The sequence below is a fragment of the Ruminiclostridium herbifermentans genome (genome assembly GCF_005473905.2).
Lineage (GTDB): Bacteria > Bacillota > Clostridia > Acetivibrionales > DSM-1351 > Ruminiclostridium > Ruminiclostridium herbifermentans.
This window is the reverse complement of record NZ_CP061336.1, coordinates 461370-576712: the sequence shown is the minus strand read 5'-3', so window position 1 is coordinate 576712 and position 115343 is coordinate 461370. Positions and strand designations below refer to the sequence as shown.

Sequence of the window (115343 nt, the reverse complement as noted above, 5' to 3'; positions counted from 1 at the left end):
TGATATCGGACCATAGCTTAAATTTGCGACTTAATCCCCCTACAAATTATAAAGCAATCCAACTAAACTGCATTAAAAGAACCACTGCTTATACAGTACACCATGTAAAGCAGTGATTTAAAGCATGTTTTCTACAATTTAAATTCAAAATAGTATTATTTTATTTTCATTGGTATACCAGACACACAGAAGTATACTTCATCCGCAGCTCTTGCAATTAATTGATTCATCCTGCCAGCAATATCCCTAAAATCCCTGCTAATTGCTGTTGCTGGAACAATCCCAAGCCCTATTTCATTGGTTACTATTACAAATGTTACATCTGACATTTTTGACAGGCCAATTAATCTTTCAATCTGATGCTGAATAGAATTCTCAATTTCTTGAACCTCGTCTCTCGTCAAGCTGTCCCAATCATTAGTTTCTTCAAACATTAGATTGGTAATCATTATTGTAATACAATCTAAAAGCACTGCTTCTTTACCATGGATATGGTTAGATATTGCTAAATCTAAATTTTTATATTCTTCAAGAGTCTCCCAATCAGATGGTCTCTGTGCTTTATGCTTTGCAATTCTCTGCTTCATCTCATCATCAATAGGCTTTGATGTTGCCACATAAAGCACATTATTCCCGCATTCCTTAGCTATTCCTTCAGCAAAGGAACTCTTTCCGCTGCGAGCACCCCCGGTTACTAAAATTAGCCTAGACATTTAAGTCTCCTTTACTTAACTTATTAATAACTCAATTTTCACAGATAAAAGTAATAAAGTAACACACCAATAGACTTTGCTGTAAAAATTTAAGAGGCCATAAATCAACTCATTGTACTTATCAATTCTGAACTGAGTTTGCAGGCAATCTGCTTAACTTACAGCTGGTATGCGAGTACCACTTAGATAAATTGGTTACTTGATTAAAGATATTTGTTTGAATTTGTTGATGAAGAATTCTACCGAGAGCTGTATGAATCAATCAATACAAATTCATCAAATATCTTGTAAGTAAGCCAGCACTTTAAATTTACCTGCAAGCTTCATAAAATAATTTACACCGCAACAAATTATAAAATATCATCTTTAAAGCTTTCGCCTGGGAAGGTATTATCTATCTCAAAGATATCAGCAATAGTACTGGCAATATCACAGAAAGTTTTCCTAGTTCCTAAATTTATTTCCCTTTTAATTCCTTGTCCATATAGCAGCAGCGGAACATACTCTCTTGAATGATCAGTGCTTGCTGTAGTTGGGTCACAGCCATGGTCAGCTGTAATAATAAGCAAGTCATCCTCCCTCATTTTAGATATTATTTCTAGAAGACGTCTATCAAACTCCTCAATAGCCTGCTTATAGCCTTCTGGATTGTTTCTATGCCCAAAAACCATATCGAAATCCACTAAATTTGTAAATATTATACCCGGGTTTCCTTTATCCATATATTTAAGTGTTACATCAACACCATCCATATTATTTTTAGTGTGTTTTGCTTCAGTAATTCCTTTCTTAGAAAAGATATCCTCTATCTTCCCTACTGCTATTACATCTAATCCTTTTTGCTTTATTTTATCTAGAATGGTATTAGATGTAGGCTCTGCAGCAAAGTCCCTTCTATTTGCAGTACGCGAAAAGCTGTCTGGTTGCCCTATAAACGGTCTAGCTATAACTCGTCCAACCATATCTCTTCCTTGAAGCATATCTCTGGCAATCTGACATATTCTATATAGTTCTTCTATGGAAACTATTTCTTCATGAGCGGCTATTTGGAAAACACTGTCAGCAGATGTGTAAACAATAAGCTTACCCGTTTTCATGTGTTCCTCGCCATACTCTTTAATTATTTCTGTTCCTGATGCTGCACAATTTGCAAGAACTCCTCTTCCTGTCAATTTTTGAAACTTATCTAATATTTCCTCAGAAAATCCCTGAGGATATGTGGGAAATGGATATTCAAGCTGCAGACCCGCTATTTCCCAATGTCCAGTAATTGTATCTTTTCCTTTAGATACTTCTGCCATTCTTCCATAGCAACCTTCTATCTTTTGAGGTACGAATATGTAATCAATTCCCTCTATCTTTCCCATACCAAGTCTGCTCAAATTAGGAATATCTAATTTACCACATACCTTTACTATGTTCCCTACTGTATTGCTTCCACTATCTCCGTACTCAGCTGCATCAGGAAGTTCACCTATACCCACACTATCTAAAACAATTAAAATCACTCTATTTATATTTTTCATAGAAAGTATCCCCTTGTCTTTAATATATATTTCTAATATTTCACTTATACTTAATTAATATTATATATTATACCACTTATCATGATTATCAATTAAATAAAAGGACAGTTAATTTGTAAATGCTTAATGCAAAAACAAAATACTGTCCATATACCCGTATTTTTAGGATTTTATAAGGCCTTAGCTACCTCATTAAGTATATATAATATGTGGTAAAAATATTACATTTTGTTTGTTCAACTGTATGCTATATTAATTAACTCCAATTGTTGATATTAAATTGCCTTACTTCTTATTGCCATTTCCATTCCCATTATTGTTGGGATTGGCGTTTGGATTTCCATTGCCTCCGCTGGGCTTATTAAGCCCATTTCCATTCCCATTATTATTGGGATTGGCATTTGGGTTTCCGTTTCCTCCGCTGTTGGAATTATTATTTCCGTTTCCATTTCCGTTGTTATTGGGATTGGCGTTTGGATTTCCATTGCCTCCGCTGGGCTTATTAAGCCCATTTCCATTCCCATTATTGTTGGGATTGGCATTTGGGTTTCCGTTTCCTCCGTTGCTAGGCTTATCATTCCCATTTACATTACCATTGTTGTTGGGATTGGCGTTTGAGTTTCCATTGCCTCCGTTGCTGGAATTATTATTTCCATTTCCGTTGTTATTAGGGTTAGCATTTGGATTTCCGTTGCCTCCGCTGTTGGAATTATTATTTCCATTTCCATTACCATTATTATTGGGATTAGCGTTTGGATTTCCGTTGCCTCCGCTGTTGGAATTATCATTTCCGTTGTTATTAGGGTTAGCATTTGGATTTCCGTTGCCTCCGTTGCTGGAATTATTATTTCCATTTCCGTTGTTATCAGGGTTAGCATTTGGATTTCCGTTGCCTCCGCTGTTGGAATTATTATTTCCGTTTCCATTTCCGTTGTTATTGGGGTTAGCGTTTGGATTTCCGTTGCCTCCGCTGTTGGAATTATTATTTCCGTTTCCATTTCCGTTGTTATTGGGATTAGCGTTTGGATTTCCATTGCCTCCGTTGCTAGGCGCTTTTCCATTGCTTCCCCTATCATTCTCTCCGTTATTATCTTTTGAACCAGATTCTATAAATTCATTCTGATTTTCATTTTTATTAAACTCATCTTCTCGCTTCTTAGCTTGTTCTAAAACCTCATCTAGAGTCGTGTCTTCTTGCTTTAGAACTTCACTAATATTGCTTTTTAGTTCATCATTATTAACTATTTCTTCTAATTCAAAGGTACCTAAATCTGTTGTATTTAATTCTCTTACTTCTGGTAGTTTATCTTCTGTCAACTCCGTAGAATTTGCCTTGTGATTCATTTCAACAAATACACTTAAATTCTCCTGTTGTGATGCAGCAAAAGCTACCGTTCCATCTAAAACAGATAATTCTGTCTGTTGACTGTTTCCCCCTAAAGGCTTAATACCAACAACAAACGTAGTACCTCTAACACCCATTACAGCATTAGGTGTCCTTACTTTATATGTAGAATTTTTTGTAAGTTTTTTCTTTATATCATTAAATATTTTACCACTTGTGAGACTAATATTAATACTTCCATTTTTATCTGTACCATTAAAATTGCTAATAGTTATGATTGTAGACGAATCCATTTTTACTACCTTATCACTATCAATTTCAATGTATGCAATAGAGTTTTTACCGGTTTTAATGGTATCTCCCTCTTTTAGTCTCATGCCTTTATACACTTTTAAGCTTTCGTTTCCTCTGATAACAGTTACTGAATTGGTATAATCATATATCTTTGCTGTTCTTCCTTCCGCTGCTAATGCTGGCACTAACTCTATTGAAGTCAATGCAAACAATATGACAAGCATCATTGATAACATCTTTACAGTTTGACGCCTCATGATTTACCCCCCCCTTTACAATTCAGTCATATCACTTATTAATTTATTTTGTCGTATATTATCATTCGCAACCGATTCAATTATCATATATCGACATTATTTCACCTATAATTACATTTTAAACCTATTTCCAACTTGTGTCAATATTAATTGCTCTTATCTTGGAATTAAATGTATCACTAATATAAATTTTATTACCACTAACCAGTATATCAGATGGTTCGTTAAAAGCGGCAGCCCTAGACATACTTAAAAAATAACCCGCTTCACCATTACCTGCTATTGTAATAACTGATGTGCTAGTAATAGCTCTAATTCTGTGATTTTTGGTATCTGCGACAAAAATCACTCCATTATCACTAACATCAATGCCTCCAGGAAAATTGAATTTAGCCTCATCTCTTTTGCCATCAGCATAACCACCTTCAATACAGCTTGTCCCTTCAAGTATATTCATTCCTGAGCCAGCTACTGTTGAAACAACACCCTTCTCAATCTTTCTAATTCTCTGATTCCCACTATCAGATACATATAAGACCCCATTTTTATCTATAGCTAACCCTACAGGTTGGCTAAATAATGAATCACTTATCTTCCCATCTTTTAAACCTGATGTTAAATTTTTCCCCGCAAAAGTAGATACTTCTCCTTTTTTTATATCAATAAACCTAATACAATTATTTAAAGTGTCTGCAACATAAACATTTCCCGATTTATCAAATACAATACCAGATGGCTTATTAAATTGAGCCGTTTTAAGTTTTCCATCTCTGTGACCTGCAGATGTGGAACCATTTAGTGATATAACTTTAGAATTTGAAATCAGCCTAATAGAATTATTCTCAGTGTCTGATACTATTATATCTCCATTTTCATTTACATCTGCAAACTGTGGTTTATTAAATAATGCTTCACTAGTTTTTGCATCTACATATCCACCACTAGGAATTCCATAACCATCAGTACTGCTCATTTTTTTCCCAGCAATAGTTTCAACATTATTATTAGATATCCTTCGAATCAAGTTATTATATGAATCAACAACTAATATTCCATTTTTTCTGTCATTACATAACCCAATGGGTCTAAAAAAATCTGCTTGAGTGGCAGCGCCATCGATGTACCCACTTTTGTCTCCAGCAATGTCACTGACTTTATTTGAACTAATAAAGCCCTTTTTTATTAGCTTGCTTGTTATTACAATAGCCTCTGCAACAGTAAGCTTATTTTTCGGATAAAACTTATTATTTCCATAGCCCACTACTATCTCTTGCTCACGAAATGCGGAAATATAATTGTATGCCTCTTCTGAAATACTATCTTTGTCATAAAATTCAACTTGATTATAGGATTCAAGCTTACAAATCATTCCTGCAATAGTTATTGCTTCTTCACGAGTTATACTGTTTTTTGCGTTATCAATATAAACATAATCCAATTGTTCTTTAATGCTATCTACAATTTCCTTATTTATTGAGCAAGTAAGCAACTCTAAAAAATCCTCTTTTGTAATAGGCTTATCCAATTTATTTAAAATTGAGCTTTGCTTCATAAAATCATTAATCTTTTCATCTTTCTTTAACTCATTAATATATACTTGAACCCATTGATTAGAATTTTTTGCCTCAACTATTGTCCCCAACATTTGAAAAACTATTATTCCAACAATAGCTATTGAGATAAATTTTATAAATAAGTTTTTCTTCATAAATTATATCCATACACAACATTTTGGTATATCTCCACCAAATATTGCAAGGACTGCCCCCCTTTTATGTATTTGTGATTTTAAATCTATGTATAATTTTTTTGAATACGAATCTTTTCAATGCAAATATTTATAATGCAAATTTTTTTAGTGCAACTCCCGATTATTAACACTTAAACTCTTATGCAAATAATATCGTCATATGTTTTATACATACAAAATTAGATTACCAAAAACCTAAATGCCCAGGCAAAAATTAAATATATTGTTGCTTTTAAAATAGTTTGTTGTTTGGAGTATTTAAAATAATTGTTTTCAACGAAGTAAAATACCACTGTTGCTATGACTAAGACTATGATTCCTAATATAGTATTAATAAACGAAAATACAATAGCTAGTATAATTGTACAATCAAATAACCTTTCATATTTCTTAAAAAAATCACATGATACTTGCTTACATTCACATATATCGCAAAGCACCATTTTTGCAATTACTGTAGCTACATAAGTGATAATTATAAAATAATTCAAAATGCCAATAAATCCTAATTTCATTATCGGCTGGTTTGTCATATTTCTAAAGAAATAATCACAGCTAATTATTACAACAAAATGGATTATTTGATCAATTACACTGTGTATTGAAGTAATTTTATAAAATATTTTAGTTTTCATTTTGGCATAATCTATAATAAAGTGTGTTGCTGTTGTTATTAATGCTGCTATTTCTCCAATCAAACCATAATTAAAAAGAAATACTATGTTAACAGTAAAAACTATTAATACATGAATCAGTAATCCCTTAATTGACTTTGCTTTACTTTCAGCAAGTTTTGATGTCTGAAAAACAAAATCACCCAAAAGATGAGTAAAAATTAATGTCATTAAAAAATCTGTATTCTGCATTTGTCTACCGTCCTAATTTTATTTTACGTCTTATTCTCTTAATTCCTTTTCTATATGCTCGACTGCTAATCCATCTAGCTGGTATACAGATATTTCCTCACTTTTCCCCTTAAGCGGTATAATGCCAATAGGAGTCACCTTTACAAATTTCTTAACCTCTTCATATACGCTTTCACTTATTAGGATTTGTCCCGGTTTGGCATTACTTTCAAGTCTTTGGGCTGTATTGACTGTATCCCCAATTGCCGTATATTCCATTCTAAATGAAGCACCTATATTACCCACAATTGCCGTACCGTAATTAATACCTATTCCAAATGTTACTTTAATTCCATATTTTTTAAGACTCTTTTCTCCTAACTCCACTGCACCTTTTAACATGTCCAATGCTGCGCAAATAGCTTTTAATACAGGCTTATCTATATCTAAAGGTGCATTAAATACAGCCATCGTTGCATCTCCAATAAACTTATCCAAAGTACCACCAAATTTAAAAATTGCTGTTGATGTTAAATTTAAATAATCATTAAGTATTTCAACAACCTGCTCTGGATTTAGCTTTTCGGACATTGTAGAAAATCCTCTTATATCTACAAATAGAACTGCAATGTTCCTTTTGACTCCGCCTAGCTTTAATTCATCAATACCATCCTTGACTAAGGTATCAACAACTTGAGGTGCAACATATTTTTTGAAGTTGTCTGTTATCCTCTTTCGTCTTACTATTTCCAATACATAGTTCCTGACTAAGCATAATAAATATAGTAAGATAACCGATAGTAATGGGTAAAATATACTTATAACTATACCAATTCTATATAATAGAAATGGTATTGCTAATCCACAAAACATTGCTGCCACAAAAATAAGTGATGAAAGCTTAATATTAATTTTTCTAAAACATACATGTAGCACAATCATTAAAGCCAAAAGAATACAAGTCTGAATATTTCTTGGGGCTTCATGCTTAAATCTATTATCCAAAAGACATTGAACTATATTTGCATGTATATCTACTCCAAATAATTGATTATTATCAATTGGAGTAAAATATCCATCCTGCATCCCTGTGCTATAAGGACCAACAATGACTATGCCATCCTTAAATTCACTAGCCGGTATTTCTCCTGACAGTACCTTTGAAAGTGAATATCCTCCATAGTCTCCTGATGAATATTCAATATTCCATTGGTTTCTGCTATCAAGCTTTGGTTGTTTTTTTAATGGCAAACCATTTTTTTCAGCGTATAGCTTGTATATTTCATATGCAAAACTATAGTATTCTTCCTCATCATAGGTAACCTTGTGCAAAGACTTACGCACCTTATTATCAGCTATGTCTGGAATTGTATTTATAAAGCCCTGTTTAGTAACACTCTTTAATTCATCATAAGGTTGGTCTATTTTATCAACAACAAAAAAATCAAAAGAGCCCTCATTGTCCATTTCTTTTCCAAAAATAATTTCATTGGCTACAACAACATTTCCAGCTGCCTCAGCAGCAAGTGCAAGACTCTCATCACCCTCCAGGTCATCCTCTTTGTTTCCGAAGTACATAATATCTATTCCTATAACCGACGGTGCATTTATTGGATCAGCATTTAATGTGTTAATTAATTCACCTAATACACCTCTTGACCAAGTACCCCAAGGTCCTATTTCTTCAAGAGTATTGTGATCAATGCCTATTACAAATATATCTTCACTGCGCGTAGGTGAATTAATTGTAAATATGTAATCCTGTAATGCTCTGTCAGCAACCTTAGCACTGTCAAAAAGTGATAAAAACCCTATAACCAACATCAAAACAAACAATATCCATGTTCGTTTTACAAAGCTGATAAGTCTACTCATATTGTCCCCTTTTTCAATACTCTCTATTAACTTTGTCCATCAAAACACCTAACAAATGCATCAACAACTTTTTTGTCATATTGAGTTCCAGCACCCCGTATTAATTCAGCCACTGCAGCCTCCTGTGGAAACTCTCTCCTGTATGGTCTATTGCTTGTCATGGCATCAAAGGTATCCGCAACAGCAATAATTCTTGCAAATAACGGAATTTCCTCACCGGACAAGCCTTCACAATACCCTTTTCCATCATATCTTTCATGATGATATTTAACACCATACACTATATCTGGATTTGTTTTGCTTATTTGTTCTATTATCTTAGTGCCCTTAATTACATGGCTTTTCATTTCTTCAAATTCTTCTGCAGTTAGTTTTTGTTTGCTATTTAAAATGTCATCTCTGATGCCTATTTTCCCAACATCATGTAATACTGCAGAATAACGAAGGCTTACAAGTTCCTCTTCGTCTAACCCAAGTTCTTTTCCTATCATAATAGAATACTCTGCAACTCTCATACAGTGTCCCTGAGTATATTCATCTCTGGCATCAATAGCATTTGCAATTGTTTGAATGGAATCATTAAATAATTCTTGCATGTAATTATAGACTTTTGCTTTTTCTAGATTTGGAGCAATCTGTGTCTCAATGAGCAGCTCCATTGTTTTCTCATCGGCTTTACTGAAATGCCCGCCATTTAGTTTGTTTATCATCTGTAAGACTGCAACTAATTTGCCACCAAATATTACCGGCATTGTTAGAAATGATTTTTCATTAAGTCCAAAATTTTTAGCAACATTACGATTTTTGAAGCGTTTATCTTTATTAACATCCTTTATATTTAAAGTTTTTTTATAAGTAGCTACCCAACCAGCAATAAAGCTATCGTCAATCTTAAATCTCAGTTCCTTAATTAAAGAGCCCTTTTCTCCCAGAGCAACTCCAAAATATAATTCTTTAGTTTCATCATTAACAAAATAAAGCGAACAAGATTCTGCATCTACTTGTTGCTTTGCAACCTCCATAATTCTCTGAATTAACTTTTGTTGTGCGCCTGACGATATATTTATTCCAGCAAGATTGATTTTCTCCATCTGTGCAATTTTCTTTCTGTAATACCATATAATACACAAAAGAATGCCAATTATAAATAGAAATGCAATTACTATTATTATCTTGGTATCATCGCGCGTAATTATGTTCATTGTTCTACCTCTTCACCAAGCAATATATTTCCACGACGTCGCAAATTGTCGTTTTGTGTACAATCACTCCAAGTCTATGAATGTTTCATAAATAAATTCTACCATATTATGATATTCATTTACAATATTTTTAACCAAATACTTGTACTCAATCATAACCAATACTATCCATATGTATTCCGAATACTTATTCTTACTTTATAAATTTATTGCGCCAATAGAAGTTTTTTTAGACATTATACATGCTTACAAGAAAATTACTCGTTAATTCTATGTATTGAATTAATAAGATATCTTGGATAAAATATTTCGAAAATATTAATTTTTATTACAATGTCTTAATTTTTGTACCAGTATTATCCTAATATATGATATAGTATATAGTGTTCATCAGTTTTTATAGAAATCTAGCAAATTACGGTTCAAAGCCTTAATAACTGGCAAACAATATTTGCACCAGCTTTGTACATTTCAAAAACAAGTTGCTGCAAGTATCTTTTTCACTACTATTTGTGTCGCGTAATAGATACCAGTTAAATGGAGGATGGCTAAAAAATCGAGATATAGTTTATGTTTTATTATTAATACTGTATCAATATTTTTGCTGAGAGTGCGTAAAGTCATAAAAATATGATTTTTAACCAGATGAAGAATTTTTAAGTTATTATTTAGAAAAAAAAGGAACGTGAACCAACATGAAAAATAACAAACATATTTTTAAATATACATTTCTAATTCTTAGCATTATGTGCTGTCTTCTTATCATTGTTACGTACATAATGCATGATAGTATAAATTTAAATTCAAAGATTTTTTACAGCGCTCCTAATGTGCTTGTAAACTCTGACTCTTCCAATAATGTATCATCGTCAGCTTACGCAGATAATAATACGCAAACAAACTTATTGGCATCCATCCCGATGGTTGATTCTAGTACAGATATAAGCACCACTAATTTATCAAAGGACGCAACCACTGACAATACTATAAATAAACAACAACCACAAGAAGTTCAGTCTCCTAAGGAAGAGCCTGTTTTAGTTCCATCAATTACAATATCTGCAGTTGGTGACATAATGGTACATCAATCAAATCTGAATAATGCATATAATCCTAAGACACGAACCTACGATTTTAGTGGCTTTTTGGAGTATGTTTCACCTTACTTAGAAAGTTCAGACTTAACAATAGGCAATTTTGAAACAGTAACTGCAGGGCCCAATTCAGGCTATACAAGTTTTCCAAAATTCAATACTCCTGATGCAATTTTGCCTGCCCTTGCAAATGCTGGTTTTGATGTTTTATCTACAGCAAATAATCATTGTCTTGATAGAGGCGTAAATGGGTTAACAAGAACCATTAAAAAGATTACTGAAAATAAAATGATAAATGTCGGCAGTTCTATTGATGGAAAAAATAAGTACATAACAAAAGAAATAAATGGTATCAAGATAAGTATGCTTTCTTATTCATATGCTTTTAATGGAAATGATGCAAGCCTTAATTCAAAACAAAAAAGCAATTATTTAAGTCCTATAAACGAAACTCAAATAAAAAAAGATATAGAAACTGTTAAAGCCCAAGGTACTGATGCAGTAATTGTAATTATACATTGGGGAACTGAATACCAAAGAACACCAAACACTTCACAAACCTCACTTGCAAAGAAAATGCTGACATGGGGTGCAGATATTATATTAGGTTCACATCCACATGTAGTTCAGAAATCAGAAATAGTGAAGATAAATGGCAAAAACAAATTTGTTATATATTCTATGGGTAATTTTATTTCTGGCTATAGGAGATCAGATACGGCTAAACGACCAAACAAAATATATACCGAAGATGGTGTTATTGTCCAGCTAAAGCTTGAAAAAGACCCACAGGGTGGTGTTATTCTAAAAAATGCAGATTATATACCAACTTGGGTTGATAAGAACTATGTTAATAATAGACCGGTATTCAAGATAATCCCTATTCCTGATGCAAATATTAAAGAACCTTACATAACAAATAAAAATAGAGAGTTTGTAAAGCAGTCCTATAAAAACACTATGAGCATTATGGCAAAATTTAAATAATGCTCATAAATGCTCATAGCAAATTCAAGCTGAGTTTAAATCAAACTATTTTTATTGTTTGCTAATTATTTTGCCGACATTTTTAATAATAATCGAAATAGAACCATCTGGATTGTTAGTAAACTCAATCATGTCGCTATTGTCATAATAGCTAAGTGGAAAGTTAATTTCTATTCCTGTATCAGTCTTTATTTTGTGGGTTTTAAATTTCTTCTCAGCAATTTTTTGCGGAATCTGTATTGCCTCTTCTGTTATCCCAGCTTTTTGTATCTCTTGAATATATTCTTCGCGAACCTCTAAATTGGTCTCAAACATTTCCTCTGCAATTTTTTCGACACTTACCTTGTTGTTATCTTCTAAACTTTGTGATACAACATTTTTTAGCTTAGCCACTTTATCAAAGTCTTCGTCATAATATTTTTTGTTTATTTTTTTTGTTACTTTGTCAATAATCTTCATTTTCTCATTGTCTGATAAATCAGTAGTACAGTTCAGCAAATATTTTGAGAGATAAAATTCCTTCTGACCGTTGATTTCGTAGGTTCTTTCTATTAGCTTAATCTCACCAGTTTCCAAACTAATTAATGCCGCCTCATCTACTTTCTGCCCTTCAGCTGGCAGCAAAGTCTTATGCCTTATTATTGAATTGGTTGTTCCATCTTCAGATTGATTGACATAGTGAGTAAATCCAGTTTTATAGTTCAATTTTAATAATCCATAATATCGTTCATTATTTATATCAAGCAAACAGCATATCAAATCACCTGAAATAATATCAACATTTTTTATCATAATATCAAAAATAATATTTGCTATTTCTTTGCTAGCTTCACGAAAATTGCTTTCATCTGCACTAATTGCCTGGCATATATCCCTCACAATATTTGTGTCTCCAATAAACCTAGCTTTTTTTAAATTTGTATCATCTAATACTTTATTTATGTGCTTATCTAAAAATTCTGATATTTCTCCATCAATATAAAGTTCATTATTGGAAATCAGCGGAAGATTTATGGATGTATCTAAAATATGTAAAACAGCAGTTTTTATTTGAATATTATATTCCATCTAAAAAACTCTCCTCTTTTTAGAATTTGTAGCCTGTACCATTATAGCAAATTACCTCATTAATTAAAAATATATTTTAACAAAGAAAATGTATCTATAATTCAACCTCAATAGTTGAAATTGTAGGTAAAGAAGAATGTTTCTATTACAAAATAGTTGCTATTCTTCCTTTGACAATGCGATATGCAGAACAAACTACAATAATAATAACAATAAACGTATAAACTATTTATTTTAGGTGTTCTAACATCAAATAAAAGCTAAATAGTTCATGAAAAAGTTAGTTTACTTGGCAGCAAGTTATTGTTAAACTCCGAATTGTTTTCTTTTGCAATTCCAACAATTTTTAAGAATATCTTGATTTTGTAAAAGCACATCATTTAAGATAATACCACCTACATCAACAAAAGCGCATTCGTATTTTGAGATTCGAAAGGTCTCCACACAAGCACTAACTATACTTTCTAGTTATTTTGGCAACAACTCATTGTCAAAATTTATAATTTTGAATGCTCATAAACTAATCTAACTTCATAGGTTAAATAGTAATCATAAAACGGAAATTTGATAACGCACAAATTAACCCTATTTATTTAAATAAATTTATTTGATAAAATAAACTGAAATGAAGTCAACACATAATAGGAGGTGTTAAGTCCATGTCAATTAGTTTTTTTATTTTCAGGCATGGGCAATAGGATGATATTTGGTAAAATTTTCGCACAAATATATGTTATTAAAGCTAATCTTGCATTTCAAAAGGGAAATTCTCAGGAAGTTTTAGACCTTCTCGAGAAAGCCTACAAAACAGGCTGTGCTAAAGCATCTGTAGTATCAACTTATGGCTATATGCTTCTAAAGCATGGAAAGCTTGAAGAAGCTATGAGTATATTTACAGAGCAATTCAATTCATCAAAGCTGTCAGCGTCAGAAAAATTTGATGTTCAAGCAAACTATGCTCTCGCATTGTGGAAAAAAGGTCAGATTGATGCGGCAATTACACTGCTTGAAAAAGTTATAGCTAACTATAAAAACACTAATATTTATGGCAGCTTAGGTTATCTTTATATTCTAAATGGCGATCTAGACAAGGCACTGAAATTCAATCTTGAAGCATATGACTACAACAACACAAACGGAATAATATTAGATAATTTAGGTGAAACCTACTTACTCCTTAATGATCTTGAAAATGCTGATAAAATCTTCAAAGAACTCATGGCTTTGAATCCCAAATTCCCTGAAGCTTTTTATGATTATGCACTGTTGTTTGAAAAAATGGGAGATAAAGAAAAATGCGTAGAGTATCTCAAAAAAGCTATGCAGTATAAGACTAACTTCTTATCTGCAATTACTTCAGAGGATATAGAAAATAAGCTAAAGGAAATGGAATAATTCCGCAGTTTATCAACAAATTTTGCAGGATATATAACTTTTAAAATCGAACATGCACTAATAATCCTCCCGGTAAATATACTGCCTAGTGAGGTGATTCATTAGTGCATATTCTGTCCATACTCTTACTATGCTTAGCTCCAAATCTTGATAACATGGCAATTGGTTTGGCTTATGGTGCTAAAAAAATAAGTGTACCACCAAAGTCAAATCTTGCTATAGCACTTTTTTCAGGCTTTGCAACTCTTATTTCCAGTTCCTTTGGAAATTTGCTCACTAATTATATTCCAAATTATTTAGGAACTGTTATCGGTGGTTCTATTGTAAGTATCATGGGTATTTACACAATTATAAGTTATTTACACACAAGAATAAAAACTAAGAAAATTCAAGAAAGTAATTATGTGTATATAGATAACATAAGAGCAGTAATGAATGATCCAAGTGTTGCAGATAAAGATTATTCCGGGGACATATCCTTAAAGGAATCCATTTTACTTGGTATTGCTCTAGCTTTAAATTGCTTGGGAACAGGTTTTGGTGCTGGTATAGCAGGTGTTAATATATTAATTCTCACAGCAGTAGTAACTGTTTTTAGTCTTTTTACAATATCCTTAGGCGCAATAATTGGAAAGCGCTATGCCAATCAGCTTCTTGGTGATAAAGCAACACTTTTATCAGGTATAATACTCTTATTGGTAGGTCTTTATCAGATAATTTTATAGAATTTAATAAAAAACCATTAAATTTTATAGAAAAACATAGCTATAAGAGTATAAATTGAATTAATGGTTATAATTGTAAATTTTCTTTGTTGACATCAGTCTATTTTGAATGTTATTATATGCTTAATTAAATATCTGCCCTTGAAACCGTTGAAGTGGAGATAACGGTGATACGTGCACTTACAGAGAGTGAGGATAGCTGAGAGCCTCGCAGAACGCAGTACATCAAATGGACCACTGAGGGCGCAGTCAAATGAAAGTATTCTTAAAAAGGTCTTCTTTAAATAAAGGTTTTCTTTTTAACTAAGGTATTCTTTCAGAGTATTCTGCGACGTGTCACAAGCGTTATTTGTGGGAAATATGATGGTATTTCTTTAAGTGTGTAAGATTATTTTCTTACAAAACAAGGTGGCACCGCGGGTGAATTATACACACTCGTCCTTGACATATAAGTAGTCATTGGGCGGGTGTTTTTATTTTATTCAAACAATGCTAGCTTGTTAATTTAAATTGTTTTACCAACATTTGTATTAGCTAATTAAAATTGAACTCATTATCTAAACGCAATATTTGCGGCTATGAGTAAAACAACTTAGAAAATAATTTTTATACTTAAAGGAGTGGTAATAATGTTTAAACCAAGTCTTGATGAAGCAAAGCAGCTATCATGCGGCTATACGATAATACCTATAAGCTGTGAAATTTTTGCTGATACTGTAACCCCTATTTCTGTATTACAAAGTATTAAGTCTGCAAGCAGTAAATACTATCTATTAGAAAGCGTTGAAAATGGTGAGAAATGGGGACGTTACTCATTTTTAGGTTTCAATCCAATAGTTGAATTAACATGTAAAGATGGTTCACTTGATATAAAAAGTGCTTCAGCACCAACTAAACATATTGAAACTGATAATCCAAATGCTCAAATCAGATCAATTCTAAATGAATACAAGAGTCCACGGTTAAACTACTTACCTCCATTTACAGGTGGTTTCGTTGGTTACTTTGCGTATGATTATTTTAAATATAGTGAAAATACACTTACGCTTAACGCAATAGATAATGCAAATTTTTATGACATAGATTTAATGTTATTCGACAAGGTAATAGCCTTTGATCACTTCTCACAAAAAATAATAGTTATGATAAATATTAAGACAGATAATCTAGAAGTCAATTATGAGAACGGAATAAAAGAACTTGAAAAAATAATAGACTTAATAAAAAGCTATGTACCAGCAATAGCAACTCCTTCAAGGCTGCTGTCACCCCTTACTCCCGCTTTTAGCAAGGAAGAGTATTCTAGTATAGTAGAAAAAGTAAAGCATTATATTCATGAGGGTGATATTTTTCAAGCTGTTACAGCAAACCATAAATCAGCTGACTTTGAGGGCAGTTTATTTGACACCTATAGAGCCCTTAGGTCAATAAATCCTTCTCCATACATGTTTTTCTTAAAGTTTGATGATGTAGAAATAGCAGGGGCATCTCCTGAGACACTTATTAAGCTTGAAGACGGAAAACTTGCCACATTTCCTATCGCTGGAACAAGACCACGAGGTAAATGTGAGGAGGAAGATATTCAGCTAATTGAGCAGCTTCTAAGTGATGAAAAGGAACTTTCTGAACATAATATGCTAGTTGACTTAGGCAGAAATGACTTAGGTAAAATAAGTGAATTTGGTTCCGTCGAAGTAAAAGATTATTTAAGTATAAGAAAATATTCCCATGTTATTCATATTGAGTCAAAGGTTGTAGGCAAGCTGCGTAAAGAATTTGACCAACTTGATGCAATTGCAGCACTTCTCCCAGCCGGTACTCTTTCAGGCGCTCCAAAAATCCGTGCCTGCCAAATAATTAATGAAGTAGAAGGACATAAAAGAGGTATCTACGGTGGAGCAATCGGCTATATCGATTTCACTGGGAACATGGACACCTGTATTGCAATCAGAATGGCTGTTTTAAAGGATAATAAAGTATATGTTCAATCTGGTGGTGGTATTGTAGCAGACAGTGTTCCTGAAACAGAATATATTGAGACATCAAACAAAGCACAAGCAATCATTAATGCCATAGAAATGTCTGTAGGGGGTATAAAATAATGATATTACTAATCGATAACTATGACAGCTTTTCATATAACCTTTTTCAAATGGTTGGTGTTATAAACAGAAACATTAAAGTAATTAGAAATGACCAGCTAACATTGCATGAAATTGAGGATTTAAATCCATCACACATTATTTTATCACCTGGACCTGGAAGGCCAAAGGATGCCGGCATCTGCGAGGATGTAATATCGTATTTTTACAACAAGCTTCCTATTTTAGGTGTATGTCTTGGTCATCAAGCCATTTGTGAAGTTTTTGGAGGAACAATTACATATGCAAAGGTTTTAATGCATGGTAAAGTTTCAAAAATTCACATTGCAAATGGAAGTGCTCTTTTCAAAGGTCTCCCCCCAATTATTGATGGTGCTAGATATCACTCCTTAGCAGTTGCCCGTCATACATTACCCGACGAACTGCTTGTCATTGCTGAAGACAGCAATGGTGAAGTTATGGGAGTTAAACACAGAGACCATGATTTATATGGGGTTCAGTTCCATCCAGAATCAATACTAACTCCAAATGGAAAAAGTATTTTAGAGAACTTTCTTAAAATAGGAGGTAATGTAAAATGATACAAGAGGCTATTTATGAGGTAATTAATAAAAACAATCTTTCATTTGAGCAAACTAAATCGGTAATGGAAGAAATCATGGAAGGTAGAGCTAGCAATGCACAAATTGCAGCCTTTTTGACTGCAATGCGTATGAAGGGAGAAACTATTGACGAAATAACTGGCTGCGCCAGTGTTATGAGAGAGAAAAGTCTACGAATAAATCCAAATAGAGATGTCCTTGACATTGTAGGTACTGGTGGAGATGAAGCGTTCACCTTTAACATTTCAACAGTTTCAACATTTATTATATCCGCAGGAGGAGTACCTGTTGCAAAGCATGGAAACCGCTCCGTTTCAAGTAAATGCGGAAGCGCAGATGTCCTTGAGGCACTTGGAATAAATATTGCCTTAACGGCTGAGCAAAGCGCACAAATACTAGAAAAAATAGGCATGTGCTTTATGTTTGCTCCAACTTATCATTCATCTATGAAGTATGCTGCACCAGTCCGTAAGGAAATGTCAGTAAGAACTATTTTTAATATATTAGGGCCTCTTTCCAATCCAGCTGGAGCAAACATGCAGCTATTAGGTGTATATGATGAAAATCTAGTTGAACCCCTAGCACAAGTACTTTTAAACCTTGGAATAAAGAGAGCTATGGTTGTACATGGTCACGATGGACTTGATGAAGTTACTCTCTGCGATGCTACTACAATTTGCGAAGTTAATGACGGAACACTAAACAGCTTCTTCTTATCTCCTGAACAATTAGGGTTTACGAGATGTCTCCCAGAAGATTTAATAGGTGGAGACCCTAAAGAAAATGCAAATATTGCTATTGATATATTATCCGGCAAAAAAGGTCCTAAGAGAGATATTGTTGTCCTGAACTCGGCATTGTGCTTATATATGGCATACAATAAAGTAACTCTCAGAGAGTGCGTAAAAATGGCTGAAAACCTCATTGACAACGGTTCTGCTCTCTCCCAGTTAAATAAATTCATTCAACTATCAAATTCATTTAGCTAAAAAGTTCGAAACAACGTTTGTTTATACATGGTGCATTTTCGAACTTCAAAAAACACAAGTATTTTTGACAGAGTTAGGTCACAATGTGCATGTTGATTAAGCTATCGAAGCATACGTCCGCATTGAGTTATTAACAATTATAATTAAGAGTTAGTGTGAAAATGCTGATGAAACTTTACAAAATATTACGTACCTCTGTGAATTAGAGGTTCTCCACATAAAAATCATTATATTTTATGCCAAATGGGGCGTGGGAGGTTTTATGATACTTGATAAAATAGTTGAACATACAAAAATTAGAATTAAGACAGCACAAGCTATTAATCCCATTGAAACTTTAAAAGAAAATGCTAAAAAATATCAGACTCTTTTGCCTTTTACTTTTGAAAATGCTCTTAAAACAAAAGATATATCCTTCATTTGTGAAGTTAAAAAAGCATCACCCTCAAAGGGCATAATAGCAGAGCATTTTCCATATATACAAATTGCCCAAGAATACGAAAAAGCTGGTGCAAATGCTATTTCTGTTCTTACAGAGCCTTACTTTTTCTTAGGAAACGATGATTACTTAAAAGAAATAAAAAAATCAGTTAAAATACCTATACTTCGTAAAGATTTTACCATTGATCCTTATCAAATATATGAGGCTCACCTGCTCGGTGCCGATGCAGTTCTTCTTATATGCACCCTATTAGATACTAAGGAATTGAAGGAATATATAAAAATTGCTGATAGTTTGGGGCTTTCCTGTCTTGTGGAAGCACACGATGAACCAGAACTTTACAGTGCATTAGAAGCAGGTGCAAGAATAATTGGTGTTAATAACCGCAATTTAAAGACATTTGAAGTTGATATTAATAACAGTGTAAGGCTTAGAAAGCTGGTACCTAATGACAAAGTTTTCGTTTCTGAAAGTGGTATTAAAACCCCTTCTGATGTTGCTGCCTTACGTAATAATGGTACAAATGCAGTTCTAATTGGTGAAACGCTAATGAGAAGCCAAAATATTACAGCCGAACTACAAAGAATGAGGGCAAGTTGATATGACTAAAATAAAAATTTGCGGTCTTACCAGAATGCAGGATATAGAATATGTAAATGAAGCTTTGCCCGACTTTATTGGTTTTGTTTTTGCCAAAAGCCGCAGGCAAGTAAATCCTGATACGGCTTACCAGCTTAAAAGCGCACTAGACTATCGAATCAAAGCAGTCGGAGTTTTTGTTAATGAAAGTATATCTGTTATAAAGCAGTTATGCCAATCTAACATTATAGATTATATCCAGCTACATGGGGATGAAGATGAAGAATATATAAAAAATTTAAGTTGTCAAATTAACACACCTATTATAAAAGCTGTGAGGGTAAAGGATTTATCTTCAATAGTGACAGCACAGCAGCTATCCGGCGACTTTTTGCTCCTAGATACATTTTCAGATAAAGAATATGGCGGCACAGGTAAAACCTTTGACTGGAAATTAGCAAAATATATAGAAAAACCATTTTTTCTTGCAGGAGGCATAAACTATTGTAATGCAAAAGCAGCAATAGACAGTTCTAAGCCCTATTGTCTAGATGTAAGCAGCGGTGTTGAAACAAATGGTGTTAAGGATAGAAATAAAATTATAGATATAGTAAGTCTAGTGCGGAGCAATTTTAGCAATTAAACAATATTTAAGGAGTTGAGATAAATGACAAATGGAAGATATGGCAAACATGGAGGGCAATATATACCTGAAATTCTTATGAATGCAATAATTGAACTCGAAGAAAGCTATAACTACTACAAAAATGATTATAGCTTTAACAATGAACTTAATTCATTATTGAGAGAGTATGCTGGAAGGCCCTCCCTTTTATATTACGCTAAAAAAATGACTGAGGACTTGGGTGGTGCAAAAATTTATCTTAAAAGAGAAGATTTAAACCATACTGGCTCTCATAAAATAAACAACGTATTAGGTCAAGTTTTATTGGCAAAGAAGATGGGAAAAAAACGTGTTATTGCAGAGACTGGGGCTGGTCAGCATGGTGTTGCTACAGCTACAGCTGCTGCATTGATGGGTATGGAATGTGAAATATTTATGGGGCTAGAAGATACAAAACGCCAAGCACTTAATGTTTTTAGAATGGAACTTTTAGGTGCAAAAGTTCATGCTGTTGCCAGCGGCACTCAAACACTAAAGGATGCAGTTAATGAAACTATGCGCGAATGGGCAACCCGTGTTGGTGACACGCACTATGTTTTAGGTTCAGTAATGGGACCTCATCCCTTTCCAATGATAGTACGTGATTTTCAGAGTATAATTGGCAAAGAGGTAAGAGAACAAATAATTGATAAAGAAGGAAGACTCCCTGACATAGCAATAGCATGTGTAGGTGGCGGAAGTAATGCTATGGGGCTGTTTTATGATTTCATTAATGACCCTTCTGTTGAGTTAATTGGGTGTGAAGCCGCTGGAAAAGGCATAGACACTGAATACCATGCTGCAACAATTGCAAAGGGCCAATTAGGGATATTTCACGGTATGAAGTCATATTTCTGTCAGGATGAGAATGGTCAGATTGCACCTGTTTATTCAATATCCGCTGGATTAGATTATCCAGGAATAGGCCCAGAGCATGCACATTTGAATGATATTAAACGAGCTAAATATGTTCCTATAACAGATGCTCAAGCAATAAATGCCTTTGAATATCTCTCCAAGGTTGAAGGCATTATTCCAGCAATAGAAAGTTCACATGCTGTAGCACATGCAATGGAACTTGCTCCCAAATTGTCCTCGGACAAAATAATAGTAATTTGTCTTTCAGGCCGTGGAGATAAGGATGTTGCAGCTATAGCAAAATATATGGGGGTGGAAATAAATGAGTAAAATAAAAAATGCATTTGCAAATGGTAAGGCATTTATAGGCTTTTTAACAGCAGGCGACCCATCTCTTGATAAAACAGAAGAATTCATACTTTCAATGGTGGAAGCCGGAGCCGATTTAATAGAAATTGGTATACCTTTTTCTGACCCAATTGCTGAAGGTGAGGTCATTCAAAGAGCCAATGAGCGAGCACTATCTGTTAATACAACACTAAATAAAATATTTAATATGGTTAAATCTGTCCGTTTAAAAACTCAGATTCCAATAGTTTTCTTAACCTATTTAAACCCAGTATTCACATATGGTTATGACCACTTTTTTAGAGAATGTAATAATAATGATATAGACGGGGTAATAATACCCGATATTCCCTTTGAGGAAAAGGAGGAACTTACGCCTTTCGGTGAAAAGTACAGCATTGATATCATTTCATTAATTGCACCTACGTCACAAGAAAGAATAGACAAAATAGCAAAAAAAGCTCAGGGCTATGTATATTGTGTCTCCTCAATGGGTGTAACAGGAGTGCGAAGTGAAATTAAAACAGACCTTTCCTCTATTATATCTGATATCAGAAATGTCACCGATGTTCCTATAGCGGTAGGCTTTGGTATATCTACACCTGAACAAGCCGCTCAAATAAGTTCATATGCTGATGGAATTATTGTAGGAAGTGCAATTGTAAAAATTATTGAAGAGCATGGCGAAAATGCCGCTAAACCTTTGTATGAATATGTTCGAGCTATGAAAGGGGCTATTAGCTGAATTTAATTTTTCTGCCAATCCATGTTCTAAAGAAACGAAATAGCTTTTAACATATTATATTCAGCGGTTATACTAGTCTTACTCAACTTTAGCAGTAATATACTTTTTGTCTGTATTCATGCATGTTTATAATTTTCAAAGAGTTTAAAGGTTATTGCTGAAAAGAAGATTTCAATCCTATAAAAACAGAAAGTGGTCATAGAGCACCACTTTTTGTTTTATTTATATAAAATCTTTATATTAATTTCATTAAGCAATAATTAACTATTACCTCTGTGTTACTGCCACAGCGGCCGCTATAGCCGCACCTAAACCAGAACCGTCTTTAACAAGCTTAATATCAATATTCGCGGCATCTTCACCTAATGCATCTATAAAAGCTTCTTCCATAAGCTTTGGAGCCTTTGGCATTTTTTCGTAAATGGTTCCATCAATTGCTATAACATGCTTATTCTTAACTTCTGAACCCCTATTTTCTTGATGGAATAGAACTCCTAGGTAAGAGCTTGCTACTATTCGAACTGCTCTTTTTAAAACTGCTTCTGATATGGCCTTTATTATCTGAGCATCCTCAGAAGTACAATTAAACTGATCTTCACACTTTGAAGGGTATAGTATAAAGTTTTCAACTGTAAGTGCACTGAAATTCTGATCAAAGAAATCCTTTGTATCTACATCACTATTTGTGAAAAGGGCTTTGTTATTATACAAATCTAAACATATTTCTTTAACTAGGCTACCCATATAATATCCTGAAACCATTTTCTCTAAGAGTTGAGAACCAGGAACCTGACTATTCTTGTCAATTATCTCATCATATTTCGTTACTGGTAAGCCAATATTGTAATTTCCAGATTCAAGATTTACTATCATCTTTCCTCCATTAAGAGGATGATTGTTTTCAAGATAGCAAGTATTATGCCCTGTTCCCATAATAGAACCAATGTCAGCATCCTGATAACTATACATTGCAACCAACAATGTTCCAACTGTATCATTTATTAACGCCACAGGTTCTATATCTACATTCTTTTCCTTAAGAGCCTCAGCTAATAACTGGTTTATATTTTGCCCTACTACACCAGATGTGGCAATTTCCTTTGTCCAGTTAATTAGATATGCCTCATTGATGTCTTCCTGTCTGCATGGAAATGAAAATGTATTGCCTAAATACATGCTTTCACCTTGCTCTGTTATGCTAGCCATACAATCAGCAATAAATCCAAAAAGTTGCTTCGCAGTAACTTCAGGCTTAGTTAAATCATAGTTCTTTTCTTTATTTATAAGCTTTTCTTTCTTTTCAACTAAGGTTTCAAAATTGCCATTATCTATTTTAAACTTTGTGCACCTTAAATTTGTTCCACCCATATCCATTGTCATGAAAGTACCCTTTTCTTTTCCGGTAGGCTTTCCAACATATGACGGAATCATCTTAAGGCACGTCTTCTCACCCTTTAAGCCCTCTTCCATAGTATTTTTAAACAACATAGCTATATTAATCATACTATTTTTATCAATTTCAAATGACTTTAAAACATTATTTACGACCTCATTATTAAAACCCATTGCGGCACCTCTTATAATAATTTTCTTGATAATACTCTATAAAAAAACCTATTATTCTGATTGTAATTTATCTTAGCTCATAGGTCAAGTAAGATTATATTTTTTTACAGTTTTTGCTTAATATTTATAATTACTTATTTCCTTTATCGCAGCAGTACAGTATATTTAGCTGTAATAGCATATAACTGAACATTAAAAAACTCAAATTTTCATTTAGTATTCATTTCAGCTTGATACTTTTCAATACCTTCCACTATGCCCATTACTATTTTATTTTGGTAGGAATCTGTATTTAACAGCTTATCCTCCTCTGGATTGGTCATAAATCCCATCTCAAGTAGTACCACTGGAATTTTTGACCAATTAAAACCTGTAAGTTCATTGCTTACAACAGTTCCCCTTGATTTAGCCTTAGTGTGCTTCAGTACTCCTTCTAAAATGTACTTCCCAATAAGTGTACTTTTTTGAAGCATTTCATCATCTTTAATGTATTTGTTACCGGGTACCATCATAAGCACTCCTGATACTGTATTGTCATTAAGACCATTTGCATGTATTCTAATTGTCAAGTCAGCACCAGACGAATTCCAAAGTTCTGTTCTTTCAACATTAGTCAAATCACAATATTCAGTTTCTCTTATCATTAATATATTAGCACCCTTTTCAGATAATGCTTTTTTAAGCTTTTTTGATACAGCTAGGTTTAAACTTGCTTCTGTGATTTTAGTAGCGACACCAGAAGTTCCGCTTGCAATAGCTGCTTTCATAATATCCGAGCCAGGCGCTATAGGCTCCTTTAAATCAGCTTTTCTGTCAGTTTTTCCATGGCCTGCATCTATACATATAGTTAATCCTTCAAGAGGCAATTTTATTTTCTCATCTGCTTTATTTATAGAAGTTGATCTTGAAGTCCCTTCATCAGAAGGCAATTGGGTAGACATATCTTCTCCCTTTGGCTGCTTTGATGAATTTTGCTTTGTTATATCTGAATTGTATATTCCAGAATTATCAGCAGAATTATTATTTTCTCTATCAGTTTTCGTAGTTACAGACTCTGACATATACCCGTTAACTTCATTGTAATCTAGCTTTTGGTCATTAATTGTACAGCCTATACATGCAAAATTAATACCTGTGCATACTACTATAATTGATAAAAGAACTTTAACACTATTTTTCATATTTTAATTAAATCTCCTTATTTAAGTCGTTATGCTATTTTATTTTTAACTTAGTTGACAGCTGCTAATCGCTTATTACTTACACGCCACTCAATATATTATCTTAGTATCCAATTTAGGTACATTTACACTGAAGTACCAGTTAACTAATAGTATAATTTTACCCGCAGTTTATACTGGTACGCGAGTACAACTTAGATAAATAATTTACTTGGTGGTAATTCCATTTAGATAAGTTTGTACGGAAGTACCATTAAACCAGTACAATAAACTTTCCTGTAAGGTAATAAAATAATAACACAAAGCAGTGATTTATTTTAATTATAAAATATACTTCTCTTATTATCCTAAATTCTCGCACAAATTATAACATTCTGACAAGCTTTCATACTAAAATTTCATAGTTGAATATGCTGCAATATAAAAAGTCTCGAACTAAGCAATTTTCTAAGTTCAAGACTTTATTCTAAACTATATAATATTTGTAACTATTAAAATACTAAAGAATGTAAAAATCAAATTGATTCTAAGTCAAACTCTGTATCACAATTATACTTCATTAAAGTTTTATAAATTTCTTGCATTTTCAAATCTGTATATGCTATCTTTTCAGCACATTCTAGTAGTTCCTTTGAAACTGAAGGTGGAACTTCTTCCATAGTTTTATATCTTAATTGATGTTCAAGACTAGCCCAAAAATCCATAGCCATTGTTCGAATCTGGATTTCAACAGGTACAAGTTCTTTCCTATCTGAGAAAAATACAGGTACTTTGACAACAAGATGCAAGCTGCGATATCCATTAGGCTTTGGTTGTTTAATATAATCTGTTTCACGGATAAGAGTAATGTCATCCTGACTCTTTAGCATCTCAGCAACATTATATATATCATCAATATAGTAGCATACTACTCGAATTCCAGCTATATCTGTCAGATGTTCTTTAGCTGCTTCAATACTGATTTCAAGTCCTTTTCTATTTAGCTTTTCAAAAATACTCTCAATGGATTTTATGCGACTTTGCATATTATGAATCGGATTTCGCCTATGTATAAATCTAAATTCGTCATCTAGTATTTCTAGTTTTGTGCTTATTTCACGTGTTGCTGAATGATATAAATGCTGCATTTCAAAAAAGCTTACTCTAATACTTTCAATTTCATCACTTGATAATAATGCATCTAAACCATGTAACGATTTTATATGCGCAACCTTCTTCATAATCATTGTGCTTTACTCTTCCTTCCACAATTATTTGTTGTTATTACAAGTATATAAAACAAGAATCGTAGACTTTTTTCCTATTTTATTATACCATAATTACATCAATAAAGTACATTTACATGCTTAAAATACAATCACATTTGTCATTTTAATTAACTTTATTTTAATGTAATAATATTAACTAAGTATAAACTATTGATTAATTTTTAACATTTGTTTTTATCTGAAAGTTAATTAAACTATACCGTATCATGTTCCATAACAAGGGCTTCAAATTGGTTTATTGTCTTTCGAAGTTTACTAGCTATTTCTCTTGAAATTTCACCTTCCTCATACAACAATTGTATTTTGTCCCTTCCATCCTGAATTGAATTCAAACTTATTTCCCTTTTTAGTTTTTCAAATTGCTCGTCATGTTTGTTCTTTTGAGTATAATATTGAAAAACATGCATTATTTCCTCATAATATGAGATAACAGATAATGAAACTTCTCTATTTTCATCACTAATTTGCTCTTTAATAGCTTCAATAGCAGTATTTATAGTTTCAATCTTTATTTCCCGAACAGAATAGGAATTATTAAATTTACCCTCAGAGTACTTTTTAGAGCCTATTTTTTTAATAAAATGTTTAAATTTAGAAGCCAATAGTATTCCAGCAGTCATGGCTCTCATTTTGAAACGGTTTGTTAATAGCATCCTTCTATGATTTAAAATATCTAGAATTTGATAAGCATTTTCAGTATCTACCTTTCCTTGTATAAGTAAATTCTGAACCTTTTGTTTCTCTGCATTCAGTCCAATGAGATGAATATTAATTTCCTCTTGCGATAGTTCTCTTGAACGCTTTGATGCTTTACCTCTATCCATACTTTTAAGAATTTTACGGTAATCAGCTATAACTGCCATTACAGCTGATCTATTATAATCGTTTATTTCAGATTTTAAATTATTAATTATATATCTTATCAGCTTCGATTTTGCAATTCTTTCTTTATCTTCGTTGCTGCTTAATTGAATTTCACTTTTCTCAGAAAACATTGGCAAGAAAATGCTCGCAATTGTCAATGTAGATAATATTACTCCTGCAGAAATAAAAATTATTAAATCTCTTTCTGGAAAAGGGCTGCCGTCCTGCAATACCATAGGAATAGAAAAAGCACCCGCTAATGTTACTGCACCTCTAGCACCTGAAATAGATGTCAATACATATGACTTTAGTGAAACCTTTTGTTTTTTTTCGGATTTATCCAATATTTTACTGCCCTCAGAAAATATTACAATCCAAAGGAAACGAAGTATAATAAGAGAAGCTGTAATAAGTATGATGTACATAACAACTTGATAATTATTGTGATATTGATCATTAAATATTGCACTTAATACCTTGGGAATTTGCAGACCTAAAATTACAAATACCAATCCATTTAATATATATAAAAGAACAGACCATGTATTATCTGAAACAATTTGCATTTTTAAGCTGAATTCCATTCTTTCTTTTTCAATAGCATGTACAATTCCTCCTGCTACTACTGCCAATATACCAGAGACTCCGATGTGTTCTGCCACAAGGTATATTGCAAACGGAGTAAGCATCTGAATCAACACATGCATAGTTACATCTTCCATACCAAGATAACGCAAAAATAATCTCACATGTATAATTTAAAATGCTAAAATTGAGCCACACAACAAACCACCTATTGCTATAATAAAAAAGCTAATAGAGGCTTCCTTTAAAGAAAAAACACCCGTAATAGTTGCCGCTATTGCAAATTTGAATGCCACCAGTCCAGATGCATCATTCATTAAGGCTTCTCCTTCAATCAAATGCATTACATTTTTCGGCAACTTTATCCTGCTGGCAAGGGAACTTACAGCTACTGCATCTGTCGGTGAAAGAATAGCTGCTAATGCGAAAGCGGCTGATAGCAGAATGGTTGGAATCATCCAATTAATAAAATACCCTACTATAAAAACAGTAGCAAACACCAGCCCTAATGCAAGCATTAGAATAGGTGCCCTTAAATTCCATAGTTCTCCTCTTGGAACACGTTTACCATCATTAAAAAGAATAGGTGCTACGAATAATACAAAGAACAACTCAGGATTCATTCCCATTTCAAGTTCAGGAAATAAAAGAACCAGAATACTTCCTAAAGCCACTTGATACAAAGGTACAGGAATACATGGAATAAAATGATTAATAATATTAGAAGTACAAATTATTATAAGCAAAGCAAGTACTGCATAAAATGTTTCCATTAATTATTCTCCTCACTATTTTCTTTTGTTGCATGATTTTAACTCACATTAACCTAGTTTAATATAATAATGTTAACTAAATATAAACATGCATATGTGCTGTTCTAAAGCAAGAAACCTATAACACTATATGTAAAATCATAGACCTAAATATATAATTTTCCCATAACATGATATTTATGTGATTTTCTTTTTTGTTCCTCTGCTTTATTTACCCGCTCTTAATAAATATAGATGATATAATTGTATATTATTAATATCCAACTTTTAAATAAATTTATTTAGACTTTTATCATTTTTATTTTTTATTATCAAAAGTAGTTCTTTGCAAAGTACTTTATTAGTTGAAATTAAATGGAGTACTTATCAAAATATTTTACCCCTAATTTTTGACATGCAAAGTCATAATTGGTATACTTTAATTGAATTTAGTCGTTTTGGAGGTTTTTTATGATGCTAAAGAAATTTTCACTCGGTGTGCTCACTTTTTTGTTTACTTTTTCAATACTATTTGCTGGTTGTACAAGTGAATCCTCTTCCAATAAGGATACTAAAACTCAATTAGATGATATAATAAGTTTATATACTGGATTTAACGGCTCTATTCTAGTTGCAAATGGTGATGAGATTCTATTAAACAACGGTTATGGCAAGGCAGATTATGATAAAAAAATCGACAATAGCCCACAAACTGTTTTTGGAATCGCTTCTATTACATCACAGTTTACTGCTACGGCAATTATGATGCTCCAAGAAAAGAATCAACTAAACATTCAGGACACAATCAATAAGTATATTTCAGATTACCCTAATGGTGAAAAAATAAAAATTTATCATCTGCTAACACACACCTCTGGAATACCTGAACTTTACTCACTTGTTGAATCAATAGAAATTGGAAAGCATGCATATACGTCTTCAGAAGTTATAGATTTATTCAAAAATAAGCCTCTCAATTTTGATATTGGAGCAAAATATGAATTCAGCAACTCAAATTATGCATTGCTTGGATTCATTATAGAAAAGGTTTCAGGTATGAAATATGAGGACTTTATTGAGCAAAATATATTTAAACCATTAAATATGAATAATTCAGGATTCTTAAGCAGTTCAAAGAGTACTGATGACAAATCTGGAATAGCTGACAGGGCAATTGGATATAAAAAACTTGTAGCAAATGCTGCTATATTTGAAGAAGAAAACGCGGCAGAGTCTTCAAATCCATATGAAAAATCATTTGAAGCAGAGCCTACACTTACATATGCAGCAGGAGGGATATATTCCACTGTTGAGGACTTATATAAATGGAATAAAGCTTTGAATACCAATAAACTTATTACAAATGAATCTTTAAAGGAAATGTTTACTCCTCACGTAGAAAATTATGGTTATGGCTGGTTTATTGATGAAAAACACGCAGAAGATAGCCATGAATCAGATACCTCTGGAGATCAAAGTGAAAGTTCAAATAGTGCATCAAGTAGTATAGCAAATGATGACAACAGTAAAGAAGCGGAGATTGTACATCATGGAGGTTATTTGCCGGGTTACAGTTCATTTATAATCAGAAATAATACTACTCCTTATGTAGTTATCATATTAAGCAATACAGAGTATGAACAACGTGTTATGGACATGGGGTATCATTTAATGGATGCCTTAGAAAAAGAATAATAAAAATAAAGCCGTTAGCTGAAATGCTGCGGCTTTATTTTTTAATCCATAAGGGTACCACTCTATTTAGGAAAATTATATACACTTGAACATTGACCTTGAGCACTATTACATTATTTACTATAAAGTTTCAAGCTATTTATGCCACGGACGCACCTTCCCTGTCCAGCCCTTCTCTTCCCAGTATAATACATCAGGAGGATTTAATTTCAGTTTTTTATGCATAAAACGACTTACATAAAACCATTTACGCACTCTAAAGCAGGGTTTTATATTCCCGTTATTGGTTTTAATTTTAACAGCTGTTGCTTTTGCCTTTTTAGTAATTTTCTTTTTAATTTTTTCAGAAATCTTATCCCAATTTACTTCCATTAGTGCAAAGCCTAGTTTATACGTCTTAGCAACTCCCCATAAATCTAGACTATCTTTCATTTCATTAAGTGTTTTTGAATAAACAGGTCCTGATGCTGTTGCTATAACCAAACCTTGTTTATGAAACATTTCTTTATTAGGCCGATGGACAATATACATGTTTGCAAAATGGTCCAAAAAAACCTTCATTTGACCAGAAACATGAAATGAATATACAGGCGAAGTTAATATAATTAAATCTGCCCATAATAGCTTTTCACGTATCTGATTTGTATATCTGCTATGTGCACAGGTTCCTTGTTCTTCTGTAAAACATCTGAAGCATGAAATACAGTACTCAGGTAAATCCCTTGGTAGAAAAACTTCTGTTACCACTGAATTTTCAATATTTTTAACCACTTCCTGAGCAATATTGTATGTAGCGCCTTTACGTTCAGTACCATAAACTATTGTTATTTTCACGACAATACCATCCTAAAATTAATCACAACTATTATTTTAACATCCTAATGACCATTTGTAATAGTATATCTGTAAATTTATTAATTACATGTATAAGCATGCATAAAATAGTTCTTTAAACTGTTATTACTTTTGATAAAGTTGAAGGCTTTTAAGGTATATCCCTTAAAAGCCTTCGTTAATTTTCTATGTATAAATGATATAGAATCTGTGCAGCAATACCAAACCAATTTTCAGCTTTGGTACTAGTTAATAATAGTTCTTGATACTTTTATTTGCAAATACCAATTGAACCATCAATTCTATCTGTTATGTAAGCACTAAAATGCCACTTCATGTCATCTGAGTAGAATTTGAAGTATTCGCCCTCACTCAAGTTTAATCCATAAAGCTGACCCTTAATATTTGATGCAACCAGTACCCCATTTTTCTTAATATCAAAAGTACCTTTAATGAAATCGGAAGAATAGCTTTCGCAACTAACTAATGTAAACTCGTACTTTACTTTGTTATTCGCCTGTAACTCCGCATTTAATGAGTTATAGATTGGAATTAAGTTATTCCATTTGATTACAACCTTACCCTTAACAGTGTCATACCAAGTATCTGTTTCTCCATCATTTAAATAGAGTGGCTTTTCTGAAATAATCTGATGATACCAATGATAACATTTGGACACACCGATATCAACTTTTTCAGAACTAGATACTTCTTGTTTTGAGACTGGCTCAGCAGCAATAGCCAAAGATGAGAATGAAACAGTGAACACCAATGACAAAACAACACCAATTAATAATATACGTCTTACATTAAACATATTTCTCCCCCTTTTTAATTTATTGTTGTTACCAATTATTTTACAATATTTATACATATTTTTCAATATTTTTAAATAAAATACATTATTTTTTATTTTAATTACTGAAAACATTTTAATAAAGTCACAACTATTTCATCACCAAACTCAAGAGCAATTCATAGATATTTGCTGTGTAGGATATGTATTTTAACAATTAATCGTAGAGGTATGTATGTCTTTATAGTTTTTATAGTTTTATAGTTTTTATAGTTTTTATAGTTTTATAGATTTACAACACTTCCCATTTAGGTGCTATAGGAATTAAAAGTTCTACAATTTCTAGCGCAGTAAATAAAGAACCAAAACTATTTGCAAATATCATCAGATATTTAACTAATAGTTTTGGTTCATAAAGACTTAGAGTTACATTATGATAATAAAAATAAATAATCTAAGCAACATTCATAATTCTATAATAGTCTCAAATAAGAGTATGCTTCAAATACACCCTGCTTACATACTTCCAAAACACTTATTAATATGCTTTGAATCTAAATCGCTTTTCCCTGTCTTTGCATAAGCAAGCCAAACAAGCAGCATTACAATGGTTGACACTGGAAGTGCAATAAAGGTTGTTCCTACCATTGATAGCTTTTCTAAAGATGTTTCCATTACAATAGAAGCTTTGCCTGTCAGCAGCTTGCATATCTGCATATATGAAGCATTTGAATGCACAAAGAAGGTCCAGAAAAACCATGTTGCTGAGCCTGATATCATTGCACCTTTCACGGCAGCCTTAGGAATGCTCTTAAAGAATAGGGCTGCTACATATACAGGTAAAAATGCAGCTGTTGTCAATTCAAAAAATATAGTAGTAAATTTAGCAATAATACCATCTGCAATTGGAAGTCCGCTGGCTGCCCATGCAATTGCTGTGCTTATTAATATAACCACAAGAGTTGCAGATTTTGTTATCACTAAAGAATTACCCTTTCTTTCAAGAGTTTTTTCATATAAGTCTCTACCTGCTGCTGAGCCCATTGTATGGAACTGAGCACTCAATGTAGACATTGCTGCAGCAAGCATTGCAACGAGGAATATTGAAGAAAACCATTCAGGTAAGAAATTCTTAATAAAAAGAGGGATGATATTATCATTTACACCATTAGCAGCAACTATTGCTATTTGCCCTGTCTTTTGGAAAAGAAGTACATTAGCAAGAGCTCCAACGATAAAAGCTACACCAGTCATTGAAAATATAAAAATTCCTCCAGATAGAACTGCTCTATTTAACTCTTTATCACTTTTTACAGTCATAAACCTAACCGCTAACTGAGGCTGTGCTAATACACCAATTCCTACACCAAGAACTATTGTTGAAATAAGACTCCACCACATTGGAGACCCGCTCTTTGGCATAGAAGTCCAACCTTGAAATCCTCCCGCTACTGACTTTGCTATATCTTCTTGAATTACAGGATTGCTAAAAAGTTCTGAAAGCTGTATATGTGCAGAAGTTACTCCTCCTAAGTTGGCATATGCCGTTACAAGTAGTACTACCATTGCAATAAACATAATGCCGGCTTGAAATGCATCAGTATACATTACTCCCTTCATGCCGCCCATCCAAACATAAATTGCAACTACTGCTACAAATGCTAATAATGAAACGCTATATGGTATACCAAAATAAGTCTGGACAAAATTAGCACCGCCCTTTATAACACTAGCAGCATATATTGGCATAAATAAAAAAATAAGTACAGCAGCAAAGCCTTGTATAAATTTAGATTCAAACCTTTTTCCTAATAATTCAGAAAAGGTATGAGCATCTAAAGCCTTTCCCATTCTTCTTGTTCTTTTCCCGAAAAAGACAAACGCAATAAATATACCAATAAAAACATTAAAGAATGTTAACCATAAGAGTCCCATCCCCATGTTGGCTGCTAATCCCCCAAAACCAACAATTGCGGAAGTGCTTATAAAAGTAGCTCCATATGATAATGCCATAATTAACGGATGGGTTTTTCTGCCTGCTAAAAGATAATCTTGAGAAGATTTTGTATTCTTGTACCCAAGATAACCAAGATACATTGTAATTAATAGAAAAATAATAAAAACGATAATTGTATAACCAGACATTACTGTTATCCTCCTTAGAAATTGTTGACAAAAATTAATACAATTCTAAAGAGTAAGCTATCACCAGAATACTCGACCGACGCTTATATCCTTAACCACATACTCTTGCTATACGAATTGAAATCTATACTAATTTGTATTAAAATATACTATCCGCTTTATTGCCGCGTTTGCTTCTAATTAACCACAAGTAATAATTATACATGTAAATAAGCGATAACCGACATTCATATTTAATATGCCAAATAGTATTTTACAAAAAATGCTGAACTTATTAAATCCTTATTTCGTCTCTTCCTTCAGCTCTTGAATATCTTCTTCCCCTCCTCTGTTCCAGTTGTACAACCCATAAACTACACAGGCAAGAGTACTCAAAATGCATAAAAAATATACAGCCAAAATGCTAAAATCAGATATGCCAAGAAACATCTTTATCCCCCCTTTGGTACTAATTCAATAAATTCCAGCAACTTTTCACGCAAATTCGCAATCATTACGAGCCTTTGAGAAACAGCCGCTTATAAAATATGAATAAAATAAATAAGCCCATGTAGAATTTGCATAAATAAGCAGAACTCCACATCGGCAATTTAACAAATTGACCCATTATGTTTTAATTCTACCATAATACCATTCTACACAAACATTGTATGATAAAAAGTACATTTTGGTCAACATATGTTTTACGTTTTTTGATGTTTTTTTAGATTTTTTTAATATTGCGTAACTATATGAATTTAAGTTATATAATCTACTTAGCTTGATACTTACAGCCTTTTAAAGGTCTGCTTTGTCTATTCAGCTTTTCGTTTAAAAGTATATCCACAATTAAGACATTGGCTTTGAGTATTATCGCGTTTACAGAAGCAAATGGGACATTCATCATCTTTAGCTTGTGAAGTTTCGTAATCAATAATTATATCTGCTATTTCATTTTGCACTCTTGTAGTTTTATTCTCCATGTATTCTCTGCCATCATCAACAAACCAAAATATATAGCCACATGACCTACATATATAATTAATTGTAGCTTGATTATCTAATCCTAAAAATGTCATACCTCTTGAATAAAGCATACTATTTCTTTTATCAAAATCTTTTCCTTTACAAACAGGGCATATCAATTCATATCCGTTAACTTTAATCATCTGCTTATACCCATTCCAAATGTATCCTTATGTGAATAAATATGGTTATAGAATATTCTAGTTTACTATTTTAATTATCTATTCTGTGATAATTTCTTTCTTAAGAAGCTCGCTATAGAATTTTTTCTTTTGCAATATGCTGGGCGCTTCCTTAGTTTGTGATATTCCAAGCATTCAAAGCATTTGCCATGCCTTTCACAGCCTTTTTTCTTGCAGGGACACTCTTCAAGTCCATTCTCAAATATCACCTTCATCCCTCCTGTATGTTAACTCAAATTAAATTCCTAATTACTCTTTATCCCTAAATAAGTATACCTTTCAGCAATTGAACCTTTTATCAAGTAATTAGTAATTTTTTATTCAAATTTATTGTAAAATACAATCTCATCAAGACTCTTTTTAGGTGTAACCTCTTCATCATAGGCTGGATAACCAAAAGCTATAACTTCTGAAGCAATAAGAGGCTTTTTCAAATTTAAAAGTTCTGATAGTTCATCTACCTTAAACAAGGAAATCCAAGTTGAGCCAACACCATGTTCTAAAGCAGCCATCATCATATGTGTTCCAGCAATTTTAGTTTGATGCTCCTCCATATGTATCCTTCTATATAATTCATCATCCATGTTTTCAATTTCTTCTACATAATTTGGGAAACGTGACTTTTGAATATATCTACCGCCACGTTCTTTATCAAAATTTTTCGTACATAGAACAATAAGAAAACTCGCCTTCTCTATCCACTTTTGGTTATAGGCTATCTGAGCAGTTTTGAGGATTAATTCCTTGTCTGTTATTACTCCAAATTTCCAAGGTTGCCCGTTTCCACCAGAAGGCGATAGCCTACCAGCTTCAAGAATATAATTAATAACTTCATCCGGTACATCTTTTTCTGCGAAATTTCTTACGCTTTTCCGTTTTTTAAGTAAGTCTAATATCATACTGTACATCCTTTCTTTATTTAAACTTTCTTTATTCTAAGTTTCTTTTTTCAAACTTTCTTTATTCAAAAATACATAAACAAAAAGCAAGGTATATTTACCCTGCTAATATATCATATTATAATATGGTCAATCAGTATATAAAAATCTCATTAATTAGGCAACTTCTTTTAAGCCTCATTGCTTTCAGTAATTATATCATCAATAAGATTTTATATTTAAATCCTTCCTCAAAAACATTTTATCAAAAGGTGTGGTCTCTTATCTATTCTTTTCCTACAATATTTTTACGCTATTCTACTATTTAATGATCCCCTGCAAATTATCGCTGGAAGTCTTAATGCCATGCATTAAATTATAAATATCTTCAATGTTTGAACTGTGTTCTTCTAATGTCGCCAGTACCTCCTCTGCTGAAGAAGCTTGCTCTTCAGAAATACTAGCAATGCTTTCTACTTCCTCATCTATATTTGAAAATAAATCAGCAATATTTCCTATTCTATTAATTTCATCAGCAATGCACCTATCAATCTCCTTAAAAGATACTAGTATCATTTCAAAGCTTTTATTAACAGCATTAACAACCTTCTCACCCTCTTGAGTGGCTACTTGTCCTCTACTAACTTCATCAAGAACATTTTTTGTTTTATCCTTTATCTGATGTATTATTTCATAAATCTGCTTTACAGTAAATGCACTTTGTTCAGCCAACTTTCTAACTTCATCTGCTACAACAGCAAAGCCTTTACCCGATTCTCCAGCCCTTGCAGCTTCAATAGCCGCATTTAATGCAAGCATATTTGTTTGCTCTGCAATTTGTGTGATTCCTGAAAGAAAATTATTAATTTCGTCCATATTTTTATTCAATTCACGAACAGTCTCTAAGGATTTTGTAACAGACTGGTTGACTATATCCATTTGATTTTCCATCATATTTATTTTTTCTGTTCCTTCTGTTACAACATTACTTGCGTTAGATGAAACATCCTTCAATTGATGAGAAAACTCTGTTAGCTTATGTATTTCCTTATCTGCATCTTTCATCATTTGGCTAATCTGAGTAACACTTTTACTCTGATCTACAATACCAGTGGTAATTTCCTGATTAGCTATTGTTATTGAACTAGTAATTTCACGAACAGCTGAAAGATTTTCATAGCCTTTAGAGATATCAGCATTTAAAGCTGATGTATTTATACTAATTAAATTCATAGTTTTTCCCAACTCATCTAATAACTGATTTGCTTGTGCTTCTTTTTGATTTGCATTCTTTATTAGCTTTCCTCCATCTTTCGCTAATATGAAAATCATTATCGTTATAAGGATTTGTAAAACATCAGCAAATATAGTAGCCCCTATGTTAGTGCTTGGTTTTACCAACTGGATTATAATTAATATTGTATTCATTATAGTTCCAACAACACAGATAATCCATTTATTAAAATATAAAGCAGCAATACTGATTGGTAGCATAGCTAAAAGAAAAGCACTATTTTCAGCTTCTATTAGCAGAGGAAGTACTAGAAACAAAGCTGATGCAACTAAAATATAGGAAGCAGCAGTTTCCTTATTCTTATACCTTAAAAACAAAGCCAAAAAAGCTGAAACAATTGTTACAGTAAAAGGAATAATAGTTGTAGAAATTGAACGTGTAGCTATTCCTACAATTATCATAACAGATGACATTGCGAAAAATACCCAATTTAAAATCTTATTTACATTCTTTACATGCTTTATTAATGAGTTTTCTAGCATAATCATATCTCCTATCAATAGTATTTCCAGAGTCTAGCTTATTGCCACTCTACAGAAGTTTTATTTTCATAACGTAAATAGCCCTTTTTAAACTCATAATTAAATTTAAATTATAATTTACTTTTCTATAGAGCTATCTATTGTTATAATGTGGTAATTGTTTCAAAAAATTATAAAAATTGCACTTTATTATACTATGTAATGTCATATTACAATAATATTTTACTTTTTGTACATAAAATGTCAATTACTTTTTAGTAAATCATAAAATTTTATAACTAAATATATAAAAATAGATAGTAACAAAAATATATTCATAAGAAATTAAAGTCTGAATTCACATTATGTAATTTTTGATTATGTTAATAATTATTGTAGCACATGTGATTATTAATTCATTTGACTTGTTGTTAGATTTACTAATTATTATTAAAATTGTATTCTGCCAAAAAAACATATTTTATTAAATAAATGAAATAATCAAGCAATTATGATAAACTCAAATGTAGATAAGGAAAATACCTTCCACATTATAAGTTAATACCTATTAACATAATTTTTACTAAATAATAGTTGAGTAAAAAAGTACAAAAATCAGTGGTATTGAACCAAATATACAATTCAAATATTAGATTATATATTCACACAGTTATATACCAATATACACCATATTTATCTATCACATCAGCACAGCAAGAACTCCAAGGAAGCGACCCTAAAGGAAGAAGCACATTTCCTCCTTCTGATAATAAGGAATATGCTTTTTTACTTCATCTTCGTTATTAAATTTAATACCATAACTCATAGTCGGACGTGACTCTTTTAATGAGGATGTTAACATGACATTAACAAAGGCATCATTTTGTGATTCACTTACGGCAAAAACTTCATTCCCGTCTTTAAGTAATACTGCATGCATGAATGTGCCATCTGGATATTTTTCATTATATCCTAGGGTCATTCCAAAAGCCTCCTTGTAAAACTCTACAGCTTCAACTGTGTTTTTAATGTATAGCGTTGCTCCCAGTTTCATCTGCAACCTCCTTCTTTATTATTTAAATTACTTTCATTTTCATAATAAGCAATTCTTTATTAAAGTATTTTAACCCATAAATTTACAATAACTAAGAAAACTTATTGACACTTCAATATCTAGTCTCAATTTATATTTTCCTAGAATAACTTTTCTTTTTTAGGCTAAGATAAACACGATAAGCCTTTTTACCCACTCAGAGTTATTGAATACATATCAAAATATATAGAAGGGGTGTAAATAACCATGAGTAATACAAAATTATTAGTTTGTCCAATATGTAAAAACAGTAATTTCCTTATGAAATATGAAGCTACTTACGTATATTCTTATTTTATCGATTCTGATGCTCCAGGCCTTAGCAATACAGAAGAATTTCTTCCATACATGTTTGATAATCGTGAACAGAAAGAAACCAAGCAGTATCTGGAATGCAACACATGCGGCTCTGTATATAAGTGCTATTTTAATATATGGGATAAAAAAATAGACATAAAAGATTTACAGGCTGCTATTGACTCAGGTAGTACTTCTGAATCGAACATAAAAAATAATTAAAAGAAACATGTGCTAATCAAACATTATCAGGATTTAGAAGAATAATTCTATTGCCTTCAGTTTCTACTCTAATTTTATTTTTTCCAGTCATCCCTAACAATTCTATATATTCCTTTGGAATCTGCAGCCTTCCAGCCCTGTCTAAAACAGCAAGTTCTACGTGAGTCTCATTAATTTGAGAATTTAAACTTTCCTCCAATTCTTCAGCGTAGGATTTTGCACGTATAAATTCGCTGCTTGTCCTCCCATCTCGTATTGAGACTACTCTATCTACCTTTTTTGAAAACTGTCTATCATGAGTTACAATAATTATTGTAATACCTAGAGTTTTATTGAGTTCTCTGAAAATGTCCAGAATCATACCAGAGGACTTGGCATCTACAGAACCAGTTGGTTCATCCGCAAGAAGTATCTTAGGATGGTTTACAACACCAATAGCTATGGCAATACGTTGCTGTTCACCTCCAGATAGTTGATGCAGCTTATTATTTTTTCTGTGAGAAAGTCCTACCATTTCTAAAATTTCCAAGGCCCTTCTTCTTACATTTCGTTTCCTTGCTAATATAAGAGGAATTTCAACATTTTCTAACGCAGTTAAATAAGGAATAAGGTTTCTGGCATTATTTTGCCATACAAAGCCAACAGTTTTCAGCTTGTAGTCAACCATTTGCTTTTCAGTAAATTTCAAAAGATCCTTTCCATCAATAATAAGCTTGCCAGCGGATGGGCGATCAAGTCCACCTAGCATATTTAGCAAAGTAGATTTACCACTTCCACTATTGCCGATTATAGCCATCATTTCCCCTTTTTCTATAGTCAAGTCCAGACCCTGTAATGCTACAACCTCAATGTCCTTAGTTTTATATATCTTAACGAGATTCTCACAAAAAACCATATTATTAGCAGCTTCAACGCTCATCTACAATTTCACCATCCTCAAGTGTAAAGATTTTGTCTGCAACTTCCATCATTCCAGCATCGTGGGTGGTCATTATAACAGTTATCCCTTCCGAAATAACCAAATCCTTAAAAAGCTTAACAATTTGAAGCCCCATATGTGTATCAAGTTCAGCTGTTGGTTCATCTGCGAAAACAATTTGTGGCTTATGAGCCATAGCCCTTGCAACAGCTACCCTTTGCTGTTCCCCACCTGACATTTCACTTGGTCTATGATGCATACGCTTCCCTAAGCCCACTAATTTGAGACATTCTTCACTTCTCTCTTTTCTTTTTCTTGCATCATAGCCTGCAACACGTAAGCCAAATTCAATATTTTCATATGCAGACATCATGGAAATAAGGGCTACTGATTGAAATACAAATCCAATATTTTGTCTCCTTAGCTTATCACATTGCCTTTCAGATAGTTTCGTTATATTTATATCATCAAAAAATATATCTCCAGAAGTTGGCTTATCTAGTGCCCCAAATAAATTCATAAGAGTTGTTTTCCCAGAACCAGAGCGGCCCTTTAATATAGTTAGCTTGCCTTTTTCAACTTCCATATTGATTCCCTTTAGGGCATATATTGTATCCTTCCCAGATAAAAATTGTCTGCTGACATTATGTGCTGTAATAATAGCGCTCATAGTTTAATCCTCTCCTAATTTCAATGCCTGACTTATATTGATTTTGTATATCAGCCTGCCTATTATTAGGAAGCATAAAACAAGCATAATTGCTACAATAGCATACAAACGTAAATAGTCATTGGCATCAGAAATAACTTTAAATGGCGGAACTTGCTGTTCAGAGCTATATACCATTTGAAATAGAGGAACAAAAATCACACTTGTTATGTTTCCTAATCCAATACCAGCAAATATTGAGCTGCCTGTAATTAAGAGTTGTTCACAAACAATCATTCCAATTACTTCTCTATAGGTTAGACCAATTGCTCTGAAAATACCAAATTGAAGAATTCTCTTTTTTATTGATAATATCCAATAAATTAGGAACCCTAAAATTGTTATAATAATTGTAGCAATAAAGCTAAGAGTTAACGCTCCATTTGTGCCCTGAAGCATAGGGTCGTTTTTATTTATAATCACTTTTTGCGAAGCATCATTAATTGAATCTATTTCAATTTTCTTATCATTTATTTCTTTATATAAATTATTGAATGTTACTCCGGGTTTCTTTTTTAACCATACCTGATATGGTTCCACTAAATTCATTTTTTGTATATAGTCAAGATTTGCAACAACAAAATATGGAGTCTGTACATTTTCCACTTTCCTATTAGGATTTAGTGTAGGCCAATAATCTATAAAAGCAAATATAGTTGCAGATATAGAACTCCCAGCTTCACCCCATTTAAGGTCAATTTGATCTCCTTCTTTAGCACCAAACTCTTCCTTAAAAGCTTTAGAAACTAATACGGCATAATTTGTATCAGTCATAAGATTTAGATATTGATACCAATGATAGGGTAAAAGATCATTTCTGAACCAAGCAGTTTTACCAAATTCATTAGGAATAATACCCATAATTGAAACTTGCTTTAACAATTGTCCTCCCATATAGGCATAACCTTGGTTATTAATAAAGACTTTTGTTACTGATTCTGCAGCTTCTAAGCCTTCATATAATTCATAAGGAGGTTCATAATAATACATTTGATCCCTTTTTCGAAGATCCGGACCAATCATACCTGGTATTGGTGGTGGCTGATTGTCTGTCCAATGACCTTCAATGACAGTATCCGCTCCTACTTCGTAGTAGACTTTATCTTCCATATTTTTATTAATAGTTCGTGCTGAGTTTGAACTAAATATCCCTATTGACAATGCCATAATTATAAAAATCATGGTGAATTGCTCCCAACCAGAAGTTCTTCCAACCTGAATAAAGGACGCATAAAAAACGGGATTCCACAGCTTTCTACCTAACCAAAAAGCAAATTGTACTATATAAGGAAAAACTCTTAGAAACAACAAACCGAAACCAACTATAAAAAGCACTGAAATAAAAAATAACAGTGGGTCTATAACCATATCTGCTGCGTCCATACCAGACTTAAAAAGAGTACTCTGTTGTCTTTTATAGCCATATAGTCCGTAAACCGCCAATGCTACAAGAGCAACATCCACAAAGTACTTTTTCCAAAAAGGAATATTCTTATGACGCGCATTCTTTTGCTTATATAATACAATGCTTGTTCGTGAAGCCATAAAAGCTGGTATCAGCATTGTACAAGATATAAAGAGCACGGCCGCAATAGAATAAATATATGTACTCACACTTAGTTGTAAAGGCAATGCTCCACGTTGAACAAATTCAAGAAAACCGTTAGATGACCCTAATATTCTGCAAAAATACAGTCCAATAATAGGACCTATAATTATAGATATAATACCAATTATAGAACTTTCTATTAGATAAGTACAAAAAACAAAAAGACTACTTCCTCCTCGGCTCTTAATAATTGCAATTTCATTACTTTCAAAATCTACTTTTAACATTGATATCATAAAAGAATAAAATGCAAGTATAACTAGGATCGGTATTTCAAGTACTACAAGAGTAACTTCAAGCCGACTTATTTTTTGTTGATTAATTTTTAATATGTCATCGAGAGTTCTCTTGAAGCTAAGGTTATGTTTTATTGCCCATGTATCACTATTTCTAAAGGCTGATAGTATATGGTCAATATTTTTCACTTTGATTTGATGATAATCATATGCAAAATACCATGAAGCAGAGTTTAACCTTTTCACTCCACTTCCAAAAACTGAATTATTCATTAAATCCTGATTTATAAATATAGTACTCTCAAATTCCTTAATATCCATGCACCAATATGGATCATCCAAAGTCTTATATGTAAAAATTCCAACAACTTTTATTTTATATTCTTTGATCTTAGCATCAAATGTTGTATCCTTAAATACATAGGTGTTACCGAGAGTTAGGTCAAGCTTTTGTATGGCCTGCTCAGATAATATAGCTTCATAGATGCCATCCTCAGCAGTTTTTGAAGGCAATTTACCATTTAAAATTGTTATATGCTCTTCAAGTTCCGATAGTGAACAAAGATTTGCTGAAACTGCTTTTTTAGTTGATTCAGTTTTATCTATAGTAAATGTACCAGCATTTTCATATACTGCTTGTGTCAGAATTGGAACACCAGAACTCTTTGCAATAACGTTTTTAATTTCATTATCATAGGACTTGAAGGTTTTAAAGGAATTCTTATTTGAAGTTACATAATATCCTTCATAGTTTAGCTGATATCCTCCTGGGAATTTACCAGTCAATTGCTGAGAATTTTCAAGTTCCTTTACTAACATCCTTTGAATTATAGCTTGTGTATATGTTGGAATACTGCTTAAGAGTGCAACTGTAATGATTGACCCTAAAAGAGTGCAAATAAGCATCCATTTGTTACTGAACATCTTTCGTATAGCTATTAAAAACATTGTTACACCCCTTACTATTTAATTAATAGGTCACCGACTGAGAGGCCTTTTACAATTAATGATTGAGTTTGGTTTTGATCTCCAACTTCAATGTCTCTTTCTTTTTTTACACCATCTTCTAAAACATTCACGAACTTTCTATCGCCCGCAATACGAATCAAATTAGTATCTACAACAATTGCATTCTCCTTTTTCATTTGATAGTAAGTAATTAGAGCGAAATCTCCAAGTTCAATATCAGGGGTGAGCTTGTCCAATTTAACACGAATTGTAGATTTCGTGAATTCACTAGCATCTTCAGGCGCATCTGCTGGAGTCATAACAACTTCTCCTTCTGTCTCAAAATCTTTAATTCTTACATTCACTTTCATCCCAAGGAGAAATGGACTTACCGCACCAACTGTACTTGTTACTTGAAGAGCTTTAGGATCAGCAAGAGAAACCACTGTCGTAAATGCGTCAATATTGCTTCCTACTAGTATGTTTGTTTTATAATTAACAACACCATCAATGGGAGCTATAATCCTGCTATCTTCCAAATTCTGTCTAAGAGTATCAATCTTCAGCTGACATAGATTAATTGAATTTTCTTTAACTTTAATATTGTTTTCTTGAATATGTACTGAATCCTTATATGTTATTTCCTTTTCCTCAATTTGATTTTGTAAATCGTTAATTTCTTCTTCAGAATATGCATCAGGAATAGTTTTCATTTTTTCTAGTTTAAGTTTTAAACTATCTATCTGCTTTTTTAATATGTTGTTATCCTTCTGATTATTTAACTTTATAGTTTCCAATTCTAGTTTAGATTGATTTAAAAGAAGTTCCTGTTCCTTTATCTGTGTATCTAAATCTTCTGTTATAAGTTCTGCTAGAATTTGGCCTTTTTTAACATGGTCACCCACATTAACATTTATAGCCTTGAGTCTACCACTTGAATTTGAAAAACTTAATTCTACCTGATTAGCAGAAATCATAATTCCTGTTGTCTCAAATTTTTTTTCAAAAGTAGAGGGTTTAATTTCTATAGTGTTATAGACTACCTTTGGTGGTTCCTTTAATATAGGCGCAAGTACCTCTTCTTCTTTTGGTACTAGAGAACATCCTGCCAAAAAAATCATAGAGAATATTAATGAAAATACAACTACTTTATTAAGATTTTTTCTAATATAAAGCTTTTTTCTATTATATGTAAAATTTCTTCTTGAAATAAAAACTCTTATCATCATAAACTAATTCCCCCACCCCGCAAAATATACAATTAAATTCATTAATATATAATACCATATATGGAAAATAATATACAGTCGGTATTTTTGCTGTATGAGTGTACTATTTTGTAGTTTTGAATGTTTTAGTCATACTTAGAAATTCTTTTCTCTTGTTGTAATATATGTTAATTTATTATATATGACAAAATATATAAGTTCATATTTTTTTCTACAAAAAATCATTGAAATTTGATGTTGAAGTACATAAAGGTATTCATTTCAAAAATATTTTGAGCAATGGCAGAAAACCCGCATTGACAGCGTAGTCATATTATGATGCGCTTAATCAGAAGTAAAAATGGGAGTTAATTATTATGTTAAATACCTATGTTAGACCATCAAGAGATTTAAGAAATAATTATTATGAAATTGCTAAGATCGTCAAAGAGCACAATCACGTAATTATTATAAATAACGGTCGTGGAGAAGCTTTTTTAATAGGCATCGAAGAATTTGCTGATTACGAAGAATATGTCCATAAAAAATATGTTCTATCAGAATTAAAGAAAGCAAAAGAATAAGCCGAATCACCAGAAACTAAATGGCTTTCTGAAAATGAATTTTGGAAAACTGTGAGTAAAGACTTATGATTTATACTGTAGAGTTTCTTCCTATAGCATTAAGTGACGTTCTGGAAATAAATAAGTATCTGTCTCCATATTACGAAAGTACAGTTGACAAGTTTATACGTAATTTAACAGACAAAGTTAATCAAATAAAATAAACTCCATTGATGTACGAAATTTTTCAAGATGACACATTTTTCAGAAGATCTGTGGTTAAAAATTATCTTGTTTTTTACACTGTAGACGAAGCAGAAGGAATAATAAGAATATATCGAATTTTACATAGTTCAAGGGATTTAGATTTAAAGCAGTATTTAAACAAAGCATAATTGTACCTGTCCAAAAAGTAACTGATAAGCTAAGCACAGGTGTATTAGATGGTGCACCCATCCCCTACTTTTTTATATATTTAGATTGATTGAATAATAAGTGTGTAAAGTACTTCTGTAAATAAACTTCTATTTTAAAAGCAAATGTTACACGAAACCATATATAAGCATGTTATGTCCTCCACGCACTTGATTGGAGGTTTTTTAACTTCGCTTTTTATATGCTATTCCATCTAACATACATAAGCAGGCAGAGTTCACAAAATCTGTAGTTGTTGACATTCTTGCAGAAAAACCATTCTTAAAATATTTATAAAAAACATCTCTTGCCTTCCTGAAATCCTCAATGTTCTTCAGATACAAATTAATCTGAACCATATCATCTAAAGTTGCACCAGCTGACTCCAAAGTGCTTTTTAAGCTATTGAAGCTTGCTTCCATTTGATATACAATATCATCTTTATCAAATCCACCAGCAGCATTTAAATTTCCAGTCAGCCCATCCAATAAAAAGTAATAATACTATCATACCAATAAAATATAATAATATTAAAAGCCATTCTTGCATTAATCCTATCCTCCATGTCATTAGTTCACACTATAAAATATTTCCGTACTAATTGAATTTCTTCTTCATTATACCTTAATCTATAAAAACACTGTATAATTGCATCTTAATTTTCAACACTATCTTTCATTTTAATAAATGTCCTTTTTCCTATCCTTACTCCTCAGTATCGGTTATAGTATTTGCCACTAGGTCATGTTTATTAAGTATGCCTGTAAAAAAAGTAAAATAAAAGCAAGGTTAATTACCCTGCTAAACTCCCTAGTTATGTACTATACGTATTTTTCTCTTCATGCAAGCAGTTTTTTTTATAAATATCCCCTCTAGTTTTAATATCAAAAACAAATATTTCCATCCTAGCATTATCCTTAATAAATAACGCTCTTATATCTCCAATTCGAATCCTAAAATATGGAGGGTTATCATAGCCTTGCATACGTTTAACATCACCTTTAGGAAGGCTGTTTAATGCACTATATATTCTATCTCTTGTAACCTTATCGTATTTAATAATTGTTTTAGCAACTTCTTTTGAAAATGTTACTTTATACATTATAGTCATTATCACTTTCTGCAATCTTTTCAATATCCTCAGCAGTAAATCGTTTTTCTGCTTTTGCTTGTGATAGAATACTCATATGGTGTTTGACATCTTCGTCTGAAACACATTCGACAGGCATGTTATCCAAAGCATCACTAATTTTTTTCCATTCAATATATTCTAAAAGCTGGTTATACTTTTCTATACTAATTATCGCAGCTTCAAGTTTATTATTCCTTATTATAATAATGTCTTCTTTCTTTGCCTTATCAATTGTTTTAGCAACATTTTGCTGCAACTCTGATGTTGAAATAAATCTATCCTGTATAAGCATAATCATTCTCCTTATGTATTCTTATACTCCTATTATATGCTGTTATTAAATTCTACACAATATAATATACAAAATTTTATAATATATTTTATATAAAAATATAATCAGGTGTTTTAGATTCACAAATGACCTCTACGGCTTCATGTCCCTAATAATTTTATAAAATATGTAGAGAGGCGGTCAATAACCGCCTCACAAAATTATCAAAAATATATATACATTATTATCTATTAACCCATGTGCATTTCTTACATCTTTCTGGCATATTGCGACTAGAATTTACTGCACAACGAAGTTCGACATATCTCTTTCCCTGCCAAACATTTAAAAAGCCTTTGTTAGTAATATTATCAACATATTTGCCAACGTTACAGCACAGAAAAACATCCCCATTATAGGCAATTGACGCACTTTTCATTGGTGCATTATAGTTTTTATTTAAAATGAATTTATCCATTGAAACATATTCTTCTCCACTCCAAAAATAATCACCTACTCTTGTTGGATATAAGTCATTAAGCATTTTATGTGAATCCAAAAATATAGAGGTTTGCAAAATCTCATATCGCAAACTATCGTTCAAGACAGGAGCATATTTCTCAGGCACTGTTACTAAACCATATCCCATACGTCTAATTCCAAGTGAATATGCAAGTTGGGCAATCGCCTTCAACTGAGTACTATTGTCTTTCTGGATTGATGTATATATTCCTGGTGATAAGTCAATAGAAACCCCCTCATATACCTCTGTTAACTTTTTTACGTTGCCATAGATGCGTTCAAAATTTGCTCCCCTACGAATATGCTCAAAAGTTGTTTTTTCAGCCCCGTCAAAAGAAACCGTAACAATAACTTTATTTCTATAAAGGAAATCTATCATTTCATTAGATAGCAGCATTCCATTAGTTGAAATATCGATAGTTGCCTCTGTAAGTTTACAACTTTATTGCTCTTATACTTAAAGAATCATTGCATTTACTTACTATTTATTACATTAATATTATTAATTGACATATTTTTTTGTAATATGTTATAAACATTATAGGGTATGTGGTAATAATCATACAATTTTAAGGCCTTATAAATTACTTATTAGTCACTATAAACCTCACAAAACATATTTTATAAGGAGATTTTATTAATGAAAAAAACTAAATTATTAGTAGCGTTTCTAGCTTGTTTATCATTTACCTTAGTTTTAGCTCCACATGCTAATGCCGTTCGGTATATATACAATCCATATGGTTATCATTATGCAACTGTTGTTGTAGACAATTCTAATTATTTATTTTCTCCATACACGAGTCTTTCCAATGCAGCAATAGCCTCATGGAATAACTGTAATTTAACAGACAGAAGCATCTCCACTAATTCTAGTAGTTCTAATAAAATATATGCAGACCAAGACTTAGAAGAAGCATGGTCAGGACAATATTTGCAACTGATATACGATACATCTTATGCCCAGACTAGAAGTTATTTTACAACTAAGTTTAAAATAACACTTAATACAAATTTAATGGAAGAGTACAACTATCCTACATATCAAATTCAAGGAATCATTGCACATGAGCTCGGGCATGCACTTGGCTTAGCTCATAATGATGATGAGGTTGAAGCTCCTTATACATTAATGAGAACTAGCGATATAAATTGTATAACAAATTATACTCCTAAGACTTATGACGTAAACGCTGTAAATGCAGGATGGCCATGTTATGGATATACTGAAATAAACTAAATTAATAAAGGAGAATTTAATGTCAATGAATAAAAAAACAAATTTGCTCATACCAGCTTTAGCTTTAATTGCAATAGTTATAATTGCTTTAGTAGGAAATAAAATGCAGCCCAAAGACGTATTTATAAATGTTTCAGATAATACATCAATAAGTAATTCGAATAATAGTACACTTAGCAGCCCAAATACTGGTTTACCTCAATTGGTTTCTTCAGGCTCATATAGCTATTATGATAATTTTGATGAAGCTGACAGAAGAGCAAACTTGATTATAGTAGGTGAGGTTGTCAAGGTTAATGAACCTGAAGAAATTAGAGTAGGTGCTTATACAACTGATATTTACACTGTTTCCGAATTCAAAGTTGATAAAGTAATTAAAGGAGATGCATCTGTCGGTGATATAGTTAAGGTAAAGCAGATTGGTGGAGAATATAAAGTTATAGAACGTGTTGAAGGTGGAATAGATTATTACAAGCTTGGTGAAAGACACATTTTATTCTTAAAAAGTTATAAAGATGGTAAATATAAGAGTCCATGTTCACCAATCAATCCACTTCAAGGAAACATGAAAATCTTGAACGGTAAAACAAAGAAAACAAATAATTTTCAGTTTATAAACGACAACATACCTGAAGATGCCTTAGTAACAGCTGTTAAAGAAAAGGTAGAAAAAAACAAAGTAAAAAACGAACAACAAAAGGCTGAAAATAAGTAAAGTATCAAATATACTAATAAAACAGCTCCTTTCTGGCAATGATACAACCAATTCTACTTGTCACTGGTGTCATGTTTATTAAATATACGGATAAAAATAGCAAATTAAAAGCATATTATCCTGCTAAAACTCCTAGTTATGCACTATACATATTATTCTTTGTTCAAGCAATTTTCGTGTATATATTGCATTCCAATGTTTACCACTGTATACTTTATTTTATCATTATTTGTTTTCTAAATATGATAAAAGGGGTGTATTATATGAAGCAATGCGCCTTGTGTAGGCAAGAAGTCGAGCAATTAGAGTTAAGCCATATTGTTCCTAAGTTTGTTGTACGGTACCTAAAAAAGACATCAATTGGAGCAATCCGTAACTTACAAAATCCAGACAAGGTAGTTCAAGATAGTGAAAAACATTATCTATTATGTAGTGATTGTGAGAGTTTGTTCAATGTATATGAAACAAAATTTGCTAATACTTTCTTTCACCCATATATGACGGGTAATAAGAAAATATTTCAATTTGATAGTGATGCGTACTATTTTCTAACTTCCGTAAGTTGGAGAAGTCTTTATTTAGATATACTAGACTTTGTAGAACATTCCGAGGAAGTAGGTATTGATATGGAAACATTGACTTGTTTTATAGAAAGAGAAAAAGTAATGAGAAGCTACCTATTGAAAAAACAATCAACAGTACCTAGAATAGAGAACCATATGTTTTTCTTTGAAGATATCAAAAGTATTAGTCAAGAACTAATAGAAACAAGACCTCACATAACTATGCATCGAAGCATTGGTAGCTACACTTTCTTTAATAAGACGCTAAAAACACTTGCAACAGTAACTAATATGATGGGTATAGTTGTATTTACTCTTTATAACAAGAGTAAGCAGGAAAAATTGGTAAATACAGAAATCATAAATGGAACTGGTGTAATAAAAGCAGAGAATCAGATAATTGAGGGTGTCTGTGGTAGTAAACTAATTGAAATGTTGAATAATGCAAAGGAATTGGCAGCTAATATTAGTGACAAACAAAGAGAAATTATAAATAATAGGGTAAAAACAAAAGTGGAAGACTTTAGGAAATCAAAGGCTTTCGAGGATTTAAAGAAAGATTTTAACTTATAATAATAAATAGATAGATAGTACTTAGTGATACGTAGCTATTCAAGACTAACTTTATCAAGCATGATAACTATTCGTAAGATTATCTCTTATGTATTTTAATGATTCCTTTACTCTCTCTAAAAAATCAATGGTATTATTTTTTTTCCATCCTCAAGACTTAATTTTGTTATGCCAGATTGATTAATATTCTAAGTGGTTTTTGCCTAAATTTTAAAAAACCTTACTCTTATTTTCTCTGTAAAGAGTAGAATAAAATAACTCTTTATGTTACAATAAATTACATCATTAGATTACACTTATATCAAAATAATCTAAAAAGTATATAAATTTCTTTTATCCGTTAAATATTAAAAATAATAATTTTTACTTACTACTTACATTATAGAGGTAAAAAATGAGCAATAAAATAAATAAACCCAAAATGTCTTCACAGCAGTTGATAAGTAAATTAAAGAATGATAAAGGAATAACGTTCAAATATACTTCTGAGAAAGAAGCAGAATTATACCTTCAGAAAAGAAATAATTATATGAGAACAGCCGCCTATCGTAAAAACTACAAAAAACATGAATCAGGTATGAATAAAGGAAAATATATTAATTTGGATTTCGCTTATTTGCAAGAATTATCCACGATAGACATGCATTTGCGGTTTCTAATATCAAAGATGTGCTTAGATATCGAACACGATTTAAAAGTAAAATTAATAAATGATATTGAGAATAATAACTTAATAGATGGCTATGATATTGTTGAGCAGTTTGTTGCTCAAAATACATATATTAAAACAATACTCGAATCTAAAAGTTCATCCCCGTATACATATGACTTAATGAGAAAATATTTTACTCTTCAGCAACAGACTAATGCAAATGGTAAAACGGAAAACAAGATTATATCTGTAGACTGCCCATCATGGGTATTGGTGGAGCTAATAACGTTTGGTGAATTTATCAAGTTTTATGAGTTTTATTATAATAATTATAGTACCAGTGGGCAACAGTGTATTCCTTCTAATATTATTAATATAGTAAAAAGTCTCAGAAATGGCTGTGCACATAATAATTGTATAATAGCAAACTTATCCACCCGGACTTCAAGACCTCCTATGGAAATAAGTCAGGCTATTAGTAAAATTCCAAGTATAAATAAAAGCATAAGGAAGAAAAAATTATCGTGTAGGCCTATTCTAGAATTTACATGTATGTTATATGTGTATAATATAATTGTATCAGATAAGGTAAAACATCATAGAATAGAAGAATTAAAGAAACTATTTCATATTAGAATGAAAGAAAAAGGTGGCTTTTTTAAAAATAACGAATTAATAACTAGCTCTTTTGACTTCGTCGAGAAGGTAATTGATCATTTTTTCAAGTAATATTGGGAATTATTAATTTGTGAAATAGATTGACATTTTTATAGTGCAGTCATATAATATTATTAGAATCAAAAAACATGCAGATGTTTTTGTAAGGGCAGCGCTGCGGCGGTGCTCTATTTTTTCTATCATATTCTTTAATTCCGCCATTATATAATGTTTACAAACAAAATAATAATTTCTTTTTTATAAAATGTATAATTAATAAATTATTTCTAAAATACTAAATATCTTAATTAGTACTACCCTTAATGAATTATTTTATACTCAATAGGCTATTTATATTATATTGAATACAACTTCACTTTCTTTCAAATAATACCATTTTCTCCATGAGCAATCCTGTTACGTAAGTTGACTAATTTGTTTATTTCAATTTTGTAATTGTTTACATTCAGTAATATCTAATTTAAACCAAGAGAATATATCGCATAATTGTTCAAACTTTAAATTAGATTTTGTCGATAACAAATTTATATCTATGTAAACAGGTTTATTTAAGTTATTAATAACTTTTTCTGAAAATTCACAGCATTGTTCAAAACTCTGTTTACCAGATAATTTTTTAAATACTGTTTGGTTAGAAAAGACATATAGTTCATTAATAATTTCATTTTCTTTTATTTCTTTTGCATTAATATAATCTATTACTAATCGGAAACTTTCAACTATAAAACCTTCCCAATGTGCATATATATAAGGTATACACATTTTCAGATACTGCTCATTAGTTCTTTCATCCAAAGAATAAAGAGTAGTAACTTTTAGTTTTTTTAGTAATTCTAGTTCTCTGACTCTCCAGTTTCTACAGGCTATTATTTCCTCAACAACTCTATTCATTCTTCATTAACCCTGTCCTGTCCGATATTGTAAAGTACTTCTTTAGCAATTTTAACTTTATTGGTGATACTGGTTGGATTACTACTAGCTGACCCAACATATCTTGTAAATCTTTCATCTTTTTTTAACTCTTTTATTTTCATAGCTATTTCTTGTGGATTGATTTCATCAATTTTTTCTATAACCTCAGCAGTAGCTAACATTAATGAATCAAACAGTGTATTTCATGTTTAGCTAAAAAAATAAAAATGTACCAAGATTATTTATGCAATAAATTAAACATCATCTTACAATCTGAGAATCCCTGTTTATAAAAATATTTTTGATAACCAACTAAGTAATTCCCTTGTATATCGTCAAGTTGATTAATTAAATCGGAAGATTCAGGAGGCAATAATTTTTCCAATTGTTTTAAAATATCATTGTATAGATAATAGAATTCTAAATATTCAGTCGAGTTACTGTATTCTTATATCGTATATCCTTTCGATACAATACAGCAATATCAACAATTTAATACATACAATACAATCATACTGTTTTAGAACCCTCTACAACGTAGGAATACCAATGCTTTCAGTTTGTGTATTTTTAGAACATTTGTTCGCTTAATAACATTGATATTCCTTTAGATGTGATAAATATTCAAAATTTGAAATAAAGTAATTGTATATATTGCTATGCCTAGCTTTTTATACTAGTTTATCAGACACAATGTATACTTATAGGAAATTATAGTATATAATTACTTTGTGTGGAAAATTTTGAATGGAGGAATGAAAATTGTATAAATATATGGAAGATGCGACAAAAGTTATTAATCAGTATTTGGATACAGTTTCTAATAAAGATAGCAAAACATTTTATAAAACACGTATAATGAAATTTTTCAATGACTATATGAATTTGGAAGGTAACCAAAATAAACCTCTTAAAGCTATTACTTTTTCTGAAATTGATAGTTTTATAAAAAACTTAAAAAGTGATAATCTAAACTATTATCGTGCATGTAAAGGTTTTTTTACATATACTTATAATTCTGACATTACCAAAGAAGTAATGAAAGGTGTTGAAATACCAGCAAATAGGGAAAAAGATGGGATAGTATATATAGATAATAAAGATATATTGAAGTTTGTTAAATATACCAAAGACAAAAGTCAACCAATAATTGAAAGGCTTTTAATAGGCTTTTTCATATATACGGGTCTAAGTCGCCAATACATAGAAAATCTTACGAATCACCAAATAAATACATGCAATTCACAATTTACACTTCACTTTGATACAGGAGAAGATGGGGAGGTATTTATTCCTTTAAAGCAAAGCCTTGTAGATTTAATTAATGAGTATATTCAATCACAAACGAAAGTTATGAAAAGATATGATAGAATTTTTAGCAACTATAGTAGAAATTATATTAGTACCAAAGTATCTGATTTATCAAAAAAAATAGTAGGAAGAAAGTATACTCCCACAGACTTTTCAAGTACATTTATAAGAAATGCTATATTAGATGGAAATGACATCTATACTGTTAAAAGAATAGTTCTTGAATCTATAGGTACTATCGAAAAACATATACCAGAACAATATGACGTATTTGAAGAGCAAAAAAAATTATTAAACACTCTATATGATTTTGATAAATAGCATATGTAAAAGGTTTAAATAACGAAAGATATTCTTATAAAGCTTAACTCTGGAAATCATGCGTTTTAATCCTTATGAGCATACCTTAAATGTAATATTACAAGAATATGTTTATTAAAAAATGAAGATACTAGTCCTGTTATAAATTTTTTGATAAACAAGGAGGTGATGCCCATGACAACTAATAAAATACCCAATAAATTGGTTAATGAAAAGTCCCCTTACCTATTACAACATGCGTATAATCCTGTTGATTGGTATCCTTGGGGTGCTGAGGCTTTTTCAAGAGCAATTACAGAAGATAAGCCTATTTTCCTATCTATTGGGTATTCTTAGCGGTGTATAATGTCTACTTGTCACTGGTGTCATGTAATGGAGCGTGAATCCTTTGAGGACGAGGAAGTTGCTAGAGTACTAAATAGGGATTTTATATGCATAAAGGTAGACCGGGAAGAGCGCCCTGATATAGACAGCATATATATGTCTGTATGCCAGCTATTAACAGGTCAAGGAGGATGGCCATTAACCGTGTTTCTTACTCCAGAGAAACATCCCTTTTATGCTGGAACATACTTTCCCAAGGATGACAGCATGAACATGATGGGATTAATTAGCTTGCTAAAAACTATTAATAATATTTGGCAAAATGAAAAGAAGACAATTATAGATGCTACTAAGGAAATAATGGCCGTTCAAAAGGCTGATAGAAGACCTGAAGCTGCAAAGCTTACAATGAATACAATTCACCACGCCTTTTCACAGCTAAAGCGCAGCTATGACAGCTATTATGGAGGCTTCAGCAACGCACCTAAATTCCCAACACCACACAATTTGCTTTTTCTGCTGCGCTACTGGTATTCTCAAAAAGAGACTCTTGCTCTTGAAATGGTAGAAAAAACATTAGAATCCATGAAAAATGGCGGTATTTTTGATCATGTAGGATTTGGCTTCAGCAGATACTCAACTGATAGAAAGTGGCTTGTTCCCCATTTTGAAAAAATGCTGTATGACAATTCCTTACTGGCTATAGTATATGCCGAAGCATACCTTGCCACTGGTAATAGCAGTTACTCTGAAACAGCACATCAAATTTTAGAATATATTTTAAGGGATATGACATCTGGCGAGGGTGGTTTCTACTCAGCTGAAGATGCTGATTCAGAAGGCGTAGAAGGTAAATTCTATGTATGGACTATGCAAGAAATTATAGATGTACTTGGTGAAAAAGATGGTATAGAATATTGCAGCCTATATGATATTACTTCTAAAGGCAATTTTGAAGGCAAGAATATTCCCAATCTAATTGCAACAGGAACCTTATCTGAAGCTAACAAAACATTTTCAGAATTATGCCGAAAAAGGCTTTTTGAATACAGGGAAAAACGTATACATCCACATAAAGATGACAAAATCCTTACTTCCTGGAACGGTCTGATGCTTGCCGCCATGTCCTTCTGCGGAAAAGCTCTAGGTGAAGAAAAATATACTATTTCTGCCGAAAAATGTGCTCAATTTATACTTCAAAAACTTGTACGAAGTGATGGCAGATTATTAGCACGCTTCAGAGATGGTGAATCCGCTATTTTAGCCTATTTAGAGGATTACGCATTCTTGGTTTGGGGATTGTTAGAACTGTACGAAGCAACATATAAGCCTTTTTATTTAGAAAAAGCATTAGAATTTAATAAGAGGATGCTAGAACTATTTAAAGATAACACAGCATATGGTTTATTCCAATATGGGCATGATTCCGAAAAACTCATTTCACGTCCAAAGGAGTGTTATGATGGTGCCATTCCTTCGGGTAATTCAGTAGCGGTAATGAATCTGTTGCGTATAGCAAGACTTACGGGACAACCTTCATTTGAAAAGGAAGCAAAGTCAATAATAGAGTATTTTAGTTCAGACATTGAAGCAGTGCCAATAGGACATACCTACATGTTATGCGGATATCTCTATGCAACAACAGAGAAAGCTTCAGAGGTTGTATTTGCAGGTTCTGAATGTGATAACATGGTTAAGACCTATAATAGCTTATACCACCCATTTTCAGTATCCCTATCGCAAATAACCCCAGAACTAATTAAAATTGCTCCATATGCCTCTGAATACAGAGGATACACCGGAAAAGCTGCAGCATATGTTTGTCAGAACTTTTCATGTATGTCCCCTGTTACCGATACAGAAAGCTTATCAGAAATATTTTTACAACCGAAAAAAATATAGTCTCATACGCGGGCTTCTATCTTTTAACCGAGGCCCGCACATGATCTATTATTATAAAAACGTATTATAGCTACTAATCACCGGTAGTAACGTCACTAGAGGAAAAGCTTAGTGTCTGATCAGACTGAGTGGTATAACCTGTATCACTAGCGGCATAGCTATAGCTACCAGCTGCTAAGTGATACTTACCAGCTCCATCATGGCTCCATGTTAATTGAAAGCAAGTTGGACCACGGTACGTACATAGCTAATAATCTATTCTTTAATCTCCCAATAATCACCAGCAAGACCGTCTAAAATAGAACCAATTGCCCAAGGCATAAGACAAAACCAGGTACTAGATAGAGAACCATCCCTGTATTTTTCCGTTAGAAGTCCTTCTGAATAGCAGAATCGTTCTGACATCCATCCTTTTTTCCCATAATCATACTCTCTGTCAAACGTATTGTAAGTCTGACAACTCCAATCAACAGTATCTTCTAAACGGTCCTTTACATAAGCATCATCACTGTTCTGAACATAATACAGCAGTTCGTCTATAATATTGCTCGACATAGGATGAATATGAGGATTGCAGACTGAAGTCACACTACCGCCACTGCTTGACCAGTTAAGCTTGCTGAGTGGAGGTACTTTTATCGGAGAATTATAACAGAACTTAAATGTGAATTCGTAGCATATTGCATCCCTCATATGTTCTAGATAAATCTTGTCCCCTGTCAAAGCATGAATAAACCTAACAGCTTTTATATATGCAAGTATTCCTTCAGAATCCACTGCCTTATTAGTATCTAGCGGCGCACCGTAGCATTCCATATGACAGATGTATTCTTCGTAATAATGCTTTTCGCTCTTCTTTAAGCTGTCCAAATGCGTTCTGTCCTTGGTAAGCCAGCTATAGTACGCAAGAGCAGCCATGCACCATGCACCGCTAAAGGAATCATATTCAATGCCAATACCATTTTTTGCAGATAATATATATGGATACTCACCATCTGGATTTATTGAAGCTTCAAGCTTCTCAAGCACCTTATTTACATATAGTATCCAATCATCATGTATGCAGTTTTTTATCTTCTTTTCATATTCATATGCTTTCAATATATAAAAAAGAGCCTGCCCGCAAATGTAAGAACTGTGCCCTGATGTAGTCACCATATCAAACCACCAGCCGTTAATACTCCATTTCCCGTCTTCACATGCATCATATGGCAAGCCCGAGGCAGGGTTTAATGAATTCTCAATTATATTTGTTATACAGGAAAGTGCCTGTTGACGCATGGACTCATCCTCAAGCCGCAATGCAGACATAAGCATTGGTGTTGCCACAGACATGCCATTTGTCCAGCTTAAGGAAATTATTTTGTTGTGTCTGTAGCCTTCACAACAATTATCCTCAAAAACCTGACCAACATAGCTTAGTTCTTCTGGCAGCCAAGCATCCTCATAGACAGCCTTTGCTAAATCTGCCACCGCTGTCTTGCTATCGCTAACCTTTCTTGGCTTTTGATGATATTTATAATATACATGCTCTATTGCTGCATTTATATCTAGTTCTGATTTAGCATTGTATTGGTATAAGTCCATTGAAAACTCTACTGTTTCCCCCGGTTCTAATTCAAAGCAATTGTCTAGAAGGGGCTCTCTTTCTTTTACATTACTAGAAGTTACAAACATAAGAGGTGCATTTTCATAACCAAGTGTATACCCTACAGTACCCTTTGCCAGCGAACAAGAGTACCCCCCATATTGATAGAATGTTTCTTCATTTTCAGGAACCCATTGCCGCTTTATCCCATCTTTACATGTAAAATAAGGGCTTGCACTAAGTCCGAAAACTTTACCAGAATCATATACCAATGCCACTGGATGAGACAAACGGTCACTTCTCATCATCCACCATGGTGAAGAAGGGCGGGATGGATTGCCATCTCTCAACCTCGGAAATTCTCTAGGAACATTCTGTGGTGCCTCACCGCGGTTTCTGCCATACATAAATGCCGGTAAGAAAAAGCGTGGGTTAATTTTATTAAATGAAAGTTCTATATGTATAACACCGCACCATTTTGATATATTTGAGTTTGAAATTTTTATTTGTGCTTCAAAGGGTTTTTCCGGACTCCCATTTCCTTCTGCAATTTTTATAGATGCTTTTAAGCCCTGTTTGTCCAATGAGAGATAATCCGTAGTTTCTTGAGATTTACTTCTTGCTGTTAGAATAAGTTCCATACTTATTAATCTCCAAAATTATATTTGAATATAACAGTATTACTTTGATTGATATTTAAATACTGCATTAATGCTATAGGATTACTTTTCATTATTCTATAAATTTAATTATAGTTGCAGGTATATCCATTTACAAGAGATTGAATCAGATATGCCCTCATGCAATAATAATAACCGAATTTTATTTCCGCTTATATGCTGTACATGCTACAGTTCATAGCTTTAAACAGCTTTTCAGAATTCTTATAATTGTTGGCAGCAACTTATATTGTAGTAAAAAGAAGCTGTTGCAGACTAACTGATTATTAGCCCTGCAACAGCAAATTATAGGTGCCCTATTTTATAATATCACTTAATTATTTAGCTGATTTAAGTATATTTAACTTCTCATCAACTATTTCCTGTCCGCCTGCTTTCATATAATCAGCAACAAGTGAATCGTATGTCTTATCAAAGTCTGCTGGCTTACAAGTAATAGATTTAACGAATATTTCTACATCCTTGTCAGCTAATGTTTTTGAATACTTAGCTTGAGATTCAATAACTGAATCAAAGTGTGGCATATAGTTTGCATCTGTCAAAGAAATCTCATAAGCCTTCTGGAAACGGTCCTCAAATCCAGGGTATCCATAAGAAGCTGATTTAATATTCCTTTCTTGGTCACCAAATTCTTTACCGTTAACAATGATTGATAAATCTGTAAAGTTAGCTTTCTTATCATCAGGTAGCTGATCGTTTGTAAAGAAGTTTAGTGGAATACCATCTTGTTCATCAGTATACTGTTCACCCTTAATACCATTCTGTAAGAATTTTAGAACTTCAGGATCAGACATCCACTCAAGGTACTTAATAGCTTCTACAGCACGTTTGCTTGACTTTGGAACTACTATATATAATCCATTTGGATTATACTTCATTTTTGGATGTTTTCCTTCATAGTTTGTAAATGGATCACATTCTATGAAATCTGCACCTGGAATGTTCTTCTGTAACTCTGTTAATACACCAGGAACAGGTCTTAATGGGAAATCATATGAGTTAATGATAAATCCTACTCTTCCTTGTGCAATATCTTTTTCCATCTGCTTTCCATCTTTATCTAAAGTAAACTGAGGGCTTATGATACCTTCGCTATAAAGCTTGTTCATGAATCTCATTCCCTCTTTAAAGCCAGGAACTACCCAGTTTGGCAATGTCATTCTCTGTTCTTCAGTGATTTTCTCTTTAAATGACTCTAATAGCATTGATGATGTCCAGTTAATATTGTTAGGGTCAGCCCAAATAGCAAAAGGTATATTCTTGTCACCCAATCCGCCTGGATCTTTATCTGCAAAAGCTTTCATAGCAGTGTACCACTCTTCAGTAGTCTTAGGTACAGGCAAACCTACTTTATCTAGCCAGTCTTTACGTATGTATGCTGCGAAACAACCCTCAATAACTCTTTTAGCAGGAACTGCTAATTGTTTTCCATCAAACTTACCATAGCTAAGTAATTCATCACCAAGGTATTTTTTCAGGTTTGTACCATACTCATCTAATATTGGTCCTAAATCTGTAAGACCACCACTCTTAACATAGTTGTATATTACACCGTCATTGTAAGTAAAACAGATGTCAGGAGCCTGGTTTGCAGCCATAAGTACGTTCAGCTTTTCAACTTCCTGTGTCCTAAGAATAGGAATGAATTTCATATTAATGTTGTTTGGTGTACCAAAATTATCCTGGATCCATTTTGTTTGGAAATTATTATCTGCTTGATATCCAGGTGTTGCTCTGTCAAAAACTTCGACTGTGAGTTCTACAGGATCTGCTTTCTTAGCAGAATCTGGAGAACTTCCACTTGTACTAGCTTGTTCTGATGAACCGCCACCACAGCCAACTAATGTTGACAATCCAATGGAAAGTAAAAGTGCACAACTAGCAATTCTAATTTTTGCATTTTTCATCAAAATCTCCTCCAAAAATTCTATTTTTTATAAATAATTGGCATATAGCCAAAAATTTTATACCACATCATTATCCCTTTACAGAACCCACCATTATACCGGTAACAAAGTACTTCTGAAGCCATGGATACACTAGAATAATGGGCACTGTAGCAAAAATAACACAAGCAGCTTCGAGACTTTCAGGCAGTACATTTTGAGACATATTATTTTCACCTATTGAAGCATCAATTCCTTGGCTATTTACAATAATCTGATATAGCTTCAATTGTAAAGGATATAATTTAGAATCTGTTATGTAAAACAACGCATCCATAAAGCTATTCCATTTACCTACTGCATAGAAAAGGCTTAATGTTGCAAGTACTGGCTTAGACAAAGGCAATACAATCCTAAAAAGAACACCTATATCATTACAGCCATCAAGAATAGCAGACTCTTCAAGGCTATCTGGTAATGAAGTAAAGAAAGATTTTAAAACAATTAAGTTATAAGCACTTATTGCTCCAGGCAGAACTAAACTCCATACTGTGTTTATTATGTTTAAATTTTTTGCAAGGATATACTCAGGAATTATTCCACCACTAAAATACATTGTAAAGATAATCATTAACAAAATGGCATTTCTTCCCTTTAATCTCTTTTTAGTAAGCGGATATGCAGCACATATAGTTAGTAGCATAGCAAGTGCAGTGTATCCCACTGTTAATAAAGTTGTAAATACAAGTGACCATATCATAGAATTATCTCTTAACAGAGCTTTATACGACTCAAATGTAGTTTCTACTGGCAGAAAATAAACCTTAGAAGCCAGAATCGCCGAAGTAGAACTCAATGATGTAGCTAATACGTTTACTAAAGGCAGCAAACATAAAAGAGCAGAAATACTAGTTATTAAAATAATAAAGAAATCAAAAATTTTGTTACTAACTTTGGCCCCCATAAAGATCCCCCTTTCTTTTACCAGATACCTTCTTCACCGCTTTTATTGGTTATATAGTTTGAAACTGTCAAAAATACTAACCCAACAAGCGACTGGAATAGTCCAACAGCAGTAGCTATATTATATCTTGATGATTGCAGACCAACTCTATAAACATATGTACTAATTACATCAGAAAAATCCTTAACTGAAGCATTTCCAAGAATAAACGGACGATCAAAGCCTATCATGGATATTCTGCCTATGTTTAATATGAATAAGATAATTATAGTACCTCTTATACAAGGAAGAGTAATATTCCAAATTCTTCGCAACCTACCAGCCCCATCCACTTCAGCAGCCTCATATAATTCTGAGTTTATACCAGCAATAGCTGCAAGATATATTATCATTCCCCATCCAGCATTTTGCCATATTCCAACTGCTGTATAGGTAGCTACCCAAGGCCACTTCTCTGTTAAGAAAGGAATTGATTCAAATCCTAATGACTTAACTATATTATCTATCAAACCAAAGTTGGGTGCGAATATTTGAAGTACCATTCCTCCTATTATTACCCATGATAAGAAATGGGGAAGGTACAGCATTGTTTGAGAAACTCTCTTAAACCACTTTGACCTTAATTCATTAATAATTATTGCAAGAATTATAGGTGCAGGGAATCCCAAAAGCAGGTCTAGACCATTGAGCATAAAAGTATTTCTCAATGCTCTCCAAAAATCATTGGTTCTAAAAACTTCTTTGAAAGCATCAAAACCAATCCAAGGGCTTTCCCATACTGGTAAAAATATATTGTATTCTTTAAAAGCAATAACTACCCCATACATTGGCAAATACTTGAATATAACAAAGTATGCAACAGGAAATATTAAAAGGAGATATAAATATTTATCCCTTTTTAAGTAGTACATAAACCCTTTCTTTTGAGGAATAAATGTTTGAGCTTTTGATACAACAACATTAGCCTTATCCATATAAATTGAACCTCCTCCTGTCTATATTCTAAATTCATAGTGCACGAATAATTCATATATGTATCAACTCAATTTTATGAATTCATTTTACCACTTGTAAAACATACTTCAAGAATGACATTTAATAACATAATTCATTTTTACTCATGATTTACTTTTATTATTCAAATGAAAGCTGGTAAAATAGTTATATAGCAAATAAATAATTAATTTTGATACTAATAATTAATATTAAATATTTCTAAATCAATTTATAAAATTCAAACATATTTAATAGCTGTCGTCGCAATATTTATCATTCTTTCAGACCCACTAATTTTTATATCATTGGGGACAAGCTTGGTTTTTATTTATTTTATGATAAGCGCAAAAATACCTTTGTGCCAATGCTGCTTTCTCGTGCAGCAAAACCTTGCAATCAGGTTTGCGTTTCTCATTGGTAAAAGCAGGCTTCCAAACTCAAAATATTGCCCGATATCATGAGATATTTACACATTGGTAAATGACCTTTTCAAAGCATTATAGAAATTCGCAAACATAATCTGCACAGATATGAATACATTTTAGGCAGATTAAAAGATACTCTATGGTTTTAAAAATAATTAAGTAATCTTAGAACAAGCGCTTTGGTCTAAATCTGCTATTCATTTTTAGCGAAGCATTGGCTTCAAATTATCGGTTGATATGATATTATTTGACTTTATCAATTCACGTATACTATAATCTAAGGGATAAAACAAGGTGGGGTTGATGATGAAAAATCGTTCATTAATTGTAAAACAATTTATTGTATTTTCTCTTTTTATAATAATACCAGTAATCCTTATAACATCTATATTTAATTATTCTATTATGAAATACTCTGAGGCCGAAATAAGTAAATCCGGTATCGGAGAATTAAAAGTAGCAGAAAATATTACAGACTTAATATCTCAAACTATTAGCAATGACATTATAAATCTTTCACTTAATGAACAGTTAAATAATCTATACGGTGTTAATGATATAAATTCTATATTAAGCAAAAGCGATGACAACCTAATGCTTATTAGGCTATTAGGAACACTATCTCATATTGTTGAAACCAATAGCCTTTATTCCTCAATATATATTAATCTTGATAATTTTGACTATATTATTACTAGCAATGGTATATATCAAAAAGATGACTTTCAGGATAAAAGTTGGATTGAGCAATATTTGAAGTACAAAAATTTAAAAGAGCCAATTTCTTGGATTAGTCCAAGGTCTATTGATAGTAACGGTATAAGAAATACATATATCATGTCATATATTTTTCCTCTAACCCCCTATACAACAAAGCTTAGAGGTTCTATCGCAATTAACATATACGAAAACTCTTTATGTGAGCATTTAAACAGCAACAATTCAAATTCAAATGATAATATCAGTATCATTAATATGGATGGAGATGTAATATCACATGTTGATAAGTCATTGATATCCTCAAACATATCTAGTAAGCCATACATCTCGAAAATATTAAAAACTGATAATAATGAAGGGTATTTTATACAGGATGTAGACAATAAAAATTGTTTAGTTACATATTATAAGTCAAGCAGGAATAGTTGGATTTATGTAGGTGTATTTTCTCTTGATACCCTTTACAATAAAGTAAACACATTAAGATTAAATTTTATTTATATTTCAATTGGGTTATTAATTTTAGGCATCTTTTTGTCTTATATAATTTCACGCAAAATCTATAATCCAATAAAAAAACTGGCTCAACAAATAAAGAGTGTAAAAGGTATAGACTTTGAGAACGAAAACGAATTTACTATTTTGTCTAAAACCTTTGACGCAATGATTAAAGAAGAGGATAAACTATTCAGAACCCTTGAAAAAAGCAAAAAAAATCTTAAAGAAAATTATATACTAAGTATACTAAGAGGACTACATCTGTCTGATAATGAATACGACGAGCAATCAGAATTATTCCCCTACAAAAACTTTACATGCTGCATAATCACTATTGATAGATATAAAGATTTTATTGAAAATTTCTCTTATGAAGACCAATATTATTTAAAAACTGCTATTTTAAATTTATCATTAGAAATATTAAGTGTTCCCTTTGCTTGTGAAGGTATTGTTATGGATGGAAACAAAATAGTTATTATCGTAAATTCTAATGATATGGATATAGCCCAAGAATATACATTATTAAATGAGTATTTCCAAACCATTCAAAAAGAAGCAGCAAAGGTTATAGAAACCACTATTACTGTATGTATTGGAAATATATACGACAGCCTTGACAAGGTCAGAACCTCTTACAATGAAGCACAGGCTCTATTAAATCACAAATTTATATTAGGATATGAGAAGGTTTTATTTTATGCTAAAGACTTCATTTGTTCTAATAGTAAATATTACTATCCTTTTACTTTAGAAAAGCAAATATTGAACAATGTTGACGTAGGCTCAAAAGAAGCTGTGCTTGCCTCTGTAAATGATTTTATTAATGAAATAAAGAACAACAAGGAACTTACCTATGATAATACAATGCTCATTTTAAATCAGCTATTAGGAAGCATAATTAAGTATCTGCTAAATTTGAACATAAGCGTAAGTAAGATTTTCGGAAATGATTTTAATATTTATAGCAAGCTTGCTGAAATAGAAACTCTTGATGAGACAGGTTTGTTCCTAGCTAATATTTTTCTTCAGATAATAGAATACTGTGAGAAAGTAAAGGTTGATGACACTTCCCATATTGCAAAAATAATGGACTATATCCATAAAAACTATAAACAGGATATTGCTATTAATACTTTGGCAGATTATGTAGGATTAAGCTATTCTCATGTAAGAAAGATATTTAATGATGCAACAGGAGAAAATATCGTTAATTATATTAATAATATGCGAATAGAAGAAGCTCAGCGCCTACTCCGCCAGACAAATATGAGCATTAATGATATTGCACTAAGTCTTGGATATAACAACAAACAAAGTTTTAATAGATTTTTCAAAAAATATGTTAGTATAAACCCAGGTGAGTATCGTAATCTTAAGTCAGGTTTATAAGACGCCTATATTAAAATATATGAAACAAAAAACACAAACCCTCAAGGTTTAGATGCGCCTAATCGCCTTGTTAGTTTGTGTTTTTTGAAAAATTATAGAAAAGTAATATATTATGATAATCAAGAACAGAAGATGGATTTCCGTCTTGGTTATATAACCATAGTTAATAAATTGTTCTGCCTAGCTGGTCCTTAATGCCTGTTTTTCTAAAGAAGTAGGTATTAATCACATCTCTCCACTCCTTTGAATGTTCAATCTGCCCATCTAATCTCTCAGACACATGCTTGAACAGTTCTTCACCAATCATTCCCTTAAGTCCAAGCCATTTGTTTTTTAGTTCAATTACTTGTTCTACTCCTTTAAAGTGAGTATTATAAATATATTGAATTAAAGTTTCTCCTGATTGTAATCTATAGGTATATGGAATGTGATGGAAAAACAATAATAATTCCTCAGGACAGGTTTCTACTTTTTCATACATTTCTGCTACTTCCTTATGATACTGTCCAATGTAGCCAGTACCTGTCTTTACCGTTCTATCAACACCAATTCCCTTAAGGTCTGCCCTATGATAAGTTCCCCACTTGTCATATTCATAGCCATCCACATTAGGTCCATAGTGATGATTTGGATTTACCATCCAGCCAATCCCTAAAGGTGAAGTATAGTTTTCATAAATTCTCCATGAACTAAGCAGCATTTCAGAAATAACATCAACAACAATCTCATTGTTTGAATAAGTCATTCTTATCCATTCATCAGTTATTTGCTCCACTGTCAAATCTGGATTCCAAGCAAGCCGCCCAAAGCCATAAAGGTTGGACTGTGCCAGCTGTAAGCCTGTCCAGTTTGGATTATCACCAATATTGGCAACACCTGCAATTCCACCATATTTATTATTAAAAGCAGAGCCACTTATAATATTCTTTACAAGTGTGTTTTTTCCTTTTGCATATGTATCAAATTCAAGTATCTCCTTCCACATAGGAACAAGATAACACAAATGCTTTTGCTGTCCAGTATATTCCTGAGTTATTTGGAACTCCATTGCTTGATTTGTCTTTTGTAAACCACCAAAAAGCGGTGACACTGGCTCACGTACCTGAAAGTCCATTGGGCCGTTTTTGATTTGAAGTAATACATTGCTGTCAAAATCACCGTCAAGAGGCATAAAATTATCATAAGCTGCCTTTGCTCTATCAATGCTGTAATCTCTCCAGTCTTGCATACAATTATAAACAAAACATCTCCAAATTACAATACCACCATGTTTATTTAACGGCCTTGCCAACATATTTGCACCATCTGCATGGTTACGTCCATAGGTAAAAGGACCAGGTCTATGTTCAGAATCGGCCTTTACCAGAAAGCCTCCAAAATCAGGAATATATTTATAAATTTCTTCAATCTTTTTATCCCACCACTCTCTAACGTTGTCATCTAATGGGTCGGCGGTAGTAAGTTTTCCAATCTGCATGGGACTAGCATAATTGATACTAAGATACAGCTTAATTCCATACTCTCTAAACAAATCAGCTAGTCTTGAAACATCGGGCAAATAGGTACTAGTTATTAAATTTGTCTCATACTTATGTACATTTACATTATTAATTACTACTCCATTTATACCGATAGAAGCTAAAATTCTAGCATAATCCCTTATCCTATCTAGTCTTTTTATAATTTTATTATTCTTAAAGAAAATGGATTCACCAGCATAGCCTCTCTCAATGCTTCCGTCTATATTGTCCCAATGATTGAGGATACGAAGCTGATTTACAGGATTTTCAATTCTCAATATACTGCTTTGCTCCCTCTGTGTCTGTATAGCCCTTATAAAATCAAATACTCCATAAAGTACTCCTTTAGGAGACTTGCCTGCAATAACCAATATCCTATCTTCATTGGTATTAATCAGTTTTATGATGAAGCCCTCATCACCTATTTTCTCCTTCTCGTCTGCTTCTAAAAAAGAACCCACCCTATTATTTTCAGCAAAAGTTCCTATTAATAGGTATGATTTTATTTTAGGTTCAGCTGATACTAAAGGTTTTATATTCAGTAACATTCTTATACCTTTTCTCAGCTCGTCAAGTGCATTTTTGATAATATCAGAGTCTTCACATATCACGATATTTCGGCATAACTCAGCGTATTCATGTATCAACATATTGTTTTCTTGTTTTTGGTACTCAAGCCAACAATTATATCCAACTGCAGCTAATTCTTTTTTCTTTTCTCTTAATCTTCTCATTAGTCCTCCAACTTATATGTACTGCTTTATAAATACTGCTTCAAATAAACTTCTCCCAAAATAATCCCATTAATTCTTAAGTAAACTGCTAATACTTAACTATCACTTATTGCTTCTTCATATTATCTATTGCTTCCCACAAACCATTTAAATAAGCAACACCTAATGCTCTATCATATAATCCATAACCAGGTCTCGCTTTCTCTCCCCAAATCATTCTTCCATGGTCAGGACGAATATATCCCTCAAAGCCTATGTCATGATATGCTTTCATAATTTCAAACATATCAAAAGAACCATCAGATGATAGATGTGATGACTCATGAAATTTCTTATCTGATACAAATTTCAGGTTTCTTACATGCCCAAAATGAATCCTGCCCATTGAACCAAAATGTCTAATTAACTCTGGTATGTTATTCTTAGGGTTTGAACCCAAGGAACCGCTGCACAGAGTCAACCCATTATATGGACTATCAACAAGCTTTACAAGCCTATTAAGATTTTCTTTATTTGTTACTATTCTTGGCAAACCAAAAAGAGACCATGGTGGATCATCAGGATGAATTGCCATTTTTACATCAACCTCTTCACATACTGGAATAATATTCTCAAGAAAGTATTTTAGGTTTTCAAACAGCTTTTCTTCATCAATATCCTTGTATTTTTCAAGTGTATCCTTTAGTTCCTTAAGTCTATATGGTTCCCAACCTGGAAGGACATAGCCGTTTGAGTTAGTGGCCATATCTTCCACCATTTTTACAGGGTCTAGCTTTTGTACTATGCTGTCATCATAAGCCATTGCTTCAGAACCATCCTCCAATTTCATTGCAAGTTCAGTTCTGAGCCAATCAAATACTGGCATGAAGTTATAGCATATTACTTTTACCCCAATCTTACCTAAGTTCCTAATGGATTCCTTGTAGTTTTCAATATATTTATCTCTAGAGGGAAGTCCTAGCTTAATGTCTTCATGAACATTAACACTTTCAATAACCTCAAGCTTCAATCCTGCCTTTTCAACAGTATTTTTCAGTTCTTGCACCTTTTCTAAACTCCAAGCATCTCCCACAGGAACATCATACAAAGCACCTACTATACTAGGAGAACCTGGAATTTGTCTAATTTGCTCCAGTGTTACACTATCATCCTTTTCACCAAACCATCTAAATGTCATCTTCAACAGATATCATCTCCCCATCAGTATTCTTATCCTAAATATTTTTCCAAAACTGCTTTTACTGCATTTTTCTCTGCAATCATTTCTCTAAAGTAGTTCTCAACCTTAACTCCAATTCCAATATCATAAAGATTACAGCCAAATATTCTGTCATTTGATAATATTGGTCTTAGCTTATTGCCAACAGATTCTGCATTTCCCAATTCTATTCCCTTTACATGTTCCTTTAACTCATCTAGCATGGGATCTGGGCTCAGTTCCATTAAATCGCCATTATCATCTATTCCCATTAAATATCTGCACCAAGCCGCTATTGTTAAAGGAATATATGTCAAGCTTTTTACATCTAAGGTTGGATGACTGATATATGTTTTTAATGTTTCTCCAAACCTGACAGGAATTTTCTGAGAAGTATCACATGCAATTCTCTGTGGTGTATCAGGTATATAAGGATTAGGAAGCCTTTCTTCAATAACCTCTTTAATAAAAGTAACTGGTTCTAATATCCCCGGATTAACAACTACTGGCATTCCCTCATCATAACCTATTTTTTCAATAAGTTTTTTAAGCAACGGATTCTTCATCTCATCTGCAATAAGCTTGTAGCCAAGAAGATTACCAAAAATAGCCAACGCAGTATGTAATGGATTTAAACAGGTAGTTACTTTCATTCTTTCTACCCTCTCAACAGTATTCCTGTCTGTAAACATTACTCCTGCTTCTTCCAACTTCATGCGACCATTTGGGAAATTATCTTCAATTACTAAATATTGTGGCTTTTCAGCATTAACAAATTGTGAAATAAATGTGTTTTTACTTGTTTTAACTATCTCAATTTCCTCAAGACCAAGTTCTAATAATTTATTACGAACCGCATCAGATGGTCTAGGTGTAATTTTATCAATCATTGACCACGGAAATGATACCTTTGATGTATTATTGAGATAATCTAAAAATTTATTGTCAACGAATCCTTTTTCAACCCAGCATTTCGCTATATTCAGTATTGCATTTTGAAGAATCTCTCCATTGTGGGAACAATTATCCATGCTAACCATTGCAATAGGAAGTTCACCGCATAAAAACCTTTCATACAGCAATGAACATATTTTTGATATTAAATTTTTAGACGCTGTAAAGCCATTTTCAATATCGTGCTTTACATCAGGCAGATACTCACCTGACGTTCCTGTAAGTGAATATCCCTTTTCTGTAATAGTAAAGCTAACCATTTGCAATGATGGCTTACAGAATATTTCCTTTAATCTTTTCCAATCCTGTTCTCTTGATGCATCTCCCACCAAACTCTCTGATATACTTGCAACAACTTTATTTTCAAGACTTCCATCTGAATTCATATGTACTAATATACTTAGATTATCATGGGGTTTATAAATTCTGTCTATAATCTCAAAATCAAATGTTTCTACAGCAATTATCCCAGTCTCTGCTTTACCAAAGTCTAGTAACTTGTGCTGCAAAGCAGCAATAAAGCCTCTAAAAATATTTCCCGCTCCAAAATGCACCCAAGTAGGGCTTTCAATTGTCTTTGAAACCATCTGCTGATAATCAAATTTTGGCATTTTAATACCAGTATTTCCCCACAGCTCTAAGCTGCGTATATCATTTTTGTTTAACTTCATAATTTAAAATCCTCACTATTCAAAAATTTCAGGTGCATCTATCAAAAGCTGGTTATACATTCTTTGATTTCCGAAAGTATTAGGATGCAAGGAGTCTAAAAACAATGTTGTGTCCTGAGTTATCCCATCATGGTTAACGCTCGTAGCATAATCCATTCTTACAACAGTAAAATCCTTGTCGGTTAAGTATTCTGCTATTTGTGGAATTAATTCTCCCCCAACTGGAGGTACACATATAATTGGCTCAGCACCCTTATTTCTGATTTTCAAAACTGCTTTTTCTATGTTTTCCTTCCATATATTTATGTCAGTGTCATTTGTTCCAATAATCACAACCACATATTGGGGATTAAATTTTTCTAAGTCAAAATCCATTCTAGCAAGTAAATCTGCGCTATCTCCGCTTCCTCTTCCACTAATAACGCAGCTGCCATTTACGCAATCACGTACCTTAGCACAGCATCTCTCGTGGTAAGTAGCTCTGTTATTGTCCATTCCATGTCCTTCTGTAATGCTGTCACCAAATATCATAATTTTGCTATCTTGCGCTGCCTCAGAAATAAATTCAAACTTTTTTACAAGTATATTTCCGCTTAAAAACATTATTCCAGGTGCTCCCCATTGCTTTCCAGCATAATCTCCGAAAGGATAATTGCTATTAAGATAGGTAACTTCACTGCTTTGACCTGTAACCGTATCTGTTATCTTCAGTCTATGAAAGCTTCCGTTTTCTTTTTCGTAGCTGACTATGTATTCTCTGTTTTCTACTATTTCAAATGTAATAGGAGCACTTGTCACCATTTCAGGTATTTCTTCTCCTAGCCACGGCTTGTATAAGTTCAGCTGCTTCTTTTCACAGTCTATAATTCCTATTCCACCCTGGGTATGATATTTTTTAAATAAAGCAAAGGAGGATTTTTTATCTGCAATCCTTACTCTTGCTCTTAAAATATGAGCATCCAAGGTTGAATATATATCCCAGTATGCAGTTATATTTGTTCCTCCGCAAGCTGGACTTTGTAAGCCTTTATTAATAATAAATCCATTATTTACCCAACCTTCAGGTAAAGTTCTAAAGTATGTACTACATAAAGAGTATTTTCCCATTTCACCATGTCCTTTTTAATAATTAAAACTAAATAGTTATCTTTCACATATAGTTTAGTGCGAAAGAATCATCATGTGCTGTACGATTAAATTTAGAAGCTAAATAGACAACATTTAAATATTGGTATGTTCCATTGGCTATCTATCTTTTAAACCTTAAGTAACCATGTTCTAAGTCTCAAACTTCACCTTTTCATAATATTTCTATTATCTTTGCACTCTGCCAGAAGCATCTCCACTTGCAAGAGCTTTAACCTCAGCCACCGACATAAGGTTGAAATCCCCTTCAATGGTATGCTTTAAACAGCTAGCTGCAACTGCAAACTCTATTGATTCCTGTGGAGTAAAATTATTTAACTGAGAATAAATTAAACCTGCTCCAAAGGAATCTCCCCCACCTACTCTATCTACAATATGAACACTGTATTTCTTTGAAAAATAAAATTCCTTTCCATCATAAAGCATTGCTGACCAATTGTTGTCACTTGCTGAAATGCTTTCTCTTAAGGTAGTTGCCACCATCTTAAAACCATATTTCTGAACCAATTTTTCTGCAACCTGCTTGTAGCCTTCATAATTTATTTTTCCACCTGTAATGTCTGTATTGTCTGCCTTTATTCCAAATACCTTTTCTGCATCCTCTTCATTAGCAATACAAACATCTATATATGGAGTTAATTTTGTTATAACCTCTTGCGCCTTCTCTGGCGACCAAAGGTTTTTTCTGTAATTGAGATCAAGGCTTACCCTTATTCCCTTTTCTTTGGCTTTTTTACATGCCTCAAGACAAATATCTGCTACACCACTACTAAGTGCCGGTGTTATTCCTGTAAAGTGAAACCACTCTACATCCTCAAATATTTCATCCCAGTTAAAATCCTTAGGTTCAGCCAATGATATTGCGGAAAATGCTCTATCATATATAACTTTTGAAGGTCTTTGTGATGCACCCTTTTCTAGATAATATATACCTACTCTTGCTCCTCCTCTAGCTATACCAGATGTATCAACTCCATATTTTCTTAATGAATTTACCGCTGCTTGTCCAATCTCATGTGCTGGCAGCTTTGTGATAAATTTTACATCCACTCCGAAATTGGAAAGAGAGACTGCTACATTGGCCTCTCCACCTCCATAAGTTGCCTCAAAAGAGTCAGCCTGTACAAAACGTAAATAGCCGTTTGGCGCCAACCTTAACATTAATTCCCCAAAAGTTACCACTTTCTTCATAGTATTCTACCATCCTTTTTATACTAGTATGCATATAGCAACAATATCAGTTTATATAATCCAAGATGCACTATATCATCACAATGTATTATACTAACTAGATCAATACACCAGTAGAATTCATGTGCAAAGCTTGATTATATGTTTTGTATGCAATTTAGTTACTATTGCTGTACTAAATGTATTGCAAAACCACCTATCTCGTTTTCTATATAAATGTCACGCAATTTATTATTTGAATCATACTTAGCAGTTGATTGGTCAAATTTATAACCCCTGCTAGTCATATAATTAACCGCTCTATCTATATAATTTGTTTTAATTGCAATGTGTCCGTGCTTACCTCTATTTGGTGTTTTCATAACTTCAATAATATTTCCTGCAGAATTACCTGCAAATATTGATGTGCTTCCATTGTAGAGGTCAAGGTTCAGCAATTTTGAAAAGCTTACTGCAACTCCACCTGCCTGTTCCTCATTTTCACAGTTTATACCAACATGTGAAATTTTAAAGCCAAGTATACTCTCTATTGCCTCTCGTGCAAGAATTGTTATTTTTTCAAAGTTTCCTTGTTTAATTAAATTTTCTGGTACCATCCAGCTTCCACCACAGGCAATAACCTTTGAAAAGGAAAGGTATTCCTTAATATTAGTTGCATCAATCCCTCCTGTTGGTATAAAGCTAATATTGCCATATGGCCCTGAAAGTGCTTTTAGCATTTTAACTCCACCTAATGCCTCTGCTGGGAAAAACTTTACTACGTCTAATCCAAACTCTATAGCCTGTTCAATATCACTAGGATTTGAACATCCCGGAGTAATGGGAACTCCTTTTCTTACACAGTGTTCCACTACCTTAGGATTAAAACCTGGACTGACAATAAACTTAGCTCCTGCATTAATAGCACGGTCAGCCTGTTCAGTAGTCAAAACTGTACCAGCACCCACAAGCATATCAGGCACATTCTTTGTAATTCGATTTATTGCTTCTTCCGCTTGCTCTGTTCTGAAGGTAATTTCTGCTGTAGGAATGCCACCATCACTTAATGCTTTTGCAAGCGGTACCGCCTTTTCTGCATCATTAATCTTAATAACTGGCACTATGCCAATTAAAGAAATTTTCTTTAGTATTTCATTCATTTATATGTCCTCCTATAATTGTCAATCCTATATGCAAAATCTACTATTATACAAAATCTACTATCCATTATTTATCTCACATTATAAAATTCATTATTCAACTAAATATAAAGTTCACAAAGTAAGCGCCAACTATACTTTTATGTTTTTTAGCAATAAACCAATGACAAGTTTAAACTCTATAACACTATACCAAGCCACATAAACTTTATCTTTCTCAACTAACCATTGATAAGTTTGCTCTCTGTAACACTATACCAAACCACATAAACTTTACCTTTGTCAACTAACCATTGATAAGTTTGAGCAATATTTAAAAGGCTTCTTAAAAGGTATTTATACACTTTCGCAAAAAACCATTAATATGTTTGAGTGCCTATAGATTTTGAGCAGGAAAGGCTGAGTTTCATTCTTACTCCACCAAGTCCAAATAGCATTTTATATTTTCATAGCATATGCCTTCAATCAATTCCTTTAGTATCCTCTCATCATTATCAAATTCACCATTATCTACAAGTTCACCAATAAAGCTGCAAAGAATTCTCCTGAAATAATCATGTCTTACATATGAGAGAAAACTCCTAGAATCCGTCAGCATACCAACAAAATATGCCAGCATACCTTGATTTGCAATAGACCTCAAATGTGAACTAATTCCTTCCTTATGGTCATTAAACCACCATGCCGCACCAAATTGAACCTTACCAGGTATTCCATCCTCTGTGTAGCAGTGACATAGCGTAGAAAGTACAAGGTTGTCCTTTGCATTAAGTGAATACAGTATTGTCTTTGGCAATCCTTTTGAACTATCCATATCGTTGAGAATTCTTGCTAATGGTTCTGCTATAGAAAAATCATTCATTATATCAAAGCCAGTATCTGCTCCAATCTTGCTAAACATTGCTTCATTTGTATTTCTAAGAGCTCCTATATGAAGCTGCATTACTAGCCCAGCCTTTTTATATTCATTTGCTAAAAGCTTAAGAGTAAATACTCTATATTTCTCTGCCTCTTCAATTGATATCTTTTTACCTTTGAGTCTGTTAGTGAAGATATTTTCTACCTCTGCAGCATTTGTACAATTATAAGACATGCTTTCCAAGGAATGGTCAGACAATAGACAACCAATCTGCTTAAAATATTGAATTCTATTCTTTAAAGCATTAATCATATCTTCATATGTCTCAATCTTCAGCTTGCTGCTTTCAGAGAGTTTTCCTACATACTCACTAAAACCTTCCTTTAGAATATCCAACGCCTTATCAGGCCTAAATGTAGGAAGGACCTTGAAGGAATATTTACCTTCTGTTTTTATTAATCTATGATATTCAAGACTATCAATTGGATCATCTGTCGTGCATATTAATTTAACCTTTGAATTTTCTATCATTTTTACAGGAGATAATTTTTCTAACTTAATTTTATTATTACAAAAATCAAATACGCTTTCTGCATTACTCTCTTTTAAAAACTCATCAACTCCGAAATAAGCTTTTAACTCCATATTTGCCCAGTGGTAAAGGGGACTTCCAATTAACCTCTCACAAGTCTTTGCCCACTTTTTAAACTTTACTAATCCGTCCTGATTACCTGTAATAAATTTTTCTGGAACTCCTGCATATCTCATGGCTCTCCATTTATAATGATCATATCCAAGCCAAATAGAAGCTATATCCTCAAATTGCTTATCTTCATAAATATCCTTTGCAGAAAGATGGCAATGGAAGTCATAAATAGGAGCATTTTTTGCAAATTTGTCATATAATAACCTGGAATTATTGCCACTTAGTATAAAATAATCATCCAGCAATATAATACCTCCAACCAAACAAATAATTTTGCATCTGCTTTCATTTAAGATTATAGGTATGGCGAACCTTATTAAATGAAAAGTTTATAATCCCTTAAAATTAATTAGTTTACTAAAAAATCAAACTATTTAAAATCTTGATCATAGATATGTATTATTAATTCCATTTCATTTATTTTGGCAACAAACCAATGATACTTCTGATAATTCTCCCCACCTATAGATTTTTATTTGCGAAAGTTGATTATAACAATAAACTACACATATAAAGTATACTAATAAATTAGATAATCTTATATTGTTCTTATTGCTATTTGACTTGCAAAAATTGCTGTGATAAAATTTCCAGGATAGCATATAAAATTATTTTATAGCTATCCTTTTAGACAGATGATTCAAACCAAATAACTTAGTAATATTTGTATTTTAATTCTATTTATAACATAAAATACAGAAAGAAGGTAGCCTATACATGAAAAAAAAGCATCATAGCTATCAAACTCGACAGTATATGCTTTCTAAGGACTACGAGATATTTCATTATTCAGATACATTTATTGAACATGTGAACCTGCACCACCACGATTTTATTGAATTTTATTTCTTCATATCTGGCAATGTAACCTATTTGACAGAAGGAAAAACATATTCATTAAAGCCCGGTGACATTATACTAATCAATTCCACGGAACTGCATCAGGCAATTATTAATGACCATAAGGTTCCCTATGAACGAATTGTACTTTGGATAAATAAATCATTTTTAGGGAGCTTATCTACAGCTGAAACTAATCTTGCTAAATGCTTTGAAGATCCTAATAAAGAAGCAGTTGTAAGAGTAAGCTTTGAAATGCAGCAAAATATAAAATCAATTTTACAAAAAATTATTGCTTTTGAACACTATAAGGGGTTTGGCAGTGACCTGCTAAATAAAGCCTATATTATTGAACTTTTAGTAAATATAAATATGCTTATTTATAATAACAACAATAAGCTTGACATAGACATAAAAAAAAATAATTTGATTGACCAAATTATTCATTATATTAATAGCCATTTAGATGAGGAAATTACAATTGATAAGCTTTCGGAGCAATTTTATTTAAGCAAGTATCATCTTTTACGAGAATTCAAAAAGTACTCAGGTACAACATTACATAAATATATTGTTCAAAAGAAATTGATTCAAGCCAAATATCTTATTTTAAATGGATTACCCATTATTTCTGTATATGAACAATGCGGCTTTGGGGATTATTCAAATTTTTTCAGGGCCTTCAAAGCTCAATATGGAATGACTCCTAAGCAATATTTTGAATTAATGAGTAAAAGCATCTCTTAGAATATTTTGCACAAAGCTTTCGCAGTTTATAATTAATTAACTTTGAAGGCTATGTTACAATATTAAGCCTATTTTAGCATTGAAAAAATGACATTAGGAATGTTTTCCAAAGAAGTCTGTTTCTCTACAGCTCCAATATCAAATGCTACCTTCGGCATTCCGTAAACTACTGAAGATTTTTCATCCTGCCCTATTGTCCTTGCACCCTTTCTTCTCATTGCAAGCATACCCTTTGCTCCGTCATAGCCCATCCCTGTTAATATTACTCCAATAGCATTTTTACCTGCAGTTTTTGCTACAGACTCAAAAAGGACATCTACCGAAGGACAATGTCCATTTACTTTGTCAGCACCGCAATACCTTATGGCATATCTCTTACCAATCATAACAATCTTTATATGTTGATTCCCAGGAGCGATAATTACTTTACCCTGCTCAATACAATCACCATCCTCTGCTTCCTTAACATACAATTGTGTCTGTTTGTCCAACCTTTCTGCAAACATGCTTGAGAAAACAGGAGGTATATGCTGTACAATAACTATACCCGGTGTAGTAGGAGGCATAACCTTTAAAATATGATAAAGAGCTTCTGTACCTCCAGTGGAAGCTCCAATTGCTATAATTTTATCTGCATTAGTGTTTTTTTCTTGTACAAAATTCTCCATATTTGAACACTGCAGTTCCCCAATTTTTGCCTTGGCAGCAATCTTAATTTTGAATATTAAATCACTTAAAAATTCTTTAACACTTATTACTGACTGAACGTCAGGTTTAGCAACAAAATCAATTGCCCCTGCACTCATAGCTTCAAAAACAATATCACTTACACTGCTTACCACAATGACAGGTATAGGATACTGAGGAATAAGTCTTCTAATAAACTCTATACCATTCATTTTTGGCAGTTCAATATCACAAGTCATTACATCTGGCTTATATTTTAGAATTTTATCTCTGGCATCAAATGGGTCAACAGCTACTGCTACAACTTCAATATAAGGATCAGTAGAAATCCCTCTAGACAGCACTTCCCTAAACAAATAGCTATCATCTACAACTAAGACGCGGACTTTCTTTGCAACTTGCATTTGATTACCTCCGTAACCAATTTAGATATTTTATTTTCATTATTCCTTTCTATAAATTGCAGGCATTACATATTTGAACCTTGTCTCTTGTCGATTAAGAGATTCTGAATGTCCTATGAATAAAAAACCTCCATATTCCATTGAATCATAAAATTTATCAACTAACCTACGCTTTGTTTGTTCATCAAAATAGATCATTACATTCCTACAGAATATCACTTGAAACTTTCGCTTGAAAGGAAAAATTTCATCCATAAGATTAAATTTTCTAAATATTACTTCTTTTTTTATTCTATCTAAAAGGGCAAACCTTTCATTGTCAATTTTATAAAAGTAATTAAACTTCCATGAAGAAGGGAGCCTTTCAATCCCTTCATTGCTGTATATTCCTTTTTTTGCAATATCAAGCACTTTATCCGAAATATCAGTAGCCAATATTTTAGAATCCCAGAGGGCTTTTTCTTTTCCAAAAAACTCATCTATAAGCATCGCCAGTGTATAAGGTTCTTCACCCGAGGAACAACCTGCACTCCATATCCTAATATCCTTATCTTTTCCTGTAGTTTTAATGTAGGGAAGAACCTTAGCCTTAAAATATGAAAAATGATCAGCTTCTCTCATAAAAAAAGTAAGATTAGTAGTTATTTTATTAACCAATGTAGCTGCTGCAGTCCCAGTTTTATCTTCAAGTATGTACTTAACATAATCAGAGTAATTGCTAAAATTATTATTAGTAAGCACATTTTGAAGTCTTCCTGACACTAAAGCTTTTTTCTCTTCTCTTAAATTTATACCATAGTTTTCCTTAATATAAGCTGCTAACTGCTTAAATTCCTTATCTGTAATTGTTAGCAATTACCACACACCCCCTTCAAAAGGGAGGAACTATTATAATAGTATTTACCAAAGATTATGGTATGATTGCTTTAAAATATTGGTTCAATATTCTAAAGCAAAATAATATTATAACAGTTCCTATATACAAACCTTTTTAATATTTTCCAAACTCATTATCACTTAATACAATTTTTGTATTTTTAGTTACTTTCTCTTCAATATTATCGTTTGATTCACCTATACTTGCTTTTCGTTTCCCTGACATATCATCTAACATTTTTAATACTTCAGGACTCAAGTCATCAAACTTTGCATAATTTTTTGTGTTATTCTTTAGTTTGAATTTGGCAACCATGCTTTGCATAGCTGAAGCTTGACTTGAAAGTTCTTCACTAGCTGCCGCACTTTCCTCAGAAGTCGCTGAGTTAGTCTGTACAACTTGTGATACCTGCATAATTCCCTGATTAATCTGTTCTATACCAAGAGCCTGCTCATTTGAAGCAATATTAATGTCATTTACTATATTGGCCACTTTTTCAATTTCATTAACAATTTTATCAAGAGCTTCCGCAGTCTCTTTCGCAATTTTTGTTCCTTCTTCAGACTTTTTGATGGAGCTCTCAATCATATCTGTAGTCTCTTTAGCAGCATTTGCAGAACGTGCTGCAAGATTTTTAACTTCCTCTGCTACTACAGCAAAACCCTTTCCATGCTGTCCTGCCCTTGCAGCTTCAACTGCAGCGTTTAGTGCAAGCATGTTGGTCTGGAAAGCAATATCATCAATAACTTTTATTATCTTTGAGATGTTTGAAGAAGACTCGTTTATATCTTCCATCGCTTTTAGCATACTATTCATATGAGAATTACCCTGTATAGCATTTAACTTAGCTATTTCGGCAAGTTCGTTTGCCTGATTTGCATTTTCAGCGTTTAGTTTAGTTTGTGACGATATTTCTTCAAGAGAAGCAGTCAATTCCTCTACGGAACTTGCCTGCTCAGTAGCACCTTGTGATAGAGCAATACTAGAGTCGGATATCTGTTTTGAACCAGCAGCAACCTGATCTGCGGCATAAGCTATGTTAGATAAAACTTCATTATTACTCTGTACCATCTGAGCTAACTTCTTTCCAAGAAGGTCATCTTCTGATTTTATATTAACTTCAACAGTTAGGTCACCATCAGCTATCCTTTCAGCTACTAAAGCCTGTTCACGAATGGTATTCGCCATCTTATGCATAGATTCTGCAAGCTGACCTATTTCATCCTTTTGATATACTGTTTTTGTAATATTTATATCTCCTAAAGCCAATCTCTCAGCAGCCGATGTTATTTTTTTAATAGGATTACTAATTATTCTTGATATAAAGATTCCAAGTAAAATTGATAAAAGGATAGCCATGATTACAAGTAACATCATTACTATAGTCGATCTTTGTGCTTGTTCACTATTACTAATTGCTGTTTCTGTAGCAACTGCAACATTATAATCTAAAAGTTCACTTATTTGTTTTGCAACTTCTACACCAATAGGCCTAATTTCATCATTCAAGATATCTAATGCTTGTTCACTCTGACCTGCCAATGCCAATTTTACAACTTTATCATTTAATGGTCTTTCTTGTTCAATTAGTGCTTTGAGATTATTTATCTTGGCCTTTTCATCCTCATTTGTAATCCCATCTTTAATAAATTCCGCAATATAATTATCAATGTCAGTATAATAAGAATCTATTTTATCGGTATATGTAATAATCTAAAGATTGCTACAAAACTCTTAATAAGCTTTTTAATAGTTGCAATAATTGCTGGAGCTTTAGGAATATATGGTATATCAAAAATTAGTACTATTAATAATGCTGGTAAAGGACTGTATGAGCAAAACACAAAGCCACTTGGTGATTTGGCTTATATTGGTACACAGTACCAGCGTATTCGTGTAAATGTTCTATTAGTTCCAATAATCTTGAACTATCGAGAATCAAACTGATACTTCCGTCTCCCAAAAGTGTACAGCCAGCAAGGTCTTTTGATTTTTTAAACTTGCGAATAAATTCTGTCAATAATGAAATTATGCATTATTCCTCGATTTTTGTCAATATATATATTATTTTGTCGATTATTATAGTTTAGAATATTTGAGACTAATCACTAGATATAATTATTTTTATTTAATAATTAAATTAGATTTTATTAAGATATTAAATCAATAATTAAGAAAAGTTTATAAAAAATTAATAAAATTTATACTTACTTTTTAAAGGATTTCGTATAAATCATTCAAATAGCAATTATTACCATATAATTCATACAACTATATCACTCTATTATAATCTGTCTTTTAAGAAATAATTATCAAATTTATCCTTTAACCTTCCTTTTTCTTTTGCATGTGATATGATATTTTTAGCAATAATTTTTCTGGTAAAAATTTTTGAAAAAAGACTGCCAACTTCATTTTCTTGCCTGGAATAATTGTTAATTTTCTTTTGAACATTTGCTTTATTGCATATTCTGCAACGTATTGGCTTGTCAATCCTTTTAGGCTCATTTTAACATTTGCTGTTTGATTAAATTCTGTATCAACAGGTCCAGGACATAGTGAACCCACATATACACTGCTTCCTTCTCTGCGAAGCTCCTCATAAATAGCTTGTGTTAGCCTAAGCACATATGCCTTAGATGCATAATAGCTAGACAGCAATGGTCCCGGCAAAAAACCTGCTGATGATGCAACGTTTAAAATATAACCTGAATTTTTTCTTTTAAAATCCACTAAAAATAGCTTAGTCAAAATATGAACAGCCTTTATATTCGTATCAATCAATCTTAACTCATCTTGTATATCAATACTATCAAATATCCCAAATATACCAAAACCTGCATTGTTTATCAAAACATCTATATCTTCATTTTTAACTTGATCATATAGCTCAAAACAGGATTCTTCTTTAGACAAGTCAAGGCAAATTGTCTGAACTTCTGTATCCAATGTGGATTTAAGTTCTTCTAATCTTTCTTGTCTGCGTGCTACTAAAATTAAATCGTAACCTTTTTTACTTAATATTATGGAAATATCACGCCCTATTCCCGAACTAGCTCCTGTTATTAATGCCTTCATGTTTGAATATCCTCTTTCTGTAATTTATTAATGCAGCATTACTTTATTGTTAATTATTTAATTGTTACCTATTTTATTGTTATTGAGTACAATTATTTTTGTTACTATTCTATAGCCATTCTTTAGTCGTTGTCAACATAAAGGAAACCGCCAAAAGCGGCCGTCCCTCAAAAATTCTGTTTGCAGTTTTATCACAACTATTGACAAAAAACCAATATTAATAAACACAAGGTTATTAAGCGTATTTCATATGGGTATCGGAACTTTGATAGCTTCTGACTGAGAATTCTACATACTCAAACAGGCAGAGCATCAATCATATTTTAAGCAGTTGGTTCTCAAATAAAATATAAATATAGCGTCCTATCTATTGATATAGAACAGTACTCGATGCAAAACGGCAGAAATCTAATATACGCAACCAATTCTCCAGCTATTGACACATAACCAAAAAATTTTAGTTTACAGACCACCCTAACTATTGACTTAGAGCCATATTTTAAGTAAAGCCTTATGGCTCATTCCGGCTTATTTGTGGGAGATTTGTGCATATAACCAAAAACTGACCACCCACAAGTTAGATTCTCTCTCAGTTCTAACTTATGGGGGTCAGTTCATATAGTTCTATGATAGCACCTAATTAAATAGGCACATTAATATTATTCTGCTTTTAATCTTTCTTCAAGAGCTGCAAGTTGATTCTTTAATTCTTGTGGCATGCAACCATAGTTGTCATAGTGAGCCTTTATTGATTCAACTTCTTTTAGCCATTCTTCTTTGTTAACTTTGAGAAGTTCAGCCATATCTTCAGCTGATACGTTAAGACCTTCAGTATCAATAGCATCTGCAGTTGGCATGTATCCGATAGGAGTTTTAACTGCTTTTCCTTCTCCTGATACTCTCTCGCAAATCCACTTAAGAACACGGCTGTTTTCACCGTAACCTGGCCATAACCATTTACCATCTTTATCCTTACGGAACCAGTTTACATAGAATATTTTTGGTAATTTGTCTTCAGTTGAAGCAGCTCCAACATCCAACCAGTGTTGTAAGTAATCACCTACATTGTAACCGATAAATGGTAACATCGCGAATGGGTCACGACGAACTTGACCAATCTTGTCAGAGATAGCAGCAGCTGTTATTTCTGAACCCATGATTGAACCCATAAATACACCATGTTTCCAATCAAAGCTTTCATGTACCAAAGGAATAGTACTTGGACGACGTCCTCCTATCAATATAGCTGATATAGGAACACCAGCAGGATCTTCCCACTCAGGAGCTATAACAGGACACTGTGAAGCTGGGGCTGTAAAACGAGCATTTGGATGAGCAGCAGGAGTTCCTGATGCTGGAGTCCAATCGTTGTTTTTCCAGTCAATGAGATGATCTGGAGCATCGTATCCGATACCTTCCCACCATACATCTTTGTCATCTGTAATACCAACATTTGTGAATATAGTATTCTTTTCAATACTGTGCATAGCATTTGGGTTTGAATCTAATGATGTACCTGGAGCAACTCCGAAGAAACCAGCCTCTGGGTTGATAGCATACAATCTGCCATCTTTACCATACTTCATCCAAGCGATATCATCACCGATAGTTTCAACCTTCCAACCTGGAATTGTTGGAACAAGCATTGCAAGGTTAGTCTTTCCGCAAGCACTTGGGAAAGCACCACAGATATATTTAACGTCACCCTTAGGGCTAGTTATTTTTAGAATAAGCATATGTTCAGCTAACCATCCCTCATCACGAGCTATAGCTGATGCTATACGAAGAGCAAAACATTTTTTACCTAATAATGCATTTCCGCCGTATCCTGAACCATATGACCATATAGTTCTTTCTTCTGGGAAGTGACTGATGTATTTCTTTTCGATTGGAGCACATGGCCATTTTGTATCTTTTTCGCCTTCAGCTAAAGGAGCTCCTACAGAATGTAAACATGGAACAAAATCTCCATCACCAAGAGCCTCTAAAACTTTAGTACCAATACGAGTCATTATACGCATGTTGATTACAACGTATGCGCTATCAGTAAGTTCAACACCTATTTTTGATATTTCTGATCCTATTGGTCCCATTGAGAATGGTATAACATACATTGTTCTACCCTTCATACAGCCTTTGTAAAGACCCTTCATTGTTTCTTTCAATTCATCTGGATTAATCCAGTTGTTAGTTGGTCCTGCTGCTTCTTTAGTCTTTGAAGCAATATATGTTCTGTCTTCAACACGAGCAACGTCTGAAGGATCACTGTTAAAAGCATAACATCCAGGACGCTTCTCAGGGTTTAATGGTTTAGCTAATCCCGCATCAACCAATTCCTGTATTAAACGGTCATTCTCTTCTTGAGAACCATCACACCAATAAATTTGATCTGGTTGACACATGTCAGCCATTTCTTTAACCCACGCTTGCAATTTTACATTTGTAGTCATTATTATTCTCCCTTCAATTTATATAAATATACTGCTATCAATGAGTAGTATTTGTGATTATCACTGTACTATTCAGCAATTTATGTAAGCAATAGATTTAGTTAATTTTTTCACTAACAATGTTACCATACTAAACCATAAATTTCAACAACTCTTTTAATATTATTTATTAATTTTTTTTGTATTTTTTGCAAGTTATCAACTTCCCAGCTTCATGCACATATATTTATACATAAATTTATTTCTCATAAAATTCCTTACATTCTCTTATATCAAACATTTTTATCAATTTTGCGTTGTACTTTATTACATACAATATATGTGTTTTTTGCAAAAAAAGACATTTTTATATCGAAGAAGTTGCATGTACATTTTTGTATACAATAAACAATGATAACTTATACATGCCACAATTTAACTACAAATTAAGCACAGGTTTTATTTATTTATTATTTTAATGGTATTTATATAGGTATTTTCAGCCACTATTTATTGGGTCTATTTATTAAATTATAGGCATATAACTAAGCAGGCTTTATGCAGCAAATTAATCATTAAAACAATCATCTTTAAAAGCTTCAACAACCCTATTTGTGACTACGTTAAACTACTCAACTAATACCGTCTATTAAGATAGCATTCCCACATGAAATGCCTAACAATGTTATCATTATTATTTTTATTGCATAAACTATATAATGAACAAATATTTAGGAAGGTGGAATCCTTTTGTCTGCAAAGATTATTAACTATTACGCATGTGCCAATTCAGCCCGTGGTTTTATTAGCTTTTTCGATGATAATATCAAAGGACTTGATAAGTTATACATCCTAAAGGGTGGACCTGGAACGGGCAAATCAACTCTTATGAAAAACATAGGCAACGAATGGTACAATAGAGGTTTCGATATAGAATACATACACTGTTCTTCTGATAACCATTCTATTGATGGAGTGATAATACCAACTCTTAGCATCGGTGTCGTTGATGGTACAGCACCCCATATTATTGAGCCAAAAGCACCTGGGGCAATAGAGGATTATGTAAATCTTGGAGCAGCCTGGGATAGTAAAAAACTTGCACCACAAAAAAATGAAATATTAAAAATAAAAAATAAAATAGCTTCATGTTATGCAAGTGCGTATGAGCACTTTAGAAACGGTTTAAGTATTCATGACGAGTGGGAAAAGATTTATATTGACAATATTGATTTCAATAAATTAAATGACATTACAAATTCTTTAATTTCAAAATTTTTTAATGATAAAAGTTCTGATAAACAAGGCAGTGTAAAAAACAGATTTTTTGGTGGAGCTACACCAGAAGGTTCTGTTGACTTTGTAATGAATCTGACTGAATGCATTGAAAAAAGATATTTCATTAAAGGGCGTCCCGGTTCAGGAAAATCCACCATGCTCAAAAAAATTGCCCAAGCCGCAGAAGGAAAAGGCTTTGATGTAGAAATTTACCACTGCGGCTTTGACCCTAACAGTCTAGATATGGTAATTGTAAGAGAGTTAGACATTGCTATATTCGACAGTACCCCACCTCATGAATACTTCCCAGATAGATCATCCGATGAAATAGTTGACGTATATGCTTTAGCTATTAATCCAGGAACTGATGAAAAGTATAAAGAAGAATTAGACTCGATAATTAGTCGTTATAAGTTAGCTGTAAGCAATGGAATAACACAGCTTGCTAATGCAAAAAAATTACATGATGAACTTGAAAGCATTTACATAGATGCTATGGATTTTAATAAGGTTGATAAAATTGCAAACGACTTAATGGAAAGCATAGATGATTATTTTTTTAGTGTGGAATAGCAATCATGCATTAGCCGTTCATAGTGCTATTAAACCTACATAGTACTGGTTTGTACAAAAATAATTATTTCTCATGTCTCCGTTTCTCGGTTAATAAACTCCGACATACTCAACAGACTAAGGCCCATAATTTAAAAAGGCTGACTCTACTGAGCCAGCCTAAATTATTTTATTTTACTTTAAAGTTTCATATTATTAATAAATTTCTTACTTATTTAGCAAGTAATTGCTTAATTTGCAGACTACTTTAACTAAACTTACAAAGCGCAAATAATCATAAAATTTTATAATTTCATTACTGCGGCAACTATATAATTTATTATGAATAAGCTTGTTACTATATACATAATAGGATGAACCTCTTTAGCCTTGCCCTTGCATATCTTAACTATTACATAGAATATAAATCCTGCGGATATACCACTTGAAATACTGTATGCATATGTCATAACTACTGCAGTGAAAAATGCTGAAAGAGCTTCGTCAAAATCATCCCATCTGATTTTAGCAAAAGAACTCATCATTAGAATACCTACAATAATTAGCGCAGGAGCAGTTGCTGCAGCTGGAACAATTCCTGCTACAGGTGCAAACAAAAGACAAGCAGCAAAAAGTACGGCTGTTACTACTGAGGTAAGACCAGTTTTTCCGCCCGCACCAATACCTGCAGCACTTTCAACATACGTTGTTGTATTTGATGTACCTAAAAGTGCACCAATAGAAGTTGCTGTTGCATCGGCAAATAAAGCCTTGTCCATTTTAGATTTGAAGCCTTTTCCAGAAAATAACTCTGCTTCATCTCGGTCATCAAATATGCCGCTCTTTCTGCCAGTTCCGATAAATGTTCCAATTGTATCAAAAGTATCTGATAAAGTGAAAGACAATATAGTTACAAGAACAATAGGAATCAACTTAGGATCAGCGAAAAGACCTGAAAAATCTAATTGAAATGCTGTTTGAGAAATATCTGTAACACTATAAGGAGTGGATGTACTTATATCAGTAACTCCCATTGGTATACCAATCAATGTAGTTGCTATTATACCAATAAGAATTGAACCCTTAACCTTTAGAATCATCAAAACCGCAGTTATAACAAGTCCAATCAATGCAAGCTGTGCTGCAGGTGCTGCAAAATTTACAAATGCAGGCACAACATTTGCACCATCTGCTACAATAGTTATAGCATCAGGTTCTGTACCAAACATAGATAATAAAGGAGCATTAGCTTTTCCTTCAGTAGTAAACTTGAGGAATCCGGCATTTTTAAATCCTATGTATGCTATGAAAAGTCCAATACCACCGCCAATAGCTAATTGAAGAGATTCAGGAATTGCTTTGATAATCATTTTTCTTACTTGAGTTACTGTGATAACAATATTAATAATACCGCAAATAAATACCATTGCTAACGCTTGCTGCCAACTATACCCTAATCCAATAACAACTGTAAAGGTGAAAAATGCATTCAGACCCATACCAGGAGCCTGAGCATAAGGAACATTTGCAACCAACCCCATAATCAAAGTACCTATTATTGCTGCAAGGATTGTTGCTACATAAACTCCACCCATTGGCATACCAGTTTGTCCCAAAATAGATGGATTTAAAAAAATTATGTACGCCATAGTAAAAAATGTTGTTAAACCAGCAACTATTTCAGTTTTAACATTTGTACCATGCTGACTGAGTTGAAATTTTTTTTCTAAAAAATTCATACTTCCCCTCCTAAATTAATCTCTTGCACTTTAATATTATCCTTTCAAATAATCTATTCAATTGGTATTAACTAGATAAATTTAGCAGATAAATCAAAAGCAAGCTCTACAAAAGAAAATTTGACAGGACTATTTTATCACAAATAGTTTTATTATCAAGCATTTAAATATAAATATTTGAAATACAATTTCGCATTTTTAATCAAGAAAAGATATTTTTTTAAAAATATAACAAGGATGCCTCAAATAATACAACTATAGTATTACTTTGCTGCATCCTTTTATTTATATATCTCCAATCACAGATAAAATTTTATGTGCTAAAGTTGCTTTTTTTATTTTTAAACCTTTTTAACCTTAAAAACTGAGTTTAAAATCAGCCAATTCTGCGGGAAATACCTTCCTATAGTCCAATAGCTGATGCCTCCGAGTCTATATTCATTTGCCAGTTCTAATTTTGCCAATATGCTTCTTGCATCCTCAAACCAGACCTCATGCTGTCTTCCTGAGGAATCATAGTACTTAAAAAATGGCGACTGAGATACAGGGTCAAATTGTATATTTGCTCCTACTTCATATGCCAACTGAACAGCACCTGGATTGGATAGTGCTCTGGCAGCTGTACCTGGCTTGTATGGCAAAGTCCAATCATAACCATAATTAGGTATTCCCATAAATATCTTGTTACGCGGAATTGCAGTTACTGCATAATTTATTACTCTTCTAACTTGGTTTATTGGAGCTACTGCCATAGGTGGTCCATAGGTAAATCCCCATTCGTATGTCATAATAATTACATGGTCAACAAGCGCGCCATGTATAGGATAATCATGAGCCTGATAAAGAACTCCCAGCTGGTCTGCCGATATCTTTGGAGCAACAGCAGTAGTCACAGTATAGCCTAAAGGTCTAAGAACTGCGGTAATTCTTCTTAGAAAATTATTGTAATTATCTCTATCATAAGCATATATATACTCAAAATCTATATCAAGACCATAGTAGGACTTATCTTTTAATGTTTTTGTTATATTTGCTATAAGATTATTCTGAACCGAAGTATTAGTCAATATAGTATGTGCTAAATCACTATCGAAGCTTCCGCCTTCTTTAATATTGGTTATTACCATTAGCGGTGCAACACCAGCATTTCTAGCAGCATTTATTAGTGGAGTATCTTGTATCGTAGTTAATGAGCCATCAGGCTTTACCTGATAACTAAATATACTGAGGTATGTTAGAGATGGAAGAGTTTTTCTGAGAACCTCCATATCTATGTTGGGAAATGCATATCCATTAACTTCAATGGAACCAAAATTTATGGTCTTTGGAGGAATCGTTATAATTTGCCCAACAAAAATCATTGAAGGATTTGATATTTGAGGGTTTGCGTTGAGCAACTCATCCACGGTTAATTTATAATCTCTTGAAATAGAATATAGTGTCTCACCTGAAGCAACCCTGTGACTTCGATTGCCCTCAAGGATTACAAGTGTTTGCCCAATTACAAGCTGTTCAGGGTTTTCAAGTTCATTATCTGAAATAATTTTTTGAGGAGAAACCCTATACTGCTGTGCAATTAAATATATGCTTTCTCCTGGTTTAACAACATGTATTCTCAATAGTACTCACCCTTCACTTTCTGTATTATTGACCTACTTCAATAGCTATGTATCTGATATAGTCTCATTTTCTATCAAATTAAGTCATCCTATAATTCAGTATATGCAGGGCAATCAAAGTGTGTCATTGAAATAGTGTTTTGTATCATCACGAAAATTTTCACAGAAATTTATCAATTTCACGGAATTTTTATCAATTTTATCTATTAAAATATTAATTTAACATATTATATTTCATACTAGAAAAAAATAATAATTTGTAGTATACTAAAATTGTTAAGGAATTAAGGACTATTACATAGCTTCCTCAGTCATTGCGATTGGGGAAGTTTCATTTTTATTAATACACTAAAATTCTTTTATGTAATTTTACTTCATATTGGTATAGTTATAACTTTAATTTGAAAAGGTGCTGCTACTTGTTGGTTTTCACTGATAGTTTAACATAATTTTTTTCTAATTGGGGCTTGGAGGTTATTATGAAAATAGGTGAAGTAGGATTATTAACAAATGATGTTAAAAAATTAGCTGATTTTTATAAGCTTTTATTAGGTGTAGATAATGGAAGCAATGATAATATACATCAAACGATTATTTCAGAAGAAACAATGCTAACAATTTATAATGATGGTACACATAAAAATAACACTAATCAAAATATGTGCTTAGCTTTTACTGTTGATGATGTTGATGCAGAATATAATAGACTCCTTGGGTTAGGTGTTGAAATCATAGAAAAACCAAAATTACGGCCTTGGGGAGCTAAAAACATGAGTTTTTATGATCCAGATAAAAATATAATATACTTTAGAACTCTACTCAAAAATGAGTAGCTTTATTAAATTGCTCAGCTTTCCCACACAAAATCTATCGGCGTTCAAACTTATCAATGGTTTGTTGCCAAAATAATTGCTTGAATTAGTTTGGTTAAAAAACTTATTTTTTATGAGACTCGACGCTGTAAAAATTTTGTGTATAAATCAAGAGAAATACTCTTCTTTGGTTAAGTATTAACTATAGAAGAGATTTTTTTATGAGAGCTTTACCAAAAGATTTTATTCAGAAAATAATTCATAAGAATGATTTTAAAAATCCAGGAGATAACATGTCATTTGGGGTAAACACATTGACAAATCAAAAGCCGAGAATCCAATATTTACATGGATTTCGGCTCTTATTTTTATAAAATAAATAGCATGAATGTCTTTTTTCTACAGTATATCTAAGTTTACTCATTTAATAGAGCTTTTACCTTTTCGTCTATTGCCTGTGCAGTCTGCTCTGCAGTTTTTACACCACTAACGAAATCTGGAAGTTCAGCCTTGATTATCTCATCTACGCTGCCATCACCAAGAGTGCAACTATTAACTTTTTCAAATATATCCACAATTGAATTCTTTGATTTAGTTCTAGATTTAAAAATATTACCATGTTCTTCAAATACAGAATTCATTACAGGAGCATTTAATACCTCATCGTCTTGCAAGGTCTTTGACAACATTATCTTTATAAAATCAAAGGCTTCTTCCTTAAGTTCACATTTCGAAGTTATGGCTACAATATTTGTTGCAAAAGCATTTACACTATTATCTCCATCATAAGTAGGGTAAGGTACATAAACAGGATCTTGGTCAAATACTTTTACATAGCCTGTAGTATTCTTTACAATTCCCGTATAATTTTCCGAGTGAAGCAAACTTAATTTCAATCTATCTTCATTACTAAGTACTTGATTTTCTTCTTCAAATGGACATACATATGGCAGAAGTTCTTTATATGTTTGTAATAACTTTATAAATCTTTCAGAATTAAAGCTTGAAGTTTTGTTGTTATAATCTACATAAGAGGCTTTATCTGAATATTTCAAATCGAAGAAATTAAATTTAGAATCAAAGAAATATTTACATATACTTTTTTCATTTTCAGAGTATTCTCTTGCAACTTTAACTATGTCATCCCAAGTCCATTTTGTTGAATCTATTTTATAGTCTCCTAATACTGCATCATATGTATAGAAATAGCTAAAGCAATAGTCTACAGGGATAAAATATCTTTTTCCGTTATATACACCAGAATTCATAACAATCTCATTGTAATTTTGAAGTTTTAGCTCAATATCATTAGAAATCAAAGGGTTTAAATCACACAGCACCTCGTCCTGCATTAGCTTGTAATTATTAGGTAATCCCCAAATAGGAAGTGATATAATGTCTGCTCCTTTACCAGCAGCAAGTTCAGCCTGAAATGTTTCTTGAAAAGAATCAAAGCCATCCACTGTTAATACTTTTTCTTTAAGTTTTATATCGCTATGAATACGACCATAATTTTGGAAAATTAATGAATAATAATCATATAGCGGCGAGAAGTAGCATACATTAAGAATCTTCTCATCATTTTCTGAGGTATTTGAAGCATTTTCAGTAGTTTCAACTTTGTCGTTTTTTGAAGCCTTGTCATCGGAACAGCCTGTACCCAAAATAGTTACTGACATAATTACTATCAAGATTAAACTAACCCACTTCTTTAACATAAGTACATATCCCCCTTGGTAACATATAATATAGCATATCATATAAGCCAAAAACTAAAGGCAATGCATAAAAGAGTGCCTTATAATTGCATAAAAAATAGCATTTAAAATGCATTATACACCTGTAATTATATGCTTTTAGCCATATTTCGTCAATCACAAATAACCATATGCTACAAATAAATGTTAATAATTAAACTATTATGTCTATATTTGACAAAACAGACCTAACTCTCTATTCTCAAAGTGGGACACTCTTTGTAAAGTCAATAACCGTCTGCTAAATATGCGCTGATACCTGGATTTAGTCTGGGTTTGAAATTACTCCCACCAATACACTCAAATAAACACTTGTAAGTTTTTTATTGCTTGAAAAAGCAAAATTATAGCACAAAGTTGTTTTTTGAGTTAATCAGAGAATTAGTTCAAACCCAAACTAAGTTCAAAACAGATCAAAAACTTAATTTACCAAAAGAGACGACTTAATATCGTCGCGAAGACATTAGCCAAAAGTTACTATTGACCAATTTAATTAGCTTGGTTCATGAGTGTTCAAATCTATCAATAGTTTGTTAACAAAATAGTGAATATATATTATTTGTCCTTGCCTTTTTGTTTTTTATTGCTATCTGTGTTTGAATTCTGACCTGGATTTGGAATTTTCCCGTTACTTGTCTCGGCTCTTGCTTTTCTTTGGTCAGGTTGCTGCTTATTTTTTTCCATGATCTAAGTCCTCCCTCTTCTAAATAAAAGAATTTGTGGCTGTTGTAAACCAAGAAATAATAGTTTGTGCAACAGTCCCAATATATTTTTCGTTATTATTTTGGATAATATTTTTGAAAAAATACAAGATTAATTCAACAAATATGTAGTAAGGCGGCATAATTAACTATGGATGAACCAATACAAATTCAACAAATATCTTAGAAGCAGCCCATTTAGATAAGTTTGTGCGGGAGTATCAGTAAGCCAATGACATAATTTTTTCTTGCATATATGGTGCGCGAGCACAACTTAGATATGCTTTTACAGAAGTGCCAGTATGTCAGTACTTTTATTTTTTCATTGGCTTATTTAGTACATAGATACAACTTAAATAAGCTTTTACAGAAGTACCAGTATGCCAGTACTTTTATTTTTTCATTGGCTTATATGGGACGCGGGTATAACTTAGATAAACTTTTAGTGGAGTACCAATAAGCCAGTGTACTAATTAATCCTTGGCCTATTTGGTGCACGAGCACAACTTAGATAAGCTTTTACAGAAGTGCCAGTATGCCAGTACTTTTACTTTTCCCTCGGCTTATTTGGTACATAGATACAACTTAAATAAGCTTTTACAGAAGTGCCAGTATGCCAGTACTTTTATTTTTCCCTCGGCTTATATGGGACACGAGCAGAACTTAGATAAATGGGATAAGCAGGCGCTGCTTATCCATTCAATCTTGCATAGAGTTTATCAGATAAAGCATCCACATTATTTTCATTTATAAATGTCACATCCAAAAAAACAATTAAAATTAACATTTCTTTTATTGGAATAATATAGCTAATTCCAAATAACAAGCAAGCGATAAAAGAAATAGCCAAACCAATAACCACTGAAGCAGCTAATGCTGCCATTTGTTTTGTTATTGTTCCAGAAACTAGTTTATCAAGTTTTATAGCAGATAGCACAGCAATAAAATTTAAAATCAAAAACAGTATTGAAATATAAACAACCAAAAGGTTATATCTTAAAAAAAGTTCCAGTTGTGTAGGTATATACCCAAAATTGCTGTTCAAACCATAAATCGCCTCTCTTATCTTATTTGCATAAAACTTGAAGTCAAATATATTATCAACCGGAATATATTCCGGAGGTATTGCACCTTTAAATGTTATATTCTTGCCTATTTCTCCTAGTAAAATAAGTATAAGTGCAGTTCCGATAATATATATAATTATCGGCAGTTTCCATTTAAACAGAATTCCAACTAAATAATTATTTCTTAATCCGCTTTTTAGATTCAAAAAGCCAAATTTTAAATATTTAATAAAATATTTAATAACCTTACAAATTAATAATACTCCCACTAAAAATATAAATAATAAAAATGGCTGTGACGTGTAAATTGAACTTTCATAAAAGTCATTAATTCTGTACATATTGGGTTCTTTTCTTAGGCGCTCCTTAATTATACCCTCCAATGTATGAACTCTAAAAGGCTTTTCTTTCAGACTTTCATCTTTAATAAAAATAGTATACGGGATTTTAGAAGCATTATCTGTCGTACTTTTAAAAGGTATATAAACTCTTTCAATTCCATCAGAAGCAAGTACAGAAAGAATGGAGTTTTTACTTTTGTACACCCCTATTATTTTGTACTTTATATCAGAAATATATATTTCATTGCCAATTACATTGTGAGACATAAAAAGCTTATATGCTATTGTATCACTTATAACTGCCACTTTATTGCCATATTGATATTGCTCACTATTAATAAAACACCCTCTGAGTATATCCAAACCTAAAAATTTATCAGCATTTTCTGCCGACAATACAGCCTTTATAGGGAAAATGGCATGGTTTGCCTCAATAATAGAATCAGACTGTGTCATGTATGAAATACTGCCATTTGGAAATGACTTCGCTAAGTCTTCAATATCACTTGCTTTAATCAAATTATTTTGGTTAACATAATTACCTCTAAGGTTTATTTCCATTCTGCTTGCATAGTCATTTTTATAAGTATATCTTATATTCAAAGAAATACTATTTATACTTATAACCATAAAAAAGAGTGATGACATTAGGATAATTAATTTTTTAATAGAATATTTCTGCAGCTTTTTAATGCCCAATTGCCTCACCTCAATTTAACCTGTATTTTGTCAGATAATGGTTTGCTGCTAAAGGTAACTACTTTATCATCTTCAGTAAGACCTCCACCTGATATTGCACTATAAAAATTATCTGATTCATCCACAGTAACTTCTACCTTTTGTACATATCTTTCTTCACCCATTATGCCGTTCTTTGTTTTCATCACATAAACGCAGGACTTTCCGATTTCTTTTGTAATACTGCTATTAGGTACAAGCTTTGGATAAGGTGTACTTGATTTTTTCACAAGTACGTCAACCTTTTGTCCTATTTCTAAATTTAGCCCCTCTTTTTTCACTTCAGCTAGATATTGGTAAGTTCCTTCATTCAGCAAATATTTCTTTTCCTTAATGGCTCCGCTAAACTCCAGCTTTTCAGGTTCTGCTATGGAAAACATAACTTCGGCTCTTTTATCCACCTCACCAGCCCTCTTACTATCTAGTGTCCATTTTATATATGTATCAGTTTCCCTTTTAATTATCTCAAATAAAGTCTGCCCACTATTTGCCACAGACCCCTTTTCAATGGATAAGCTCTTTATTAAACCATCAACAGGAGACTTTATTGTTCCTCCTTGTGGAGAATTTTTCTTTATGGTTTCCAGTTCAATCCGACATAACTCAAGTTCGGCTTGTTTTTCTTTAATAATGGTTTGATAGTCCTCACCATTCTTTTTGATTTCATCTTCTTTTTGTTTTAGTAGCTTCTGTTTCTGCTCATACTCCCTTTTTGCCTTATCTAGCTGCTCTTCTGCATCATTAACACTTTCAAGAGCCACTGCATCAAGTGAAAATAATTTCTTCTGCTCCTCTAATTTCTTCTGTGCTTTGTCTACTTCATTTTGAGCCAATTGCACCTCATCTCTGTATTGTTCAAGGTCAATGGCTTGAGTTCCGTTCTGATATAATTTCAGAGAATTTTCCATTTTGAGCAGGTTCAATTCCATTTTTTTTATTTCCAGCTTCATGTCGCTTACATCTATGGTAGCTAGTATTTCGCCTTTCTTTACTTCTGTGCCTTCTTTAACTTTAACATCTGTAATTTTCCAATTTCCATATGCATTTATAGTTTCAGTATTTAATGGAACAACCTCTCCTTGAGCAGTAATCTCCTTAGTAAGAGTTCCTGCTCTTGGACTTGTAATCTCAATCTCGGGAAGCAAAAAGTTGTTTATTGTTTTTGAGAAAAATGTCAGTAAGACAACAACAGTTATAAATATTATTGCTGCATTTCTCACCAGTTTTTTCTTTTTATAAGTTTGAGCCTCTGTTTGTATAGCTTCCATTTTTATAACCTCCTGAATTAACTACAAAATCGCGAAAGCAAAACGTACCTATTTTTACATTCTTATGCTAGTCATAATTTACTTTTTAACCCACTATTTATAAACGCTATCGCATTATTTTATAAAACTCAATTAACTACTAATTGCTGTACATGCAAAGCTTTATTGACCAAATACTTATGCCATTAGCTTAAAAGCTAACTACTTTACACCTGACATCTCAATTCCCTCTATAAAATAATTTTCACCATATAGGAACACCAGAAGTGTAGGAATCATATATAACATTCCACAAGCAAAGGCAATTCCTATTTCCTGCTCATTTATCCTTGAAAGAAATATTGAGAGGGGATGCATTGTTTCATTATCCAAAAAAATCAATGGTTGCTCTACCATGTTCCAATTATCTATAAAAACCAGAATTGCCAGAGAGGCCAGCGCTCCCTTGCATTGGGGGAGAACGATACTAAAAAAGGATCTCATATATCCAGCTCCATCTATTTTAGCCGACTCACAATATTCATCAGGTATGTACACCATAAACTGTCTGAGAAGAAATACCCCAAATGTAGCAAATGTTCCCGGAAATATAATAGACCAATAACTCCCCAACAGGTTAAGTTCTTTAAGAACAATGTAATTAGGAACAAGAGTTACCTGAAAAGGCATCATCATAACAATAATATATATAAAGAAAATCTTATCGCTAAAAGGAAATTTAAGCTTACTAAATGCATAGGCAGCAAGGGTTGCAACTATTATTTGTCCCACAACTATAGGTACAGTGAGAAATACAGAATTCCAAAACATTAGAAGAAATTTTGGCTTTCTAAGAAGAACATTATAATACTGCATAAAACTGACCATATCAGGTATTAGCTTGAAACTAATATATGTGTGCTTTGTTTCTTCAATTCCTTCATCATTAATTACAGTGTTATCAATACCCCCGCTGCTTATAACATTGTAATTTCTTAGTACCTCGCTGTTTGACATAAAGGAATTTGTAACCATATATATTACAGGAAACAAAAGAGCAGCAGCGATGCATATAAGCACCACATATTTTACAATGCTTTGTACTGTGACACGCTTCTTTTTATTTAATACCCTAACAGTCTTATTTACAGTATTTAAAGGGTTATTGCGGCTGTATTCAGGCTCAACTGTATAAATTTTATTATCGGTATTGCTCATACTAACCTTCACGCTCACTTTGTATGCAAAATTTTAGTAAGGAAATCGTGAAGGTACGCAGTTATTTTTAACTACATTCATATTCTTTTAAGCTAACCTCCACGCTTAATTTGTTCTCAAATTGATATCGCTACATTCTAATTTTTTATTTTAAGCTTGCTTCCATTTCACCCACATTATCGGCAGCACAAATAACAAAAATACACTTGTATCCTTTTGCAGTTCAAAAATACACTCTGTTCGTACAAAGGATTGCTCAAATCCACAAAAGCTATATACCCCTTCCGAATCTTCCTTCTACTTTGTAAAGCACCATAACCAGCAAAGCCACTAATATGGCCATAAGAAAGGCTGCAGTAGTAAGTCTCTGATAGGATAGATTCATAAAATTATTATTCATAAAATGCTGAAGCATATATATTTTCAGTGAAGGATAGCTTCCTGCCAATAAATAAGCTTCTCTGAATACCTTGAAGGAATTTACAATTGATATCATAAATACAAAGAATCCAGTAGGAATCAAAAATGGTATAGTAATTCTCGTAAAGCAGTCAAATGCTCTTGCCCCATCTATACGTGCTGCTTCATAATACTCCTTAGGAATATTGTTTAATCCAGCTAAAAGCAGTATTACATTGTAGCCGCAGTTTTTCCATACGTATAGCAGAACCAGAATCCACATAGACCAGTCGCTTCTAATCCAATCCACATCGCTAGTAATTCCGAAAGTATTAAGAAGATTATTCAGCACTCCATATTGGCTAAACATAATATTCCAAACAAGGATTACAGATGCCGCAGGTATTACCATCGGCAGTATGAAAGAACTTCGGAAAAAGGACAGCCCTTTTATTTGTCTGTTTAACAGAATTGCAAAAATAAGTGAAAGTGCCATTATTAACGGAACACTTATGGCATTAAATATAAGGGTATTTTTTGCTGCTAACAAAAAAGAACCACTATGCAAAAGGTCATTAAAATTCTTTAGCCCAACAAACCTCGCCCCACCTACTCCCTCAGTAAAGCAGTAATACAAGCTTATAACAAAAGGTATTGCAAAAAATAGTGCAAAACCTGATAAACTAGGAAGTGCAAATGCGAAGCCTGCTATTGATTGTCTGGTTTTAAGTTTCATATGTATCAATCTTTCCTTATCATTCTTTCCTTATTTATAATTAATTAGCTTTCTGAAGTAATTAACTAATCTATTTATCTGCATGTTTGAAAACTTCTAGTTATAAAATATGTTTGAAATATTTTTATACAATGCTTGAGTAAAGAATAGAAACCATTTACAAACCCCTTTGGGATAGCATTTTATTATTTAACACAAAATGAGTTTATATTTAAAAGTATTTATCTCTTCAAATCATACACAAATGCTTTATTTTCTACATATTTTATTCATTCAAATATAACATAACCTTGTCTTGAATAATCTCTGCTGTCTTCTCAGCACTACGTTTCCCATCTATAAAATTCTTAGCCTCGCTGTCGATAATATCATAAACCTGAGCATCTACAGTATCACACACACTAATTTCTTGTATTTCTTGGTACTGTTCTCTAACCTGTTCCTTTCTTTTTTCTGCATCATATTCGCCCTCTATTGGTTGGGCATTATCAAGGTTGCTAATATAGAAATTTACGTTGTTTAAATAAGCGTTATTATTAACGGCTAATGAGTAAAACCCTTTTAAATCATCTGCTTTCTGATATTCTTCCGTAAGAAGTAGCTTAATAAATTCAAAAGCCTCTTGTTTATATTTGCATTTTGAATTAATTGCTAAATATAATATAGGTTCTAACAGAATACTCTTTTTATTTGTATACTGAGGGAATATATAAGTATTAGCTACCTTATTGATTCTATCTCTTGACCAAAATATTGAATCCATATTATTCATTATCAAGCAATTACCGTTGTCAAAGTCCGGACACTCTACAGTACAAGCAAAAATATCTCCAGTATTAACGTAATACCTTATATCTTTAGAAATTTCTGTCTCTACTGAATGTAGCTTTTTGTAAATATTTAGTAAATCTACAAATTCCGCAGAATTCAATTTTGCAGTCTTCTTATTTATATCAATAAGACTTAGTCCGCTTATTTTTACAATATCACTCAGTGTAAAATTATGAAGAGTCATAAAGTACTTTCCAGTACCCTTATTTTTTTGCATAAATGCATACACTTCATCAGCAAAGTTCTCAAGAGTGTATTTCTCTCCATCTGTAGTAAAGCCATTCTCCTTTAAGACACCTTTTTTAGCAAAAAATGTACTGAAGTTATAGCGTAGAGGTATCAAAAACCTCTTTCCATTAATTACACCGCTATTCATTACCTTTTGGTTATAATCTGAAAGGTTGAAGCTGTTATCCTTATTAATCAACTCATTAAGGTCATAAAATATCCCAGCATCAGCTGTTTTATGTACAGCTGTTAACAACCCTAGTTCATTATCAACTCTGATAATATCAGGTCCTTCTCCTACAGATAGTCTCGTTATGTACTTATTTTTATATTCCTCGTTATATGTAATTATATCGCCATATTCTATTCTTATATCTTTATGTTCCTCATTGAATTGCCCAATAGCAGCAAGGATATAACGGTCATTACTCAATACATCCATTGTTATTACTGCTTTTGAATCTTTAGTTCCACTAGTTTCAGTATTCTTATCTGAACACGATGCTGTACTTGCAAGTATTAAAATCAGCAATATCATGGATATATACTTTTTTATTTTCATAACTACAAGTCCTTTCTCATCACTTTAGTCACAAAAATGAAATTCTACTTTGCCTTTTGTGATTTAATTGTTAGTTTATATTGATAACAATACATTATAAAAAATTGAAAGAAGATTAATCTGTTTCTATTATTTAATTTTCTAACTTTAGTATTATTTAACAGTTAAACTTTAACATATAAGTAAGTCATATGATAAGTGACCTTAGTCATATATTTACTAACATAAAACATTTAACTATTTAGTCAGATACTTACCTTATTTCATTAACTCCTTTATAAGCTTTTTGGGATTGACAACCTTCCCAAACTTGTAATTATAATTGATAACATTGTTTATAATGTAAGTAGTATCACCTGTTTTGAGAGCTGTATGCCAAAATTCTTGTGGTGTTATCTCAGGTTTTACCTGGCAAGCCAGTGCATATAAGCCAGCGATATATGCAGATGAAAGTTTTATATCTCCGACATTATAAAAAGTATAATCACTGTCTCCTGTCGGACTGGCAGTAGTTCTGGAATCCATCGGAACTAAAAGCACTTCTTTTGCATTACTATACTTCTCAAACATAAAAAATCTGCTCTTCCACTCCTCACCTGGACCATATGAGGAAATATCATCTGGATCTGCAAGAGGATCTCTTCCAAGCCCATTAAAATCCATCTCCTGATTGTATGTTTCACAAATAGAATTAGAAACAACAAATATCCCCTTCTCTTTCGCCTCTTCCACTGCTTTGTCCATAGCATCATGGTCATTATTTGTCTGAGTCCAGTCGCCGTCAATAACTAATGCTCTTATTTTATCTCTTTTAGGAAGAGTGTCGTTGATTTCGAGAATCCTTTTGACAGCTAGTGCAAGTGATGAAAAATCAATATCAGAGGTTCTCTGAGTTAAAAACTTATGTGTTTCTGCAATATAATAAATATTTGCTTTAGGAGCAACTCCTGTTTTCTCTCCTGCAATAACTGATACAACAGCACATCCACTTGGCGTAGAGGTTTTATCAAGACAATGTACTTCTTCATATAATTTTAGTCTATCTCTGTACTCTACATGATTAACTAACAAAGCTCCGTCAATAATAGCAATACCTACACCTTCACCAGTAATGCCCTTATTATGTAAGTCTCGTATATTTAAACCTGGATTTTTACCTTGTTCAATAATTTTTTTAGGATTAAATCCTTCTGGTAAGCCATAAGGCCATTTTGTTACAGTGTCAAAATCAGCATGAATTAAATCTTCGTATCTTTCTTTAAGGTCAAGGGTTGTTAAATCGTAACTACGTAAATCTATTTGCAACTTACCCGGCTGAAATTTATCATATGAAGGTAAAGTCTTTAATTTACCTCTTCCCAACTCAAGTGTTAATGGTTTTGTTGCAATCTCTAGATTCACTTCTCTTTGATTAATACCATTGCAACTAGTTAAAATTGAAGTAATTAATATTAGCAAAATAATATGTCTAATTTCTTTCACTTTTAACGCCCCCATTATTCATAAACATTCCCTTAAAAAAATTACAGCTTTAGTTCTGTCATTAATACCAATTTTACTGTAAATCATACTTATATAATTCTTTGCCGTTCCTTCAGATATGCATAATTCAGATGCAATTTGCTTATTTGTATAACCCTTAATCATCAATGTTGCAATTTCCTGTTCTCTATAAGATAACGCTAAATTATTGCTCTTAATATTTATTGATTCTTTTTCGGATATTTTTGAAAGCCTAGTTGCAAGTTTTACTGCTATATTTGAAGGCATGAGCAAATTCCCAGCCATGCTTTCACGTATTGCCTGAATAAGTTTATTCCCTTGAATGTCTTTTAAAAGATATCCGCTTGCTCCATACTGAAGTGCTTGTATTATGTATTCATCATCATCAAATGTAGTTAACATTATTACTACTATTGAAGGGTTATTATTTTTAATTATTCGTGTACTATCTACTCCATCCATTATAGGCATTCTAATATCCATTAGTACAACATCTGGATTAAGTTTTTCTGCCAATTCATAAGCTTGAATTCCATTTTCAGCCACACCAACCACTTCCATGCCTTCTTCAAGTTCCAAAATAGTCTTGAGTCCATCTCTCATAAGTGTTTGATCATCCGCTATAAGTACCTTAATAATATCCATTAATACACTCCTCCTCTATCGGAATATCTACTTTAAGACTGCATCCATTCCCTAAAGAAGACTTAAAACTTAAGTTACCCCTCAATTCCTCTACCCGCTCCTTCATGGCATTAAGTCCAAATCCGAAAGCTATGTCATCACATCCCTTTCCATTATCAACTATTAAAAGAATTATTCTATTGTTTTTAAATTCTAATTGCAGGACAAATTCTGTACATTTACCATGCCTTATTCCATTTGTCAAGCCTTCTTGAACAACTCTATATAATACCTTTTCCTGCTCTGGATTTAAAAAAGGTAATTGTGAAAAGCTAAACTTTACTGAAACACCCGCATGTAACTCAGTTTCGTTGATAAGTGCCTGTATAGAAGGAATAAAAGGTAATACACCATTGCCATCCTTTAGCATTCTTACCGAGGATCTTATATCATTTAATCCTTTTCTAACTTGTTCCTGAGCTAACTCAAATTTTTCTAAAGCAAGATTCAGATCTTTTTCTGCTAAACGCTTTCCTGCTTCTATTTCTATTGAAACAGTAGTAAGAGTATGTCCAATGGTATCATGAATTTCTCTGGCTATACGATTTCTTTCTCGTAATACAGTCATCTCTTCAAGGGATTTCATAGTCTCTTGAAGTTTGTTATTTACCTTCTCAAGTTCATTTGATTTCATTTTCAATTCATTCATAGTGTTACTTAATATCTGGCTTTGATGGGTCTGATATCCTGCTATATAAATCATTCCTATTATAAAAATGAAATAAAAAGAATTCTCAATTATATTAGGGAACAAATAAAAAAAGTCAAAATAGTTCCATCTAGCGTATTTTAAGTAAATAGTCAGTATCAATGAAAAATATCCAAAACACATATAAATAAAGCAATACATGTCAAAACGGAATGTAATTACATTTGATACAATTAAATAGAAGTATATTTGTGAAAAATTTGTTATATCTAAATAGTTTATATAGAATACAATTAATGTAGTTATTAGTATTATTATTTCACAAAATGTTCTATGTTTCGTATTACATATTAAAAAACTGTATATCCCCAAAAATACAGTTACAAGTAAGGTCAATATAATCAATTGCATCGTATTCCCATTATTGAACGTAATAAGTATACTAATTAATAATGCTGAAAATGGAATTATAGCTGAAATTATTTTATAATATTTTATAGCAAGCATGATTTTTACCTCTAATTGTTTATATGGACTATTTTAGCATTTATATCCATTTTGTACAATGTAAAACAATTCATATTGTAAATAAATCACGCATAACTGTGCATAAAATTTATGAAGTGCTTTTTATTCTATTGAATAATGTTTATAATATATGAATATAGACTCTTAACTGATTCATCACTATAAATAAATACATTTTGATTTATATTTGAAACATCTATAATTCTTCATAACAAAAATATGTCATCATTACTATGTTCTGGGCTACTTTCGCTATTTATATTTGTATCAATGATAAAAATACTAATATCAATATCACTATTTTCTATACTTAAATCTATTCCAAGTAATATCAAATCAAGGTTATATATCTTATCAATTAAGTTTAGAGGGCTAATTAAAAAAACATGTATATAATTAATTGAACTTAATATTCCATCGCATTTATTAGATACAGCGACAACATTATAGCCATCCTTACGAAAAAAATTCATCAGTTAGCTTTTTCCATAACTTTTTCTTACTACTTAAGCAACATCTTACTGTTGTTCTCAAAGAGAATATTATATATAATAGCTGTTATTTGTGATGCTACATAACTATTTAATAGTTTCGTGCATTTACTTTCTCCTGATGTAAATGCGACGAATGATTACCACATGCCGTTATCTCAATTCCATCAAAAGCATAGCAAAAATAAATACATTCGAATTGTTAAATGCTGCAACTGTTATTACACCTTTTTCATAGGCTAAATTTATAGCTTTCTTAAGCAATGTAAAATCCATATACCCAATAGTAACCAATGATACATTTATAACATTAAGTCTATTGTCAATGACCATTTAATAGCCTTTATAAGCTGTCATTTATAGCAATACAGTTATTATCAAGTATCTTAACACCATTTAGTATCGCATTAGGAGCAAATTTGCATATAATTGCAACACAAATAGCACCATGACTAGAAGAATAAGGATTTTTATTGTTTCCAGTTGTGAAATTATATTATATTTAGTTATAAATCTGGTATAGTATAAATTTTTATTAATTCCAACATCTATAACTACAAATCGAATTACTTCATTATACATATATCTTATATTTCCAGCTGATTTTTTATTATGCAAAATATATTATTAATGCTATTAAACTTGCCAGCAACTATATCCTCCTCAGGTATACTTATATTAAATTCTTTTTCAACATCAAAGAAAAGGTAAATCAAACTTCCTGGTGTCAGCTTATATGTATCACTTAATAAATCCTTAGACAAATCATTATTTGTATATTCACTCAAATCAATAAGGAATCTATCCTTAAAAATTTTTGTTAACTTATTCATTATTTCTTCTTCATTTATAGTTGAAATATTCATTTCAAGCCCCCCTAATTTGATAATTCTAACTCAAATATAGACTATAGCGAGTCTACAGTCCCATATTCAACCAATTTATCAATTATATATTCTGACAATCTAGTCTTATCTTTTTCATTTTTTATATTGTAAAGTTTAAAATTACAATCTCGTAAACTATTAATCTTACTGTCTACATCAACATTGTTTATAGTTAGAACCTCAAATTTTTTACTCATTGCTGGCTGCGACATGTAACTACTCCAGTCAAATTTAGTATTAGAAATGCTATAAGCGTCAACCTCAAACCCAAATTTATATTTCATAGACTTTGCTAACTCTTCATAGTAGTCAGACTTATGATCTTCATATAAAGTGCAGAAAATAAATGCATCAGGTATTATTGCTTGAGATACCATATATGCAAGTATACCAAATCTATTTGTTAAATTGTTATTAATTGGAATTATTCCTCCTGGGATGCCTAAAATGATTACATCAGGCTGTTCCTCTTCTTCAATATTTTTTATATACTGGTTGAACAATACGATCTTATCAGATTCTAAAATGTAACTACTGTACATAAAATTAGGGAATGAATGAAATCCTAAAAGTTCACACCAGCTTTTTGAACCAACTTGGCTTACCTTGTACCCTTCTTGGAGAAATTTCTCTCTAAGGGCAAGTTGAACATTAAATTTGTCTGTTCTTTCAGAAATCCCTGCAACACAAATTATAGGCGTGTTTATATCAAGAATAATCTGCTTTTTTATACTTGATAAGGGCCTTATCTTAATGTGATAGTGTTTAAAATATACACCTTTTTTCTGACATAAATCAGCAATTTGTTTCTTTTGATTTTCCTCTAATGGTAATGTACATATTATATTTCGTTTATGTTCTACTGCTATAACTATTTTAGGGAAAACTGACTTATTATAGTCAAGAAACTTACAGTAGTCTGAAATTAATACTGTATCACAATGTTCAAGATTACTTTCAAAATCACTACTAATTTTTAATCCTGTAGGTTTGCCTCCATCTACTATACATGCATCATTGCTAGTACCCCACCATCCCCTTGGGGAAATCAGTGCAGTTATCGTGTAGTTTTCAATTAGACCCATATGTCGTAATACTGGTGAAAACTCAATATCAAAGGGATAAACAATTAGTCTCTCCATATATTTAACTCCTTTTATAAACTTCCAAATTTAATATTATTTATTTTTTCATCAAAATGGAATCCAAATTCTGAAAGTGTACAATAATCTTTTAGTAACAATTCCGTATTAAATTTAATACTTCGACAATGAGAAAGTTTTTTTTCTGCTGATAACCCAGTTAAATTATCTGCTATAGCACAACATGATGTACAAAATCTAAACGCCCAGCAATTTTTACATGCTTCCTCAGTTATTTTGCCTATATTTAACAATTCAAAACATTTTTTAACATCAAACCCAGACTCAATGTGTCCTATTCTCATTACACTAGAAGATTCACTTACTCGTTCACATGGATATAAAAAACCATTAACATCCATAAACAGTCTAGTGCCACCTGGCACGCAAGGACCACTTGGATGTCCCTTTTCAGGTAATCTATTATCATTATTCGATCTATTTTCAAACATATCACGCTTTAGTTGAAAATAATAATTTTCTAATATAGTAGAGGAATATGATTTGTTAAGCCTTCCCAATTTTGACAGCAAAACTTTAAACATTTCATAGCCATACTTTGTACTAAAATCGTTATTTCTTTTAATATCATGTTTTAAATAATTTTGATTTATCATTGAAGGTAAGGTATGTAAGTCTTTAATAGTATCGTATGTAGTAAAAAACTCATTAACGCAGCTGAAGTCATTTAATGGGTCAATTACTACACTGAATATGATTTTCTTATAGTATTCTGGAAATTCCTTTTTAATAGCTTCTACATTTTTCATGACAATATCAAATGAACCCTTATCTTTTCCCGCAAATCTTCTATTTTTATCATGAACATTCTTAGGACCATCTAAACTTATTACCAAAGATACATTATGCGAACATAAATATTCCACTACTGTTTTGGTAAGTAATGTTCCATTCGTTGTTATCGAAAAAATTAATTCTTTACCTTCAGAATTTGCTTCCGAATATTCTATACACTTTTTGATCAATTCAAATTCAAGTAATGGCTCTCCTCCATAAAAACCAACACCAACTTGTTCAGAATTATATGAATGCTCAAATAAAAAATCAATGCCCTTTTTAGCCGTCTCAAAACTTAATCTTTTATTAGAATGAATTCTATTATCATATTCTCCTGAGTACGCACAGTATTTACATCTCAAATTGCATTGCTGCGTAACTTGAAGTGTAATCATTCCTAATTTACTTTGAAGAATCTTAACGTGGCTTATATTCTTATTTTTCATTTTTTATATAACACTTTTCTCTTTGTATAAAAAATCTTTATATTGTACATAATTACTTTCAAAATCATTGTAGTTTTCAAATTCATTTATTTTGCCTGAGTCCATAACCCAAATTTTATTAACCATTTTTAAAATATCAGGTTTATGACTTATCACTAGAACAGTACTGTCTTTAAAATCAGTAGTCAGCATCTGATTCACATATGCTTCTGATTCAATATCATAATTTGAAGTAGCTTCATCAAGAATAAGTATTTTTGATTTTCTTGCAAAAGCCCTCGCCATTGCTACTTTCTGGCGTTGCCCTCCAGATAGTTTTGAGCCGTTTCTGCCTACTTTACTTTTATATTTTAATGGCATGTCTTTTATAAAGTCATATGCACCGCTTTTGATGGCAGCTTTATTTATTGCTGAATCATCCAACTTTAATCCAGCGGATATATTGTCTTCTATAGTTGTATTAAAAAGATATAAATCTTGACTTACAACGGATATCATACTTCTGTAATCTCTTAACTTGATATTGTCTATATTAATTCCATCAATCAATATTTTCCCTTCCTGAGGTTTATAAAATCTTAACACCAGATTAATTAACGTACTTTTTCCTGAGCCATTTGCTCCAATAATAGCAATTTTTTCTCCTGAATTTATATTAAGGTTGATCTTATTAAGAATTTTTTCCCCATTCTTATATGAAAAACTCACCTCTTGGAATTTGATGTTTCCACACACCTCTTTACCATCAAGTCTTATTAGGTTTTTATTATCTGCTTGAAGTTCTGTTTCCATATCAAGAAATTCAATAAATCGCTTTGCAGAAGGAATTATATTGGTAAAATTGTAGCCTATATTTAGAATTGCAGATATAGGACCTAAAACATACGTACTATATGTAAGAAAGGCAAATACGCCCCCAATTGTTAGTCCATTTCTAAATGCTATGTAGGCTCCCAGTACATATAAAGCACAGTTAATCCCTTGAAACAATAATGTCTCTGTACACTCATTGAACTTGTCTAAAAATGACATTTTTATATTCATCTTTACAATACTTCTTTGTTTTTTTATGAACTCCCCTGTTTTTATTCTGTCAATTCCCCAAAGCTTGATTTCTTTTATTCCACTTATGGCATCACCGTACCACGAGGCAAAATCACTATTATATTCTATAAATTTATTTATCATTGCTTTTCGTTTTTTTGCCATAATCTTGACTGTAAAACATCTTATAGGAATAACAAATAATACAACCAATGTCAACTTCCAGTCAATTATCAGAAGTCCAAACAAGCCTCCAATAATTCTAAAAATTTGTGATATTACAATAAAAGTTCCTTTATCACATATTCTTGATATGTTACCAACATCTATTCCTACATTGCTCATTATTTCAGAGAAATTTGTATTGTTAAAGTACTGGAGTTTGAGTCTTTGGAGATGCTTAAATGCCATCTTTTGAAGAGAATACTGAAAAACAGCGTTTACGTATGAAAAATACTTTGTCTCAAGTAAACCAATTGCCTGTTCAATTAAAACAATAGTTAATGTAAGTAATGAAAATCTAACTACAATATCAAAATTCTTAACAAGTAGTCCATTATCCATAATTTGCTTACTTAACAAAGGTAAAAGCAAATTGATACCAGCAGAAGCAATAATACATACAAATACTACGCTTATTTTTCTGAAATATGGCTTTAGAAATTTAAAAAGTCTTTTCATAATAGTTCTATTTTCATTGTTTATCAACATCAATAATCTCCAAAAATATTTTCATATAATATTTTGTGTACTTTTATTCTATATTTTGGTATAATAAAAATGGCAATACTAAATAAACATTGCCTCGTGCCCACAAGATAGTCGTCCGACCAAAGAAGCCTATCTTGTGGGCTTCACTACTTTTGCAATGATATTATTATAGCTATTTGCAAAAATCTTGTCAACCATATATTTACTTTTTAATATATAAATAGTTATTTTGGGTATTTTTATACATTAATGTTATATTTTTAGCACTTCCTTACATTGCTAATTACCTCTGTACTTTTGGATCAGATATGATATTATCAGATACATCTCTTCTCCCAAGTATTGCTTGCAAAATGAGTTATAGCTATATAAATTGCTTAATTCCATCGTGTTATCGTCCCTTACAAATCCAACTACCTTCTTTTATAAATTATCTGATTGATTTATCTTTATCCACTAGTTGAGTTAGGCAGACAACAGATTGAATTTCTTTTTATATTTTAGAAGTGATAGATAAGGTATAATAAATTTCACAAAATCGAATAAAGGCCAAATAGTATAGCAAAGGGTCCGTTCACTTAGTAAAATATTAATCGCTAAACCAGTATTACCAAGAGGAGAACGAACCCTATACCTAATAAAATTATAAAACTAAATAACGAAGTAATAAAAAGGAATTTAGCTAAATGGTGAGAGTAAGTGTAGAAAAGACATTTAGCGAGTTTTTGGACAATGAAGCCGAAAAATTGACCAACGCAGCCTGCTATGAACGTACAGATGCCCGACAGGTTTTCCGTTCTGGACACTATAAGCGAGGCCTTCTCACTACATACCCACTATTGATTATTTGGTTTTAAAATTCATATGTATCAATCTTTCCTTCGTTTGTTTCAAATAAACTTAATATATAATTATATAGGTGGTCTATTTGTTGATCATTAAAAGTAAAGGTTTTTGTTTCAATATATTTATTATTTGGATAAATTTCGCAATCCTCATATTTTTCATTTTCACTCATTACTTCTATGTCTAAATTTTCATTTATATTAATTTTGATATCAATTTCCAAATCACTTTCTACAGCTTCTAAATTTGTATAATAATTATCTTTCATCATGTCTATTGGTACAATAATAATATCAGGGTCGTAAATATCGCATATCATTTTAATTCTATTCACTAAAAAGTTATTATCTAGTGGAATTTCATCATCGATCAACCCGCTGTTAATTGAAATCAAACCATTGCACAAATCCTTCTCAGCTTCTGTACAAATACTTATCGCATTATATCCATCTTCTCTAAATTTCGCAGTCAGTTTTTTATAAAAGTCATATACTTTATTACTATAATTATTATATACTTCTATAATTGGTATTTCTATACTTTTATTTGTGGAATTGTTAAAGCAATTACCTATATTTACCTTGTTTTCTATATATGAGACTTCTTCTATCTGTATAATGTTGGTTGCATTTCGCTTTAATGCTTCTTTTAATCTACTTATTCCAATGTTTGGGTTATCTTTTATAATGTTACATATTAAAGCAGTCACAGCAGGTGCAGCAAAGCTGTTACAGGGGGATGTAATCTCAATCTCACCACTGTATTTCATCAAATCATGAATCCCACATGCAGTAATATCTATTCCGTCTAGAGAAAATGAATTATAAATATACTCCATTTCTATTAGTGTTCCACTTCTATCACACTTCACCCCAACAACATTTTCAAGAGATGCAGGACAAGTAAAAACATTTCTATTATTACATGCAGCCACTATTATGACACCATTATTAGATGCATATTTAGTAGCTTTTTCAACTTCAATAAAGTCTTTATAGTCAATTGTTCCAAGACTGAGGTTAATAAGTGATATATTATTTTCTACACACCACTCCAGAGCTTTAATCAGCTGGCTTCTCATTCCCTTATGTGAATCATCATTTAGTATCTTTACACTTGACAAAACAGCATCTGGAGCATATTTTTTGATTATTGCAGCGCAGGTTGTTCCATGGGATGGCAAGAAAGGGTCATAGTTGACCCTTTCTTTAATATGTAGTTCAGGTGTTATTTGTATATTATGCTTAAGTTCACCTATAGAATATAGGTTTTGGTTTATGCCGTCATCGATAATTGCTATATTTGTCGAATATTCCTTCATTATATGTCACCGCTTTTTTATCAAATAAGAGTATTTAATTAAGATATACATTTTCCATGTACATTAGTTTTGTATTATTCATTTAAAAAGAGCGTTACCTTATCGTCTATAGCCTTAGCTGTTTGCTCAGCAGTAGCTTTACCACTTATATAATTATCTAATGCTTCGTGGACTATATTTTGAACTTCATTATCTAGCCTTTGCTCAATTTGAGTTTTTCCTAGCAGTATGTTCAACTTATCAGCCAGCTTTTTTGGCAGTTCCTTTGAAGAGTATTCGCTGCCGAAACCCGAAGTGCTATTAGACATATAGTAATTTAAATCTTCATTATAGGCTTGTTTATTAATAGGCAGTAATAAAGCCCCATTATGATTTCCATAACTGTCAGTTGCTTTTTGTATATCCTTTGACAACATAATCTTTAAAAAGTTAAATGCTGCCTCTTTATTTTCACAATTAGAATTTATACCAATGCACTCTCCAACTCTTGCATAGCATATTCCATTATCCACTAAAGGTATTATATCCATATCATCTCCTATAGCCTGATTATACATTGAATTAAATGTCCACAGCTGCTTGGGGGATTGATTTCCTTGTTCAAACGCCATGACTAGCCTTTTATCTTTAATCATATCAACATACGAGTTATATTTAGCACAAGTATCATATGGAGCTATAGCTGGATATATTTCCTTATATATTTTTAGAAGATTAATAAAATCCTTTGTATTAAAATAAGATTTGCGTTTTTCATTATCAACAAATTTTTTTCCACTTATACGCATCATACTTGAAAATCCAAAATTGCAGTAAATTAAGCTTTTATTTTTATCCTTATTGTTTTTGAGGAAATCTTGCGATAGCTTATATAAACTATCAAGCGATAAATCGGATTTGTCAATAACAATATTGTTTTCTTTTAACGTTAAATCTGTTGTTCTAAAATATGGTATAGCGTATTCTAGTGGTATGTATAATCTTTTGTTATTATAAATACCGCAATCAAAAATATTTTCATAATAATCATTCTTACTGAAATCTTTATCCTTACTTATAAGTTCGTTTAAATCAGTAAAAATTCCGCTGTTAGCAACCTTATATAGTGAATTAAATGTATTAGGACCAAAAATAATAATATCAGGTCCATCACCAGACATTAGTTCTGCGCTTAATTTTGTATTCATTTCCGAATACTGGTCATCTCCGAATACATTCTCTGAATATTCAATCTCAGGATATAGTTCCTTGCTCTTTCTAATTGCATTTTTTACTTGCCCATTATAATTTATATAAACAATACTAAGATTTGCTCTTATACTATTGTCTCCAGTAATAGCTTCACTTTGGTTTTGAGAATCTTCTATCAACGTTTTCTTAAAATAGTTTTCTACTACTTCCTGTAAAGACTTTGCTATGCCATCATCTGTTTCATTTTTTGATACACATTCACGAATTTTGCTATCAATCAAGGTATAAACTTCATAATCCTCAATCTTGCATTCTGTAAGTCTTGCTAAATACCTATCTACCTTTGATAAGAGCACTTTAATAGAATCATCGCTCTTACAGCCTCCGCCCCTACCACTTCTCTCTCCGTTATTTCCCTTTATGCATTCATATTTTATCTGTTCATATGCACTTTTGCTCACAGGAATTCCGTTTAAAAAATCTTCTGCTTGATAATCCTTTGATAATAGCATACTTATAAATTCATACGCTTCTTTTTTATTCGTACATTTTGAACTTACTGCTGCAAATAAAGAAACTCTGGCAGGGATTTTATTTTCTGCAGTACATACAGAATAAACCATTGGCTGTACTTCAGTATTAAAGGAGGAATAGTTGTACCATAAATTCTGAGGCGAACTAATGGCATTATTCAAGAAAACAGCATCTTTATTTTTAAGAATTGCGGATATATCTCCTCCTTGGATTTTTTCATAAAACACCTTATCTGGTGTGACAGATTCATTAATTAATTTATATTGTTTTATTGCTGACTTAGCTGGTGTTGTATCAAACTTAGCTATTTTGTTTTCTATATCAATTATGTCAGCACCAATTCCTCTTATTATTGAACTAAAATCAATATTTGAAAGCATATAATGGCTTGATCCCTCGTTTTTGTTTACATAATCAGAGCATACTTGAGAAAATTTATCCCAATTGACTTCATCACTTAACCCATTTATCCCTTCTTTTTCAATAATACTCTCCGTTGTAAAAAATGCATCTATGGTATAACTCAGAGGAATAAGATATCTCTTCCCCTTATAAATACCATAATTCATTATCTCACTATAATAATCATCTCTATTTATACTTTTATCATTATTATATAAATCATCCAGTTCACTTAAATAACCATTATCTATGTATTTTGACAGCATAGGAATTCTGTCAGGTGAGGTTACTATAATATCTGCGCCATCATTTGATACAAGACCTGCTTGAGTATCCTCTGAATATTTTTTGTACTGATCTTGGTAGTATACCTTTTCTTCTATAGTACAATCTTTACTATCTGAGTTAAATTTCTTAATAGCATTTCTAAGAAAATTATCATTTTCCATTACATTTATTTTTAATTTATGTTTTCCATCACTACGCTCCGAATCGCCATTGAAAGAACAAGCTGTGCTTGATAATAACCCTATTAATATAATTAATATCAAAATAGTTTTTAAAGTTTTCAAACCAAATCGCCTCTCTTGATTAATTTTGTATTAACTATATTATATAGTAATTTCTTACAAATACAATCAAATCAACAACTTATTTACTATTTATTTACATACAATTCGCTTAATTGTACCACGTTATTATACAGAAACTTTATCCAGCAACTTTTGGTTAGCTACCATTTCTATTAAACCTTTTAGTGTTGAAAA

General features: G+C 32.2%; 93 protein-coding genes and 2 pseudogenes (1 of these 95 only partly in view). 27 read left to right on the top strand and 68 right to left on the bottom strand.

Annotated features, from left to right (window positions below; all coding sequences use genetic code 11):
- Positions 1-155: 155 nt before the first annotated feature.
- The 7 genes from cobU to EHE19_RS02390 form a co-directional block, all read right to left on the bottom strand.
- The gene (gene cobU, locus EHE19_RS02420; protein WP_137697752.1) at positions 156-713 is read right to left on the bottom strand and encodes a bifunctional adenosylcobinamide kinase/adenosylcobinamide-phosphate guanylyltransferase; all 558 of its coding nucleotides are present in this window, start codon (positions 711-713) and stop codon (positions 156-158) included.
- 350 nt (positions 714-1063) lie between these two features.
- Positions 1064-2230: a phosphopentomutase gene (locus EHE19_RS02415; protein ID WP_280513971.1), complete on the bottom strand. Its 1167-nt coding sequence runs from the start codon at positions 2228-2230 to the stop codon at positions 1064-1066.
- A gap of 294 nt (positions 2231-2524) precedes the next feature.
- Positions 2525-4135, bottom strand: coding sequence for a FecR family protein (locus EHE19_RS02410; protein WP_137697750.1), 1611 nt, complete (start codon positions 4133-4135; stop codon positions 2525-2527).
- Between the two features lie 124 nt (positions 4136-4259).
- Positions 4260-5843 (bottom strand): S-layer homology domain-containing protein, encoded by a 1584-nt coding sequence (locus tag EHE19_RS02405; protein ID WP_137697749.1) that lies wholly within the window; start codon positions 5841-5843, stop codon positions 4260-4262.
- Positions 5844-6064: 221 nt separating this feature from the next.
- Entirely contained in the window at positions 6065-6751 is a 687-nt protein-coding gene (locus EHE19_RS02400) for a DUF3307 domain-containing protein (RefSeq protein ID WP_137697748.1), read from the bottom strand.
- 30 nt (positions 6752-6781) lie between these two features.
- Positions 6782-8605 (bottom strand): adenylate/guanylate cyclase domain-containing protein, encoded by a 1824-nt coding sequence (locus EHE19_RS02395; RefSeq protein ID WP_137697747.1) that lies wholly within the window; start codon positions 8603-8605, stop codon positions 6782-6784.
- A 26-nt stretch (positions 8606-8631) separates the two neighbouring features.
- Complete coding sequence (locus EHE19_RS02390; RefSeq protein ID WP_137697746.1) at positions 8632-9807, bottom strand: GAF and HD-GYP domain-containing protein; 1176 nt, start codon at positions 9805-9807, stop codon at positions 8632-8634.
- A 695-nt stretch (positions 9808-10502) separates the two neighbouring features.
- On the opposite strand from EHE19_RS02390, the gene EHE19_RS02385 reads away from it, so the two are divergent.
- The gene (locus EHE19_RS02385; RefSeq protein WP_137697745.1) at positions 10503-11888 is read left to right on the top strand and encodes a CapA family protein; all 1386 of its coding nucleotides are present in this window, start codon (positions 10503-10505) and stop codon (positions 11886-11888) included.
- A gap of 51 nt (positions 11889-11939) precedes the next feature.
- On the opposite strand, the gene EHE19_RS02380 is transcribed toward EHE19_RS02385, so the two are convergent.
- Positions 11940-12956, bottom strand: coding sequence for a nucleoid-associated protein (locus tag EHE19_RS02380; protein ID WP_137697744.1), 1017 nt, complete (start codon positions 12954-12956; stop codon positions 11940-11942).
- Between the two features lie 699 nt (positions 12957-13655).
- On the opposite strand from EHE19_RS02380, the gene EHE19_RS02375 reads away from it, so the two are divergent.
- From EHE19_RS02375 to trpA, 9 genes are all read left to right on the top strand, one after another.
- Complete coding sequence (locus EHE19_RS02375; protein ID WP_244648320.1) at positions 13656-14351, top strand: tetratricopeptide repeat protein; 696 nt, start codon at positions 13656-13658, stop codon at positions 14349-14351.
- Between the two features lie 104 nt (positions 14352-14455).
- Entirely contained in the window at positions 14456-15076 is a 621-nt protein-coding gene (gene ytaF / locus EHE19_RS02370; protein ID WP_244648319.1) for a sporulation membrane protein YtaF, read from the top strand.
- Between the two features lie 629 nt (positions 15077-15705).
- Positions 15706-17178, top strand: coding sequence for an anthranilate synthase component I (trpE, locus tag EHE19_RS02365; RefSeq protein ID WP_137697743.1), 1473 nt, complete (start codon positions 15706-15708; stop codon positions 17176-17178).
- Complete coding sequence (locus EHE19_RS02360; RefSeq protein ID WP_137697742.1) at positions 17178-17759, top strand: anthranilate synthase component II; 582 nt, start codon at positions 17178-17180, stop codon at positions 17757-17759. Before trpE ends, EHE19_RS02360 begins: the two co-directional genes overlap by 1 nt.
- Positions 17756-18769, top strand: a complete 1014-nt coding sequence (gene trpD / locus EHE19_RS02355; RefSeq protein ID WP_137697741.1) for an anthranilate phosphoribosyltransferase — start codon at positions 17756-17758, stop codon at positions 18767-18769. Before EHE19_RS02360 ends, trpD begins: the two co-directional genes overlap by 4 nt.
- 262 nt (positions 18770-19031) lie before the next feature.
- Positions 19032-19811 carry an indole-3-glycerol phosphate synthase TrpC gene (trpC, locus tag EHE19_RS02350; RefSeq protein ID WP_137697740.1) on the top strand — a complete coding sequence of 260 codons (780 nt, stop codon included), beginning with the start codon at positions 19032-19034 and terminating at the stop codon, positions 19809-19811.
- Between the two features lies 1 nt (position 19812).
- Positions 19813-20433 carry a phosphoribosylanthranilate isomerase gene (locus EHE19_RS02345; RefSeq protein WP_137697739.1) on the top strand — a complete coding sequence of 207 codons (621 nt, stop codon included), beginning with the start codon at positions 19813-19815 and terminating at the stop codon, positions 20431-20433.
- A gap of 24 nt (positions 20434-20457) precedes the next feature.
- Positions 20458-21642, top strand: a complete 1185-nt coding sequence (gene trpB / locus EHE19_RS02340) for a tryptophan synthase subunit beta (protein WP_137697738.1) — start codon at positions 20458-20460, stop codon at positions 21640-21642.
- Positions 21635-22405, top strand: a complete 771-nt coding sequence (gene trpA / locus EHE19_RS02335) for a tryptophan synthase subunit alpha (protein ID WP_137697737.1) — start codon at positions 21635-21637, stop codon at positions 22403-22405. Before trpB ends, trpA begins: the two co-directional genes overlap by 8 nt.
- 267 nt (positions 22406-22672) lie before the next feature.
- Here trpA and EHE19_RS02330 read toward each other — a convergent pair whose 3' ends face one another.
- From EHE19_RS02330 to EHE19_RS02315, 4 genes and pseudogenes are all read right to left on the bottom strand, one after another.
- Positions 22673-23971: a hexokinase family protein gene (locus EHE19_RS02330; RefSeq protein WP_137697736.1), complete on the bottom strand. Its 1299-nt coding sequence runs from the start codon at positions 23969-23971 to the stop codon at positions 22673-22675.
- 209 nt (positions 23972-24180) lie between these two features.
- On the bottom strand, positions 24181-25152 hold the full coding sequence (locus EHE19_RS02325) for an N-acetylmuramoyl-L-alanine amidase family protein (RefSeq protein ID WP_244648318.1): 972 nt from the start codon (positions 25150-25152) through the stop codon (positions 24181-24183).
- A 515-nt stretch (positions 25153-25667) separates the two neighbouring features.
- The gene (locus EHE19_RS02320) at positions 25668-26378 is read right to left on the bottom strand and encodes a GTP pyrophosphokinase (protein ID WP_137697735.1); all 711 of its coding nucleotides are present in this window, start codon (positions 26376-26378) and stop codon (positions 25668-25670) included.
- Between the two features lie 236 nt (positions 26379-26614).
- Positions 26615-28642: pseudogene (locus EHE19_RS02315) on the bottom strand (Na+/H+ antiporter).
- A gap of 450 nt (positions 28643-29092) precedes the next feature.
- On the opposite strand from EHE19_RS02315, the gene EHE19_RS02310 reads away from it, so the two are divergent.
- A complete protein-coding gene (locus tag EHE19_RS02310; RefSeq protein ID WP_137697734.1) occupies positions 29093-30316 on the top strand; it encodes a serine hydrolase domain-containing protein in 1224 nt (407 codons plus the stop codon).
- A gap of 135 nt (positions 30317-30451) precedes the next feature.
- Here EHE19_RS02310 and EHE19_RS02305 read toward each other — a convergent pair whose 3' ends face one another.
- The 9 genes from EHE19_RS02305 to EHE19_RS02265 all read right to left on the bottom strand — a co-directional run bounded on the left by EHE19_RS02305 (position 30452) and on the right by EHE19_RS02265 (position 38965).
- The gene (locus EHE19_RS02305; protein WP_171003583.1) at positions 30452-31150 is read right to left on the bottom strand and encodes a flavodoxin family protein; all 699 of its coding nucleotides are present in this window, start codon (positions 31148-31150) and stop codon (positions 30452-30454) included.
- Between the two features lie 271 nt (positions 31151-31421).
- Entirely contained in the window at positions 31422-31967 is a 546-nt protein-coding gene (locus tag EHE19_RS02300; protein WP_137697732.1) for a hypothetical protein, read from the bottom strand.
- Between the two features lie 495 nt (positions 31968-32462).
- Entirely contained in the window at positions 32463-34091 is a 1629-nt protein-coding gene (locus tag EHE19_RS02295) for a sodium:solute symporter family protein (RefSeq protein ID WP_137697731.1), read from the bottom strand.
- A gap of 282 nt (positions 34092-34373) precedes the next feature.
- Positions 34374-34520, bottom strand: coding sequence for a symporter small accessory protein (locus tag EHE19_RS02290; protein ID WP_171003582.1), 147 nt, complete (start codon positions 34518-34520; stop codon positions 34374-34376).
- 365 nt (positions 34521-34885) lie between these two features.
- Positions 34886-35239: a hypothetical protein gene (locus EHE19_RS02285; RefSeq protein WP_244648317.1), complete on the bottom strand. Its 354-nt coding sequence runs from the start codon at positions 35237-35239 to the stop codon at positions 34886-34888.
- 74 nt (positions 35240-35313) lie between these two features.
- Positions 35314-35487 carry a hypothetical protein gene (locus EHE19_RS02280; protein WP_171003581.1) on the bottom strand — a complete coding sequence of 58 codons (174 nt, stop codon included), beginning with the start codon at positions 35485-35487 and terminating at the stop codon, positions 35314-35316.
- A gap of 108 nt (positions 35488-35595) precedes the next feature.
- Complete coding sequence (locus EHE19_RS02275) at positions 35596-36177, bottom strand: nitroreductase family protein (protein WP_137697729.1); 582 nt, start codon at positions 36175-36177, stop codon at positions 35596-35598.
- A gap of 300 nt (positions 36178-36477) precedes the next feature.
- Positions 36478-37932: a methyl-accepting chemotaxis protein gene (locus EHE19_RS02270; RefSeq protein ID WP_137697728.1), complete on the bottom strand. Its 1455-nt coding sequence runs from the start codon at positions 37930-37932 to the stop codon at positions 36478-36480.
- 715 nt (positions 37933-38647) lie between these two features.
- On the bottom strand, positions 38648-38965 hold the full coding sequence (locus EHE19_RS02265) for a VOC family protein (protein ID WP_244648316.1): 318 nt from the start codon (positions 38963-38965) through the stop codon (positions 38648-38650).
- A 246-nt stretch (positions 38966-39211) separates the two neighbouring features.
- Here EHE19_RS02265 and EHE19_RS02260 point away from each other — a divergent pair, with 246 nt between their 5' ends.
- A complete protein-coding gene (locus EHE19_RS02260) occupies positions 39212-39523 on the top strand; it encodes a hypothetical protein (RefSeq protein WP_137697727.1) in 312 nt (103 codons plus the stop codon).
- Positions 39524-39539: 16 nt separating this feature from the next.
- On the opposite strand, the gene EHE19_RS02255 is transcribed toward EHE19_RS02260, so the two are convergent.
- The 4 genes from EHE19_RS02255 to EHE19_RS02240 are packed head-to-tail and all read right to left on the bottom strand — an operon-like array spanning position 39540 to position 45173.
- Entirely contained in the window at positions 39540-40442 is a 903-nt protein-coding gene (locus tag EHE19_RS02255; RefSeq protein WP_244648315.1) for an ABC transporter ATP-binding protein, read from the bottom strand.
- On the bottom strand, positions 40432-41112 hold the full coding sequence (locus tag EHE19_RS02250) for an ABC transporter ATP-binding protein (protein ID WP_137697726.1): 681 nt from the start codon (positions 41110-41112) through the stop codon (positions 40432-40434). Before EHE19_RS02250 ends, EHE19_RS02255 begins: the two co-directional genes overlap by 11 nt.
- A gap of 3 nt (positions 41113-41115) precedes the next feature.
- On the bottom strand, positions 41116-43944 hold the full coding sequence (locus EHE19_RS02245) for an ABC transporter permease (RefSeq protein ID WP_137697725.1): 2829 nt from the start codon (positions 43942-43944) through the stop codon (positions 41116-41118).
- Positions 43945-43958: 14 nt separating this feature from the next.
- Positions 43959-45173: an efflux RND transporter periplasmic adaptor subunit gene (locus EHE19_RS02240; protein ID WP_137697724.1), complete on the bottom strand. Its 1215-nt coding sequence runs from the start codon at positions 45171-45173 to the stop codon at positions 43959-43961.
- A gap of 356 nt (positions 45174-45529) precedes the next feature.
- Here EHE19_RS02240 and EHE19_RS02235 point away from each other — a divergent pair, with 356 nt between their 5' ends.
- The 3 genes from EHE19_RS02235 to EHE19_RS20115 all read left to right on the top strand — a co-directional run bounded on the left by EHE19_RS02235 (position 45530) and on the right by EHE19_RS20115 (position 46110).
- Positions 45530-45736 carry a type II toxin-antitoxin system Phd/YefM family antitoxin gene (locus EHE19_RS02235; protein WP_137697723.1) on the top strand — a complete coding sequence of 69 codons (207 nt, stop codon included), beginning with the start codon at positions 45530-45532 and terminating at the stop codon, positions 45734-45736.
- A gap of 65 nt (positions 45737-45801) precedes the next feature.
- Positions 45802-45939 carry a hypothetical protein gene (locus EHE19_RS02230; RefSeq protein WP_171003580.1) on the top strand — a complete coding sequence of 46 codons (138 nt, stop codon included), beginning with the start codon at positions 45802-45804 and terminating at the stop codon, positions 45937-45939.
- Positions 45940-45948: 9 nt separating this feature from the next.
- Complete coding sequence (locus EHE19_RS20115) at positions 45949-46110, top strand: type II toxin-antitoxin system RelE/ParE family toxin (RefSeq protein WP_137697722.1); 162 nt, start codon at positions 45949-45951, stop codon at positions 46108-46110.
- Between the two features lie 204 nt (positions 46111-46314).
- Here the strand turns inward: EHE19_RS20115 and EHE19_RS02220 are convergent, their stop codons facing one another.
- From EHE19_RS02220 to EHE19_RS02205, 4 genes are all read right to left on the bottom strand, one after another.
- Positions 46315-46617, bottom strand: coding sequence for a RidA family protein (locus EHE19_RS02220; protein ID WP_244648314.1), 303 nt, complete (start codon positions 46615-46617; stop codon positions 46315-46317).
- Between the two features lie 326 nt (positions 46618-46943).
- Positions 46944-47240, bottom strand: coding sequence for a type II toxin-antitoxin system RelE family toxin (locus EHE19_RS02215; RefSeq protein WP_137697721.1), 297 nt, complete (start codon positions 47238-47240; stop codon positions 46944-46946).
- The gene (locus EHE19_RS02210; RefSeq protein WP_171003579.1) at positions 47224-47553 is read right to left on the bottom strand and encodes a type II toxin-antitoxin system Phd/YefM family antitoxin; all 330 of its coding nucleotides are present in this window, start codon (positions 47551-47553) and stop codon (positions 47224-47226) included. Before EHE19_RS02210 ends, EHE19_RS02215 begins: the two co-directional genes overlap by 17 nt.
- 223 nt (positions 47554-47776) lie before the next feature.
- A complete protein-coding gene (locus EHE19_RS02205) occupies positions 47777-48433 on the bottom strand; it encodes a radical SAM/SPASM domain-containing protein (RefSeq protein WP_171003578.1) in 657 nt (218 codons plus the stop codon).
- A gap of 261 nt (positions 48434-48694) precedes the next feature.
- Between EHE19_RS02205 and EHE19_RS02200 the strand changes: the two genes are divergently transcribed.
- The 4 genes from EHE19_RS02200 (at position 48695) to EHE19_RS02185 (ending at position 52526) form a co-directional block, all read left to right on the top strand.
- A complete protein-coding gene (locus EHE19_RS02200; RefSeq protein WP_137697718.1) occupies positions 48695-49294 on the top strand; it encodes a zinc metalloprotease in 600 nt (199 codons plus the stop codon).
- 19 nt (positions 49295-49313) lie between these two features.
- Positions 49314-50009 carry a hypothetical protein gene (locus EHE19_RS02195; protein ID WP_137697717.1) on the top strand — a complete coding sequence of 232 codons (696 nt, stop codon included), beginning with the start codon at positions 49314-49316 and terminating at the stop codon, positions 50007-50009.
- Between the two features lie 263 nt (positions 50010-50272).
- On the top strand, positions 50273-51145 hold the full coding sequence (locus EHE19_RS02190) for a hypothetical protein (RefSeq protein WP_137697716.1): 873 nt from the start codon (positions 50273-50275) through the stop codon (positions 51143-51145).
- Between the two features lie 394 nt (positions 51146-51539).
- Positions 51540-52526 (top strand): Abi family protein, encoded by a 987-nt coding sequence (locus tag EHE19_RS02185; protein WP_137697715.1) that lies wholly within the window; start codon positions 51540-51542, stop codon positions 52524-52526.
- 372 nt (positions 52527-52898) lie between these two features.
- Here EHE19_RS02185 and EHE19_RS02180 read toward each other — a convergent pair whose 3' ends face one another.
- Both EHE19_RS02180 and EHE19_RS02175 read right to left on the bottom strand, forming a co-directional pair.
- Positions 52899-53366 carry an MAE_28990/MAE_18760 family HEPN-like nuclease gene (locus EHE19_RS02180; RefSeq protein WP_137697714.1) on the bottom strand — a complete coding sequence of 156 codons (468 nt, stop codon included), beginning with the start codon at positions 53364-53366 and terminating at the stop codon, positions 52899-52901.
- On the bottom strand, positions 53363-53569 hold the full coding sequence (locus EHE19_RS02175) for a hypothetical protein (protein WP_137697713.1): 207 nt from the start codon (positions 53567-53569) through the stop codon (positions 53363-53365). Before EHE19_RS02175 ends, EHE19_RS02180 begins: the two co-directional genes overlap by 4 nt.
- 580 nt (positions 53570-54149) lie before the next feature.
- Between EHE19_RS02175 and EHE19_RS02170 the strand changes: the two genes are divergently transcribed.
- On the top strand, positions 54150-55019 hold the full coding sequence (locus EHE19_RS02170; RefSeq protein WP_137697712.1) for a site-specific integrase: 870 nt from the start codon (positions 54150-54152) through the stop codon (positions 55017-55019).
- Positions 55020-55187: 168 nt separating this feature from the next.
- A pseudogene (locus tag EHE19_RS02160) lies at positions 55188-57245 on the top strand (thioredoxin domain-containing protein).
- Between the two features lie 255 nt (positions 57246-57500).
- Here the strand turns inward: EHE19_RS02160 and EHE19_RS02155 are convergent.
- From EHE19_RS02155 to EHE19_RS02140, 4 genes are all read right to left on the bottom strand, one after another.
- On the bottom strand, positions 57501-59474 hold the full coding sequence (locus EHE19_RS02155) for a hypothetical protein (protein WP_137697711.1): 1974 nt from the start codon (positions 59472-59474) through the stop codon (positions 57501-57503).
- Positions 59475-59830: 356 nt separating this feature from the next.
- A complete protein-coding gene (locus EHE19_RS02150) occupies positions 59831-61420 on the bottom strand; it encodes an extracellular solute-binding protein (protein WP_137697710.1) in 1590 nt (529 codons plus the stop codon).
- 70 nt (positions 61421-61490) lie between these two features.
- On the bottom strand, positions 61491-62363 hold the full coding sequence (locus EHE19_RS02145; protein WP_137697709.1) for a carbohydrate ABC transporter permease: 873 nt from the start codon (positions 62361-62363) through the stop codon (positions 61491-61493).
- A 17-nt stretch (positions 62364-62380) separates the two neighbouring features.
- Positions 62381-63337, bottom strand: coding sequence for an ABC transporter permease (locus tag EHE19_RS02140; RefSeq protein WP_137697708.1), 957 nt, complete (start codon positions 63335-63337; stop codon positions 62381-62383).
- A 753-nt stretch (positions 63338-64090) separates the two neighbouring features.
- On the opposite strand from EHE19_RS02140, the gene EHE19_RS02135 reads away from it, so the two are divergent.
- Positions 64091-66394 carry a helix-turn-helix domain-containing protein gene (locus EHE19_RS02135; protein WP_244648313.1) on the top strand — a complete coding sequence of 768 codons (2304 nt, stop codon included), beginning with the start codon at positions 64091-64093 and terminating at the stop codon, positions 66392-66394.
- A gap of 163 nt (positions 66395-66557) precedes the next feature.
- Here the strand turns inward: EHE19_RS02135 and EHE19_RS02130 are convergent, their stop codons facing one another.
- From EHE19_RS02130 to uxaC, 7 genes are all read right to left on the bottom strand, one after another.
- Positions 66558-68648, bottom strand: coding sequence for an alpha-glucuronidase family glycosyl hydrolase (locus EHE19_RS02130; protein WP_137697706.1), 2091 nt, complete (start codon positions 68646-68648; stop codon positions 66558-66560).
- A gap of 106 nt (positions 68649-68754) precedes the next feature.
- The gene (gene uxuA, locus EHE19_RS02125) at positions 68755-69831 is read right to left on the bottom strand and encodes a mannonate dehydratase (RefSeq protein WP_137697705.1); all 1077 of its coding nucleotides are present in this window, start codon (positions 69829-69831) and stop codon (positions 68755-68757) included.
- A gap of 26 nt (positions 69832-69857) precedes the next feature.
- A complete protein-coding gene (locus EHE19_RS02120; protein WP_137697704.1) occupies positions 69858-71471 on the bottom strand; it encodes a mannitol dehydrogenase family protein in 1614 nt (537 codons plus the stop codon).
- Between the two features lie 15 nt (positions 71472-71486).
- Positions 71487-72578 (bottom strand): SGNH/GDSL hydrolase family protein, encoded by a 1092-nt coding sequence (locus EHE19_RS02115; protein ID WP_137697703.1) that lies wholly within the window; start codon positions 72576-72578, stop codon positions 71487-71489.
- A gap of 207 nt (positions 72579-72785) precedes the next feature.
- Entirely contained in the window at positions 72786-73808 is a 1023-nt protein-coding gene (locus EHE19_RS02110; RefSeq protein WP_137697702.1) for a sugar kinase, read from the bottom strand.
- Between the two features lie 164 nt (positions 73809-73972).
- The gene (locus EHE19_RS02105) at positions 73973-74947 is read right to left on the bottom strand and encodes a bifunctional 4-hydroxy-2-oxoglutarate aldolase/2-dehydro-3-deoxy-phosphogluconate aldolase (protein WP_137697701.1); all 975 of its coding nucleotides are present in this window, start codon (positions 74945-74947) and stop codon (positions 73973-73975) included.
- A 412-nt stretch (positions 74948-75359) separates the two neighbouring features.
- Entirely contained in the window at positions 75360-76757 is a 1398-nt protein-coding gene (uxaC, locus tag EHE19_RS02100; protein ID WP_137697700.1) for a glucuronate isomerase, read from the bottom strand.
- Positions 76758-77229: 472 nt separating this feature from the next.
- Between uxaC and EHE19_RS02095 the strand changes: the two genes are divergently transcribed.
- Complete coding sequence (locus tag EHE19_RS02095; protein WP_137697699.1) at positions 77230-78099, top strand: AraC family transcriptional regulator; 870 nt, start codon at positions 77230-77232, stop codon at positions 78097-78099.
- A gap of 68 nt (positions 78100-78167) precedes the next feature.
- Here EHE19_RS02095 and EHE19_RS02090 read toward each other — a convergent pair whose 3' ends face one another.
- The 3 genes from EHE19_RS02090 to EHE19_RS02080 form a co-directional block, all read right to left on the bottom strand.
- Positions 78168-79190, bottom strand: a complete 1023-nt coding sequence (locus EHE19_RS02090) for a protein-glutamate methylesterase/protein-glutamine glutaminase (protein WP_137697698.1) — start codon at positions 79188-79190, stop codon at positions 78168-78170.
- Between the two features lie 39 nt (positions 79191-79229).
- Complete coding sequence (locus EHE19_RS02085) at positions 79230-80045, bottom strand: CheR family methyltransferase (RefSeq protein ID WP_137697697.1); 816 nt, start codon at positions 80043-80045, stop codon at positions 79230-79232.
- Between the two features lie 136 nt (positions 80046-80181).
- A complete protein-coding gene (locus EHE19_RS02080) occupies positions 80182-81759 on the bottom strand; it encodes a methyl-accepting chemotaxis protein (RefSeq protein ID WP_280513970.1) in 1578 nt (525 codons plus the stop codon).
- On the opposite strand from EHE19_RS02080, the gene EHE19_RS20110 reads away from it, so the two are divergent.
- Entirely contained in the window at positions 81667-82014 is a 348-nt protein-coding gene (locus tag EHE19_RS20110) for an MCP four helix bundle domain-containing protein (protein ID WP_137697802.1), read from the top strand. The two genes, EHE19_RS02080 and EHE19_RS20110, sit on opposite strands and share 93 nt — an antisense overlap.
- Before the next feature lie 378 nt (positions 82015-82392).
- Here the strand turns inward: EHE19_RS20110 and EHE19_RS02070 are convergent, their stop codons facing one another.
- Together EHE19_RS02070 and EHE19_RS02065 are read right to left on the bottom strand one after the other, a co-directional pair.
- Positions 82393-83145 carry an SDR family NAD(P)-dependent oxidoreductase gene (locus tag EHE19_RS02070; RefSeq protein WP_137697695.1) on the bottom strand — a complete coding sequence of 251 codons (753 nt, stop codon included), beginning with the start codon at positions 83143-83145 and terminating at the stop codon, positions 82393-82395.
- 659 nt (positions 83146-83804) lie between these two features.
- Positions 83805-85595 (bottom strand): phosphoenolpyruvate carboxykinase (GTP), encoded by a 1791-nt coding sequence (locus tag EHE19_RS02065; protein WP_137697694.1) that lies wholly within the window; start codon positions 85593-85595, stop codon positions 83805-83807.
- 729 nt (positions 85596-86324) lie between these two features.
- Between EHE19_RS02065 and EHE19_RS02060 the strand changes: the two genes are divergently transcribed.
- The gene (locus EHE19_RS02060; protein ID WP_137697693.1) at positions 86325-87425 is read left to right on the top strand and encodes a PRK06851 family protein; all 1101 of its coding nucleotides are present in this window, start codon (positions 86325-86327) and stop codon (positions 87423-87425) included.
- Positions 87426-87709: 284 nt separating this feature from the next.
- Here EHE19_RS02060 and EHE19_RS02055 read toward each other — a convergent pair whose 3' ends face one another.
- A complete protein-coding gene (locus tag EHE19_RS02055) occupies positions 87710-89143 on the bottom strand; it encodes an NCS2 family permease (RefSeq protein WP_137697692.1) in 1434 nt (477 codons plus the stop codon).
- Between the two features lie 341 nt (positions 89144-89484).
- Positions 89485-90762, bottom strand: a complete 1278-nt coding sequence (locus tag EHE19_RS02050) for a LysM peptidoglycan-binding domain-containing protein (protein WP_137697691.1) — start codon at positions 90760-90762, stop codon at positions 89485-89487.
- Positions 90763-91241: 479 nt separating this feature from the next.
- Here EHE19_RS02050 and EHE19_RS02045 point away from each other — a divergent pair, with 479 nt between their 5' ends.
- Complete coding sequence (locus EHE19_RS02045; RefSeq protein WP_137697690.1) at positions 91242-91595, top strand: VOC family protein; 354 nt, start codon at positions 91242-91244, stop codon at positions 91593-91595.
- 395 nt (positions 91596-91990) lie between these two features.
- Here EHE19_RS02045 and EHE19_RS02040 read toward each other — a convergent pair whose 3' ends face one another.
- The 16 genes from EHE19_RS02040 to EHE19_RS01970 form a co-directional block, all read right to left on the bottom strand.
- Entirely contained in the window at positions 91991-93292 is a 1302-nt protein-coding gene (locus tag EHE19_RS02040) for an ABC transporter substrate-binding protein (RefSeq protein WP_171003575.1), read from the bottom strand.
- A 594-nt stretch (positions 93293-93886) separates the two neighbouring features.
- Positions 93887-94015, bottom strand: a complete 129-nt coding sequence (locus EHE19_RS19905) for a hypothetical protein (RefSeq protein ID WP_280513959.1) — start codon at positions 94013-94015, stop codon at positions 93887-93889.
- 708 nt (positions 94016-94723) lie between these two features.
- On the bottom strand, positions 94724-96139 hold the full coding sequence (locus tag EHE19_RS02035) for an ABC transporter permease (RefSeq protein ID WP_137697688.1): 1416 nt from the start codon (positions 96137-96139) through the stop codon (positions 94724-94726).
- 5 nt (positions 96140-96144) lie between these two features.
- Complete coding sequence (locus EHE19_RS02030; RefSeq protein ID WP_137697687.1) at positions 96145-97446, bottom strand: efflux RND transporter periplasmic adaptor subunit; 1302 nt, start codon at positions 97444-97446, stop codon at positions 96145-96147.
- A 201-nt stretch (positions 97447-97647) separates the two neighbouring features.
- Positions 97648-98643, bottom strand: a complete 996-nt coding sequence (locus tag EHE19_RS02025) for a carbohydrate ABC transporter permease (protein WP_137697686.1) — start codon at positions 98641-98643, stop codon at positions 97648-97650.
- 271 nt (positions 98644-98914) lie between these two features.
- Complete coding sequence (locus tag EHE19_RS02020; protein ID WP_137697685.1) at positions 98915-99778, bottom strand: carbohydrate ABC transporter permease; 864 nt, start codon at positions 99776-99778, stop codon at positions 98915-98917.
- A gap of 265 nt (positions 99779-100043) precedes the next feature.
- The gene (locus EHE19_RS02015; RefSeq protein ID WP_137697684.1) at positions 100044-101399 is read right to left on the bottom strand and encodes an ABC transporter substrate-binding protein; all 1356 of its coding nucleotides are present in this window, start codon (positions 101397-101399) and stop codon (positions 100044-100046) included.
- Between the two features lie 258 nt (positions 101400-101657).
- Positions 101658-102881, bottom strand: coding sequence for a S8/S53 family peptidase (locus tag EHE19_RS19650; protein ID WP_244648312.1), 1224 nt, complete (start codon positions 102879-102881; stop codon positions 101658-101660).
- 18 nt (positions 102882-102899) lie between these two features.
- Complete coding sequence (locus tag EHE19_RS02005) at positions 102900-103547, bottom strand: response regulator transcription factor (RefSeq protein WP_137697683.1); 648 nt, start codon at positions 103545-103547, stop codon at positions 102900-102902.
- Positions 103534-104397, bottom strand: a complete 864-nt coding sequence (locus EHE19_RS02000) for a sensor histidine kinase (protein ID WP_171003574.1) — start codon at positions 104395-104397, stop codon at positions 103534-103536. Before EHE19_RS02000 ends, EHE19_RS02005 begins: the two co-directional genes overlap by 14 nt.
- 572 nt (positions 104398-104969) lie before the next feature.
- On the bottom strand, positions 104970-105236 hold the full coding sequence (locus EHE19_RS01995) for a hypothetical protein (RefSeq protein ID WP_137697681.1): 267 nt from the start codon (positions 105234-105236) through the stop codon (positions 104970-104972).
- A 171-nt stretch (positions 105237-105407) separates the two neighbouring features.
- Positions 105408-105587 (bottom strand): hypothetical protein, encoded by a 180-nt coding sequence (locus EHE19_RS01990; protein ID WP_137697680.1) that lies wholly within the window; start codon positions 105585-105587, stop codon positions 105408-105410.
- A 254-nt stretch (positions 105588-105841) separates the two neighbouring features.
- Entirely contained in the window at positions 105842-106120 is a 279-nt protein-coding gene (locus tag EHE19_RS01985; protein WP_137697679.1) for a peptide maturation system acyl carrier-related protein, read from the bottom strand.
- Positions 106121-106161: 41 nt separating this feature from the next.
- Complete coding sequence (locus EHE19_RS01980) at positions 106162-107283, bottom strand: TIGR04066 family peptide maturation system protein (RefSeq protein ID WP_137697678.1); 1122 nt, start codon at positions 107281-107283, stop codon at positions 106162-106164.
- Between the two features lie 14 nt (positions 107284-107297).
- Positions 107298-108527 carry a Cys-rich peptide radical SAM maturase CcpM gene (gene ccpM, locus EHE19_RS01975; protein ID WP_137697677.1) on the bottom strand — a complete coding sequence of 410 codons (1230 nt, stop codon included), beginning with the start codon at positions 108525-108527 and terminating at the stop codon, positions 107298-107300.
- Positions 108528-108530: 3 nt separating this feature from the next.
- Complete coding sequence (locus tag EHE19_RS01970) at positions 108531-110282, bottom strand: ABC transporter ATP-binding protein (protein WP_137697676.1); 1752 nt, start codon at positions 110280-110282, stop codon at positions 108531-108533.
- A 686-nt stretch (positions 110283-110968) separates the two neighbouring features.
- On the opposite strand from EHE19_RS01970, the gene EHE19_RS20105 reads away from it, so the two are divergent.
- The gene (locus tag EHE19_RS20105) at positions 110969-111139 is read left to right on the top strand and encodes a transposase (RefSeq protein WP_137697675.1); all 171 of its coding nucleotides are present in this window, start codon (positions 110969-110971) and stop codon (positions 111137-111139) included.
- On the opposite strand, the gene EHE19_RS01960 is transcribed toward EHE19_RS20105, so the two are convergent.
- From EHE19_RS01960 to EHE19_RS01950, 3 genes are all read right to left on the bottom strand, one after another.
- Positions 111136-112449 (bottom strand): S8 family peptidase, encoded by a 1314-nt coding sequence (locus EHE19_RS01960; protein WP_137697674.1) that lies wholly within the window; start codon positions 112447-112449, stop codon positions 111136-111138. The two genes, EHE19_RS20105 and EHE19_RS01960, sit on opposite strands and share 4 nt — an antisense overlap.
- A 74-nt stretch (positions 112450-112523) precedes the next feature.
- Positions 112524-115148: an ABC transporter substrate-binding protein gene (locus EHE19_RS01955; RefSeq protein WP_137697673.1), complete on the bottom strand. Its 2625-nt coding sequence runs from the start codon at positions 115146-115148 to the stop codon at positions 112524-112526.
- Between the two features lie 126 nt (positions 115149-115274).
- Positions 115275-115343: the 3' portion of a peptide maturation system acyl carrier-related protein gene (locus EHE19_RS01950; RefSeq protein WP_137697672.1), read on the bottom strand. It continues 219 nt past the right edge of the window; only the last 69 of its 288 coding nucleotides appear in the window; the start codon falls outside the window, past its right edge — the gene reads right to left on this strand; it ends in the stop codon at positions 115275-115277.

Coding starts and splice junctions, on each gene's coding strand:
- EHE19_RS02205 (WP_171003578.1), bottom strand. CDS start 48,433: ATGATAGATTTCCTTTATAGAAATAAAGTTATTGTTACGGTTTCTTTT.
- EHE19_RS02115 (WP_137697703.1), bottom strand. CDS start 72,578: ATGGGAAAATACTCTTTATGTAGTACATACTTTAGAACTTTACCTGAA.
- EHE19_RS02145 (WP_137697709.1), bottom strand. CDS start 62,363: ATGGGGGCCAAAGTTAGTAACAAAATTTTTGATTTCTTTATTATTTTA.
- EHE19_RS02185 (WP_137697715.1), top strand. CDS start 51,540: ATGAGCAATAAAATAAATAAACCCAAAATGTCTTCACAGCAGTTGATA.
- EHE19_RS02180 (WP_137697714.1), bottom strand. CDS start 53,366: ATGAATAGAGTTGTTGAGGAAATAATAGCCTGTAGAAACTGGAGAGTC.
- EHE19_RS02175 (WP_137697713.1), bottom strand. CDS start 53,569: ATGTTAGCTACTGCTGAGGTTATAGAAAAAATTGATGAAATCAATCCA.
- EHE19_RS02045 (WP_137697690.1), top strand. CDS start 91,242: ATGAAAATAGGTGAAGTAGGATTATTAACAAATGATGTTAAAAAATTA.
- EHE19_RS02065 (WP_137697694.1), bottom strand. CDS start 85,595: ATGACTACAAATGTAAAATTGCAAGCGTGGGTTAAAGAAATGGCTGAC.
- EHE19_RS01990 (WP_137697680.1), bottom strand. CDS start 105,587: ATGGTCATTGACAATAGACTTAATGTTATAAATGTATCATTGGTTACT.
- EHE19_RS19905 (WP_280513959.1), bottom strand. CDS start 94,015: ATGGAAAAAAATAAGCAGCAACCTGACCAAAGAAAAGCAAGAGCCGAG.
- EHE19_RS02385 (WP_137697745.1), top strand. CDS start 10,503: ATGAAAAATAACAAACATATTTTTAAATATACATTTCTAATTCTTAGC.
- EHE19_RS02190 (WP_137697716.1), top strand. CDS start 50,273: ATGAAGCAATGCGCCTTGTGTAGGCAAGAAGTCGAGCAATTAGAGTTA.
- EHE19_RS20115 (WP_137697722.1), top strand. CDS start 45,949: ATGTACGAAATTTTTCAAGATGACACATTTTTCAGAAGATCTGTGGTT.
- trpB (WP_137697738.1), top strand. CDS start 20,458: ATGACAAATGGAAGATATGGCAAACATGGAGGGCAATATATACCTGAA.
- cobU (WP_137697752.1), bottom strand. CDS start 713: ATGTCTAGGCTAATTTTAGTAACCGGGGGTGCTCGCAGCGGAAAGAGT.
- EHE19_RS02235 (WP_137697723.1), top strand. CDS start 45,530: ATGTTAAATACCTATGTTAGACCATCAAGAGATTTAAGAAATAATTAT.
- EHE19_RS02375 (WP_244648320.1), top strand. CDS start 13,656: ATGATATTTGGTAAAATTTTCGCACAAATATATGTTATTAAAGCTAAT.
- EHE19_RS02005 (WP_137697683.1), bottom strand. CDS start 103,547: ATGGATATTATTAAGGTACTTATAGCGGATGATCAAACACTTATGAGA.
- EHE19_RS02105 (WP_137697701.1), bottom strand. CDS start 74,947: ATGAATGAAATACTAAAGAAAATTTCTTTAATTGGCATAGTGCCAGTT.
- EHE19_RS01995 (WP_137697681.1), bottom strand. CDS start 105,236: ATGAATTTTTTTCGTAAGGATGGCTATAATGTTGTCGCTGTATCTAAT.
- EHE19_RS02360 (WP_137697742.1), top strand. CDS start 17,178: ATGATATTACTAATCGATAACTATGACAGCTTTTCATATAACCTTTTT.
- EHE19_RS02195 (WP_137697717.1), top strand. CDS start 49,314: ATGTCAATGAATAAAAAAACAAATTTGCTCATACCAGCTTTAGCTTTA.
- EHE19_RS02395 (WP_137697747.1), bottom strand. CDS start 8,605: ATGAGTAGACTTATCAGCTTTGTAAAACGAACATGGATATTGTTTGTT.
- EHE19_RS02135 (WP_244648313.1), top strand. CDS start 64,091: ATGAAAAATCGTTCATTAATTGTAAAACAATTTATTGTATTTTCTCTT.
- EHE19_RS02270 (WP_137697728.1), bottom strand. CDS start 37,932: ATGCTAGAAAACTCATTAATAAAGCATGTAAAGAATGTAAATAAGATT.
- trpD (WP_137697741.1), top strand. CDS start 17,756: ATGATACAAGAGGCTATTTATGAGGTAATTAATAAAAACAATCTTTCA.
- ccpM (WP_137697677.1), bottom strand. CDS start 108,527: ATGAAAAATAAGAATATAAGCCACGTTAAGATTCTTCAAAGTAAATTA.
- EHE19_RS02020 (WP_137697685.1), bottom strand. CDS start 99,778: ATGAAACTTAAAACCAGACAATCAATAGCAGGCTTCGCATTTGCACTT.
- EHE19_RS02320 (WP_137697735.1), bottom strand. CDS start 26,378: ATGATTATGAAGAAGGTTGCGCATATAAAATCGTTACATGGTTTAGAT.
- EHE19_RS02400 (WP_137697748.1), bottom strand. CDS start 6,751: ATGCAGAATACAGATTTTTTAATGACATTAATTTTTACTCATCTTTTG.
- EHE19_RS02210 (WP_171003579.1), bottom strand. CDS start 47,553: ATGCTTATACAGGATAGATTTATTTCAACATCAGAGTTGCAGCAAAAT.
- EHE19_RS02300 (WP_137697732.1), bottom strand. CDS start 31,967: ATGTTTAATGTAAGACGTATATTATTAATTGGTGTTGTTTTGTCATTG.
- EHE19_RS02275 (WP_137697729.1), bottom strand. CDS start 36,177: ATGATATTAGACTTACTTAAAAAACGGAAAAGCGTAAGAAATTTCGCA.
- EHE19_RS02295 (WP_137697731.1), bottom strand. CDS start 34,091: ATGTCTGGTTATACAATTATCGTTTTTATTATTTTTCTATTAATTACA.
- EHE19_RS02405 (WP_137697749.1), bottom strand. CDS start 5,843: ATGAAGAAAAACTTATTTATAAAATTTATCTCAATAGCTATTGTTGGA.
- EHE19_RS02150 (WP_137697710.1), bottom strand. CDS start 61,420: ATGAAAAATGCAAAAATTAGAATTGCTAGTTGTGCACTTTTACTTTCC.
- EHE19_RS02120 (WP_137697704.1), bottom strand. CDS start 71,471: ATGAAGTTAAACAAAAATGATATACGCAGCTTAGAGCTGTGGGGAAAT.
- EHE19_RS02410 (WP_137697750.1), bottom strand. CDS start 4,135: ATGAGGCGTCAAACTGTAAAGATGTTATCAATGATGCTTGTCATATTG.
- EHE19_RS02230 (WP_171003580.1), top strand. CDS start 45,802: ATGATTTATACTGTAGAGTTTCTTCCTATAGCATTAAGTGACGTTCTG.
- EHE19_RS02345 (WP_137697739.1), top strand. CDS start 19,813: ATGACTAAAATAAAAATTTGCGGTCTTACCAGAATGCAGGATATAGAA.
- EHE19_RS02140 (WP_137697708.1), bottom strand. CDS start 63,337: ATGGATAAGGCTAATGTTGTTGTATCAAAAGCTCAAACATTTATTCCT.
- EHE19_RS01980 (WP_137697678.1), bottom strand. CDS start 107,283: ATGGAGAGACTAATTGTTTATCCCTTTGATATTGAGTTTTCACCAGTA.
- EHE19_RS02245 (WP_137697725.1), bottom strand. CDS start 43,944: ATGTTTTTAATAGCTATACGAAAGATGTTCAGTAACAAATGGATGCTT.
- EHE19_RS02330 (WP_137697736.1), bottom strand. CDS start 23,971: ATGGGTTTTAATAATGAGGTCGTAAATAATGTTTTAAAGTCATTTGAA.
- EHE19_RS02200 (WP_137697718.1), top strand. CDS start 48,695: ATGAAAAAAACTAAATTATTAGTAGCGTTTCTAGCTTGTTTATCATTT.
- EHE19_RS02325 (WP_244648318.1), bottom strand. CDS start 25,152: ATGAAAAATAGTGTTAAAGTTCTTTTATCAATTATAGTAGTATGCACA.
- EHE19_RS02070 (WP_137697695.1), bottom strand. CDS start 83,145: ATGAAGGCATTAATAACAGGAGCTAGTTCGGGAATAGGGCGTGATATT.
- trpC (WP_137697740.1), top strand. CDS start 19,032: ATGATACTTGATAAAATAGTTGAACATACAAAAATTAGAATTAAGACA.
- EHE19_RS01960 (WP_137697674.1), bottom strand. CDS start 112,449: ATGAAGGAATATTCGACAAATATAGCAATTATCGATGACGGCATAAAC.
- EHE19_RS02290 (WP_171003582.1), bottom strand. CDS start 34,520: ATGTTTCTTGGCATATCTGATTTTAGCATTTTGGCTGTATATTTTTTA.
- EHE19_RS01985 (WP_137697679.1), bottom strand. CDS start 106,120: ATGAATATTTCAACTATAAATGAAGAAGAAATAATGAATAAGTTAACA.
- EHE19_RS02285 (WP_244648317.1), bottom strand. CDS start 35,239: ATGATTAAAGTTAACGGATATGAATTGATATGCCCTGTTTGTAAAGGA.
- trpA (WP_137697737.1), top strand. CDS start 21,635: ATGAGTAAAATAAAAAATGCATTTGCAAATGGTAAGGCATTTATAGGC.
- EHE19_RS02240 (WP_137697724.1), bottom strand. CDS start 45,173: ATGATGATAAGAGTTTTTATTTCAAGAAGAAATTTTACATATAATAGA.
- EHE19_RS02310 (WP_137697734.1), top strand. CDS start 29,093: ATGATGCTAAAGAAATTTTCACTCGGTGTGCTCACTTTTTTGTTTACT.
- EHE19_RS02255 (WP_244648315.1), bottom strand. CDS start 40,442: ATGAGCGTTGAAGCTGCTAATAATATGGTTTTTTGTGAGAATCTCGTT.
- EHE19_RS20105 (WP_137697675.1), top strand. CDS start 110,969: ATGGTGAGAGTAAGTGTAGAAAAGACATTTAGCGAGTTTTTGGACAAT.
- EHE19_RS02380 (WP_137697744.1), bottom strand. CDS start 12,956: ATGGAATATAATATTCAAATAAAAACTGCTGTTTTACATATTTTAGAT.
- EHE19_RS02250 (WP_137697726.1), bottom strand. CDS start 41,112: ATGAGCGCTATTATTACAGCACATAATGTCAGCAGACAATTTTTATCT.
- EHE19_RS02110 (WP_137697702.1), bottom strand. CDS start 73,808: ATGAAGAAAGTGGTAACTTTTGGGGAATTAATGTTAAGGTTGGCGCCA.
- EHE19_RS02015 (WP_137697684.1), bottom strand. CDS start 101,399: ATGAAAATAAAAAAGTATATATCCATGATATTGCTGATTTTAATACTT.
- EHE19_RS02055 (WP_137697692.1), bottom strand. CDS start 89,143: ATGAATTTTTTAGAAAAAAAATTTCAACTCAGTCAGCATGGTACAAAT.
- EHE19_RS02215 (WP_137697721.1), bottom strand. CDS start 47,240: ATGACTATAATGTATAAAGTAACATTTTCAAAAGAAGTTGCTAAAACA.
- EHE19_RS02025 (WP_137697686.1), bottom strand. CDS start 98,643: ATGAGCAATACCGATAATAAAATTTATACAGTTGAGCCTGAATACAGC.
- EHE19_RS02030 (WP_137697687.1), bottom strand. CDS start 97,446: ATGGAAGCTATACAAACAGAGGCTCAAACTTATAAAAAGAAAAAACTG.
- EHE19_RS02260 (WP_137697727.1), top strand. CDS start 39,212: ATGAGTAATACAAAATTATTAGTTTGTCCAATATGTAAAAACAGTAAT.
- EHE19_RS02155 (WP_137697711.1), bottom strand. CDS start 59,474: ATGGAACTTATTCTAACAGCAAGAAGTAAATCTCAAGAAACTACGGAT.
- EHE19_RS02130 (WP_137697706.1), bottom strand. CDS start 68,648: ATGAGAAGATTAAGAGAAAAGAAAAAAGAATTAGCTGCAGTTGGATAT.
- EHE19_RS02390 (WP_137697746.1), bottom strand. CDS start 9,807: ATGAACATAATTACGCGCGATGATACCAAGATAATAATAGTAATTGCA.
- EHE19_RS01970 (WP_137697676.1), bottom strand. CDS start 110,282: ATGTTGATAAACAATGAAAATAGAACTATTATGAAAAGACTTTTTAAA.
- EHE19_RS02265 (WP_244648316.1), bottom strand. CDS start 38,965: ATGAAACTGGGAGCAACGCTATACATTAAAAACACAGTTGAAGCTGTA.
- EHE19_RS02040 (WP_171003575.1), bottom strand. CDS start 93,292: ATGTTAAAGAAGTGGGTTAGTTTAATCTTGATAGTAATTATGTCAGTA.
- EHE19_RS02090 (WP_137697698.1), bottom strand. CDS start 79,190: ATGCAAGTTGCAAAGAAAGTCCGCGTCTTAGTTGTAGATGATAGCTAT.
- EHE19_RS02095 (WP_137697699.1), top strand. CDS start 77,230: ATGAAAAAAAAGCATCATAGCTATCAAACTCGACAGTATATGCTTTCT.
- trpE (WP_137697743.1), top strand. CDS start 15,706: ATGTTTAAACCAAGTCTTGATGAAGCAAAGCAGCTATCATGCGGCTAT.